Source organism: Gemmatirosa kalamazoonensis, assembly GCF_000522985.1.
In the GTDB taxonomy this organism is placed as follows: Bacteria; Gemmatimonadota; Gemmatimonadetes; order Gemmatimonadales; family Gemmatimonadaceae; genus Gemmatirosa; species Gemmatirosa kalamazoonensis.
In genome coordinates this window covers 3844396-3959738 of record NZ_CP007128.1, presented here as the reverse complement: position 1 = coordinate 3959738, position 115343 = coordinate 3844396, and the positions used below count along the sequence as shown (strand labels likewise).

Here is a 115343-nt window from a genome sequence, read left to right as displayed (position 1 = left end):
CGCCCCATCGTCGTGAGCGACGCGCCCGATCGCCCGCAGCCGCGGCGCGACGTGATGGCGGGCGACGGCATGAGCGTCACCGTCGGTCGCGTGCGCGCGGACCACCTGCTCGACATCCGACTCGTCGCGAGCGGCCACAACACGATTCGCGGCGCCGCCGGCGGCTCCATTCTGAACGCCGAGATCGCGCTCGGCGCGCCGTCGCGCGCGCACGGGGCGGTGGCCGCCGCGGCGCTCGCGGGGTGAGCGCGCCTTGATCGTCGTCAAGTTCGGCGGCACTTCGGTCGGCGACGCGGAGGCGATCGAGCGCGCGGCGTCGATCGTGCGCGGGCGCCTCCCCGGCCGCCCCGTGATCGTCGTCTCCGCGATGGGCGGCGCGACGAACGCGCTGCTCGCGCTGGCGGAGCAGGCGTCGCGCGGTCAGCTCATCGGCGCCGCGCGTGCCGTGGAAGCGCTGCGCGAGCGTCACCTGAACGCGGTGACGGCGCTCGTGCCCGACGCGCAGGCGGCCACCGAGCTGTCGGGCGAGCTCGGGGCGATGTTCGACGAGCTCGCGCGGCTCGCCGAGGCGATCTCGGTGCTCGGCTTTCTCACGCCGCGCAGCCTCGACACGATCGCGGCGTACGGCGAGATCCTCTCGTCGCATCTCGTGACCGCGGCGTTCCGCGCGCGCGACATTCCGGCCGAGCTGGTGGACGCGCGGCGCGTGATGATCACGGACGATCACTTCTGCAAGGCGGAGCCGGACGCCGACCGGATCGCCGAGGCGGCGCGCGCGCATCTGCAGCCGCACCTGCGCGAGGGACGCGTGCCGATCATGGGTGGCTTCATCGGCGCGACGCCCGACGGCATCACGACGACCCTCGGTCGCGGCGGCTCGGACTACAGTGCGTCGCTCGTCGGCGCGGCGCTGCAGGCGGACGTCATCGAGATCTGGACCGACGTCGACGGCATGCTCACGGCCGATCCGCGTGTGGTGCCCGATGCGCGTCTCATCGAGCGGATCCGGTTCGACGAGGCGTCGGAGCTGGCGTCGTTCGGCGCAAAGGTGCTGCACCCGAGCACGATCGCCCCCGCCGTTAGGCGCGGCATCCCGGTGTACATCTACAACTCGCGGCGGCCGGAGGGGAAGGGCACGCTCATCACGTCGGACGCACCGCGCCGCCCGGTGAGCGCGATCGCCGCGAAGAGCGCGACGACGGTGGTGAAGCTGCGCTCCACGCGCATGCTGCTCGCCTCGGGGTTCATGAAGACCGTGTTCGAGATCTTCGAGCGGCATCGCACGTCGGTGGACGTCATCGCCACGTCCGAGGTGTCGCTGTCCGTCACGCTCGACGACCCGTCCAACCTCGACGAGCTGCTCGGCGACCTCACGCCGCTCGGCGACGTGTCGGTGGAGCGGGAGCGCGGGATCGTGTCGATCGTCGGCGCGGGGCTCAGCGACAACGGCGTCGCGCTCGCCCGCGCGTTCGGCGCGCTCGGCGACCTGCGCGTGCACATGGCGTCGCTCAGCGCCACGGGCATCAACCTCACCCTCGTCGTCGACGGGGAGCACGTCGGCCCGGCCATGCAGCGGCTGCACGACGCGTTCTTCGGGGAGGGCGCGACGTGACCGCCCCGCTGCGCGTCGCGCTCGTCGGCATGGGCAAGATGGGCCGCACGATCGATGCGCTGGCCGCTGAGCGCGGCGCCGAGATCGTGGCACGGCTCGACCGGGACGATCGTGTGGACGCCGCGGCTCTCGGCGGCGCTGACGTCGCCATCGACTTCACCGAGCCGGCCGCCGCGGTGCCTAACGTGCGCGCGTGCCTCGCCGGCGGCGTGCCCGTGGTCGTCGGCACGACGGGCTGGTACGACCAGCTCCCGGCGCTCGAGCGCGACGTCCGCGACGCCGATGGCCGCATGCTCTGGGCGGCCAACTTCTCCCTCGGCGTGAACGCGATGATCCGGCTCGCCGCCGAGGCGGGGCGCCTGCTCCGCGACTCGGGCATGGACGTGCATCTCGTGGAGACGCACCACACGCAGAAGAAGGACGCGCCGTCCGGCACGGCGATCGCCATCGCGCGCGCCGCGACGGCGACGCTCGGCCGCGAGATTCCGACGACGAGCGTTCGGGTCGGCCACGTCCCCGGTACGCACACGCTCGTCTTCGATGGTCCGTTCGAGCAGCTCCGCATCGAGCACGACGCGCGCGACCGTCGCGTGTTCGCCGAGGGGGCGCTCGCCGCGGCGCGCTGGCTCGCCGCGCGGCGCGAGCCCGGCGTGTACACGATGAGCGACGTGCTCGCGCCGGCGAGCGACCAGTCAACTGGAGGGCTCCGGCCATGACGCAGACCAACGTGCTCCGCGGCGTCGGTACGGCGCTCGCGACACCGTTCACGCGCGGCGGCGACGTCGACGAGCCGGCGCTGCGTCGCTTCGTGCGCTGGCAGCTCGAGCAGGGCGTCCACTTCCTCGTGCCGTGCGGGTCCACGGGCGAGGCGGCGACGATGACGGTCGCCGAGCAGCGGCGCGTCGTGGAGATCGTCGTCGACGAGGCGGGCGGCCGCGTGCCGATCGTGGCCGGCGCGGGCGTGAACGATACGCAGAAGGCCATCGCGCTCTCGCGCGAGATGCGCGCCGCCGGCGCCACGCACCTGCTGCACGTCTCTCCCGCGTACAGCAAGCCGCCGCAGCGCGGCATCGAGGCCCACTTCCGCGCCGTCGCCGACGCCGTCGACCTGCCGATCGTGCTGTACAACGTCCCCGGCCGGACGGGCAGCAACGTCGAGGCGAGAACGACGCTGCGCCTCGCCGAGGTGCCCAACATCGTCGCGGTGAAGGAGGCGTCGGGGAACCTCGCGCAGGTGCAGGAGATCCTGCGCAACCGCCCGCCGGGCTTCATCGTCCTCTCCGGCGAGGACGCCATCACGTTAGGCATCATGGCCGCCGGCGGCGACGGCGTCGTCTCCGTCACGTCGAACGCGACGCCGCGGCTGGTCGCCGACCTGTGCGAGCGTGCGCTCGCCGGCGACTTCGCCGCGGCGCGCGACGTCGACGCGCGTCTCGCGGCGTGGACGAGCGCCGCGTTCGTCGAATCGAATCCGATCCCCCTCAAGGCTGCACTCTCGATGCTCGGACTCATGGAAGACGTGCTGCGGCTGCCTCTCGTGCCGCTCGCGGACGCGTACCGTGCGGCCGTGCGCGCCGCGCTCGAATCGGCCGGCGCGTTCCAGCACGCGCCCGGCGACGCGCAGCGCACCGGTCGCGCGGGAGCGGCGGCGTGACGATCGACCGCAAGGACCTGGAGCAGCGCATCCTCGCCGCCGAGCCGAAGGAGCCCGGTGCGCCGTTCTCGCCGAACGCCGGCATGGCCGTCGACCAGCTGCTCACGGCGCTGGAGCAGGGGCACGTCCGCGCCGCCGAGCGCGATGCCGACGGCCGCTGGCACGCCGTGCCGTGGGTGAAGCGCGGCATCCTGCTCGCGTTCCGGCTCGGCAAGGTCGCCGACATGTCACCGGCCGGCGGCGGCTCGCATGCGGCGTTCACGTTCTTCGACAAGCACACCGTGCCGCCGCGCACGCTGCGCATCGAGTCGGGAGTGCGCGTGGTCCCGGGCGGGTCGTCGATCCGCCGCGGGACGTACATCGCGTCGGGGGTCGTCTGCATGCCGCCGATGTACATCAACGTCGGCGCGTACGTCGGCGCCGGCACGATGGTCGACTCGCACGCGCTCGTCGGCTCGTGCGCGCAGATCGGCGAGCGCGTGCACCTGAGCGCCGCCGCGCAGATCGGCGGTGTGCTGGAGCCGGTGAACGCGTCGCCCGTCGTCGTCGAGGACGACGCGATCGTCGGCGGCAACTGCGGCGTCTACGAGGGCACCGTCGTCCGGCGCCGTGCGGTGCTCGCCGCCGGCGTGGTGCTCACGCGCGGCACGCCGGTGTTCGATCTGGAGCGCGAGACCGTGTACCGTGGGACCGCCGACGCGCCGCTCGAGATCCCCGAGGGTGCGGTCGTGGTGCCGGGCGCGCGGCGCATCACCGGCGGATGGGCGGAGGCGCAGGGCCTGTCGCTGCAGACGCCGATCATCGTGAAGTACCGCGACGAGAAGACGGATCTCTCGACCGCGCTCGAGGCGTGGCTGCGATGAAGGTCACCGGCAGCGTACGCGTCCCGGGTGACAAGTCGATCAGTCACCGCGCGCTCATGTTCGCCGCGCTCGGCGACGGCCCGTCGCGCATCACGCGCATCCTCGACTCCGCCGACGTGCGGTCCACGGCGGGCGTGCTGCGCGCGTTAGGCGCGGACATGCCCGAGCTGTCGGCCGACTTCGTCGTGACCGGGCACGGGCTGCGCGGTCTCCGCGCGCCGGTGCGCGACCTCGACTGCGGCAACAGCGGCACGACGGCGCGGCTGATGGCCGGGGTGTGCGCCGCGCAGCCGTTCGCGTCGCGCTTCGTCGGCGACGAGAGCCTGAGCAAGCGGCCGATGGGGCGCGTCGCCCGGCCGCTCTCGGCCATGGGCGCGTCGTTCGAGCTCTCGACCGGCGAGCGGCTGCCGATGGTCGTGCACGGCACGGAGCTCGAGAAGGTGGAGTGGCACAACGAGAAGTCGAGCGCGCAGGTGAAGAGCGCCATCCTGCTCGCCGGCGTGTGCGCGGGCGTCGAGGTCGTGGTGCGCGAGCCGACGCGCTCCCGCGACCACACCGAGCGCATGCTCGCCGCGCGCGGCGCGGAGGTCTGGGTGAACGACGACGCCGTGCTGTTGTGGCCCGTGCAGGGCCTTCCCGCACTCGACGTCGCGGTGCCCGGCGACCCGTCGTCCGCCGCGTTCTTCGTCGCCCTCGCGGCGCTCGCGACGGAGGGCACGCTGACGCTGCCCGACGTGTGCCTGAATCCGACGCGCACCGGCTTCTTCTTCGCGCTCGCGCGCATGGGCGTGCGCATCGACGTCGACGACGAGCGCACGGAGGGCGGGGAGACCGTCGGCACGCTCGCCGTGTCGCCTGGCGAGCTGCGCTCCACCGAGATCGCACCAGCCGAGGTGCCGTCGCTGATCGACGAGCTGCCGATGCTCGCGTGCCTCGCCACGCGCGCCGAGGGCGAGACCGTCGTGCGCGGGGCCGAGGAGCTGCGCGTGAAGGAGAGCGATCGCATCGCGGCCGTCGTCGGCAACCTGCGCGCGCTCGGAGCCGACGCGGACGAGCTGCCGGACGGCTTCGTGGTGCGCGGCAATCGCGCGTCGCTGAAGGGCCGCGTCACGACGCACGGCGACCACCGCCTCGCGATGGCGTTCGGCGTCCTCGGCGCGCTGCCGGGGAACGAGATCGAGGTCGACGACCCGGCGTGCGTGGACGTGTCGTTCCCGACGTTCTGGCGCGACCTGGACGGCGCCGTCCGGTGACGTCGCACATGGTGGTCGCGATCGACGGACCGGCGGCGTCGGGCAAGTCGTCGACCGCGCGATGGGTGGCCGAGCGGCTCGGCTTCCGGCACGTCGACTCGGGGGCGCTGTACCGCGCCGTGACGTGGCTCGCGCTCAGCGAGGCCGGCGACCCCGCCGGCTGGCGGGAGGAGGCGGTGCGAGCGCTCGCCGAGCGCGTGGCGCTGTCGCCGACCGCGGCCGGGTTCGAGCCGCTCGTCGACGGGGCGGCGGTCGGGGAGGCGATCCGCGGCACGGACGTCACGCGCAACGTCTCGCGAGTCGCGCAGCTCGGGTCGGTGCGGACGTGGGTGAACGAGCGCGTCCGGGCGGCGGGGGGCTCTCACGACGTCGTGGTCGACGGCCGCGACATCGGGACCGTCGTCTTCCCGGAAGCGCCGCTGAAGATCTTCCTCGTCGCCGACCCGTGGGAGCGGGCCCGCCGTCGGCTCATCCAGCGGCTCGGCCGGCACCCGCAGGAGGACGAGATCGCGGAGGAGACCGAGCACCTCGTCCTGCGCGACTCCAAGGACGCGACCCAGACGGTGCAGGCGCGCGACGCCGTGTTGATCGACACGACGTTCCTCACGCAGGCGGAGCAGGTGGACCGCATCGTGGCGCTGGCGCGGGCGCGGTCGCGGGTGCTGGCGTCGGACGCGGCGGACGCCGGCGAGGCACGAGTCGGGGGCTCGGGAGAGAGCGCGTAACTCGCGATGGCGGCGCAACTTCGGTGTGCGGCGCCGGTTGACTCTCGCGACTTACCTGTCTAAACTGGTGGGTTCGCACTCGCTCGCCCCAGGCGGCATCCGGCTGCCGGGGCCTGTCGTGTGATCCACCACCCCATGACTCGGCGCGGCGAGCCTAAACTCCGCGATCATGGAGACCCCCTCCGGTATGGCCGAGCTCGAGAACCCCACGCTCGACGCTGACTTCGACGCGTCGACCACCCCGACGGCGCTGACCGAGCGCCAGAAGCGCGACAAGCAGAAGAGCGTTCTGCGTCCCCTCGCGAACCGCCGCCCCGAGCTCTACGACGAGGACGAGTACTCGTCGGACGAGTTCGAGGCGATGATGGACATGTACAACGGTACCCTCGCCTCCATCGAGGAGGGGGAGATCGTGAAGTCCAAGGTCCTCGAGATCCGCGAGAACATGGTCGTCCTCGACATCGGCTTCAAGTCCGAGGGGACCGTGCCGCTCGAGGAGTTCAAGGACATGCCCGACCTCAAGCCTGGCGACGAGGTCGAGGTTCTCCTGGAGCACCTCGAGGACCAGGAAGGCTCCGTCGTCCTCTCGAAGAAGAAGGCGGACTTCATGCGCGTCTGGGAGCGCATCCGTCTCGCCTACGAGAACGACCAGCCCGTCGAGGGCACGCTCGTCAAGAAGATCAAGGGCGGCGTGGTCGTCGACCTCATGGGCGTCGACGCGTTCCTCCCGGGCTCGCAGATCGCGCTCCGCCGCGTGCCGAACATCGACGAGCTGCTCGGCCAGCGCTACGAGTTCAAGATCATCAAGCTGAACAAGCGCCGCCGCAACATCGTCGTCTCCCGCCGAGTGATCCTCGAGCAGGAGCGCGCCGGCAAGCGCGAGAAGCTGATGAAGGAGCTCGAGAAGGATCAGGTGCGGAAGGGCGTGGTGAAGAACATCACGGACTTCGGCGCCTTCATCGACCTCGGCGGCGTCGACGGCCTGCTCCACATCACGGACATGTCGTGGGGGCGCATCTCGCACCCCAGCGAGATGGTCCAGATCGGGCAGGAGCTCGAGGTGAAGGTCCTGGACATCGACTGGGAGCGCGAGCGCATCTCGCTCGGCCTCAAGCAGCTCCAGGCGTACCCGTGGAAGGACGTGGTCCAGAAGTATCCCGTCGGCACGCGGGTGCAGGGCAAGGTCGTCTCGATCACGAACTACGGCGCGTTCATCGAGCTGGAGCCCGGGATCGAGGGCCTCGTCCACATCTCCGAGATGTCGTGGACGCGGAACGTTAGGCACCCGTCGAAGCTCGTCTCCATCGGCGAGACGATCGAGGCGGTGGTGCTGAAGGTCGATCCGGAGGAGGAGAAGATCTCCCTCGGCATGAAGCAGACGGAGACGGATCCGTGGACGGTGCTGCCGCTCAAGTACCCGGTGGGTACGCGCATCACCGGCAAGGTCCGCAACCTCACGAGCTTCGGCGCGTTCGTCGAGATCGAGCCCGGCATCGACGGCCTCATTCACATCTCCGACATGAGCTGGACGAAGCGCGTCCAGCATCCGTCGGAGGTCGTGAAGAAGGGCGACACGGTCGACGTCGTGATCCTCAACATCGACAGCGACAACAAGCGCATCTCGCTCGGCCTCAAGCAGGCCGAGGAGGATCCATGGCTCCGCATCGGTGAGACCTACCCGGTCGGCACCGAGCTGCAGAACCGCCCGATCGTGCGCCTGATGGACAAGGGCGTGGTCGTCGACGTCGGCAACGACATCGAGGGCTTCGTGCCGCTGTCGCAGCTCAACATCACGGGCAAGATCGTCCAGAACCCGGCCGACGTGGCGTACGAGGGCATGCTCCTCGACCTCCGCGTCCTCGAGGTGGATCCGATCCACCGCCGGATCGTGCTCGCGGTGACGAACATCCCCGAGGAGCAGCCGCCGCGGCCCGAGACGCCGTCGACGGTGCACTCCAGCGAGGGCGAGCCGGGCATCTGAGCCCGCTCGGATCCCGTTAGGCGCGAAGGCCCCGGTCGACATGACTGGGGCCTTCGTCGTTTGAACCGCAGAGGACGCGGAGGGACGCAGAGGACTGCACTTGAATCCCTCTGCGTCCCTCTGCGTCCTCTGCGGTTCGATGCTTCAGGTCACAGCCGCCGGAACACGGTGGAGTGACTGTGGTCGCTCGGGATCTCCGTCTGCTCCGTCGCCTGGTTCACCGCGCCCTGCTCGAGCGCCCACTCGCGGAATCCCGATGGCCCGCGACGCACGCCCTCGATGTTCGTGTACGAGAGCGTGCACTCGCGCAGCCCCTTCGCGTTGTACAGGTCCGCGTCGGAGAGATCCGCCGCCGACAGCCGCGCACCGGTGAAGTCCGCGCCCTGCAGCGACGCGCCGCTGAGCGACGCCGTGACGAGCGACGCGCCGCGGAAGTTCGCGCCGGTCAGCGTCGCGTTCTGCAGCTGCGCGCCGTGCAGGTTCGCGTTCTCGAACGACGCCATCGGCAGCATCGCGCCGCGCAGGTCGACCTGCTCGAGCCACGCGCCGTCGAGGTTCACGCCGGCGAGCGAGATCCCGTTGCGGTTCAGGTCCCGCAGCGCGTCGGGGCGGCCGCCGCTGCCGCCCTTGCCCTGCGCGCTGTTGATGACCTGCCACGCCTGGTAGTTCGAGTCCTTCTTCGCCTGCACCGCCGACGCCTCGTCCGCCGCGCGCCGTTCGTTGCGATTCGCCCAGAACTGGTAGGCGCTGAACAGGAACGCCGCGGTCTGCAGCAGCTGCCCGGCGTTGGAGAAGTTCTGGAGCCAATCGGTCCACGACGACGCGCCGGCCGGCGTCGGGCTCTGACCGAGCGCGCGTCGTACGACGGCCAGCGCGACGCCCGTCGAGAGGGCGAGCAGCGCGCGACGATGCGAGCGGGACCGGAGTGGCATGGCGCCCAATCTATCGCCGGACCGTCGGCGTCAACCGGGCGTCGGGCCCGTCGCGCGGCTTGGCTCCGCCCCCGCGGCCCGGCTACCTTCCGCGCCTATGACCATGCGCGAGAAACTCGAGCTGCTCGAGCGGCGGCGCGGCGAATCGGAGCTCGGCGGTGGGGCCGCGCGCCTGAAAGCGCAGCACGACAAGGGGAAGCTCTCCGCCCGCGAGCGGCTCGACGTGCTGCTCGACGAGAACAGCTTCGTGGAGCTCGACCGGTTCGCGACCGCCCGCTCGGCGGCCGCCGACGGGGACACGCCGATCTACGGCGACGGCGTCGTGACGGGGTACGGCCGCATCGACGGACGGCTGGTGTACGTGTTCTCGCAGGACTTCACGGTCTTCGGCGGCTCGCTCTCCGAGACGCACGCGCAGAAGATCTGCAAGGTCATGGACCTGGCCGTGCGCAACGGTGCACCGGTGATCGGCCTGAACGACTCCGGCGGCGCGCGCATCCAGGAAGGCGTCGTGTCGCTCGGCGGCTACGCCGACATCTTCCTGCGCAACACCCTCGCGTCGGGCGTGGTGCCGCAGATCAGCGCCGTCCTCGGGCCGTGCGCGGGCGGCGCGGTGTACTCGCCCGCGATCACCGACTTCGTGTACATGGTGCGCGGCACCTCGTACATGTTCGTGACCGGGCCTAACGTCGTGAAGACGGTCACGCACGAGGACGTGACCATGGAGCAGCTCGGCGGCGCGGACACGCACGCGGCCACGAGCGGCGTCGCGCACTTCGTGCACGACTCCGAGCTCGCGTCGCTCGCCGCGATCCGCGAGCTCTTTCGCTACGTGCCGTCGAACAACCTCGACGAGCCGCCGCGCGGCCCGGGCACCGACCCGCGCGATCGTCGCGAGGGCTCGCTGCTCGACATCGTCCCCGACCATCCGAGCAAGCCGTACGACATGCACGACGTGCTGCGGCGCGTCGTCGACGACGGCGAGTTTTACGAGGTGCAGCCCGCGTACGCGCAGAACATTGTCTGCGGCTTCGCGCACCTCGGCGGCCACAGCGTCGGCATCGTCGCGAACCAGCCGGCAGTCCTCGCGGGAGTGCTGGACATCAACGCATCGGTGAAGGCGGCGCGGTTCATCCGCTTCTGCGACGCGTTCAACATCCCGATCGTGACGTTCGAGGACGTGCCGGGCTTCCTGCCCGGCCTGTCGCAGGAGCACGGCGGCATCATCAAGCACGGCGCGAAGCTGCTCTACGCGTACTGCGAGGCCACGGTGCCGAAGCTGACGGTCATCACGCGCAAGGCGTACGGCGGCGCGTACGACGTCATGAGCTCGAAGCACATCCGCGGCGACTTCAACGTCGCGTGGCCGACCGCGGAGATCGCCGTGATGGGCCCCAAGGGCGCGGTGGAGATCATCTACAAGCGCGAGATCGCGCAGGCCGCCGATCCGGTCGCGGCGACCGACGAGAAGGTGGCCGAGTACACCGCGACGTTCGCGAACCCGTACATCGCGGCGGGCCGCGGCTATGTCGACGACATCATCGACCCGCGCGACACGCGGCCGCGCCTGATCGACGCGCTCGACACGCTGCGCACGAAGCGCGACCGCAACCCCCCGCGAAAGCACGGGAACCTGCCGCTATGAGGCACACACCCGAATGAGCGCCCCGTTCGGCAAGGTGCTCGTCGCCAACCGCGGCGAGATCGCGCTGCGCGTGGTGCGCGCCTGTCAGGAGCTCGGCGTGCGCTCGGTCGCCGTGTACAGCGACGCCGACGCGCAGGCGCCGCACGTGCGCGAGGCCGACGAGGCGGTGCACATCGGCCCGTCGCCGTCGAGCGAGAGCTACCTGCAGGGCGGGCGCATCGTGGAGGCGGCGAAACGCGTCGGCGCCGAGGCCGTGCATCCAGGCTACGGCTTCCTCTCCGAGCGCGCGTGGTTCGCGCGCGCCGTGCGCGACGCGGGCCTCGTGTTCGTCGGCCCGCCCGCCGAGGCGATCGAGGCGATGGGCAGCAAGACGGCCGCGCGACAGCTCGCGATCAAGGCCGGCACGCCGGTGGTGCCGGGGACGACCGAGCCGCTGCGCGACGCCGCCGAGGCCATCGCGACCGCCGAGACGTTCGGCTATCCCGTGCTGCTGAAGGCCGCCGCCGGCGGCGGCGGGAAGGGAATGCGCGTCGTGCGCGAGCCCGCCGAGATGGCGCCGTCGCTCGCCGCCGCGCAGCGCGAGGCGAAGAACGCGTTCGGCGACGACGCGGTCTACGTCGAGAAGTTCGTCGAGGGTCCACGCCACGTGGAGATCCAGGTGCTCGGCGATCAGCACGGCACCATGCTTCATCTCGGTGAGCGCGAGTGCTCCGTGCAGCGGCGGCACCAGAAGATGATCGAGGAGGCGCCGAGCGTCGCGGTGGATCCCGAGCTGCGTGCGCGCATGGGCGCCGCGGCCGTCGCGGCGGCGCGCGCGGCGGGCTACGTCAATGCGGGCACGTGCGAGTTCCTGCTCGACCGCTCGGGGGCGTTCTACTTCCTCGAGATGAACACGCGCATCCAGGTCGAGCATCCCGTGACCGAGCTCGTGACGGGGATCGACCTCGTGCAGTGGCAGCTGCGCATCGCGGCCGGTGAGCGGCTGCCGTTCGCGCAGGAGGAGATCGTGCCGCGCGGCTGGGCGATCGAGTGCCGCATCACGAGCGAGGACGCGTCGAATGGCTTCCTGCCATCGACCGGACGCGTGTCGTACCTGCACCTGCCGAGCGGGCCCGGCGTGCGGTGGGACGGCGGCATCGAGGCGGGAAGCGAGATCGGGCTGTTCTACGACCCGATGCTCGCGAAGCTCATCGTGCACGGGCGGGACCGCGCGCAGGCGATCGAGCGCATGCACCGCGCGCTGCGCGAGCTCACCGTCGAGGGGATCGACACCTCGCGCGACTTCCACCTGAGCGTGATGGAGCACGACGAGTTCCGTCGCGGCGACATCTCCATCCAGTGGCTCGAGCAGCGCCTGCCGGAGATCGTCAGCGCGCCGGCGAGCGGGGAGGAGCGTCGCGTCGCGGCGATCGCGGCGGCGCTCGTCGCGGAGCGCGATCGCGGCACGCGACGGACGGGATCCGCGGCGCCCAACGGCACGACGCGCGTCGTCGAGGGCGATGCGTGGCGACGCGCCGCGTGGCGCGAGGGGCTGCGGTCGCAGTGAGCGGCGGTCGCGTCGCCCGCGAGCAGCCCGACGCGGTCGAGGTCACGATCGACTCCATCGCGGCGGGCGGCGACGGCGTGGGGCGCGCGGGCGGCGTGGTGGTGTTCGCGCCGCGCACCGCGCCCGGCGACGTCGTGCGGGCGCGGCTGTCGATGGAGGGGCGGCTCGCGCGCGCCCGCGTCGAGCGGATCGTCACGCCGTCCACACTGCGCGTCGAGCCGCCGTGCCCGCACTATGTCGAGGACCGCTGCGGCGGGTGCCAGATCCAGCACCTGTCGCTCGACGCGCAGCGCGGCGCGAAGCGGCGCATCGTCGACGACGCGCTGCGGCGGCTCGCGCGTCGGGACGCGAACGTGGACGCTGTGCAGAGCGCGGGGGAGCCGTGGCGCTATCGCCGCAAGCTCACGCTCGCGCTGCGCCGTCGCGGTGGGCGGTGGATCGCCGGCCTGCACGCGTTCGACGCGCCCGGTCTGGTGTTCGCGCTGCGCGACTGCCCGATCACCGACGAGCGCGTGGTGGCCGTGTGGCGCGAGGTTCTCGCGGCGTCGGAGCATCTGCCTAACGACGCGGCCGAGCTGCGCGGCGCCGTGCGGCTGCTCGACGAGGGCGCCGCGTTCGCGCTCGAGGGCGGGGCGCGCTGGCCCGGGGCGCGCCGGTTCTTCGACGCGGTGACCCGCGTCGTCGCGCTGTGGTGGACGCCGGAGCGCGGGCGGCGGCTGCTGCTTCTCGACCGGCGCGCCGACGACGTTCCCGGCGCGTCGTTCGTGCAGGTGAACCCGGCGGTGTCCGAGCGGCTGCGCGACGATCTCGTGCGCGCCGTGCTGTCGCACGGGCCGACGTCGGCGATCGACGGCTATGCCGGCGCCGGAGACACCGCGCTGCGGCTCGCGGCGGCCGGCGTCCGCGTGACGGCCATCGAGGTGGACGACGAGGCGGTGCGGTTCGCGCGCGGCCGCCTGCCGGACGGCTCGGTGGCCCTCGGAGGAACGGTCGAGGCCCGGCTCGGCGACGCGCTCCCCGCCGACGTCGTGATCGTGAACCCGCCGCGCGGCGGGCTCCACTCGCGCGTGCCGGAGCTGCTGGAGCACGCCGCGTCGGCGCCGGACGGGCCGCGCGCGCTGTTCTACGTGAGCTGCAACCCCGCCACCCTCGCCCGCGATCTCGCCCGACTGCCGTCTTGGTCGCTGGAGCGGGTCACCCCCTACGACATGTTCCCGCAGACGGCGCACGTGGAGACCGTGTGCGAGCTGCGGCCCGCGAGAGGTAGCTGATGCGCTACGTGGTGGAGGTCGACGGCGAGCGCCGCACGGTGGACGTCACCGGAGACGAGGTGGAGATCGACGGGGAGCGGCTCCATGCCCGGCTCGTCGACATCCCGGGTACTCCGGTGAGCCTGCTCACGCTCGGCGATCGGGTCTACCGTCTGATCGCGCGGCGCGGAGACAGGCGCGGCAAGTACACGCTCTCGCTCGACTGCCGCCGGTTCGCCGTGGAGGCGCTCGACGAGCGGACGCGGGCGATCCGCGACCTCTCCGCGGCGTCGGCCGCCGCGGCCGGGCCGGCGCCGCTCGTCGCGCCGATGCCCGGTCTCGTCGTGCGCGTCAACGTCGCCGTCGGCGACGCGGTGCACGCGGGGCAGGGGCTCGTGGTGATGGAGGCCATGAAGATGGAGAACGAGCTCCGCGCGACGACCGCCGGCACCGTCGCCGCCATCCGTGTCGAGCCCGGGACGGCGGTGGAGAAAGGGGCTGTGCTGGTGGAGCTCGGATAGCCGCTCCCCGTTGGTTGACAACGACTTAGGTGCTGCCTAAGCTTCAGGACTGCGCACCAACGCCCTGCGGGGCGGCCGAGACCCGGGTTGCATGACGCACCGGTGAGGCGCAGCACCTTCGTTTCGTTCCCACCACATGCGAGCAACGTATTCCGCGACGCCCGCCGACGTCGAGCCGAAGTGGTTCGTCGTCGACGCCGAGGGGATGGTCCTCGGGCGTCTCGCCTCGGAGGTCGCCAAGGTCCTCCGCGGCAAGCACAAGCCGATCTTCACGCCCCACATCGACACCGGCGATCACGTCATCGTGATCAACGCCAGCAAGGTCCGGGTGACGGGGCGCAAGGCCGAGCAGAAGACCTACTTCAAGCACACCGGCTACATGGGCCACGACCGGAAGATTCCGTTCGCGTCCATGCTCGCGAAGCACCCCGAGCAGGTGATCGAGAAGGCGGTCTTCGGCATGCTCCCGAAGAACGGGCTGGCCCGCAACTCCATCCGCCGCAAGCTCCGCGTCTACGCCGGCGCCGAGCATCCGCACGTCGCGCAGCAGCCGACGCCGCTCTCCATCTCCAAGAACGAGGCGAAGTAACCCATGGCCGACACGCTTCACGCCGTGGGCCGCCGCAAGGAGGCGGTCTGCCGCGTCTACCTCAAGCCCGGCTCGGGCAAGTGGGAGATCAACGGGCGCACGATCGGGGACTACTTCCCGCGTCCGGCGCTCGTCTCGTCGATCCAGCTGCCGTTCAGCTCGACCGACAACCTCGGTAAGTGGGACGTGCAGGCGAACATCGACGGCGGCGGCAGCACCGGCCAGGCCGGGGCGCTGCGCCTCGCGATCGCCCGCGCGCTCGTGAAGTCGGACGAGACGTATCGTCGCCGGCTCCGTGAGCTCGGCCTGCTCACCCGCGACGCCCGCGCGGTCGAGCGCAAGAAGCCGGGCCGCCCGAAGGCCCGCAAGCGCTTCCAGTTCTCGAAGCGTTAATCGCATTCGCATCACGCACGTCGCCCGAGTCGCTCGTGGGTGCCCTGGCGAACGCCGGGGTCACGAGCGACGGGGACGGCGACGGACGACCCAACCAACGCAGGTACCACGTACCAATGACCACGCCCAACCTCGAGCAGCTTCTCGCCGCGGGAGTCCACTTCGGCCACCAGACGCGCCGGTGGAATCCCAAGATGCGCCGGTTCATCTTCGCCGAGCGCAACGGCATTCACATCATCGACCTCCAGAAGACGCTCCGTCAGCTCGAGCTGGCGCAGAAGCTCATTCGTGAGGTCGTCTCGCGCGGCGAGAACGTCCTGTTCGTCTGCACGAAGCGCCAGCTCGCGTCGATCGTGCGCGCGGAGGCGGAGCGTGCCGGCGCGCACTACGTGACCGAGCGCTGGCTCGGCGGCCTGCTCACGAACTTCGCCACCGTCAAGAAGCAGGTGCGCAAGCTGAAGGAGCTCGAGGCGGGCTCCGAGGCCGGCGGCGAGTTCGAGAACTACACGAAGAAGGAGCAGCTGCTGATGTCCCGGCAGCGCGACAAGCTCTCGAAGAACCTGTCGGGCATCAAGAACATGGGCCGCCTGCCGGGCCTCCTGTTCATCGTCGACTCGAAGAAGGAGCGCATCTCGGTCGACGAGGCCAACAAGCTGGGCATCCCGGTCGTCGCGATCGTCGACACGAATGCGGACCCGGATCTCATCAGTGTGCCGATCGCCGGCAACGACGACGCGATCCGCTCGGTGGAGCTGATCACGCACGCGATCGCCGACACGATCGCCGAGGCGCGTCTGTCGGCGCCGCAGCGTCAGGAGGAGGAGGAGTCGGAGTCGTACACGTACTCGTCCGACCGCGGCGCCGAGCCGGCTCCGGGTGGCGAGCGTGGCGGCCGCGGTCAGGGCGGCGGTGGTGGCCAGGGCGGCCAGGGTGGCGAGGGCGGCGATCGCAAGCGCCGGCCGCGTCGCCGTCGGGCCCGTCCGGATGCGATCGCGGCGCGGCTCAAGCCCGGCGCGGAGGGTGCAGAGGGCGGCGAGAGTGTCGGCGCCGGAACCGAGGGCGGAGACGAAACGGCCGAGTGACCTCGGCGGTAGTTTCGCCCCAACCGAGAGGCTAGCTTCATACGCCGCCGGCCGTGCGCCGGCGGCGTTCTCACGAACATAGAAAAAAGCACGATGGCGACGATCACCGCGAAGGACGTTTCGGAGCTGCGCCAGCGGACTGGCGCCGGCATGATGGATTGCAAGAAGGCGCTCGAGGAGTCGGGTGGCGACATGAGCGCCGCGGTCGACCTGCTGCGCAAGAAGGGCATCGCGAAGGCCGAGAAGCGCACCGGTCGCACGGCGTCCGAGGGCGCGGTCGCGGTCGCGATCAGCGACGACGCCACGACGGGCGCGATGGTCGAGGTGAACACCGAGACCGACTTCGTCGCGCGCAACGAGGAGTTCCAGTCGCTCGTGCGCACGCTCGCGCAGCACGCGCTGAACACCACCGCGACGACGGACGCCGCGTCGCTGCTCGCCGCGCCCGCGCACGACGGCAGCGGCAGCACCGAGGAGTACGTGAAGGGCGTCGCCGGCAAGACGGGCGAGGCCGTGTCGCTGCGCAAGGCCGCGCGCTTCCAGGCGAAGAGCGGCGTCGTCGGCTCGTACGTGCACTTCAACGGCAAGATCGGCGTGCTCGTCGAGGTCGACGCACCCGACGCGGCGTCGCGCCGCGAGGAGCTCGTGTCGCTCGCGAAGCAGCTCGCCGAGCACATCGCGGCCGCCGCGCCGGTGGGCGTCGACAAGGAGAGCGTCCCGCAGGACGTCATCGACCGCGAACGCGCGATCTTCGTCGAGCAGGTGCGCGCCGAGGGGAAGCCCGAGGCGATGATCGAGAAGATCGTCGAGGGGAAGATCCAGGCGTTCTACAAGGACGTCGCGCTCACGCACCAGGTGTGGGTGCGCGATCCGAAGGTCGTCGTCGGCGATCTCGTGAAGAAGGCCAACGCCACCGTGAAGCGGTTCGCCCGCTTCCAGCTCGGCGCGGAGTAACCGCGCCGTGGCGTCGACCGCGGAAGTGGACGCCCAACGGTTGGACGGTGGGGAAGCGCTGCGCTATCCCCGCGTCCTGCTGAAGCTCTCCGGCGAAGCGCTCGCCGGAGAGCAGCGCTTCGGCCTGGACCCGAGTCGACTCACGTTCTTCGCCGAGCAGATCGAGGAGGTCGTCGAGACCGGCGCCGAGGTGGGCCTCGTGATCGGCGGCGGCAACATCGTGCGCGGCGCGCAGCTCGCGAGCATGGGGATGGACCGCGTCGGCGCCGACTACATGGGCATGCTCGGCACGGTGATCAACGCGCTCGCGCTGCAGGACGTGCTCGAGAAGCGCGGCCTCGACACGCGCGTCATGACGGCGATCCGGATGGAGGAGCTCGCGGAGCCCTACATCCGGCGACGCGCGCTCGCGCATCTCGACAACAACCGGATCGTCATCTTTGCCGCCGGTACGGGGAATCCGTACTTTTCGACGGACACGGCCGCGGTGCTGCGCGCGATCCAGATCCAGGCCGACGTCATCATCAAGGCGACGAGCGTCGACGGCATCTACTCGGCCGATCCGAAGAAGGATCCGAACGCCAAGTTCTACCCGACGATCAGCTATCGGGACGTCATGCTCGAGGAGCTGCGCGTGATGGACCACACGGCGATCACGCTGTGCAAGGAGAACACGCTGCCGCTCATCGTGCTGAACATCAATCAACCGGGTGCCGTTCTCCGCGCCGTGCGCGGCGAGCGTGTCGGCACCCTCGTCAGCTGAACGAACCCGCTCGCCATGGCCACGATCAAGGATCTCCTCCAGCAGGGTAAGACGGGAATGGAGAAGGGGCTGGAGCTCGCGAAGCGCGAGTTCGGCTCCATCCGCGCCGGCAAGGCGTCGGCGAACATGCTCGACGTCGTGCGCGTGGACGTGTACGGCCAGAGCATGGCGCTCAACCAGGTCGCGAGCGTCGCCGCGCCGGAGCCGCGCCTCATCATCGTGACGCCGTACGACAAGGGGCAGGCGAAGGTGATCGAGAAGGCGATCCGCGAAAGCGACCTCGGACTCGAGCCGTCGAACATGGGCGGCGTGATCCGGGTGCCGCTGCCGGCGCTGAACGAGCAGCGGCGCAAGGAGCTCGTGAAGGTCGTGCACAAGCTCGCCGAGGAAGGGCGCGTCGCGATCCGCCATGCGCGCACCGATGCGCGCGACCGGCTGAAGAAGCTCGACGGCGTGTCCGAGGACGACAAGAAGCACGCCGAGAAGGACCTGCAGAAGCTGCACGACGACTACATCGCCAAGGTCGAGGCGCTGCTGAAGGCGAAGGAAGCCGAGATCATGGAAGTCTGAGGGACTGACGCCCCGTGTCCCCCGAGAAGCACGCCGACGAGCTGCTGGCCAGGATCCGCGTACACGGCGCGATCCCGCGCCACGTGGCGATCATCATGGACGGGAACGGGCGGTGGGCGCGCGAGCGCCTGCTCCCGCGTCCGTTAGGCCATCGCTCGGGCATGCAGTCCGTGCGGGCGGTGGTGAAGGGCGCGCTGGCGCTCGGCGTGGAGTGGCTCTCGCTGTTCGCGTTCTCGCAGGAGAACTGGCAGCGGCCGGCCACCGAGGTGGGCGCGCTCATGTCGCTGCTCGAGGAGTACATCGCACGCGAAGTGGACGAACTCCGCGAGAAGGGCGTGCGCGTGCGCGTGCTCGGGGACCTCGAGCGCCTGACGCCGGCCGCCGCGGCGGCGGTCGACCGCGTCATTCGCGACACGGCGCACAACGACCGTCTCACGCTCAACCTGTTCATCTCGTACGGCAGCCGCGCGGAGATCGTGCGCGCGGCCCGGCTGCTCGCGCGCGACGTCGCCGAGGGGCGGATGTCGCCGGACGACATCGACGAGGAAGCGATCGCGGCGCGCCTGTACACGGCGGACTGCCCCGATCCGGATCTGCTGATCCGCACGTCCGGCGAGCTGCGCGTGTCGAACTTCCTGCTGTGGCAGATCGCGTACACGGAGCTCTACATCTCGGACGTGCTGTGGCCCGACTTCGGTCGGCGTGAGCTGTACGAGGCCGTCCTCGCGTTCCAGGGGCGGGAGCGGCGCTTCGGCCGCGTCTCGGCCTGAGCCCCTCCGGGCGGGCGCCGTGAGCGAGCTCGCGCGCCGGATCGCGTTCGCGGTGGTCGCGGCTCCGCTCGCGATCGCCGTCGTCTGGTTCGGCGACGCCGCGCTGGCCACGCTGCTCGGCATCGTCGCCGCGCTCGGCGCGTGGGAGTTCTATCGCATCGCGGCTGCGGGAGGCACGCAGCCGCTCGCCGGTGCGGGCATCGTCGCCGCGGCGATCCTCCCGCTGCTCGTGCACGCGCACTATCGCGCCGTGTTCACGACGCCGACGGTCGTCGGCGTGCTGTTCGCGCTCGGCGTGCTCGCGGCGGCCATCTGGCGGCGCGGCGTGACCGGCAAGCCGTTAGGCGCGACGGCGGCTACCGTCTTCGGCGTGCTGTACGTGGCCGTGCCGCTGTGCTACGGCTACGCGCTGCGCTACCACGACTACGCCGTCGGACGCGCCGCGGGGACCGCGGTCATCATGCTCCCCGTGCTGCTGACGTGGGCGAGCGACATCGGCGCGTACGCGGTGGGTCGGATGATCGGGCGGCGCAAGCTGATCCCGAGCGTGAGCCCGGGCAAGACCGTCGAGGGAGCGTTAGGCGCGCTCGTCGCCACGGTGCTCGTCGCGCTGCTGTACGAGCGCTTCGTGCTGCGACCGTACGCGCAGCTCGCGATGGCGCCGTGGTGGGCGGCGGCGTTCGGTCTCGTCATCAGCGTCGCCGCGCAGATCGGCGATCTCGCGGAGTCGCTGCTCAAGCGCGAGGCGGGCGTGAAGGACAGCTCGCACCTGCTGCCGGGACACGGCGGCATCCTGGACCGCTTCGACAGCCTGTTCTTCGTGCTGCCGGTGAGCTACCTGCTGCTCGGCTGGCTCGTGCTGCCGGCGCCGGGAGCGGGACGGTGACGGGCGTGCGCGGCGTCGCGATCCTCGGGAGCACGGGATCCATCGGGACCACGGCGCTCCGCGTGCTGGCGCGGCAGGAGGATCGCTTTCGCGTCGCGGCGCTCACCGCGTACGGCAACGCCGCGCTGCTGCGCGCGCAGGCCGACCGCTTCGGGCCGTCGTTCGTGGGGCTCGTGACGCCTAACGGCGGCGCCGACGACGCGGGCTGGTGCACCGGACCCGCGTGTCTCGTGGAAGCGGCGACGCGCGACGACGCGGACATCGTGCTGAACGCCGTGGTCGGCGCGGCGGGGCTCGACGCGACGCTGGCCGCGCTGCGCGCCGGCAAGCGCGTCGCGCTCGCGAACAAGGAGACGCTCGTCGTCGCCGGCGAACTCGCGCACCAGGCAGCGTGCGCGGGCGGCGGCGAGATCGTGCCCGTGGACAGCGAGCACTCGGCCATCCTGCAGTGCATCGCGGGCCGTCCGGGGCAGGAGGTCCGGCGCATCGTGCTCACCGCGTCGGGCGGGCCGTTCCGCACGTGGCCGCGCGAGAAGCTGGAGCGGGCCACGCTCGCCGACGCGCTGCAGCATCCCACGTGGAGCATGGGGCGCAAGATCACCGTCGACAGCGCCACGCTCGCGAACAAGGCGCTCGAGGTGATCGAGGCGCATTTCCTGTTCGGCCTGCCGTACGACCGCATCGAGGTCGTCGTGCACCCGCAGAGCGTCGTGCACTCGTTCGTCGAGTTCGTCGACGGGAGCGTGCTCGCGCAGATGGGCGTGCCGAGCATGGAGCTGCCCGTGCTGTACGCGCTCACGCACCCCGAACGCGTGCCGGATGCCGGTGTACCACCGTTCGACCCGGTGGAGCTGGGGCCACTCACGTTCGAGCGCGTGCGCCACGACGCGTTCCCCGCGCTGCGGCTCGGCGTCGAGGCAGGACGCGCGGGCGGCGCGGCACCGGCGGTGTTCAACGCCGCGAACGAGTGCGCCGTGGCGCTCTTCCTGGAGGGCCGCATCGGGCTGCTCGACATTCCACGCGCGATCGAGAGCGCGCTCGCCGCGCTCGGCGGCGCGCCCGCCGGCTCGCGCGACGCGCTCCTCGCCGCCGACGCGGGGGCCCGACGCCACGTCACCGACCGCTTCGCATGCTGACCTTACTCGCTCCGATCATCGTCTTCGGGCTCGTCGTGTTCGTGCACGAGCTCGGGCACTTCCTCGCGGCGAAGGCGGTTGGCGTCTACGCGCCGCGGTTCTCGATCGGCTTCGGGCCGGCCCTGCTGCGCAAGCGCTTCGGCGAGACCGAGTACGTGCTCGCCGCGCTGCCGCTCGGCGGCTACGTGCGCATGGCGTCCCGCGAGGACGAGTCGATGGCGTTCATCGAGGGCGGCGGCGAGCACCCGTCGGACGCGGTGCCGACGACGGGAGCGAACGCCGCGGGGCGCGCGGTGGACGACCACGTCGGCGATCCGCGGCTGCGCAAGGACTGGGACCCCGACGCGCTCGCGCCGTTCGGCCCGCACCCGGTGCCCGAGCACCGCTGGTTCGAGTCGAAGTCGCTCCCTGCGCGGCTGCTGATCCTGCTCGCCGGCGTGACGATGAATGCGCTGCTCGCGATCGTGATGAACACCGCGAACGTCGCGGCGTACGGCCGACCGTATCTCCCCGCGGTCATCGACTCCGTGCTGCCGGGGCAGCCGGCGGCGGTCGCCGGCCTCGCGCGCGGCGACAGCATCATCGCGGTGAACGGCGCGCCGGTGCGCACGTGGGGCGACCTGCTCGAGCGCGTGTCGCAGCTGCCTAACAGCACGGTGGACTTCGCGATCGTGCGCGCCGGGACGCCGATGCACCTCTCCGTCTCGACGCGCGCGCAGCAGGTGACGGACGAGATCACGCAGGAGCGCCGCACGGTGGGACGCGTCGGCATCGCGCCGCGCGCACGCGAGATGCGCGAGCACGTCGGCTTCGGCGACGCGCTCGGCGACGGGTGGCGGGCGACGTGGTACTCCGCGGGCGCCGTCGTCGGCGTCGTGCGCGGCCTGTTCGCGGGGCGCGTCGCCGTCTCGAACCTCGGCGGACCGATCGCCATCGCGCGCACGTCCGTCGCCGCGGCAAAGGGCGGGCTCGAGCCGCTGCTCGCGCTCGTCGCGTTCCTCAGCATCAACATCGCCGTGCTGAACCTGCTGCCGATCCCGGTGCTCGACGGCGGACAGGTGCTCATCAACGTGCTGGAGGCGATCAAGGGCAGCGCGTTCAGCGTGCGCACGCGCGAGTACATCCTGCGTGCCGGGCTCGTGGCGATCGCGCTGCTGTTCGTGACCGTGATGTGGAACGACCTGTCGCGGCTCCTCGGCGACATCTTCCGCCGCTGAGCCGAACGCGATGCGACGTCTCGCCTACCTCATCGCGGTGGTCGGCTGCGCGTGTGCGCCACCGCACGTGACCGCGGTGCGCGACCCCGCCGGAGCGCGGCGCTTCGAGATCATCGACGCCGGCGACAGCACGTTCAAGTTCATCGTGGCCGGCACGCCGTGGGTGCGCGGCGGCGACGTCGGCGTGGCGGTCGATCCGCGCCGCCGAGATGCGCTCGTCGCGCGGTTCGTCGTGCAGACGCGGGTGGCCGACACGGCGACGGCGCTCATCACCGGCCAGACGGCGCGCGTGACGGCGACGCACGTGGCGCTGCTCGACGCGCCGCGCCGCCGCCCGCTGGCGCAGCGCGCGTTCTGGTGGGGCGTGTTCACGGGCGGCGTGCTGGGCGCGGGGACCGCGCTGGTGATTCGCGGCCTCTGAGTCCGTCACCTCAGCCCGTGCAGATCAGTTTGATCGGCAGCGTCTGCGTGCCGCCCGACTGCACGTGCACGTGGTCGTCGTACGCGGCGCAGTAGCGCGCGGTCACGACCAGGTGGTAGTCGCCTTCGGGCAGCGTGAGCGGGCGGGCGAGCGGCAGGCTCCCCTCGTACAGCACGCGATCGCCGTCGTCGGACAGCTTGTACGTCGCCGGGAGCGGCGTCACGGCCAGGCCCAGCGAGCCGCACGGCGCGGGCGCGAGGTGCACGGACTTCGACTCCCGACGCGCCACGGTCACCACCGTGGACTTCGTGGCCGACGCGCAGTCGGTGGCGCCGGAGAGCACCGCCCGCACCTCGTGTCGACCGGCCGTCAGCGTGTCCGCCTGCCAGCTTCCGAACGCGACGAATCGCGTGTCGACGTAGACGCGTGCCTCGGGGGGCGCGCTCACGCGCAGGCCCCCGCGCGCGACGGTCGGCACCGCCTTCGGGAGCGACTCGGGCAGCTGCACCTGCGACGGGGCGCTGTCGACGGGCGCGGGCGGCGGCGCGGTGACGGGCGCGGTGTCGAGCGTGACCCGATCGACCGCCGGCGCCGGCGTCAGCTGGTCGCGGCGCGCGAGGGCGACGGCCGCGGACACGCCGGCGACCGCCGCGACGACGATCACGCCGGCGACGAGCGCCACGGTGCGGCGCCGGCTGCGCTGGACGAGCCGCGGACGTCCGGACACCGGCGAGATCGGCGACAGGCCGAGGTCCACCGTGGCCCCGTCGCCCATGGCGAGGCCGTGGGACGGATGCGCGACGGCGGCGAGGCTCGCCGCGAGCTCCGCCGCCGTCTGGAAACGATCCTCGGGCCGCTTCGCCAGGGTGCGGAGGATGACCTGCTCCGCCGCCGGGGTGATGGCGGGGTTGAGCTCGCGTGGCGGACGGGGCGCGTCCTCGACGTGCTGGCGCATGATCGCGTACCAGTCGTCGCCCTCGAACGGCAGGGCGCCGACGGCCATGCGGTAGAGCGTGACGCCGAGGGCGTAGACGTCGGTGCGGCCGTCGAGCGGGAGGCCGCGGGCCTGCTCGGGGGAGAAGTACTCCGGCGTGCCGACGACGATGGAGCGACTGGTCGGCGCGAGCCGCTCGCTGACGGCGCGCGCGATGCCGAAGTCGGTGACGACGGCCTCGCCGTGCCGGCCGAACAGGATGTTGTCCGGCTTCACGTCGCGGTGCACGACGCCCTGGGCGTGGGCGTAGGCGAGCCCGCGGGCCACCTCCTCGCCGATGCGAAGCCATTCGGGCTCCGGCAGCACCGGCGTGGCGGCCAGCCGCCCGCTCAGCGCCTCGGGGAGGAAGTCCATCACGAGGAACGGCGTACCGGCCGGGGCGCCGTCGAACGGCTCCTCGAGCCGCCCGACGGTGAGGACGGTGACGACGTTGGGATGCCGCAGGCGCGCCGCGGTGGTGGCCTCGCGGCGGAACCGCTCGAGCGCTTCCGCGTCGTCGGCGAGCTGCGGCTTGGGGATCTTGATGGCGACCTCGATCTCGAGGTCCGGATCCCACGCGCAATACACCCGCGCGAACCCACCGGCGCCGAGCCGGCGGCGTACCACGTAGCGTCCGATCAGGTGGCCCGCGGACTGGTCCGCGGGGAGCTCCGTCGAGTGCTCAGGCACGGGGGCGGCGGAGGGTGACGGCGGCCCCGATGGGAGCGTGCGGGACGCCTTTACAGTCCAGCCGACATGAGGTAAGTTTGTGTGCTTACACCGATTGCGCGATTGGCGCACTGGACGTGCGGAGAATATAACCCATGGCTTTCGAAAAGGCACCGACCATCACGAAGTACCAGCGCCACGAGACGGATAGTGGATCGCCGCGGGTGCAGATCGCCGTCCTCACGGAGCGCATCAACTATCTGACGGAGCACTTCCGGACTCACGCCAAGGACCATCACGGGCGGCTGGGGCTCCTCAAGATGGTCGGCAAGCGTCGGCGCCTGCTCGACTATCTCAAGCGCGAGAACGTCGACGAATACCGGCAGCTTGTTTCGGAGCTGGGGCTCCGCCACTAACCCGACCATCGGGCGCAATCGCGCGGGCATGACGCCCGCGCGTTTTGTGTTTCCTCGAGGCACGAAAGCAACATGACGCAACGCGTGGAACGCACGTTCGCCGGCCGTAAGCTCGTCATCGAGACGGGCCGCATGGCGAAGCAGGCCGCCGGGTCGGCCCTCGTCCAGTTCGGCGACACGATGGTGCTCGCCGCCGTGACGGTCAGCGACACTCAGAGTCCGCTGCCGTTCTTCCCGCTCACGGTCGAGTACCGCGAGAAGAGCTACGCCGCCGGCAAGATCCCGGGCGGCTTCATCAAGCGCGAGGGCCGGCCGCACGACGCCGAGATCCTCTCCGCCCGCATCATCGACCGCTCGATCCGCCCGCTCTTCCCGGAGGGGTTCAAGAACGAGGTCCAGGTCTTCATCTACGTCATCTCGGCGGACCAGGAGAACGACGCGGACGTGCTGGCGCTCGTCGCCGCGTCGTACGCGCTGAACGCGTCGAAGATCCCGTTCCTCGGCCCGATCGCCGGCGTGCGCGTCGGCCGCGTGCAGGAGAACTGGGTCCTCAACCCGACGTTCCAGCAGCTCCAGTACAGTGATCTGGAGCTCGTCGTCGCCGGGTCGCAGGACTCGATCGTGATGGTCGAGGGCGGGGCGCTCGAGGTGAGCGAGGAGGACGTCGTCAACGCGCTGCAGGTCGCGCACGGCGGCGTGCGGGAGCTCATCGCGATGCAGCAGGAGCTGCTCGACAAGGCCGGCCGCGTCGCGAAGATGACGTGGACGAAGGCCGAGGTCCCGGAGAACGTCAGCGCCCGCGTGAAGGAGCTCGCCGAGGGGAAGATCGCCGAGGCGATCAACCAGCCGGAGAAGCACACGCGCGTGCAGGCGGTCGAGGACGTGAAGAAGGCCGTGAAGGAGCAGCTGCTGCCGGAGTTCCCGGACAACAGCAAGGACTTCGGCTCGATCCTCGGCGACATCGAGTACAACGCGCTGCGCGGCCAGGTGCTCTCCACCGGCCTGCGCGTGGACGGCCGCAAGCCCACCGAGGTGCGGCCGATCTCGATCGACACGAAGGTGCTGCCGCGCGCCCACGGCTCGGCGCTGTTCACGCGCGGTCAGACGCAGGCGCTCGTCGCGGTCACGTTAGGCACCGCGCAGGACGTGCAGCGCCTCGACTCGATCGACGACGCGGGCGAGACCGAGAAGACGTTCATGCTCCATTACAACTTCCCGCCGTTCTCCACGGGGGAGGTGCGTCCGGTGCGCGGCACGAGCCGCCGCGAGATCGGTCATGGCAATCTGGCCGAGCGCGCGCTGCAGGGCGTGCTGCCGCCGTTCGAGGAGTTCCCGTACACGGTCCGCATCGTGTCCGATGTGCTCGAGTCGAACGGCTCCTCGTCGATGGCGTCGGTGTGCGGCGGCTCGCTCGCGCTGTTCGACGCCGGCGTGCCGATGCAGGCCGCCGTCGCCGGCGTGGCGATGGGGCTCATCAAGGAGGGTGAGAAGTACGCCATCCTCACCGACATCCTCGGCACCGAGGACCACCTCGGCGACATGGACTTCAAGGTCGCCGGGACGCGCAACGGCATCACCTCGATCCAGATGGACATCAAGATCGAGGGGCTCGACCTGCGCATCATGACCGAGGCGCTGGCGCAGGCGAAGGCCGGCCGCCTGCACATCCTCGGCGAGATGGAGAAGGCGTTAGGCACGCCGCGCACGGAGCTCTCGCCGTACGCGCCGCGCATCGTGACGGTGCAGATCAGCCCCGAGAAGATCGGGGACCTGATCGGCCCGAAGGGCAAGACGATTCGCGGCATCCAGGACGAGACGGGCGCCGAGATCACCGTCGACGACACCGGCACGGTCACGATCGCCGCCGTCGGCGGCGAGTCGATGGAGCGCGCGCGGCAGATGGTCATGGCCATCACCGCCGAGCCGATCGTCGGCGAGACGTACGAGGGGACGGTGAAGAGCACGACGGCGTTCGGCGCGTTCGTCGAGATCATGCCGGGCACCGAGGCGCTGCTCCACATCTCCGAGATGCGCCACGCGCGTGTCGAGAAGACCGAGGACGTGGTGAAGAAGGGCGACCGCGTGAAGGTGAAGCTCATCGACCGCGACGAGCGTGGGCGTCTGCGTCTCTCCATGAAGGCGCTCGAGCCGAAGCCGGAAGGCGCGCCCGAGGCGCCGGCCGAGGGCAACGGCGATCGTCCGCGCGGGGAGCGCTCGGAGCGGCCGCCGCGCGCGGAGAGCAACGGCGGCGAGGAGCGCGCCGAGCGCGCGCCCCGCGAGGAGGGCGCAGCGGCCGGTGGCGGCTCGGGGCGTCGTCCGCGCAGCGGCCCGCGACGCGGCTCTCGCGACGACCGCGGCGAGCGCTGACGGCGTGGCGCCGTCCCTGGTGACCCCGCCCGTCGGCTTCGACGTGGCGGGGCTCCGCCGCACGACGCTCGACAACGGACTGACCGTGCTCTCGGAAGAGATTCCGGGCGTGCGGTCGGTTGCGTTCGGGGCCTTCGTGCAGGCGGGATCGATTCACGAGCCGCGCGAGCGCATGGGCGTCTCGCACCTGCTCGAGCACATGGTGTTCAAGGGCACGCCGACGCGCACCGCGCGCCAGCTCTCGCTCGAGGTGGAGACGTTAGGCGGGTCGCTCGACGCGTACACGACGCGCGAGTACACGTCGTACCAGGCGCGCGTGCTCGACGAGCATCTCGACGTGGCGACCGACGTCATCGCGGACCTCGTGTTCCGGCCGCTGCTCCGTGACGCCGACCTCGCGCTCGAGCGCAACGTCGTGATCGAGGAGATCGGGATGGTGGAGGACACCCCCGACGACCTCGTGTTCGAGCTGCACAACGAGCTGCTGTGGGGATCGCACCCGTACGGCCACGCGATCCTCGGCACGCGCGAGACGGTCGGCGCGTTAGGCACCGCGGAGCTGCGCGCGCTGCACGAGCGCGCGTATCATCCGGGGCGCGTGGTGGTCGCGGCGGCCGGGCGCGTGGAGCACGACCGGCTCGTCGAGTCGCTCGTGCGCTCCGGGTGGGACCGCGAGCCGCGACGCGACGCCACGCCGCTCGCGACGTGTCCGCCGACGCCGCAGGCGCCGGCGTACCGCCACGAGCCGGATCGCGAGCTGACGCAGACGCACGTCGTGTTCGGCTCGACGACGGTGCCCCACGCCGATCCGCGACGCTACGCGCTGTCGCTCGTGAGCATGCTGCTCGGCGGCGGCATGAGCTCGCGGCTGTTCCAGAAGGTGCGCGAGGAGCAGGGGCTCGCGTACGCCGTCCACACGTTCCAGAGCTTCCACGTCGACACCGGGCTGCACGGCGTGTACGTCGCGTCCGCGCCGGAGACGGCGCGGCGCGCGGCCGACTCGGTGCGCGAGGAGCTCGCGCGGCTCGCGAGCGAGTCGCTGCCCGACGAGGAGCTCGAGGCGGGGAAGCGACAGCTGAAGGGCCAGATCACGCTGTCGCTCGAGAGCGTGACGAACCGGATGTACCGCGCCGCGGGCGTGGAGCTGTTCGGCGAGCCGTTCCGCACGCTCGACGACGCGCTCGCGCTCGTGGAACGAATCAACCCGGAGGACGTGCGCGACGTGTGCGCGGCGTTCTTCGCCCCCGAGCAGCAGACGGTGCTCAGCCTCGGCCCCAAAGCCGTCGGCTGAGCGCGACCATCACTCTCAACGAACCTTCCGAGCCATGCTCATCGGCGTTCCGAAGGAGATCAAGACGAACGAGAATCGCGTGGCCCTCGTGCCGGCCGGCGCCGAGGCGCTCGTCGCGAACGGGCACCGCGTGATCGTGGAGACCGGCGCCGGCGACGGCAGCGGCTTCACCGACGCGGACTACACGGCGGTCGGCGTGGAGATCGCGCCCGACGCGGACGCGGTGTGGGCCGCGGCCGACATGATCATGAAGGTGAAGGAGCCGATCGAGCCCGAATGGAAGCGCATGCGCGCCGGGCAGACGGTCTTCACGTACTTTCACTTCGCCGCCGACGAGCGGCTGACGCGCGCGCACCTCGAGAGCGGCGCGACGTGCATCGCGTACGAGACGGTGGAGCTGCCCACGGGCGAGCTGCCGCTCCTCACGCCGATGTCCGAGGTCGCCGGTCGCATGGCAGTGCAGGAGGGGGCGAAGTACCTCGAGAAGCTGTACGGCGGCCGCGGCGTGCTGCTCGGCGGCGTGCCGGGCGTGCCACCGGCCAAGGTCGTGATCCTCGGCGGGGGCATCGTCGGCATCAACGCCGCGAAGATGGCGGCCGGCATGGGCGCCAAGGTCGTGGTGCTCGACGTGAACCTCGACCGCCTGCGCTACCTATCCGACGTGATGCCGGCGAACGTGCAGCTGATCTACTCGAACCGGCAGAACATCCTCGAGCAGATCTCGACGGCGGACCTGGTGGTGGGTGCGGTCCTCATTCCCGGCGCGAAGGCGCCGAAGCTCGTGCGCCGCGAGGACATCAAGAAGATGCACCCGGGCGCCGTGATCGTGGACGTCGCGGTGGACCAGGGCGGCTGCATCGAGACGATCCACGCGACGACGCACGAGAACCCGACGTACGTCATCGACGGCGTGATCCACTACGGCGTGGCGAACATGCCGGGCGGTGTGCCGCGTACGTCGACGCTCGCGCTGACCAACGCCACGCTGCCCTACGCGCTGCAGCTCGCGAACAAGGGATGGCGCCGCGCACTGCGCGAGAACCCGGCGCTGCTGAAGGGGCTCAACGCGGTGGACGGCCGGGTGACGTACCCCGGGGTAGCCGACGCCTTCGGTCTGGAGTACACGGATCCGTCAGAGATGCTCGGCGAGCCGGCGCTCGCTCGCTGACGGGAGAACCGGCGACGGGCCGCACGGCGCGGCCCCGAACCTGCACGGCGGCGCGCCTGCGACGCGCGGCGCCTCGCACGGTGGGCCGGCGAGTGTGCGCGTGGGCGCGACGAGGCCCACGCGCACTTTTTTTTCAGTCGCCGCGACGCAGCGGCGCAACGTTCGAGACCGACGGCCGAGAGTGATGTGACGCGTTCGGGAGATGGTCGTAGGTGTAGGCAGGACGCAGACTTCTGCTTGAATGGGCACTATCTGCCGGCTAGACTTCGCGCCGGCGGACCTCCCCGCGACTCGACTCGCTGAGCCTCGTACGTTCGCCGAGTCCGACCTACTGAGACAGATGCGCTGGCCTTTCACGAAGGCGGGGTCGCTGTTCCCCGCGAATGCGATCGCCGTCGACCTCGGCACCGCGAACACGCTGATCTACGTCAAGGGCGAAGGGATCGTCCTGAACGAGCCGTCGGTCGTCGCGATCGATCGCGAGACAAAGAAGATGAAGGGCGTCGGCCTCGAGGCGAAGCGCATGCTCGGCCGCACGCCCGAAGGCATCATCGCCGTCCGGCCGCTGAAGGATGGCGTGATCGCCGACTTCGACGTCACGGAGAAGATGCTCCGCTACTTCCTCACGCTCGTCATCGACAAGCACGTCTTCAAGGTGAAGCCGCGCGTAATCGTGTGCGTGCCGTCGGGGATCACCGAGGTGGAGAAGCGCGCGGTGCGCGACTCCGCGATGGGCGCCGGCGCGAAGGAGGTCTTCATGGTCTCCGAGCCGATGGCCGCGGCGATCGGCGTCGGGCTGCCGGTGGAGAGTCCGACCGGCAACATGGTGATCGACATCGGCGGCGGCACCACGGAGATCGCCGTCATCGCGCTGAGCGGCATCGTGAGCGACACGTCGATCCGCACGGGCGGCGACGAGCTCGACATCTCGATCGTGCAGTTCATGCGCAAGAACTACAACCTCCTCATCGGCGAGCCGACGGCGGAGCAGATCAAGATCACGATCGGCTCGGCCTACCCGACCGGCGACGAGCGGGAGATGGAGGTGAAGGGGCGCGACCTCGTCTCGGGCATCCCGAAGACGGTGCGCGTGCACTCGAGCGAGATCCGCGAGGCGATCCAGGAGCCGATCCAGCAGATCGTCGACGCCGTGCGCCGCGCGCTCGAGATCACGCCCCCGGAGCTCGCGTCGGACATCGTGGACCGCGGCATCGTGATGACCGGCGGCGGGGCGCTGATCCGCGGGCTCGACATGATGCTGAGCCAGGAGACCGGGCTGCCGATCCACGTCGACGACGACCCCCTCACCTGCGTGGTCCGCGGTACCGGCCGTATCTTGGACGACGAGGAGAAGTACTGGTCGGTCCTGACGACCTGAGGCCGCGATGGCGACGAGAGCTTCGCGCGTAGGCAGCGTCATCGACAACGCGCTGCTCGGTACCTGCTTCCTGGGGTCGCTCATCCTGCTGTTCCTGCCGGTGCAGCTGCGCGATCGCTCCGCGGCTGCCCTCCGGCGGACGATCGTCGCACCGTTCGCCGAGCTGCAGCGACGGGCCGAGCTGATGCGCGCGGCGTTCGTCTCGTACGACGAGCGGATGGATCGGCTCGCGCAGATCACGCGGCTCCAGATCGAGTACTCGGCCGTGCGGAGCGAGAACGAGCGGCTCCGGAAAACGCTCTCCCTCGGATCGCGGCTGAGCTGGGGTTTCGTGGCCGCCGAGGCGACGCCGGCGCAGCTCGAGAGCGACCTCGTGTCGCGGCAGATCCTGCAGACGTTCAGCGTCACGGCGGGGTCGCGGGCCGGCATCCAGCCGTTCACGCCGGTCATCAACGCCGACGGGCTGGTCGGCATGGTGCAGACGGCCGACGCCTCGTCGTCGATCGCGATCTCGTACGCGCATCCGGACTTCCGCGTGAGCGCGACGACGCCGAACGACTCGGCGTTCGGGGTGGTGCAGGCGCGGCTCGGCTCGGGCAAGGAGCTCGGCCTGCTGGAGATGCGCGGCGTGCCGTTCCGCTCCCCGCTGAAGGCGGGACAGCTCATCATCAGCTCGGGGCTCGGCGGCACCTATCCGCGCGGCATCCCGGTCGGTACGGTCATCCGCGAGGTCTCGACGCCGGAGAAGTGGGCGCGGACGTACCTGCTGCAGCCGGCGGCGTCGCTCGCGAACCTCGGCCCGGTCTTCATGCTGCTGAAGAAGCGGTCGGACGAGGGCGTGACGACGATCTGGATGAGCCAGGCCTCGGCCGACTCGGCGGCCCGCGCGATCGCGGCCGGCGGCGACTCGCTCGCCCGGGTCGCGGCCGAGCAGGAGATGGCCGCCCGACGGGCCGCGCTCGACTCGCTCGGTCGTGAGCAGGCGCGCGCCGACTCGGCCGCCGCGCCGCGCCCGGTGCCGCCGCAGACGACGCCCGCCGCGACTCCGCCGTCGGCCGCGCCGCGCCCGGCCGCCGCCGCGCCCTCGGCGGCGCCGCCGCGCCCGACGACGACCACCACGCCCACGTCGACGACGCCGGCGCCACGGCCGGCGACCGCGGACACCGCGGGCCGCACCGCCAGGCCCACCGTGCCGCGGCCCACGGTGCCGCGGCCCACGGTACCCGTGCCCGGGGCCCACCTGTGAGCTTCGGCGCCGGTCTGCGGGTCGCGCTCGCGTTCGTCGCGCTCGTGCTGCTGCACTACACGCTGCGCCCGCTGCTCGGCTGGCGCGCGCCGATCGACTTCCTGGTGATCGCGGTGCTGCTCGTGGCGGTACGCATGCGCCCCGGGCTGGCCGCGGTGCTCGGCTTCATCATCGGGCTCGCGTCCGATGCGCTGACGCCGTCCGCGTTCGGGAGTGGGGCGCTCGGCATGAGCGTCGTCGCGTATCTGGCGTCGTGGCTGAAGGCGGTGTTCTTCGCCGACAACATCGCGCTCAGCGCGATGTTCTTCTTCGTCGGCAAGTGGACCTTCGATGCGTTGTACCTGGTATCAGAGCGGCGCCTGCAGGGTCCCGAGCTGGTGATGCAGCTGCTGCTCTGGTCCCCGCTCGCCGCGACGGTGACCGCGCTGTCCGGCGTGCTCCTATTGCTGTTGCTGCGGCCACTGCTGGGCCGCTCTCCGGGATGAGCTTCCATCCGAACGACATCGCCCGCCGCTCGCGGGGCGCCAGGGTTCTCCTCGTGGCGTCGTTCGTCCTGCTCGGCAGCGCGTTCTATCGCGCACAGGTGCTGCACCACGCCGAGTACGTCATGCAGTCCGAGGAGAACCGGCTGCGGGAGGTCCCGCTTCCCGCGCCGCGCGGGATCATCTACGACCGCAACGGCAAGGTCATCGCCGAGAACCTCCCGGGCTACACGGTCTCGGTGCTGTCGCCGAGCCCGGACTCGCTGCGCGAGACGCTGCGCCGCCTGAACGCGGTGATCCCGTTCACGGACGACGACATCGCGACCGCGGTGCGCCGCTTCAACCGCGCCCCCAACCGGCCCGCCGTCATTCTCGCCGACGCGAACTTCGCGCAGGTCTCGGTGCTCGAGGAGCACCGCACGGAGTTCCCGAGCCTCATCATCCAGAGCACGCCGAAGCGCTGGTACCCGGACGGCCCGTCCGTCGCGTCGATCATCGGCTACACGGGCGAGATCTCCGAGGCCGAGCTGACGAAGCCGGAGTTCAGCGCGTACAAGGCGGGCATGCGCATCGGGAAGGGCGGCCTGGAGCGGCAGTACGAGAACGTGCTGCGCGGCCGCGAGGGCTATCGGTTCGTGGAGGTCGACGCGCGCGGGCGCGTGGTGCGCGAGGCGCCGCGCGACGACCAGCAGCCGGAGGCCGCGCCTGCGCTGTACACGAACATCGACCTCGATCTGCAGAAGCTCACGCAGTCGCTGTTCGGCGACACGCTGCAGGGCGCCGCGGTGGCGATCGATCCGCAGACCGGCGGCGTGCTCGCGCTCGTGTCCGCGCCGAGCTACGACCCGAATCGCTTCACGGGCGGCATCCCGAAGGCGTACTACGACTCGCTGAACACCGACCCGCGCCGTCCGCTGTACAACAAGGCGATCCAGGGTCGCTACGCGCCGGGGTCGACGTTCAAGCTCGCCACGGCCATCGCGGGGCTCGAGAAAGGGCTCGTGAATCTCGACACGCACATGGACCAGCCGTGCACGGGCGGCTTCTCGTTCGGCCGCGGCTACTGGCGCTGCTGGGACAAGCGAGGGCACGGGAACGTGAACCTCGCCCAGGCCATCGAGAAGTCGTGCGACGTCTACTTCTACCAGCTCGGCCTCAAGCTGCAGCTGTCGGAGCTCGTGGCGGGCGGGCTGCGCCTGCACATGAACGACCGCACGGGGATCGACCTGCCGAGCGAGATGCGGCCGCTGTTCCCCTCCGACCCGCGCGAGTACTTCCGGAAGAAGTACGGGCGCAACTTCGTCCCCGCGTCGACGGCGATCAACATGTCGATCGGCCAGGGCGAGAACGCGCAGACGGTGATCAACATGGCGCGCTTCTACGCCGCGCTCGCGAACGACGGCATCATGCCGCGTCCGACGATCGCGCGGCTGCAGTCGCCGCGGCAGCGCGTGTACAACCTGCCGCCGGACCAGCTCGCGGGCATCCGTAAGGCGCTCGCCGGCGTCGTGTCGGAGCGCGGGACCGCGGCCGGCGCGGCGATCCAGGGCGTGGCGATCGCGGGCAAGACGGGCACGGCGCAGAGCGGCCAGTTCGATCCGGCCACCGGCAAGGAGCTGAACCACGCGTGGTTCACGGGCTTCGCGCCGGCGGACAAGCCGCGCATCGTGGTCGCGGTGATGCTGGAGAAGGTGCCCTTCCACGGCTCGGTCTCGGCACGCATCGCGTCGCAGATGATCAGCTTCTACCTCAAGGCGCAGGCGACCGTCGACGAAGCGGTCACGAACGGCGGATGAGGCACCGTCTGCAGGCGGCCGACTGGCCGCTCGTCGTGTGCGCGCTGCTGCTGTCGGTCTACGGCATCGCGATGGTGTACTCCGCGGGCCAGGTCGACCCGAGCGTGATGAACGCATTCGTCGCCGGCGCGTGGAAGCGGCAGCTCGTGTGGTTCGTCATCGCGTTAGGCGGCGCGTACACCGTGTCGCGCGCGTCGACGCGGCTGCTGGAATGGATCGCGTGGCCCGGCTACCTGTTCGGGCTGTTCCTGCTCGCGGTGACGCTGGTGTTCGGCTCCGGCGCCGGGACCGCGGCGAGCATGAAGGGGTGGCTCACGATCGCCGGGCACCGCCTCGGCCAGCCGGCGGAGCTCGCGAAGCCGCTCACGGCGCTGATGCTCGCGCGCGTGCTCGCGCAACGCGGCGAGGAGCCGAAGTCGCTGCTCGACCTGTGGAAGCCCGCGGTGGTCGTGTTCGTGCCGTGGCTGCTCATCATGGCGCAGCCGGACCTCGGCTCCGGCATGGTGCTCATCGGCATCCTGTTCGCCATGCTGTTCTGGGCCGGCGTGCCGTGGCCGATGCTCGTGCTGCTCGCGAGCCCGGTGGTGAGCCTGCTGCTCTCGTTCAGTCCGACGTTCTGGGGGACGTGGTTCCTCCTGCTGCTCGCGCTGCTGTTCTGGTACAAGCCGTACCTGGCCGAGGGTGTGACGCTCGTCGTGGCGAACGTGTTCATGGGCGTGCTCGCGCCGCTCGTGTGGGACAAGCTGAAGCCGTACCAGCAGCGGCGCCTGCTCGTCTTTCTCGATCCGCAGAACGATCCGCGCGCGTCGGGCTACCACGTGATCCAGTCGCAGGTGGCGATCGGCTCGGGCGGGTGGTTCGGGAAGGGGTGGACGCTCGGCTCGCAGAAGCGGCTGGCGTTCCTCCCCGCGCAGCACACCGACTTCATCTTCGCCGTCGTGGGCGAGGAGATGGGGTTCATCGGCGTGTCGATCGCGCTCGCGCTGTTCCTCGTGCTGCTGCTGCGCTGCACGCGCATCGCGTCGCGCGCCACGGACTCGTTCAGCTCCCTCGCCGCGTTCGGGCTGGCCGCGAGCTGGTTCGTCCACGTCATGGTGAACGTGGGCATGACGCTGAACCTGATGCCGATCACCGGCATCCCGCTGCCGTTCTTCTCCTACGGCGGCTCGTTCATGCTGATCTCGTGGCTGGCGATCGGGGCGCTGGTGCGGTTCTCCGCGGAGGGAAGGGGTCGCGGCGAGCATTTGGCGATCTAGATCACAGGGGTGCCGTCTGAGGCCGCCTGGCGACAGATTTCACCCCCATGGCCTGGTTCCGGAAAGACAAGAAGCCTCGCGTCCCGCGGCGCGAGCGTCTCGAGATCCCACCCGATGCCTGGGAGAAGTGCGAGGCGTGCGGACACACGGACATCCGGGAGAAGTTCGTCCGGAACCTGAACGTCTGCCCGGTCTGTGAGTACCACCGCCGCGTCCGGGCCATCGAGTACGTCAACATCCTCCTGGACGAGAACTGGGAGGAGACCGACGACGACGTCCGCTCCGTGGACCCGCTCGGCTTCCCCGAGTACCCGCAGCGCCTGAAGAAGGCGAACACGAACGCGGGCGACGGCGACGCGATCATCACCGCCTCCGGGTCGATCGGCGGCATCCCGGCGAACCTCGGGGTGATGGACTTCGCGTTCATGGGCGGCTCGATGGGCTCCGTGGTCGGCGAGAAGATCGCCCGCGCGGGACAGCGCTCGCTCGAGAAGAAGCACCCGCTCATCCTCATCTCGGCGTCGGGCGGCGCGCGCATGCAGGAGGGGGTGCTCTCGCTCATGCAGATGGCGAAGGCGTCCGCCGTGCTGTCGCAGCTGGCCGAGCGACGCGTGCCGTACGTGTCGATCCTCACGAACCCCACCACGGGCGGCGTGAGCGCCAGCTACGCGATGCTGGGCGACATCATCCTGGCCGAGCCGGGCGCCGTGATCGGCTTCGCGGGACCGCGCGTCATCAAGCAGACGCTGGGGCAGGATCTCCCCGAGGGATTCCAGACGGCGGAGTTCCTCCTCGACCACGGCATGCTCGACGACGTGGTGCACCGCCGCGAGCTGAAGGGGACGCTGGAGAAGCTGCTCCGGCACATGTTGGGGCGGCCCGCCGCCGTCGGGGCCGCAGCGTCCTGAGCGCCGGGCAGCTCGCCGCCGTCGCGCCACACGCGACGGGCGCCTACCGGGCAGCGCTGGAGCACCTGTTCGCGCGCACCACCGGGGGCAGCCGCTACGGTCTGGAGCGGACGCGGGCGCTGCTCGCCACGCTCGGCGACCCGCATCTCGCGTTGCCCGTGCTGCACGTCGCCGGCACGAACGGGAAGGGGAGCACGGTGGCGACGCTCGACGCGCTGCTGCGCGCGCGGGGGCTGCGCGCGGGCCGCTACACGTCGCCGCACCTCGTCGACTTCCGCGAGCGCATCGTGGTCGACGACCGGCCGATCACCGAGGACGAGGTCGTGGCGTTCGTGCACGCGCACACGGCGAACGCGGAGCGCATCGGATCCACGTTCTTCGAGTTCACGACGGCGATGGCGTTCGACCACTTCGCGCGCGCCGGCGCCGACGTCGTGGTGGCGGAGACGGGGCTCGGCGGCCGTCTCGATTCGACCAACGTCGTGCAGCCGCTCGTGTCGGCCGTCACGTCGATCGGGCTCGATCACACGGAGCTGCTCGGCGACACGCTCGACGCGATCGCGCGCGAGAAGGCCGGCGTGTTCAAGGCGGGACGACCGGCGGTCGTCGGCGAGCGCGACGCCACCATCCGGCACACGCTCGCCGCGCTCGGCGAAGCCGTGGGCGCTGCTCCCGTGCGCGTGATCGCCGACGAGACGACGCTGTCCGACGTGGCCGTCACGCCGGACGGGACGCGCTTCACGATCGATGGGGCGCTCGGGCGCGGCGCGCTCGCGACGCCGCTGCTCGGCCGCTTCCAGGCGGCGAACACGCTCGTCGCACTCACCATGCTCGATGCGGCGGGCGATGCGTGGCGCCTGCCACTGGACGACGCGGCACGCGCGCTCGGCGCGGTGCGGCTGCCGGGCCGCTTCCAGCGCGTGGGACGCTGGGTGTTCGACGTGGCGCACAACCCGGACGGCGCGCGCGTGCTGGCCGATACGCTGCGTACGGTGTCGCTGCCGCGGCCGCTGTCGGCGCTCGTCGCGGTGCTCGCCGACAAGGACTGGGCGGCGATCCTCACCGAGCTCGCGCCGGTGGTCGACCATCTCGTGCTCACGGCGGCGCCGACCGCGCCGCCGAACCGTGTTTGGGATCCCGCGGAAGCGCAGCGCTTCGCCGCGTCGCGCGGTTGGTCCGCCGAGCTGGTGACGGACTTCGACGCCGCGCTCGCGCGCGCCGCGCAGGATGCGGGAACGACGCTCGTCGCCGGCTCGTTCCACACCGTCGGCGACGCGATGGCGCGCTTGCAGGTCGATCCGCTGGCCCGATAGCTTTTCGCGATGACCGTCAGCAAGCCCCTCCCCGGCTTCCGAGACTTCTTTCCCGCGGAGTTCGCCGAGCGCGCCTACATCGTCAACACGTGGCGGAGCGTGGCGCGCCGCTACGCGTTCGTCGAGTACGACGGTCCGCCGCTCGAGCCGCTCGAGCTGTACACGCGCAAGAGCGGCGAGGAGATCGTCGGACAGCTCTACAACTTCGAGGACAAGGGCGGGCGCGCGGTCGCGATGCGGCCGGAGATGACGCCGACGTTCGCGCGCATGGTGGCGTCCCGGGCGAACGCGCTGCGCAAGCCGGTGCGCTGGTTCTCCGTGCCGCAGCTGTTCCGCTACGAGCGCCAGCAGCGCGGCCGGCTGCGCGAGCACTTCCAGCTCAACGTCGATCTCGTGGGCGAGAGCGACGTGAGCGCCGACGCGGAGCTGCTCGCGGTCGCGATCGACATCATGCGCGCGTTCGGGCTGGCCGAAGGCGACGTCGTCGCGCGCGTGTCCGATCGACGTCTGCTCGCCGCGCTGCTCGCCGGCGTCGGGATCGACGAGGCGCAGCTGCCCGCGGCATACGCCGCGATCGACAAGATCGAGCGCGACCCGCGCGAGGTGCTGCTGGAGCGGTTGGCGAACGCCGGCATCGCGAACGACGTCGGCGAGCGGGTGCTCGACCTCGCGCGCCCGTGGACGATCGAGGACCTGCGCGCCGCGCACCCGCATGCGAGCGAGCACGTCGATCGCATGGAGCGGTATCTCGCGCTGCTCGACGCGCTCGGCGTGCGGAAGTGGGTGAAGCTCGACCTCACCATCGTGCGTGGGCTCGCGTACTACACGGGCATCGTGTTCGAGATCTTCGACCGGCAGGGCGAGTTCCGCGCGATCTGCGGCGGCGGGCGCTACGACACGCTGCTCTCCGCGTTAGGCGGGGTCGATCTCCCGGCGCTCGGCTTCGGCATGGGCGACGTGGTGCTCGGCGAGCTGCTGCGGTCGCGCGGGCTGATGCCGTCGTCGGAGCCGGCGATCCACTACTGGGTGGCATACGACGATCCCGCCCTGCTGCCGATGGCGATGCACACCGCGACGCTGCTCCGTCGACTCGGCTACGCGGTGGAGTACGCGCTGCGCGAGCAGTCGCTGGACAAGCAGCTGAAGGCGGCGCGCTCCGCGGGCGCGGTGGCGGCCGTGCTGCTCAAGCGCGACACGCTGGCGTCGTCGCAGTCGGTGACGCTGCGGCGACTCGCCGACAAGGCGGAGGAGACGCTGACCATGAGCGCGTGGATGGATCAGCTCACCGCCGCGCACGAAGGGCGCCCGCCGGTCGACGGCCTGCAGGGCCCGACCGGGATCGACTGACCGACCACCGTACCGACGAGAGAGAAGCCAGGGTTCCATGGCCGACGACAAGAAGCTCACCCCCCGCGCCACCGACTTCAGCGCCTGGTACAACGAGCTGGTGCTCCGTGCGGAGCTGGCGGACTACTCGCCGGTGCGCGGCTGCATGGTGATCCGACCGAACGGCTACGGGATCTGGGAGCGCATGCAGCGCGCGCTCGACGACATGTTCAAGGCGACCGGGCACGTGAACGCGTACTTCCCGCTGTTCATCCCGGAGAGCTACCTCCACAAGGAGGCGCAGCACGTCGAGGGATTCGCGCCCGAGACGGCGGTCGTCACGCATGGCGGCGGCAAGCAGCTCGAGGAGCCGCTCGTCGTGCGCCCGACCTCGGAGACGATCATCTACTCGATGTTCGCGAAGTGGGTGCAGAGCTACCGCGACCTGCCCCTGCTCTACAACCAGTGGGCGAACGTGGTGCGCTGGGAGATGCGCACGCGCCTATTCCTGCGCACGATGGAGTTCCTCTGGCAGGAGGGGCACACGGCGCACGCCACGCACGACGAGGCGGAGGCCGAAGCGCGGCAGATGCTCGGCGTATACCGCGACTTCATGGAAGGGTGGATGGCGATGCCCGTCGTCACCGGCCAGAAGACGGAGAGCGAGAAGTTCGCCGGCGCGCTGCGCACGTACGCGTGCGAGGCCATGATGCAGGACGGCAAGGCACTGCAGGCGGGCACGTCGCACAACCTCGGGCAGAACTTCGCGAAGGCGTTCGAGCTGAAGTTCCAGAGCGAGAGCGGCACGATCGAGCACGCGTGGAACACGAGCTGGGGCGTCTCCACGCGCATGATCGGCGGGCTCGTGATGACGCACGGTGACGACAACGGCATGGTGACGCCGCCGCTGCTCGCGCCGATCGAGGTCGTCATCATCCCGATCTGGCGCAAGGACGAGGACCGCGCGCAGGTGTTCGAGGCGGCCGACCGGCTGCGCGGCCGGCTGCGCGACTGGGAGCGGCGCGAGCCAGCGCGGCTGCGCGTGCACGTCGACCTGCGCGAGGGGATGACGCCGGGCGCGAAGTACTACGAGTGGGAGACGCGCGGCGTACCGCTGCGGCTCGAGCTCGGGCCGCGCGACATCGCCAGCAATCAGTGCGTGCTCGTCCGGCGCGACACGCGCGCGAAGCAGACGGTGTCGCTCGACACGATCGGCGAGGACATCGAGGAGACGCTCGAGAAGATGCAGACGGATCTGCTCTCGGCGGCGCGCGACCGCATGGACAAGAACTCCTACCGCGGCGACATCACGTACGACCGCTTCAAGGAGATCATGGACGCGGGCGGCTTCGTGTACGCCGGCTGGAACGGCGACCCGAAGGTCGAGGCGCAGGTGAAGGAGGAGACGAAGGCCACCATCCGCGTCATTCCCGACGAGGAGTTCCGCAGCGCCGACGCGCCGACGCGGTGCATGGTGACCGGCGAACCAGCGAAGCACGAGGTCGTGTGGGCCAGGGCGTACTGAGCGCGGCCGCGGTGGGACCGGACTTCGAGCCGGGCTTTTCCTCGCGAGACGGAGAGCTGTACTGCGACGCGGTGCCGGCGGGACACATCGCGGAGGCGGTGGGCACGCCGGCCTACGTGTACAGCGCCGGCGTGGTGCGGCAGCAGTACCGGCGCCTCGACGCGGCGTTGGGCGGCGTGCCGCACCGCGTGCACTACAGCGTGAAGGCGAACTCGAACCTCGCGATCCTGCGCCTGCTGCAGGCCGAGGGCGCGGGCGTCGACATCGTCTCGGGCGGCGAGCTGTATCGCGCGCGCGAGGCCGGATTCGCCGGGCGCGACATCGTGTTCAGCGGCGTCGGCAAGACGGCGCGCGAGCTGGACGAGGCGCTCGCCGAGGGCGTGCTGTTCGTCAACGTCGAGAGCGAGGGCGAGCTCGTGGTGCTCGACGAGGTGGCGCGCGCGCGGGGCATGGTGGCGCCGGTGGCGCTGCGCGTGAACCCCGAGGTGATGGTCGACAGTCCGCACCACTACATCCGCACCGGCGAGAAGGGGCACAAGTTCGGCATCCCGTACGACGACGTGCGCGACGCCGCGCGGCTCACGCGATCACTGCCCAACGTGGAGCTGGTCGGCATCGACATGCACATCGGCTCGCAGCTCTCGAGCTTCGAGCCGTACGCCGACGCGCTCGAGCGCGTCTCGGCGCTCGTCACGCAGCTGCGCGCGGACGACTTCGACCGCATCCGATACCTGGACGTCGGCGGCGGACTCGGCGTCGTGTACCGCGACGAGCCGGCGACGGACGTGGAGCGCTACGCGGAGGGCGTCGCGCGTGCGGCGCGCGCGCTGGACGTGACGCTCGTCCTCGAGCCGGGTCGCTTCCTCGTCGCCGAGGCGGGGCTGCTCCTCACGAAGGTGCTGTACCGCAAGCGGAGCGGCGGCAAGGAGTACGTCATCACCGACGCGGGGATGAACGATCTACTGCGGCCGTCGCACTACGAGGCGTTCCACGAGATCGTCGCCACGCGGCCCCGCGGACATCGCGTGGTGGCGGACGTCGTGGGGCCGGTGTGCGAGAGCGGCGACTTCCTCGCGCGCAACCGCGTGGTGGACGACGCGCGCCCGGGCGACGTGTTGGGCATCCGCACGGCGGGCGCGTACGGCTTCGTGATGGCGTCGAACTACAACTCGCGGCCGCGCCCCGCCGAGGTGCTCGTGGACGGCGACCGCTATGCCGTGGTGACGGAGCGGGAGCGGTACGAGGACCTCGTGCGTCAGGAGCGCGCCGCGCTGGACTGGAGGACCGCGTGAAGATCGGACTGCTCGCCGACACCCACGACCGCCTGCCGGCGATCGCGGAGCTGCTGCACCGCTTCCAACAAGCGGGCGTGACGCTCGTGCTGCACGCCGGCGACTACAGCGCGCCGTTCGCGCTCCGGCCGTTCCGCGAGGCGAGCCTGCCGCTCGCCGGCGTGTTCGGTCGCAACGACGGCGACCGCGAGGGACTGCTCGCCGCGGCGGCGGCGCTGCCGGCCGGGGGCGAGCTGTTCGAGTCGCCGCACAGCTTCACCGTCGACGGACAGACGATCCTCGTCGTGCACGACGTGAGCGACGTGCTGCCGCGCTCCCTCGACGCGCACGCGATCGTCATCCACGGCTGCTCGCACCAGGCCGAGACGCGCACGCGCGGCGAGACGCTGATGGTGAATCCAGGGGAAGGGTGCGGTTGGCTGAGCGGCACGCCGAGCGCGGCGATCCTCGACCTCGCGACGCGCGAGGTACAGCGCGTGACGCTCGACGACTGGGCGAGCCGCTCGTGACACACGACCGCATCCTCATCATCGACTTCGGTTCGCAGTACACGCAGCTCATCGCGCGGCGCGTGCGCGAGGCGCGGGTGTACTCCGAGATCCACCCGCCGACGCGGTCGCTCGAGTGGATCCGCGCGTGGAAGCCGACGGGCATCATCCTGAGCGGCGGGCCGAACTCGGTCTACGACAACGGCGCGCCGTCGACGCCGTCGGGCATCGTGGACGTGGCCCCGGTGCTCGGCGTGTGCTACGGCATGAACCTGCTCGCGCAGCTCCACGGCGCCCGCATCGCCCCCGGCACGCAGCGCGAGTACGGCCGCGCCGAGGTCGAGGTGCTCGAGTCGTCGTCGCTGTTCTCCGGCTTCGGCCGCGGCGAGAAGACGCCGGTGTGGATGAGCCACGGCGACCAGGTGACCGAGCTGCCTAACGATCTCGAGGTGCTCGCGCGCAGCGTGGGCAGTCCGGTGGCCGCGTTCCGCCACCGCGACCGACCGCTGTTCGGCGTGCAGTTCCATCCCGAGGTGGCGCACTCGCCGCGCGGCGGCGAGATCCTCGCCAACTTCCTGTTCGACGTCTGCGGCGCGAAGCCGGACTGGACGCCGGGCGCGTTCATCGACGACGAGGTCGCGAAGATCCGCGCGAAGGTCGGTACTTCGCGCGTGATCTGCGGCCTGTCGGGCGGCGTGGACTCGGCCGTCGCCGCCGCGCTCGTCCACCGCGCGATCGGCGATCAGCTCACGTGCATCTTCGTGGACACCGGGCTGCTGCGGCTGCACGAGCGCGACCAGGTGGAGCGCACCTTCCGCCGCCACCTCGGCATCGACCTCCGCGTGATCGACGCGTCGGACCGCTTCCTCGACGCGCTCGACGGCGTCGAGGATCCGGAGCAGAAGCGGAAGATCATCGGCCACACCTTCATCGACGTGTTCGAGGACGCGTCGGCGTCGGTGGGCGAGGACGTGAAGTTCCTCGTGCAGGGGACGCTCTACCCCGACGTGATCGAGAGCGCGTCGCCGACGGGCGGGCCGAGCGTCACGATCAAGACGCACCACAACGTGGGCGGCCTGAAGCCCGACATGAAGTTCGGGCTCATCGAGCCGCTGCGCGAGCTGTTCAAGGACGAGGTGCGCAACGTCGGGCGCGAGCTCGGGCTGCCGGAGGAGATGGTCGGCCGGCACCCGTTCCCGGGCCCGGGCCTCGCCATCCGCGTGCTCGGCGCCGTGACGCGCGACGCGTTAGGCGTGCTGCGGCAGGCGGACGCGATCTACCTCGAGGAGATCCACGAGGCCGGCCTGTACGACGAGATCTGGCAGGCGTTCGCCGTGCTGCTGCCGGTGCGCAGCGTCGGCGTGATGGGCGACTACCGCACCTACGAGAACGTCGTCGCGCTGCGCGCCGTGACGAGCACCGACGGCATGACCGCCGACTGGTTCCCGTTCCCGCACGACGTCCTCGCGCGCGTGTCGAACCGGATCATCAACGAGGTGCGCGGCGTGAACCGCGTCGTCTACGACGTCAGCTCCAAGCCGCCGGCGACGATCGAGTGGGAGTGACCGTCAGACCCCTTTCTCGCGCAGCAGGTCCATGAACTCGCGCGGCTCGCTGATGGACAGCAGCCGCGTCGGAACGTCGGGCTCCTTGCTGAACTGCGCGATCTTGCCGAGCACCGGCAGGTACTGGTTCGAGACCTCGAGGGGCGGCGCGACGATGAGGAAGAAGAAGTTGACCGGCTTCTCGTCGATGGCCTTGAAGTCCACCCCGTTCGGCTTCCGCCCGAACGCGACGCGCAGCTTGTTGACGACGAGCGAGCGGCAGTGTGGGATGGCGATGCCCCGTCCGATGCCCGTGGACCCGAGGTTCTCCCGCCGCTTCAGCATCTTGAAGAGCATCCCCTCGGACTTGTCGTCGAGCTTCAGGAGCGCGATGAGCTCCTTCAGCACGTCGTCCTTCGTGTCGCCCTCCAGATTCAGCTTGACCGCGTCTTCGGAGAAGAACTCGCGCAGTTCCATCGAGGTCCTCGATCGTCGTGATGGCCCTGGCGGTGGTCGGGTGCGCTACCGTCCGGGCAGAACGTCCGAAACTACCCGGGCGGCCGAGCGCAGGCAAGCGTCGTCTAACTGACTGCGTTGCAGCGAGTTGCCCGTCTCGCTAGGTTGAGGCATGCGCTTCCCGTTCCCCGTCGCCGCCGAGATCCCGCTGTACCTCGCCCCGATGGCCGGCGTGTCGGAGTCGCCGTTCCGGCGCCTCTGCCGTCGCCACGGCGCGGACGTCGTCGTGACGGAGTTCCTGAGCGCCGAAGGGATCCGCCGCGAGAATCCCGCGACGGTGGACAAGCTCCGCTTCGGCGAGGACGAGCGCCCGATCGGCGTGCAGATCTTCGGCGCCGATCCGCAGGCGATGGGCGACGCGGCCGCGTTCGTGACGGACGTGTTCCAGCCGGAGTTCGTCGACATCAACTTCGGCTGCCCGGTGAAGAAGGTCGTGAAGCGCAACGGCGGCTCCGGGTGCCTGAAGGACCTCGGCCTCGTCGCGGACATCATCCGCGCCGTGTCGCGCAGCACGCACCTGCCGGTCACCGTGAAGACGCGCAGCGGGTGGAGCGAGGAGACGCGCGATCCCGTGGGGATCGCACTACACATGCAGGACGCCGGCGCCAAGGCGTTCACGCTGCACGCGCGCACGCGAACGCAGATGTACACGGGGCACGCGCGGTGGGAGGAGATCGCCGCCGTGGTCGACGCGCTGGACGTGCCGGTGATCGGCAACGGCGACATCAAGACGCCCGAGGACGTCGTGCGCATGCAGCGCATGACCGGCTGCGCCGCCGTGATGGTCGGCCGTGGCTCGTTCGGGCAGCCGTGGATCTTCGACCAGGCGAAGGCCCTGCTCCGGGGCGAGCCGATGCCGGCGACGCCCGCCGTGGAGCAGCGCTTCGCGATCGCGCTGGACCACGCGCGCATGGTCGAGGCGTACGAGGTCGATCCGGTCGGCGCGGCGATCGAGTTCCGAAAGCACCTCGGCTGGTACGCGAAGGGGCTCCCGAACTCGGCGGACCTGCGCCGGAAGCTCCACGCCGTGAAATCGTTCGGCGAGGTGGAGGGGATCTTCGGCGACTACCTGACGCGGCTGCAGCGCGGCGACTTCGGCGACGCGCCGACGGGCGCCGACGACTCCTCCGAGCTCGAGTCCGCGGCGGCGTGACGCGCGACGCCGTGCTCGCGCTGCTGCGGCAGGTCGCGACCGGTGCGCTGAGTCCCGAGGCGGTCGTCGAGCGGCTCGCGGCGGCGCCGTTCGAGAGCGTGGGCGAGTTCGCCACGGTCGACCACCACCGGGCGCTGCGCCAGGGATGGCCCGAGGTCGTCTACGGGGAGGGGAAGTCGGCCGAGCAGTGCGTGGCCGTGGCGGAGCGCCTCGTCGAGCGCAGCGCCGGCTTCCTCGTCACCAGAGCGGACTCGGCCGTCCGCTCGGCGCTCGTCGCCCGCTTCCCGTCGGCGGTCGAGAACGCCGTCGGGCGCACGGTGCGGCTGGGCGTCCGCACGAACGGCGCGGCCGCGACGGTCTGCGTCGTGACCGCCGGCACGACCGATCTGCCGGTGGCCGAGGAGTGCGCGGAGACGCTGCTCGCGTGCGGGCTGCGGCCCGAGCGGGTGACGGACGTCGGGGTGGCCGGGGTGCATCGGCTGCTGGCGCGCACCGCGTCCATTCGCCAGGCCGACGCCGTGGTGGTGATCGCGGGCATGGACGGGGCGCTGCCGTCGGTCGTCGGCGGGCTCGTCGCGGGACCCGTGATCGCGGTGCCGACCAGCGTCGGGTACGGCGCCGCGTTCGGCGGGCTCGCGCCGCTGCTGACGATGCTCAACAGCTGCGCGGCCGGGGTCGTCGTCGTGAACATCGACAACGGCTTCGGGGCAGCGATGGCAGCGGCGCGGATGCTCGCCGGTCGGACGTCAGACGCCGCTTGAGGTCGGCGGCCGAACGCGTTGTGGCCGCGGCAGTTGCGTCACGCCCCGAAGTCCATCTCGACGGTTGATTTCGGGGGCGCGGGCGGCTATACTGCATGTCACGGGGGTGACCTGGCTTCGACGGGGTTGGTGAAGCCGTGGTTGCGTGCTCAGGTCCTGAGTCCTGGTGAAACACTCGGGAAATCTCCAACTGCCAACAACAACCTGGCTCTCGCTGCGTAAGGCTTAGGCCTTACCCAGCAGTGCTCACGAGGCAGCCCGCCCGGGGCGGCACGTGAGTAACGCAAATCTGGGCTAGCCCGTCGGTGCGTCTTCCGGCGGCGGGCAAAACTCTAGGAGACTCATTCGACGGTAGGCGGCCTCTCGGCCAGCCGGCGGAGACATCAATCGAGAGGATACGCACGTAGAGACCGTGGTCGATCTAGTCTCGGACAGGGGTTCGACTCCCCTCACCTCCACTCGCCAGACACCGAGGGCCGTCAGCTCAGCGCTGACGGCCCTCGGTGTTTCGGGTCGATCGTCAGGCGTTCGTCAGGCGTGATCGAGCCGGATCCGGCGTCGACGCCGGGACGCCAGCATGGCCATCACCGCGACGCCGCCGGCGACGAGCGGACCCGGAGCGGGCTCGGGGACGCCCGGAAACACGCTGCACGCCGGGTCGGGTGAGGTGTCCACGCTCTTCGTGCCCGGACTCTTGTCGGGCTCCTTCTTCTTGCAGACGTCCGACACGCTCGCGAAGCCGACGATCTGATAGTCGAAGCGCTTCGCGTCGAACGTCTCGGTGCTCCCGTCGGCGAACCCGTAAACGATCTTCGGCTGATCGATCGTGAACTTCCACACGGGCAGCTTGGTCTTTGGGTCCGTGCCGATGCTCAGGTTCGCCTGCGACGCGGTGCCGCCGGTGTACGGCTTGCCGTTCACCGTCGTGGGCGAGTTCCCCGCCTGATCCGTGAACCCGGTGTTCGGTTGGATGTTCGGGTCGACGATGCTGATCCGCGGCGGCTTGGTGAGGTCGAGCTCCAGCCCCCACAGGAAGACCGCGTGGCCGATCATCTCCGGGCCCGACGCCAGGAACAGCACGATCAGCTCCTGGTTCTTCCACTCCTGCACGAGCGTCGCGTAGTCCAGCTGGCGTCGGGAAAACAGCTTGACGTTCGCCGTGTAGCCGCGCGAGTCCAGCGACGTCTGCATCGCCTTCTGGAAGTCCTGCGCGGAGGTCCGACCGGGCGACTTGAAGTCGGGGTCCCAGATCTTGTGGAAGTTCTCCTGCTGCTCGCCGTAGGGCTTCGCGCTCGGCGGCGTGATCCGGCCGACCCGCTCGAGGTACTTCAGCAGATTGACTCCGGCGACGTCGATGCAGCACACGCGCGACGATCCGAACCCGTAGTCGATGGGGTCTCCGGTGAGCTCGTCCTGCGCGGGGAGCGGAATCGCGACGAGACACGCGATGCCGACGAGGAGCGCCCTCCGGATTCCGCGGTGCGGAGGTGCGCTGCGCGGGGGTGCGCTGTGCGGTGGATCTCGACGACGGCCCATGCGAGCCTCCTTGAGTCCAGGCGCGCGCGTCGCTGGCCGACGCTGACGGCGGGCCCCGCCGTCAGGTCGATGACACGTCGCAGCGATGGTCGCGCGCGCCGTGGGTCGTCGATCATGCGCGGGCCCGGCAGATCACGCAACGCCGCGACCGCGAGGCCTCACGCCACGAGTCCCTCGTCGTCCGGCCCGCGCCGGATGCTGAGCGCCCCCGCCTCCTCGTTGTCGTCCTCACCCTGCAGTGCGGCCTGCGCTGCCGCGAGCCGCGCCACCGGTACCCGAAACGGGGAGCACGACACGTAATCGAGCCCGCTGCGGTGGAAGAAGCGCACCGACCGCGGCTCGCCCCCATGCTCGCCGCACACGCCGACCTTGAGCTTCGGCCGCGACGTGCGCCCGTCGTAGACCGCGCGGCGAATGAGCTTCCCGACGCCCTCCTGGTCCAATACCTGGAACGGGTCGTCGGCGAGGATGCCGCGCTCGATGTAGACCGGGAGGAATCGGCCCGCGTCGTCGCGCGACAGACCGAGCGTCGTCTGCGTGAGGTCGTTCGTCCCGAACGAGAAGAACTCCGCCGTGCGTGCGATCTCGTCGGCGGTGAGCGCCGCGCGCGGCAGCTCGATCATCGTGCCGACGAGGTACTCGATGTCGATCCCCATCGCGTCGAGCGTCTCGTGCGCCACGCGCCGGATGATCGCCGCCTGGTTGTCGAACTCGCGCACGGTGGCGACGAGCGGGATCATGATCTCCGGCTTCACCTCGAACCCGCGGCGCGTCGCGCGCACTGCCGCCTCGAAGATCGCCCGCGCCTGCATCTCGGTGATCTCGGGGTAGGTGATGCCGAGGCGGCACCCGCGATGGCCGAGCATCGGGTTCGACTCGCGCAGCTCGTCGACGATGCGGTTGAGCTGATCGCGCGAGAGGTTCAGCGTGCGCGCGAGCAGCTTCGACTCCTCGCCGCCGTGCGGCAGGAACTCGTGCAGCGGCGGATCGAGCAGACGAATGGTGACGGGACAGCCGTCCATCGCCTCGAAGATCCCCTCGAAGTCCGCGCGCTGCATGGGGAGCAGCTTCGTGAGCGCGCGGCGACGACCGCCCTCGTCGCGGGCGACGATCATCTCGCGCATGGCGGTGATGCGGTCACCCTCGAAGAACATGTGCTCCGTGCGACAGAGCCCGATCCCCTCGGCACCGAACGCGCGCGCGATGCGCGCGTCCTTCGGCGTGTCGGCGTTCGCGCGCACGCGCAGTCGCCGCAGCTCGTCGGCCCAGCCGAGCAGGTCGGCGAACGCGCGGTAGGCCGGCGCGCGCGACGCGTCGAGCTGCCCGCCCACCACGCGCACGATCTCGCTCGGCACGGTGGGGAGCTGCCCCGCGTACACCTTGCCGCTCGCGCCGTCGAGCGTGATCCACTCGCCCTCGTGCACGACGGTGTCCGCGGCGGTGAAGCGGCGGTGGTTCGCGTCGACGTGGATGTCCTTGCACCCGACGACCGCGCACTTGCCCATGCCGCGCGCGACGACCGCGGCGTGGCTCGTCATGCCGCCGCGCGCCGTGAGCACCGCGCGCGCCGCGACGATGCCGTGGAAGTCCTCGGGCGTCGTCTCCTCGCGCACGAGCACCACGGCCTCGCCGCGGGCCGCGCGCTGCTCGGCGATGTCGGGGTCGAAGACGGCGACGCCGCTCGCGGCGCCGGGGCTCGCGGGGAGGCCCGTCGCCACCTCGCGCGCGCGCACACCGGCGTCGATCACCGGATGCAGCAGCTGGTCGAGCTGCGACGGCACCACGCGCCTAACGGCCTCGTCGCGCGTGATCAGCCCCTCGCTCACCATGTCGTGCGCGATGCGCACCGCGGCGGCGGCGGCGCGCTTGCCGGTGCGCGTCTGGAGCAGGAACAGCTTCCCGCGCTCGACGGTGAACTCGATGTCCTGCATCTCGCGGAAGTGCGCCTCGAGGCGCCGCTGCGTCTCCAGCAGCTCCTCGTACGCGCCGGGCAGGCGCTCGGCCATCTCCTCGATGCGGAGCGGCGTGCGGATGCCGGCGACGACGTCCTCGCCCTGCGCGTTCACGAGGAACTCGCCGTAGAACGTCCGCGCGCCCGTGCTCGGGTCGCGCGTGAACGCCACGCCGGTGCCCGAGTCGTCGCCCATGTTGCCGAACACCATGGCGACCACGTTCACGGCGGTGCCGAGGTCCTCGGCGATGCCGTTCACCTTCCGGTAGTCGACGGCCTTCTTCAGCGTCCACGAGCGCCATACGGCCTCCACGGCGCCCCAGAGCTGCGTCTCGGGGTCGCTCGGGAAGTCCGCGCCAGTGGCGTTGCGCACCAGCCGCTTGTACTCGGCGACGAGCTCCCGCAGCGCGTCCTCCGACAGCTCGGCGTCGGTCTCAACGTCGTTCGTCAGGCGCTTGGCGGCGAGCAGCTGCTCGAAGCGCGACGCGGGGACGCCGAGCACGACGTCGGCGTACATCTGGATGAAGCGGCGATACGAGTCGAACGCGAAGCGCGCATTGTCGCTCGCGCGCGCGAGGCCGACGACCGTCTCGTCGTTCAGGCCCAGGTTGAGAATCGTCTCCATCATCCCGGGCATCGACACCGGCGCGCCGGAGCGCACCGACACGAGCAGCGGGCGCTCGGCGTCGCCGAATCGCTTGCCCGCGGTCTCCTCGAGCCGCCGCAGGTTGCGGGTCACTTCCTCGCGCAGGCCGTCGGGCGCGTGTCCATCGCGGAGGAACGCGATGCAGGTCTGACATGCGATCGTGAACCCGGGCGGCACGGGCACGCCGAGGTTGGTCATCTCGGCGAGGTTCGCGCCCTTGCCGCCGAGCACCGCCTTCATGTCCTTCGTGCCTTCGGCCTCCCCCGCGCCGAAGAAGTAGACGAGCCGCTCCGGCGCGTCCGTCGATTCAGCAGCCGCAGCCGAAGCGGAGCTTGTCGGGGTCTGTGGGGGGCGGGGTGGGGTAGTCCCCGGAGAAGCACGCATGACAGAAACCTTGGGGGCCCGTGGGGACGGATTCCAGCATTCCGTCGAGCGAGAGATAGCCGAGCGAGTCGACGCCGATGTGCGCGGCGATCTCGTCGACGGTGTTGTTCGCCGCGATCAGCTCCTCACGCGTGGGCGTGTCGATGCCGTAGTAGCACGGCCCGGTGACCGGCGACGAGCTCACGCGCATGTGCACTTCTCGTGCGCCGGCGGCGCGCACCATCGCGACGAGCCCCTTCGTCGTCGTGCCGCGCACGATCGAGTCGTCGACCATCACGACGCTCCGGCCGTCGAGCAGCTCGCGCACCGCGTTGTACTTCACCTTCACCTTCCAGTCGCGGTCTCCCTGCGACGGCTGGATGAACGTGCGGCCGACGTAGTGGTTGCGAATGAGCGCGAGCTCGAACGGGATCCCCGCCTCCTCCGCGAACCCCAGCGCGGCGGAGTTGGAGCTGTCGGGGACGGAGAACACGAAGTCCGCGCCCGGCGCGGGGCTCTCGCGCGCGAGCCGCCGTCCGAGCGCGCGGCGCGCCCGATCGACGCTGCCGCCGAAGATGGAGCTGTCCGGGCGCGCGAAGTACACGTGCTCGAACACGCAGCGCCGCAGCTCGCGGGGCGGGAACGGCCGCAGCGACCGCACGCCGTCGCCGTCCACGACGACGATCTCACCCGGCTCGACCTCGCGGACGTACCGCGCGCCGACGATGTCGAGCCCACACGTCTCCGACGCGAACACCACGGCGCCGTCGAGGTCTCCCATCTCCAGCGGACGCCAGCCGCGCGGGTCGCGCGCCGCGATGAGCGTGTCGCCGATCGCGACGAGCAGGCAGTACGCGCCCTCGACGCCTTCCAGCGCCTCGGCGACGCGCGCCTCGGGCGTCGGAGCGGAGGAGCGTGCGATGCGATGGACGATCACCTCGCTGTCCATCGACGACTGGAAGATGGACCCGCCTTCCTCGAGCTCGAACCGCAGCTCGGTGGCGTTCGTGAGGTTGCCGTTGTGCGCGAGCGCGATGTGGCCGCCGCGCGAGCGCGCGAGCACCGGCTGCGCGTTCTCGATGCTCGACGAGCCCGCGGTGCTGTAGCGCGTGTGCCCGATGGCGAGCGAGCCGCGGAGCGCGTGCATGTCGCTGTCGGCGAGACCATCGCTCACGAGCCCCATGCGCTTCACGCCGTGCGCGGCGCCCGCCTCGTCGACGGCGGCGATGCCCGCCGACTCCTGTCCGCGGTGCTGCAGCGAGTAGAGGCCGAGGTGAGTGAGGGCCGCCGCGCGAGGCGTGCCGCGCACGCCGAAGATGCCGCACATGCGTCAGGCTCCCGCGCTGCCCGTCTCGCCGAGCATGCTGCCCTGCGCGACGAACTCCGGTGAAGAATCCATGATCCGTGGTATGGCGCCGTGGTACGCGTCGGCGAGCGACCGCACGTCCGCGCGCAGCGCGCGATCGCCGGCGCGAATGGTGAGCCCGCGCTCCGCCGCCGTCACGCGTCCGATCTGCCGCGCGGGCACGCCATGCTCGCGCGCGATCGCGACGACGGCATCGGGTGAGCGCGTCGACACGATCACGCGTCCGTGCGTCTCGCCGAACAGGAGCGCGCGCGTCGGCAGCGAGCGCCACGCCGCGAGGTCGACGTCGGCGCCGAACGCCGTGTCGGGATCGGCCATGCAGCACTCCGCGAGCGCGACCGCGAGGCCACCGTCGCTGCAGTCGTGCGCCGACGCGACGTGGCCGGCGCCGATCGCCGCGAGCAGCGCGTCGACGAGCCTGCGCTCCGCCGCGAGGTCGACGCGCGGCGGCAGCCCCGCGACGACGCCGTGCACCCGCGCGAGGTACTCGCTACCGCCGATCTCGTCGCGCGGCTCGCCGAGCAGCACGATCGCGTCACCGTCGTCGCGGAACGTGGCGCGGGTGACGTGCGCGAGCGACTCCACGATGCCGACCATGCCGACGACCGGCGTCGGATAGACGGAGCTGATGGGGCTCTCGTTGTAGAACGACACGTTGCCGCCCGTCACCGGTGTCTCCAGCGCGCTGCACGCCTCGCCCATGCCGGCGACCGCCTCGCGGAACTGGAAGAACACTTCCGGGCGCTTCGGGCTCCCGAAGTTCAGGTTGTTCGTGATCGCGCGCGGCCGACCGCCGGCGCACGCCACGTTGCGCGCCGCCTCCACCACGGCGGCCTGGCCGCCGGTGCGTGGATCGAGGTACACGTAGCGGCCGTTGCAGTCGGTCTTCAGCGCGAGCGCGCGGTCCGTGCCGCGCAGTCGCACGACCGCCGCGTCGCCGCCCGGACCGATGACGGTGTTCGTGCGCACCATGTGGTCGTACTGCCGGTAGATCCACCGCTTGCTCGCGATCGTCGGCGACGAGAGCAGCTCGCGCAGCGTCCACGCGGGGTCCGACTCCTCGGCGCGTTCGGCGATCGTAACCACGTCGCGCTCGCGCAGCGCGCGGATCTCGTCGCTCTCGCGCGCCTCGGGGTGATACACCGGGCACTCGGTGACGAGCTTCGTGCCGGGGAACTCGGCGACGACGCGCTCGCCCTCGGTCACGCGGTACACCGGCTCGGCGATGACCTCGCCGATGACGGCGGCCGTGAGATCCCACTTCTCGAGGATGCGTACGACGTGGTGCTCCTCGCCCTTCTTCGCGACGACGAGCATGCGCTCCTGCGACTCGCTGAGCAGGATCTCGTAGGGCGTCATTCCCGTCTCGCGCTGCGGCACCTTCGTCGTGTCGATCACGACGCCGACGTCGCCGCGCGCCGCCATCTCGGCGGAGGAGCTCGTCAGGCCGGCCGCGCCCATGTCCTGGATGGCGACGATGTGGCCCGAGTGGATCAGCTCCAGCGACGCCTCGAGCAGCAGCTTCTCGGTGAACGGATCGCCGACCTGGACGCGCGGGCGCTTCGCCTCGCTCGCCTCGCTCAGCTCCTCCGACGCGAACGACGCGCCGTGGATGCCGTCGCGGCCCGTGCGCGCGCCGACGGCGAGGATCGGGTTGCCGACGCCCTGCGCGACGGCGCGCATCAGCTCGTGCTCGTGCAGCAGTCCGACGCACATCGCGTTGACGAGCGGATTGCCCTCGTACGCGGGGTCGAACATCACGTCGCCGGCGACGGTCGGGATGCCGACGCAGTTGCCGTAGTCGCCGATGCCCTTCACGACGCCGCCGAACAGCCAGCGCACGCGCGGCGAGTCGAGCGCGCCGAAGCGCAGCGAGTCGAGCATCGCGATCGGCCGCGCGCCCATCGTGAACACGTCGCGCAGGATGCCGCCGACGCCGGTCGCCGCGCCCTGGTACGGCTCGACGGCCGACGGGTGGTTGTGCGACTCGATCTTGAACGCGACCGCGAGCCCGTCACCGACGGAGATCACGCCCGCGTTCTCGCCGGGGCCCTGCAGCACCCACGGCGCCTTCGTGGGCAGCGTGCGGAGCACGGGACGCGAGTGCTTGTACGAGCAGTGCTCGTTCCACAGCGCGCTCACGACACCGAGCTCCGTGAACGTCGGCGTGCGGCCGAGCATCGCGACGAGGCGGTCGTACTCGTCCGGCGTGAGCCCGTGCTCCGCGACGAGCGCCGGCGTGATCTGCGGATCGCCGGGGCGGGGAACGGGGCCCGACGCGGCGGGCGCGAAGGGAGCGCTCACTCGTCGCGGACGCCGAAGACGTCGCGCATGAAGCGGCGGATGTTGCTCTTGTCCACCGCCTCCAGCATCTCGAGCTCTCCCTTGTCGAGCCACGTGCCGCCGCAGTCGGGGCAGACCTCGATGCGTACGTGGTGATGGAGCTGGTCCTTGAGATGCCCGCCGCAGCGGGGGCACCGCATGATGTGCGACCGGCGCTCGGCCTCTGCGCGCTCGGCATCGAGGCGCGCGCGCATCGCCTGCACCCGCTCCGCGTTCTGCCGTGCGAAGTACTCCTCTTCGTTCTTGCTGGGCTTCGGGTTGCTGGGTTGCATGATCGTGGATCGAGGTCGAGGGCGGCCCGGCGTCAGGCGCCGACGCGTGCCAGAATGGACTCGAACAGCGGGAGCCCGTCGGCGGAGCCTAACAGCGCATCGACGGCGCGCTCGGGGTGCGGCATCATGCCGAGCACGTTGCCGGCGTCGCCGACGATGCCGGCGATGGCGCGCATCGACTGGTTCGGGTTCGACGTCGCGTCGGTACCGCCGGCCGCATTGCAGTAGCGGAACACGACGCGCCCCTCGCCGTCCAGGCGGTCGAGCGCGTCGTCGTCGGCGACGTAACGCCCCTCGCCGTGCGCGACAGGGATGCGGATCACCTGTCCTTCCTCATACTCCGCCGTGAACGCCGTGTTCACGTTCTCCACGCGCAGGTGCCGCTGCTCGCACACGAACTTGAGGTTCGCGTTGCGCATCAGCGCGCCGGGAAGCAGTCCCGCCTCGCACGCGATCTGGAAGCCGTTGCAGATCGCGAGCACGGCTCCGCCGCGATCGGCGTGGGCGACGACCTCCTGCATGATCGGGCTGAAGCGCGCGATGGCTCCGGCCCGCAGGTAGTCGCCGTAGCTGAAGCCTCCGGGCAGGATCACGACGTCGCTGCCGCGGAGGTCGTGGTCCTTGTGCCACAGATACTCGGCGGTCTCGCCGAGCTGGTCGACCACGGCGTGATACGCGTCGTAGTCGCAGTTCGATCCGGGGAACGTGACGATGCCGAACTTCATGTTGACCTCACGTCGCGGCAGGAACGACCTGCTCGATCTCGAAGTCCTCGGTGACCGGATTCGCGAGGAGCCGCTCGCACATCTCGCGCGCGGCACGTCCGGCCCCCTCGGGGTCGGCGGCGCGCGTCTCGAGCACGATGTGGCGGCCGACGCGCACGTCGGTGACGGCGTCGAAGCCGAGCGCGTGCAGCGCGCCGGCGACGGCCTGCCCCTGCGGGTCGAGGATGCCCTTGCGGGGAACGACGCGGATCTCGACGCGATATGCGGTCATGCCCGGGTGACGGGTTGAGTGCCTAACGATCATTCGTCCGGACTGCTGGAGCCCTGGCCGGGCGTGCCCGGAGTGCCCGGCGTGCCCGGGCGGCGGTGACGGCGGCGGCGACGGCGTCGGGCCAGCGAGCCATCGTCGCGCAAGATCTCGTCGCCGTTCTCTTCGGCGACCGCGCGGCTCGCGACCGGCGTCATGCCGTAGGACTCCAGTGGATCGACGTAGTCCGTCGCGCGCCGTCGCGGCTCGCCGCCGCCGGGGAACTCGAACAGCGCGAGCGCCAGCGCGCGCAGCAGCCCGTACGAAACGTATCCGACGCCGAACAGGAAGAAGAAGTACTTCGTGAAGAGAATCGCCGCCGTCACGATGCCGATGACGCCGAGCAGTCCGGCCACCGCGCGCCACGAGCGCACGCCCACCTTCGGCCACGCCGGGTAGGGCACCGTGCTGCTCATCATCGAGGCGAGTAGCAGCATCAGGATCGGCATGATCTCCTTCCACGGGAGATCGATGATGCGCGTGTCCTGATACAGGCTGGTCTGCGTGAACCAGTAGTACGTGGCGAGCGTGCCGCCCGCCGCGGGGCTCGGCAGGCCGATGAAGTACGCCTTCGAGGCGCCGGCCTGCGTCACGTTGAAGCGCGCGAGCCGGAACACCGCCGCCGCCGTGTAGATGAACACGGGCCCCCAGCCGCCCCAGCCCGTCTGCGGCAGCACCGCGTAGTACACGATCATCGCCGGCGCGAGGCCGAACGAGATCGCGTCGACGAGCGAGTCGAGCTGCTCGCCGAGCTCGGAGCCCGTGCGCGTCGCCCGCGCCACCGCGCCGTCGAACAGATCCGCGACGCCGCCGAACACGATGCAGCGCACGGCCGTCTCGAAGTTGCCGTGCGACGCGCTGATGATGGCGTAGATGCCGAAGCCGAGGTTCGCGAGCGTGAACCCGTTCGGCAGCCAGGGGCCGGGGGCGGGGCGGCGGAGCGCGGGGCGGCGGAGTCTCGGCGTCATCGCCCGGCGTCCGGCTGCGGGTCGCGCGCCGCCACCCTCATCGTGGCAGCTCGGCGATGACGGTGGTGCCCGCGCTCGTCAGCTCGCCGAGCTTCGTGCGCAGCGTGGACCCGACGGGGACGAACACGTCGACGCGCGAGCCGAACCGGATGAGCCCCATGCGCTCGCCCTGCGTGACCGCATCGCCCTCGCGGCTGTACGTGATGATGCGGCGTGCGATGAGCCCCGCGATCTGTCGCACGAGAACGCGATAGCGTCCCGTGTCGATGCCGACCGACGTCTGCTCGTTCTCCGCGCTCGACGCCTCGCTCACGGCGTTCAGGAACTTCCCGGGCGCGTACTTCACGTGCCGCACGACGCCGCTCACCGGATATCGGTTCACGTGCACGCTGAACACGTTCATGAAGATCGACACGCGCATCGCGCGGCCGCCGACGAACGTCGGCTCGTCGATCTCGGTGATGAGCACGACCTTGCCGTCGGCCGGCGCGACGACGAGGTGCTCGCCACGGTCGCCGCTGCGCTCGGGGTCGCGGAAGAAGTACGCGACCCAGCCGGCGATGACGGCGATCAGGACGGCGACGATCCACCACGCGCCGCCCATCCGCACGGCCGCGCCGAGCGCGAGAAGCGCGAGGATGGCGCTGCCGACGATGAACGGGATCCCTTCCTTCGCGTATCTCACGTCGCAGCAGTCGGGGCAGCGGTGGGTACGTCCAGCTCGGTGCCGGTGATGCGGCGGTACGCCTCAAGATAGCGGAGGCTGGTCGCGTTCACGACCTCCGGCGGCAGGGTCGGTGGGGGCGCCTCGCCGTTCCAGCGGCCGGCGCGTCGCTCGGCGTCGAGCCAGTCGCGCAGCGGCTGCTTGTCGAAGCTCGGCTGCGTGCGGCCGGGCTCGTACGCGTCGGCGGGCCAGAACCGCGAGCTGTCGGGCGTCAGCACCTCGTCGACGAGGATGATGCGGCCGTCGCGCAGCCCGAACTCGAACTTCGTGTCCGCGATGATGATCCCGCGCCCGGCGGCGAGCGCGCGGCCACGCTCGTAGACCGTGCGCGACAGGCGCTCGAGGTCGCGCGCCGCCTCGACGCCGACGATCTCGCCCATGCGGCCGATCGTGATGTTCTCGTCGTGCCCCGTCTCGGCCTTCGTCGCGGGGCTGAAGATCGGCGGGTCGAGGCGGTCGCTCTCGCGGAGACCGGCGCGCAGCCGCTCGCCGGCGAGCGTGCCGTGCGCGCGGTACTCCTTCCACGCCGACCCCGAGATGTAGCCGCGCACCACGCACTCCACGGGGAACACGTCGGCGCGGCGGCAGAGCATCGCGCGGCCGTGGAGCGCGTCGACGTGCGGCGCCAGCGCGGGGACCGCGGCCGCGATCTCGTCGGCGTTCGCGCTCAGCATGTGGTGCTCGACCTCCGGCTCCAGATGCCGGAGCCACCACGCGGTGAGCTGCGTGAGCACGGCGCCCTTGTGCGGCACCGGCTCGGCCATCACGACGTCGAACGCGCTCACCCGATCGGTCGCGACGACGAGCAGGCGGTCGGCGTCTACGGTGTATACGTCGCGGACCTTGCCGCGGCGGGCGAGGGTGAGCGGCAGCGCGGTAGTGCTGATCGCGGGCGCCGTCATACCCGCACCTCCTCGCGCGCGGCGTCGCCGAGGGCGTGCGCCGCGAGCACGGGCCCCACCTCCTCGGCGAGGAACTCGTCGACCTGGCGCGGCGCGCGGCCGACGAAGCGCGCCGGGTCGAGCGTGAGGCGCAGATCGTCCAGCGACACGCCGAGCGCGGCGAAGCCCGCGTCGCCGGCGAGGCGCTCGAGGAGGTCGTTGCGTGGCGCGCCGTCCTTCACGGCCCGCGCGGCCTCCACGCTGTGCCCGCGGATCACCTCGTGGATCGCCTGGCGGTCGCCGCCCGCGCGGACGGCGCGCACGATGATCTCCTCGGTCGCCATGAACGGCAGCTCGTCGTCCACGCGGCGCCGGATGCGCGCGGGATGCACCTCGAGCCCGGCGGCGACGTTCGTCAGGAGCACGAGGATGGCATCGGCGGCGAGGAACGACTCGGGGATGGCGAGGCGGCGGTTCGCGGAGTCGTCGAGCGTGCGCTCGAAGAACTGCACCGCGTGCGTCTGGTTCGCGTTAGGCTCCAGGCTCTGCACGAAACGCGCGAGCGCGTTGATGCGCTCCGCGCGCATCGGGTTGCGCTTGTACGCCATGGCCGAGGAGCCGATCTGCTCCTTCTCGAACGGCTCCTCGATCTCGCCGAACGCCTGCAGCACGCGCATGTCGCTCGCGAACTTCGCCGCGCTCGCGGCGATCCCGCTCACGACGTCGAGCACCTGGGCGTCGAGCTTGCGCGTGTACGTCTGACCCGTCACCGGCAGCGAGGTCGCGAACTCCATCTTCGCCGTCACGCGCCGATCGAGCTCGCGCACCTTCTCGTGGTCGCCGTCGAAGATGGCGAGGAACGACGCCTGTGTGCCGGTGGTGCCCTTCACGCCGCGGAACGGCAGCGTCGACATGCGATGGTCGACGTCGCGCAGATCGAGCAGCAGATCCTGCATCCACAGCGTCGCCCGCTTGCCGACCGTGGTGAGCTGCGCCGGCTGGATGTGCGTGTAGCCGAGCGTCGGGAGGTCGCGCCACTCGCGCGCGAAATCGGCCAGGGCGCGCAGCGCGGCGACGATCTTGTCGCGCAGCAGCCCGAGGCCGCGGCGCATCTGGATCAGGTCACCGTTGTCGGTGACGTACGCGCTCGTCGCGCCGAGGTGGATGTACGGTCGCGCCGTCGGCGCCACGTCGCCGAACGCGTGCACGTGCGCCATCACGTCGTGCCGGAAGCGGCGCTCGTACGCGGCGACGGCGGCGAAGTCGATGTCGTCGACGTGCGCGCGCATCTCGTCGAGCGCGCCCTCGGGAATCGGCACGCCGAGCTCGCGCTCCGCTTCCGCCAGCGCGAGCCACAGGCGGCGCCACAGGCCATGCCGCACCTGCGGCGACCACAGCTCCAGCATCGCTCGCGAGGCGTAGCGCTCGGCGAGCGGGGATGAGTACGTGAGATGTCGTTCGGTCACCTGATCAGGACGTCGGTGAAGGCGAGCTGTCCACCGCGCTCGAAGAAGAGGCGGATCGGTCCGCGCCCCGCGTAGTAGTCGATCGCGCGCGCCACGTCGTCGGCCGTCGCGACCCCGGTGCGATTCACCTGCACGATGACGTCGCCCGGCTGCAGCCCGAGCTCCTCGGACACGCGCTGGCTCGCCTGGTACACGAGGGCGCCCGCCTGCGAGCGGATGCTGCGCTCGGCCCGGATGGCCGGCGTGAGCGAGACGAGCTGCAGCTCGCGCAGCACCGTCACCTTCGGCGCGCTCACCTCCGGCAGGTCGCCGATGCGCACCGTGAGCGTGCGCTGGGCGGCGCCGCGGCGCACGATCACCGGCACGTCCTGACCGACCCGCAGATCGAGCAGCGCGGCCTCCCAGTCGAACGGGTTGCGCACGACGCGGTTGCCGACGCGCACGAGCACGTCGCCGGCCTGGATGCCGGCGAGCGCGGCGGGCGACCCGGGGTCACCGCGCGCACCACCGCGTCGGCGGCGACGACGTCGAGGGCGCTCGTCGCCGAGCGCGGCGCGCTGAGCGACACGCCGACCCACGGGCGCCTAACGACGCCGTGCGCGAGCAGATCCTCGGCGACGCGCCGCGCGCGGTTGATGGGGATCGCGAAGCCGAGTCCCACCGAGCCGCCGCTCGGCGAGTAGATCGAGCTGTTGACGCCGATCACCTCGCCGTCCGCGTTCACGAGCGGGCCGCCCGAGTTGCCGGGATTGATCGCGGCATCCGTCTGGATCATGTCGAGGTAGAGCCCACCGCCCTCGACCTGGCCGACGAGGTTGCGCCCCGTCGCGCTGATGACGCCTGCCGTCACGCTCGGCTCGCTGTTGCCGAGCACGAAGCCGAACGGGTTGCCGATCGCGATCGCCCACTCGCCGATGAGCAGGTTGTCCGACGTGCCTAACGGCGCGACGGGAAGCCCCTTCGCGTCGACCTTCAGCACCGCGAGGTCGTTCGTCTCGTCGGAGCCGACGACGCGCGCGGTGAGGCGCTTGCCGTCGCGCATCGCGACCATGACCTGCGTCGCGCCGGTGATGACGTGCGCGTTGGTCACGATCACGCCGTCGTCGCGCACGATGAAGCCGGTGCCGAGCCCCGCGCGGCGCTGCTCGCCGCTGCCGCCGCGCCCGAAGAAGTAGTCGAACGGATCGATCGGCGTGCGCTCCACCGTCTCGGTCTGCACCGTGACGACGGCGGGCGCGACGCGCTCCACGGCCGTGACGATCGCCGTGCGGCGGCTCGCCGGCACCGTCGTCGACGCGCTCGGCTCGGGGAGCCGCTGCGACGACGACGACGACGGCGCGGGCAGGGTCTGCGCCGCGGAGTCGGACGGCGCGCCTCCCTGGCAGCCGACGACGACGAGCATCGCCAGCGCGGCGGGCGGACGGACCGTGCGCATGACGAGGCTCACACCGGCGCGATGCGCGGCTTCGGGCGCGTCGCGAGCTCCTTCAGGAAGCGATCGACGCCGCGGTCGGTGAGCGGATGCACGAGCAGGCTGCGCAGGTTCTCGACGTCCACCGTGACCGCGTCGGCGCCGGCGAGCCCGCACGCGATGAACTCCGCCGAGCCGCGCGGATAGGCGGCGACGAGATCGCACTCCGCGCCCGCGCGGTCGAACAGCCGCCGCGACTCCTGCACCACCACGATGCTGTCGGTTCCGAGCTCGTGGAGCTGGTCCACCGCGATGGTGACCGACGACGCGCCCGACTTCGCGGCGAGCAGCGCCTGCGCCGCGTTGAACGCGAGCGTCGCCGCGACGCGCACGCCCTCGCTCGCAAGCCGGCGGATCGCCACCACGGCGTCGTCGACGAGCGGCACCTCGACGACGATGGAGTCGGCGACCTTCGCCAGCTCGCGGCCGTCGCGATACATGTCGTTCGGGTCGACTGCGGCGACGCTCGCGTGCACCGGAAGCAGTCCGACCTGCCGACAGATCTCGGCCAGCAGCTCGCGCGGATCCGCGCCCGAGCGCTCGTTCGCGAGCAGCGACGGCGACGTCACGATCCCGTCGGCGAGCCCGTGGTCCGCGGCCCATCGGATGTCGGCGGGCGAGGCGGACGCGAGAAGGATTCTCATGCGGTCGGAAGGTAGAGGTCAGCGGGGTAGCGTACCCCGTCGAGAAAGAGCGCGTGCGGCGGAGCCGGCGCTGAAACCTCGCTATTGTCGGCGGCGACGAGCAAGCGCGCCACGTCGCCGGGATCGCGTCGGCCGGACGCGACGTCGAGCATCGTGCCGACGAGGAAGCGCACCATGTGATGGAGAAACCGGTTCGCCTCGACCACGAACACGAGCCCGCCCGGCCGGTCCCGCCACGACGCCTCGGTCACGATGCACCGGTGCGGGTCGTCGGCCGGCGCGGTGCCCTTCACGGCGAACGCGCGAAAGCAGTGGTCGCCGACGAGCGCGGCCGCGGCGGCGTCGAGCAGCTCGCGCGCGAGCGGACGCCTGAACGCGAGCTCGCGTCCGCGGCGAAAGGGGGACATCGCCTCCTCGTCGGTGCCGACGACGTAGGAGTAGCGGCGCGCGACGGCGCGGAACCGCGCGTGGAACTCGGGACGCATCTCGTGCGCGTCGGCCACCCACACGTCCGCCGGCAGCACGGCGTTCATCGCGCGACGCAGCGCGGCGGGCGTCCATCGCTCGGCCACGCGCACTCCGGCGGCCTGTCCGCGGGCGTGCACCCCGGCATCGGTGCGTCCGGCGCCGACGACCGGCACGTGCGTGGCGCAGATTCGCTCCAGCGCCGCCTCGAGCTCGCCCTGCACGGTGCGGGCGTCGGCCTGCCGCTGCCACCCGGCGAACCGGGCACCGTCGTAGTGGAGCACCAGCTGAACCGTGCGCGACATTGGCGGGAAGCTAGCCGGCGTGACGCGGGACACAAAGCGGCTCCGCTGCGCACGACGACGCGCTGCGGCCGCGCTCGGCTGATTGACCGAGGCCACCCGCCCCGGCACATTTCGCGGCAGATGCCGCCACGCACGCTCGCCTCGCTCGCCCACGCTCTTGGCGCCGCACCCGACGTGGGCGCGGCGCTCGTCGCGCTGTCGGAGGCGCTCGCGGAGCTCGACCGCGGCGCGAGCGTCGCGCTGCTGACCTACGACGAGCGGCGCGGGCTGCTGGCCGAGCGCCTGCTCCCGCTGGGCGGCCACACCGACCGCGCGCCGCTCGACGCGAGCATGGAGCACCTGCCGACGCAGCTCCGACTCGGCATCATGAGCGGCGGCCGCTTCGTCGACCTCGCCGACCGCTCCTCGGAGGTGTCGCGGCTGTTCACGCTGACGCTGCCGGCGGAGGGAACGCTGTCGCTGCGCGGCGTGCGCGTGGAGGGCTACCTCCCGGCGGTGCTCGCGCTCACCGAGCCGCGCAAGATCTTCGGCGCGCGGGTGCTCGACCGCTTCGCGCCCGCCGTGTCGCTGTTCGAGCTGGCGTTCGCGCGGCTGTGGGAGCGCGAGGCGCGCGAGGAGGCCGTGCACACGCTCGAGGAGGTCACGCAGCGCGTGCACGCCGAGTACGTGCGCAAGCTCGGTGCGCTGGAGCGGCAGCTCGCCGACGTGCGCGCGACGCCCGCCGTGGGCATGCCCGCGATCGCGCCGCCGCCCGTCGCGATGGAGATGGCGGCGACGCAGCAGGCGGAGGCGGTCCGGCGCGCGGAGCGGCGCGCGGAGATGCTGGAGCAGCAGATCTCCAGCTCCGCCGCGCAGCTGGAGCAGACGCAGCTCGAGCTGCACCGCCGCGGCGAGACGCTGCGCCAGACGAGCCGCACGCTGTACCTCATCGACCGCGTGCTGTCGCTCGACGCGGCGGCGAACGACCCGCGCCAGCTCGTCGACGGGCTGCTCGCGCTCGTCGGCGACGACATGCAGGCGCAGCGCTGCTCGCTGATGCTGCGCGCGCCGGAGCCGAACCACCTGTACCTCGCCGCCGCGCGCGGCATCGCGCCGCACGTCATGGACGGCGCACGCGTGCGGTTCGGCGAGGGCGTCGCGGGTCGCGTGGCGCAGAGCAGGGTGCCGCTGCTCGTGCGCGACGTGCGCGACGCGGGCACGCACCCGCTGCTCCACGATCAGTACTTCACGACCGGGAGCTTCATCAGCTTCCCGCTCGTCTACCACGGGGAGCTCGTGGGCGTCGTGAACCTCACGAACAAGGCGAACGCCTCCGCGTACACCGACGAGGACGTGGAGCGCGTGCGGCTGCTGGGGCTCGTCATCGCGCTCATCGCCACGCACGCGCAGCTGCCGGAGCGGCTGCTCGACGTGATCGCGGTCGCATGAGCGAGCGCGCATGAGCGGCCCGGCCCCCGACGCGCTGCGTGACGCGCTCCGTCTGCTCGCCGCCGGACAACCGTTAGGCGGGGACGCCGTCACCGCGGCGTTCGACGTCGTGATGCGCGGCGAGGCGACGCCGGCGCAGATCGCGGGGCTGCTGATCGCCCTGCGCGTGCGCGGCGAGAGCGGCGAGGTGGTCGCCGCGGTCGTGCGCGCGATGCGCAGCGTGATGGTGCCGCTGCCGGTCGACGACCCGGACGCGCTCGTCGACACGTGCGGCACCGGCGGCGGCACGGTGCAGACGTTCAACATCTCCACCGCCGCGGCGCTGCTGGCCGCCGGCGCCGGCGCCCGGGTGGCGAAGCACGGCAACCGGTCGAACACGACGCGGTCCGGAAGCGCCGACGTGCTGGAGGCCCTCGGGGTGCCGATCGACTGCCCGCCGGAGCGCATGCGCCGCGTGCTCGACCAGGCAGGCATCGTGTTCATGTTCGCTCCGGCCATGCACCCCGCGATGCGCCACGTCGGTCCGGTGCGGCGCGAGCTCGCCATTCCCACGGTGATGAACATGGTCGGCCCGCTCGCGAACCCGGCGTCGGCGGGGCGGCAGGTGGTGGGCGTGGCCGAGGTCGGCCGCCTGCCGCTGATGGCCGGCGCGCTGGCCTCGTTAGGCAGCGTGCACGCGATGGTCGTCTACGGCGAGCCTGGCCTCGACGAGATCTCGCCGCTCGGCCCGACGCGCGTGCTCGAGGTGCGCCGTGGCCGCGCGACGCCCGAGGCGTGGACGATCGACCCGGCGGAGCACGGCTTCGCCGGCGTGCGCGAGTCCGACCTCGCCGGCGGCAGCCCGGAGGAGAACGCGGGCGTGATCCTCGAGGTGCTCGCCGGCGGCGGACCGGCGGGCGCGCAGGCGGCGGTGGTTCTCAACGCCGCCGCCGCGCTCTACGTGGCCGGGATCGCCGACAGCTACGCGGACGGGATCGGCGCGGCGAGGCGCGCGCTGGAGCGTGGCGACGGGCTCCGCGCGCTCGATCGGATGCGAGCGGCGTACGGCGACGCCTGATCCGAAAACACGACGGGCGCCCCGAAGCGGGGCGCCCCGAATACGTCGACGCGTGGTCGGTCAGTAGCGGCGGAGCACGCCGACGACGACACCCTCGATCGTGATGTCGTTCTCCGAGACGTAGATCGGCTCCATCGTCTCGTTCGCCGGCTGGAGGCGGATGCGGCCGTCCTTCTCGCGGTAGAACTTCTTCACCGTGGCCGAGGTGCCGCTCGTCATCGCGATGACCATCTCGCCGTTGTCGGCGTTGTGGCGCTCGTTCACGATGACGAAGTCGCCGTCGGAGATGTGCGCGTCGATCATCGAGTTGCCGCGCACCTTCAGGACGTAGTGGCTGCCCGACTTGCGGAGGAACGACTCGGGCACCGCGAGCGTCTCGCCGGAGGCGACGGCCTCGATCGGCATGCCGGCCGCGACGGCGCCGAGCAGCGGCAGCTCGACTGCGCGGGGGAACGTGTCCGAGGGCAGGATCTCGATCGCGCGGCTCTCGTTGTAGCTGCGCTTGATGTAGCCCTTCCGTTCCAGGTTGGTCAGATGTTCGTGAACGGTCGCCAGAGAGTTATAGTTGAACGTCTCGGCGATCTCCTCGAAGCTCGGCGCGTAGCCGTTGCGCTCGGAGTAGCTGCCGAGGTACGTCAGGATCTCGCGCTGGCGCTTGGTGAGCGGCATGGGATTCCTCGATCCGGTGGGGTACGTTCGGCGCGGACGCGCGATCGGACGTTGCCCGAACATCTGCCGAATTCACGTTAGCCGAACAGCGGCCGAAGTGCAAGATTTTTCCCACTGGACGCCCCCCACCGGCACCCTGGGCATGCTCGTCGACGAGGCCGAGCGCCGCGGCCGGGCGCTCGAGCCCCGAGCGGGTGAGCTCGAGCGGCTCGCCGCCGACGCGCCCCTCGTCCCGTCGTTCGCCCGTGCGCTGCGACGCGCGTCGGTCGGCGTGATCGCCGAGATCAAGCGCCGCTCGCCGTCGAAGGGCGACATCGCCCCGGGCCTCTCCGCCGCCGACCAGGCGCGCGCCTACGCCGCCGGCGGGGCCGCCGCGCTCTCGGTGCTCACCGAGCCGACGCGCTTCGGGGGCAGCGAGGCGGACCTGCGCGACGCCCGCGACGCGGTGTCCGTTCCGCTGCTGAAGAAGGACTTCCACGTCGCCCCGGCGCAGGTGATCGAGGCCCGCGTCCTCGGCGCGAGCGCGCTGCTGCTCATCGCCCGCGCGCTGCGCCCGACCCAGCTTCGCGCGCTCGCCGCGCTCGCCGCCGACGTCGGCCTCGACGTGCTCGTCGAGGTGCGCGACGAGCGCGAGCTGGAGACGGCGCTGTCGACCGAGGCGGCAGTAATCGGCGTCAACAACCGGAACCTCGAGACGCTCGCCATCGACCTCGCGACCGGCGAGCGGCTGGTGCCGCTGATCCCGCCCGACCGCGTCGCGGTGTTCGAGAGCGGTGTGAGCACGTCGGCCGAGGTCGAGCGCGCCGCGGCGGCCGGTGCCGACGCCGTGCTCGTCGGCTCCAGCGTCTCCGCGTCCGCCGATCCGACCGCCGCGGTGCGCGCGCTCGCCTCCGTCGCACGCGTCGGCCGACGCGCGTCGGTGGCGGCATGATCGGGCGCCCGGTGGAGCGGCGCGGCCCGGCCGTGAAGTTCTGCGGCCTCACCCGCCTGCAGGACGCGGCGGAAGGCGCGCGACTCGGCGCACGGTACCTCGGCGCGATCTTCGCCGGCGGGCCGCGACTCGTCAGCTCCGCGAGCGCCGCGCAGATCTTCTCGGCCGGCCGCGCGGCGGCGGCGCTGTCGTGGCAGTCGGTGCCGCGGTGCGTCGGCGTCATGGGCACGCAGTCGCCGTCGGAGATCGCGGAGCTGGCGGGCGAGGCGAGCCTCGACGCGGTGCAGCTTCACGCCGACCCGACGCCGGAGCACGTGCAGCGCGTGCGCGAGGCGACGGGGCGCGAGGTGTGGGCGGTGCTCCGCGTGGAGGGCGCCGCGCTGCCGCCTAACGCGGCCGAGCTGTTCGCCGCCGCCGATGCGGTGGTGCTCGACGCGAAGGTCAACGGAAAGCTCGGCGGCACGGGCGTGGCGCTGGACTGGCTCGCGCTGCACGACGCGGCCGCTGCGGTACGTGGCGCGACGCGGCTCGTGCTCGCGGGCGGGCTCACGCCGGGGAACGTCACGCGTGCCGCCGAGGCGATGCACCCCGACGTCGTCGACGTGTCGTCGGGGGTGGAAGAGGCGCCGGGGCAGAAGGACCACGCGCTCATGCGCGCGTTCGCACAGGGCGCCGCGGCGGTCGCGCCGCGCACGCAGCCCGGTACACCATCTCAGTGAGCTCGCAGTGACGACGCCCATCGACGCGGCCACGGCCGCCGCGCCTAACGATCGCTTCGGCGCCTTCGGGGGCCGGTACGTGCCCGAGACGCTCGTCCCCGCGCTCGACGAGCTGGAGGCGGCGCTCGACGCCGCATTGCGCGATCCCGCGTTCCGCGCGGACCTCGACGACATGCTGCGCAACTACGTCGGCCGGCCGTCGCCGCTCACCGCGGCGCCGCGACTCGGCGCGCGCGTGGGCGCACCGGTGTGGCTCAAGCGCGAGGATCTGAACCACACGGGCGCGCACAAGATCAACAACACGGTGGGCCAGGTGCTGCTCGCGCAGCGCATGGGGAAGAAGCGCATCATCGCCGAGACGGGCGCGGGGCAGCACGGCGTCGCCACGGCCACGGTGTGCGCGCGCTACGGCCTCGAGTGCGTCGTCTACATGGGCGAGGAGGACATGCGGCGGCAGGCGCTGAACGTGTGGCGCATGCGGCTCATGGGCGCGACCGTCGAGCCGGTGACGAGCGGCACGCGCACGCTGAAGGACGCGACGAGCGAGGCGATCCGCGACTGGGTGACGAACGTCGACACGAGCCACTACATCATCGGCTCCGTGGTCGGCCCGGCGCCGTATCCGCGCATGGTGCGCGAGTTCCAGGCGACGATCGGGCGCGAGGCGCGCGCGCAGATGCTCGAGCGCGCGGGGCGGCTGCCGCAGACGGTCGTCGCGTGCGTCGGCGGTGGGTCGAACGCGATGGGGATCTTCGCCGGCTTCGTCGACGACCGCGACGTCGAGCTGGTCGGGGTCGAGGCGGCGGGCGAGGGGCTCGACTCGGAGCGCCACTCCGCGTCGCTCACCCGCGGCACGCCCGGTGTGCTGCATGGCTCGCTGAGCTACCTGCTGCAGGACGCCGGCGGTCAGGTGCATCCGGCCCACTCGATCTCGGCGGGGCTCGACTACCCGGGCGTCGGCCCCGAGCACTCGTTCCTGAAGGACAGCAAGCGCGCCGAGTACGTCGCCGTCACCGATGCCGACGCGCTGCGCGGCTTCACGCTGCTGAGCCGACTCGAGGGGATCATCCCCGCGCTCGAGACGTCGCACGCGATCGCGTGGGTGGAGCAGCAGTGCGGGCGGTGGAAGTCGGACGAGCCGGTGCTGATCTGCCTGAGCGGCCGCGGCGACAAGGACGTCGCGCAGGTGAGCGAGATGGGCGACCTGCCCGACATCGATACGGAGAACGGCCGATGACCGCGACTTCCGGCACACCGGGCGACGAGCTGACCGGCGGCGGCGAGCGATTGGAGGTGGGCATCGAAGCACGCATGCTCGTGACGCCTAACGGCTTCGCGCGCACGAACGCGATCGACGAGAAGTTCGCGAGCCTGCGCGCGAGTGGTCGCAAGGCGCTCGTCGCGTACATCACGGCCGGCCATCCCGACGCCGCGCGCTCGGCGGAGCTGCTCGCCGGTCTCGCCGACGCCGGCGCCGACATCGTCGAGGTCGGGGTGCCGTTCTCCGACCCGCTGGCCGACGGCCCGGTGATCCAGCGCTCGTCGCAGATCGCGCTCGAGGCGGGCATGACGCTCGACGGCACGCTCGACCTGGTCGCACGCGTGAAGCCGCGCATCCCGTCCGTGCTGTTCACGTACCTCAACCCGCTCATCGCCTCGGGCGGCGACGTGCTGCAGCGCGCGGTCGACGCAGGCCTGGACGGCGTGCTCGTGACGGACCTTCCGGTCGGCGCGGACCCGGAGCGTGAGGCGTGGCTCGGCGGCGGCTCGCTCGCGTTCGTGCGCCTGGTCGCGCCGACGACGCCGGCCGATCGCATGGCGGAGATCGCGCGCCACGGCTCGGGCTTCGTGTACCTCATCAGCCGACTCGGCGTGACGGGCGAGCGGAGCACGATGCCGGCGACGCTGCCCGCGACGATCGAGCGGCTGCGCGGCGCGACGACGCTGCCGATCTGCGTCGGCTTCGGCATCTCGCGCCCGGAGCAGGCCGCCGAGGTGGGCAAGCTCGCCGACGGCATCGCGGTCGGCAGCGCCCTCGTGCGCGCGGCGGGTGAGAGCGTGGAGCGCGCGCTCACGCTCGTGCGCGACATGCGCACCGCGCTCGACGGCTGACCGGCGCGCGATGGGCGACTCGCTCGCCGTCTCGCTGCGCGGCCTCCGCTTTCACGCGCTCGTCGGCATCCTGCCGCACGAGCGCGAGATCGCGCAGCCGCTGGAGGTCGACATCACGGTGTGGCGCGACGACGCGTCGCGGGCGGCGCCGCTGCTCGACTACCGCGCGCTGCACGACGTCGTGTCGGCGCGCGTTCGTGGCGCGGAGATCCGGTACCTCGAGGACTTCGCGCACGACGTGTGCGACGGCGCGCTCGCGCTCGACGGCGTGGCGCGCGCGCGCATCGCGGTGCGCAAGCCGCACGTGCCGCTCGGTGCGCCGCTGGACCACGCCGAGGTCGTGCTGGAGCGCGAGCGCGCGTCGTGAGCGTGGAGCAGGCCTACGTGGCGCTCGGCTCCAACCTCGGCGACCGCGCGGCCCACCTCGCGTTCGCGCGCGACGAGATCGCGCGACTCCCGGACACGCGCGTCGTCGCCGCCACCGACGTCGAGGAGACCGCTCCACACGGTCCGGTGGAACAGGGGCCGTTCCTGAACCAGATGCTGCTCGTCGAGACCTCGCTCGGGCCCGAGGCGCTGCTCGATGCGCTGCACGACGTCGAGCGTCGCGCGGGGCGCGACCGCCGGCGCGAGGTGCGGTGGGGGCCGCGTCCGCTCGACTGCGACATCGTGAGGTACGGCGAGCGCGCCATCAGCACGCTGCGTCTCACGCTGCCGCACCCCGGCATCGCGTCGCGCGACTGGTGGCGTCGCGAGCTCGCCGCGTTAGGATCCGATTCCGTGACCGACACCAACAGCCGTCCGACGACGTCCCACGACGTGCACCTCGCGCTCCCCGCGTGGGCGCAGGTCGGCGAGAAGCGCCTCGCGCACATCAAGCGAGTGACCACACTGCTCGCGCAGTGGGCGCCGGTCATCGCATGCGACGAGGGCGAGGCCGCGGCCATGCGCGACGCGGGCGCCTGGCACGACGCGCTGCGCGATGCGCCCGAGGCGCTGCTGCGGGACCTCACCGGCGACCACGAGTCGCCCACGGAGCTGCTGCACGGTCCCGCGGCGGCGGTGATGCTCGAGCGCGAAGGGGAGACGCGCACCGAGGTGCTCGACGCGGTGCGGTGGCACACCATCGGGTCGGCGCGGTGGGGACGCGTGGGGCGCGCGCTCTACGTCGCCGACTTCCTCGAGCCGGGGCGGAAGTTCGCGGCGACCGACCGCGCGTTCCTCGCCGCGCTCGTCGGTCGCGACTTCGACGGCGTGCTGCGCCAGGTCGTGCGCATGCGGATCGAGTGGTCGCTGCGCGAGGGGCTCGAGATCTTCCCCGAGACGGCGAGCTTCTGGAACTCCGTGCGCTGAGCGCGACGCGATGAAGATCGGCCGCTGGATCCTCGCCCTGCTGCTGCTCGGCGTGCTCGCGTGGGGCACCGCGTCGCGCTGGACCAAGCGCGAGGCGTCGCGCGCGACCCGCGCCGACACCACACCGCCGGCGCCGAAGATCCCCGACGACTCCACGGCCCGTGCGCCGAGCGGGGTGCGCGTGCGCGTGCAGGTCGTGAACGCGACGACGATCAACGGCCTCGCGCGCCGGGCGACACGCTGGCTGCGCGACCGCGGGTTCGACGTCGTGGAGATCGGCACCACGCGCGACCGAATCGACAGCTCGCTGGTGCTCGATCGCAGCGGCCACCCCGACTGGGCGCGCCGCGCGGCGAAGGCGATGGGCGGGGCGCGCGTGGAGTCGCGCCCCGACAGCTCACGCTACCTGGATCTCACCGTGCTGGTCGGCCGTTCGTGGCGCCCGCCGGCCGAGACGCTCGACCCGTAGCTGCCCGCACGCGGCGGCGATGTCCACGCCGCGGCTCTTGCGCACCGCCACCTCCACGCCGCGCTCGCGCAGCTCGCGCGCGAAGCGGTCGATCTCGTTCGCCGGCGTCGGCACGAATCCCACCGCGCCGCCCGGGTGCAGCGGGATCAGGTTCACGAACGCGCGGCAGTCCAGGGCGAGCGCCGCCAGCTCGCGCGCGTGCTCGAGCCGGTCGTTGACCCCGCCGAGCATCACGTACTCGAACGTCACGCGGCGATCGAACTCCTTCGCCGCCGCGATCACCTCGGCGAGCGGGTACTTCGTGTTCACCGGCATGAGCGTCGCGCGCAGCGCGTCGTTAGGCGCGTGGATCGACAGTGCGAGGCGGAACTGCTCCGGGCGCTCGCCCAGCGCGACGATGCCCGGCAGCACGCCGACCGTCGACACCGTGATGTGCCGCGCGCCGATGCCGAACCCCTTCGGGTCGTTCAGGATCGACAGCACACGGTCGACCGCCTTCCAGTTCATGAGCGGCTCGCCCATGCCCATGAACACGATGTTCGTCGCGACGAGCGGCGGATCGAGCAGCGCGAGCTCGCGCACCTGTCCCGCGATCTCGAACGGCTGCAGGTTGCGCGCGAAGCCCATCACGCCCGTCGCGCAGAACGAGCACTTCAGCGCACATCCCGCCTGCGACGAGATGCAGAACGTGAGGCGGTCCGCGTCGGGGATGGCGACCGTCTCCACGGCCTGCCCGTCGGTGAGCCGGAACAGGAACTTCTGCGTGCCGTCGCTCGATCGCTGACGCGCCGTGCACTCCAGCCGTGGCAGCTCGAAGTGCTCGTCGAGCTCCGCGCGCAGCGCCTTCGGCAGGTCGGTGATCTCGTCGAACGCGCGCACCGGCCGCTCCCACAGGCGCGGCACGATCTGGCGCGCGCGGTACGCGGGGTGCCCGCGCTCGCGCAGGAACTCCGCGACGACGCGCTCGGCCTCGGCGGGCGCGAGGTTCAGCAGGTTGAACCGACCGCCCGGGCCGTGCGTCGGGATGGGCACGCCCCGCGGACGCGACGCCGCGGCGCCGTCCGCCTCCGACCCACCGTCGAACATCGGTAGCTCGACGCTCATCGCGTCCCGTGCCTCATCGGATCTGCGTGCTGAAGGAGAACTGCCAGATGGAGCCGAACCCGGGGTCGCTCCCCTCGTGCGCGACTCCTACCGCGAAGCGCGTTCCGCGGAACGCGACCCCGAGCCGCGTGCGCGTCTGCGAGCTCTGGAAGTCGTTCGCCTTCGCGACCGCCGCGCGCGCCTCCGCGAAGCGCCACCGGCCGCTCGCGTAGAGCCCCGTCTCGCGCGTCGCGCCCCGCGTGACGTCGGTCGCGAGCCCCATGCGCACCTCCTGCGCATCGTCCGGGCCGGCGACCCGCGCGTCGGCGCCGAGGTGCAGCCCCGGGCGCTCGATGCCCTGGTTGAACGGCCGCAGCAGGTACGTCGCCGCGGCGACCCGCAGGTCGAGATGCCCGCCGAGGTGGTCGGCCATCACGCCGAAGTCGAGCGCGCCGGTGCTCGCCGTGACCGTGTCGGACGTCCCCGAGCGATATCGCGCCGCCGCGCCGACCACGAGCCGGCGCTTGGCGGCGCCACCGAATCGGTGCGCGGCGAGCAGCGAGGCGACCGACGTGTAGTATGGGATGGAGCCGAGCACCGTGGGGTCGCTGTCGCCCGTGCGATCGAGGCCGCCGACGCTCATGCGCGCGAGCCCGACGCCGAACGCGGTGAGCCCGCGGGTCGCGACGACGGTGCCCACCTGGCCGTCCACGCCGCGCGTCTCGGTCGCGCTGAGCGCCGCGACGGCCGCACTGAGCCGCACCGGGTGCAGGGGCAGGATCGCCGCCGGGTTGAACAGGCCGCCGCCGCCGGCGTTCGACAGCGCGGGGATCTCGCCGACCGTGCCGAGTGGGAAGTCGAGCAGGGCGCGCCCCGGAACGGGGCTCCCGGACGGCACGCTTTGCGCGTTCACCGGCACCGTCCGGAGGCACAGAGCGGCCCCGAACGAGGCGGCGAAGAGCATGTGGCGCATCGACTTGAGACTATCCGACGGGCTCCGGCGATGCAAGCGCGCCGCTACCCCGGGCCCGGCCCGGGCCTTACATTCCCACCTCTCGTATGCGATCGCGAAATACCCGTGCACGTCCCTCTGAGCGGCCGTCCGCGCTGACTGCGCGACCCGCCGGCGCGTGAGCGACGCGCCCTCTCGACCAGCGGACGGCGCCGACCGCCACCCCCGCTGGCCTCCTCGCGCGACGTGGATGCTTCCGTCGCGCCCCCTCGCCCCGGCCGCCGCTGCGGCCGCGCTCACTCGTCGCGCGTCCCGACACTCGTGACCACCGTCCTTCCGTCCGCCTCCGACACCGCGTCGCCGGTCGCGTCGCCGCTCGCGACGTCCCTGCGCAGCCACACCTGCGGCGCCCTGCGCGCCGAGCACGCCGGCGCCCGCGTCACGCTCGGCGGCTGGGTGCACCGCAGCCGCGACCTCGGCGGGCTCGTGTTCCTCGACCTGCGCGACCGCGACGGGGTGGTCCAGGTGTCGTTCGACCCGTCGAGCGCCGACGACGAGACGCGCCGGACGGCGGCCGCCGTCGGCATCGAGAGCGTCGTGCTCGTCGAGGGCGAGGTCGTGCTGCGCCCGGCCGAGCGCCGCAACGCGGAGATGGCGACCGGCGAGGTCGAGGTGCGCGCGACGGCGATCCGCGTCGTCGGCGCGGCGGAGACGCCGGCCATCCCGGTGGCGCGCGGGCGCGGGGAGAAGCTCCCGTCGGAGGACCTGCGGCTGCGCTACCGCTACCTCGACCTGCGCCGCCCCGAGCTGCAGCACAGTCTCATGCTGCGCCACCGCCTCGCGCAGCGCACGCGACGCTATCTGAGCGACAACGGCTTCCTCGAGCTGGAGACGCCGATCCTCACGAAGCCGACGCCCGAGGGCGCGCGCGACTACCTGGTGCCGAGCCGCGTGCATGCGGGCGAGTTCTACGCGCTGCCGCAGTCGCCGCAGATCTACAAGCAGCTCTTCATGGTCGCGGGCTTCGACCGGTACTTCCAGATCGCGCGCTGCTTCCGCGACGAGGACCTGCGCGCCGACCGGCAGCCGGAGTTCACGCAGATCGACATCGAGGCGAGCTTCGTCGACCAGGACGACATCATCCGGCTCGCCGAGGGGCTGATCGTCGAGCTGTTCGCCGAGAACGGCGTGGAGGTGACGGCGCCGTTCCGCCGGATGACGTACCGCGACGCGATGGAAGGCTACGGCATCGACCGTCCGGATCTGCGCTACGACCTGAAGCTCTCCGACGTGAGCGACGTGTTCCGCGGCACGGAGTTCGGCGTCGCGGCGACGGTGCTCGACGCCGGCGGCCGCTTCCGCGGGCTCGTCGCGCCCGGCGGCGCGCGGTTCTCGCGCAAGGAGCAGGACGAGCTGCAGGCGCTCGCGAAGGGCGCCGGCGCGCACGGCGCGATCTTCCTCAAGCGCACCGATGGGAAGCTCGAGGGGGGGCCGGCGAAGTTCCTGCGCCCCGACGCGGCCGACGCGTTAGGCCTCACGGACGGCGACATGGCGATCATCGTCGCGGGGCCGGACCACGTCACGAGCCCCGCGCTCGACCGCATCCGACAGGACGTCGCGCGGCGCCTCGGCCTCGTGCGCGACGACGCGCTGGAGCTGCTGTGGGTCGTCGACTTCCCGATGTTCGAGCGCGACCCGAAGACCGGCGCGCTCGCGCCGATGCACCACCCGTTCACGTCGCCGATGCTCGACGACGCGCACCTGCTCGACACGGCGCCGGAGAAGGCGCGCGCCCGTGCGTACGACGTGGTGCTGAACGGCACGGAGCTCGGCGGCGGCAGCATCCGTATCAGCGACCCGACGCTGCAGGCGAAGATCTTCTCGCTGCTCGGCATCGACGACGAGACGGCGCGCGCGCGCTTCGGCTTCCTGCTCGAGGGGCTGCGCGCCGGCGCGCCGCCGCACGGCGGCATCGCGTTCGGGTTCGACCGCATCGCGATGCTGTGGTCGGGCGCCGGCTCGCTGCGCGACGTCATCGCGTTCCCGAAGACGACCGCGGCGCGCGCGCTGTTCGAGGGCGCGCCGACGCACGTGCCGCCCGAGGATCTGCAGGAGCTGCGTCTACGCGTGGAGGAGGAGGGGAAGTGACGGAAGACGGCGGCACGCAACGGCTCTCGACCGAGGGCGCCGATCAGCTCTCGCTGGCGGGCGTCAACGACGCGAACCTGAACGAGCTCGCGCGGATCACGGGCGCGCGCGTCACGATGCGCGGCGACACGCTGACGATCTCGGCGCCCAACGCGGAGTCGCTGGCGCGCGCGGCCGAGCTGGCGCGTGGGCTCATCGAGCTGGCGCGGCAGGGCGGTCTCATCACGCCCGACGACGTGCTGCGCCTGAGCCTCGACACGGGGCGCGACGGCGACGGCGCCAGCGGGCCCGCCGACGCGAGCCGCCTCGCACTCCCCGGCGTGCGGCGCGTCATCCAGGCGAAGACGTCGGGCCAGGCGGAGTACATGCAGAAGATCGCCGAGAACGACATCGTGATCGGCATTGGCCCGGCGGGCACGGGCAAGACGTACCTCGCCGTCGCGATGGCGGTCGATGCGCTCGTGCGCAAGCGCGTGCGCCGCATCGTGCTCGCGCGGCCGGCCGTGGAAGCGGGCGAGAGCCTCGGCTTCCTCCCCGGCGACATGCAGGCGAAGGTCGATCCCTACCTGCGGCCGCTGTACGACGCGCTCGACGAGATGATGCCGCCCGAACGGGTGGCGAAAGCGCTCGAGACGCGCACCATCGAGATCGCGCCGCTCGCCTTCATGCGCGGCCGCACGCTCGGCGATGCGTTCGTCATCCTCGACGAGGCGCAGAACGCGACGAACCTCCAGATGAAGATGTTCCTCACGCGACTCGGCGTGAACTCGAAGATCGTCATCACGGGGGACAAGACGCAGATCGACCTTCCGAACCGCTCCGACTCGGGGCTGATGCAGGTCGAGCGCATCCTCACCGACATCGAGGGGATCGCGTTCCACTACTTCACCGATGCCGACGTCGTGCGCCACCGGCTCGTGCGGGACATCATCAGGGCGTACGCGGACGACGCGGGAGACTGACCGTGGGTACGTGGGGCCAGGCCGAGCCGTCGGGTGACGACGGCGGTCGAAGTCGAACGTTAGGCACGCTGGGCGCGCACGGCGCGCGGCTGGCGATCGCGCTCGCGCTCGCGATCGGGGCGTTCCTGCTGTTCCCGCTTGCGCCGGCCGTCGAGCTGCCGCTGTACGAGGTGGGCGCCGTGGCCCCGGAGAACGTCATCGCGCCGTTCGCGTTCCGCGTGCCGAAGACGGACGCGCAGCTGCAGGGGGAGCGGGACGCCGCGCGCCGCGCCGAGCCGCTCGTGCTCGACCTCGTGCCCGCGGCGCTCGACACGTCGCGCACGCAGCTCGCGGCGTTCGCGCGCGTGCTCGAGCAGGCCTACGGCGCCGCGGGCACCGCGGCCGGGCCGGCGGTCGCCGCGGCGGCGAGCCAGGTGGGGATCCGCCTCACGCCGGCCGAGATCGCGTACCTGCACGCGCCGACGCGCCGTCGCGCGCAGATCGAGGCCGTGCAGCGCGTGCTCGATCGCTGGCTCCCGGGCGGCGTGGCGTCGACGACGGCGCTCACCGACGCGCGCGGCCAGGTCGCGATCGCGCAGGGCGGTCACACGACGATCGTGCCGGCCGACAGCGTGATGACGTTCGCGAGCCTGCTGGCCCGCGCGCGGCGCGCCCATCCCGATCCGACGAACGACGTCGGCGACGCGCTGTACGTGAAGCTGCTGAGCGGTTTCTTCCGCCCGACGCTCGTCGCCGACCGCGCGGCGACCGACCGCATGCGCGAGGCCGCGGCGATCGCGGTGGAGCGCGACCGCTACTTCGTGCGCGCGGGCGAGAAGATCGTCGGCGCGCACGAGGTGGTGGGGCGCGAGGCGAACGACAAGATGCGCGCGCTGCGCGACGCGACGCAGCTGCGCGGCGGCACCGAGGTCTCGTCCACCCGCGCCGCGGCGCGCGTCGTCGGCTCGGTGCTGCACAACCTCATCATCCTCGTCGTCTTCGGCGTCACGCTGCTGCTGTTCCGGCCGCAGCTCTACGCGCAGATGCGCGTCGTGCTGCTGTTCGCGCTGGAGTTCGCCCTGGTGCTCGGCACGGCCGCGCTGGTCGCGCGCATGCCGACGCCGCGGCCGGAGATCGTGCCCGTGGCGCTCGCCGCGGTCATGCTCAGCATCCTGTTCGACCCGCGCATCAGCCTCATCGCGGCGATGGTGCTCGCGGTGCTCGTCGGCAGCCAGGGTCCGTTCCGCGGCACGAACGCGCTGTTCATCCTGCTCGTCGGCGGCGTGGCGGCGGCGGTCAGCGTACAGACGGTGCGGCGGCGCAACCAGGCGTACCTGTCGATGCTCATCGTCGCCGCCGGCTACGCGCTCGCCGCGCTCGCGCTCGGCCTCACGCTCGGCTGGACGTGGCGCGAGCTGGGGCTCATGGTCGGTTTCGGCACGCTCGGCGCCGTGGTCTCCGTGGCGCTCGCGATGGGGCTCATGCCGCCGGCCGAGGAGTTCACCGGCACCGTGACCTACCTGCGGCTGCTCGAGTGGTCGGACCTCAACCGCCCGCTCATGCAGCGGCTGTCGCTCGAGGCGCCCGGCACATATGCGCACACGATCGCCACGGCGAACCTCGCCGAGCAGGCGTGCAACGCGATCGGCGCGAACGGGCTGCTGGCGCGCGTGGGCACGTACTACCACGACATCGGAAAGCTGAAGAAGCCGCAGTTCTTCGTGGAGAACCAGGCGCGCGGCCGCAACCCACACGACAAGCTGAAGCCGAACACGAGCGCGTCGATCATCAAGAACCACGTGAAGGAGGGGCTCGAGCTCGCCGACGAGATCAAGCTCCCGAAGCCGCTGCGCGCGTTCATCGTGGAGCATCACGGTACGGGACGCATCGGCTACTTCATGGAGAAGGCGCGCGAGCGCGGCGACGCGCTGCCGAACGCGGGCGAGTACGCGTACCCGGGCCCCATCCCGCAGACCGCGGAGACGGCGGTGCTCATGCTCGCCGACGGCGTGGAGGCGTCGGCGCGCGCGCTCCCGGATCCGACGCCGCAGAAGATCCGCGAGCTCGTGGAGCACGTGGTGCGGCAGCGCATGGAGCAGGGACAGCTCCGCGACGCACCCCTCACGCTGCGGCAGATCGAGCTGGTGAAGGAGCAGTTCGTGCGCGTGCTGCTGGGCATGCACCACAACCGCATCGAGTACCCGACGGCGGCAGGCGGCGTCGGGACGACGGGCGCGGTGAACGCAGAGACGGCGCCGGCGTGACCGACGTACACGTGGACGTGGCGACGGACGGCGTACGCTCGCCGGTGGCACGCGAGCGTGTGGCGCAGCTCGCGCGCGACGTGCTGCGCGCGGAGCGCGTGCGCGCCGCCGAGCTGTCGATCACGTTCGTCGCCGTCGAGCGGATGGCGGCGCTGAACTGGACACACCTCCGCCACCGCGGCCCGACGGACATCATCACGTTCGAGCTGCCGCCGGCGGTACCCGGAGCGCCGGTGGCGGGCGACATCTACATCGCGCCCGATGTCGCGCGCGAGAACGCGGCGCGCGCCGGCATCGGCGTGCGCGAGGAGATCGCGCGGCTCGTCGTGCACGGCGTGCTGCACGCGCTCGGCCACGAGCACCCGGAGGACGAGGCGCGCACGACGTCGCCGATGTGGCGGCGCCAGGAGCGATTGCTGGACCGTCTGTGGAACGCGCGGGAGGCGGTCCGATGAGCTCCACCATCGCCGTGCTGCTCGGCATCGCCGCCGCGTTCCTGTTCGTGCTGGTCGACGCCGCGCTGCTCGCCTCGGAGCACGACGCGGAGGCGGCCGACGCCTCGGCGCACGCGCGCACGCACCGGGCGCTCGCGTTCGCGCGCGTGCTCGCGCAGCTGCTCACCGGCGCGGCCGCCGCGCGCGCCCTCGTGCTGCACGAGCGGACCGCTGGCGTGGCGATCGCGCTCGCGCTCGTCGCCGGTGCGCTCGTCGTCGTCGTGTCCGAGGCGGCGGCGCGCGAGATCGGCGACGCGCTCGGCGCGAGCGCGGCGCGTCGGCTGATGCCGCTCGCCCGGGCGACCGAGATGGTGCTCGCTCCGGTGCTCGCGCTGAACGCCCGGCTCGACGAAGCGCTGCTGCGCGCGCTGCCGCCGGCGCCCGCGGACGAGTCGTCGCGCGAGGAGACCGCCGAGCAGTTCCGCGAGGTCATCGCGTCCGAGGCGGACGTCTCGTCGGAGGAGCAGTCGATCCTCGCCGGCGTCTTCTCGCTCGGCGAGACCGTCGTGCGCGAGGTCATGGTGCCGCGCGTCGACATCGTCGGCGTGGAGCGCGAGACGCCGTGGTCGGAGGTGATCGACCGCGTGCGCAGCTCCGAGCACTCACGCCTCCCGGTGTACGAGGACACGCTCGACGAGATCGTGGGCATCCTCTACGCGAAGGACCTGCTGCCGAACGTCATCGCGGGCGAGGAGCCGGCCGCGGGCTGGACGTCGCTCGTGCGCCCCGCGCACTTCGTGCCGCCCACGAAGCGCATCGACGAGCAGCTCCGCGACTTCCGCACGAGCGAGACGCACATCGCCATCGTCGCCGACGAGTACGGCGGCACCGCGGGGCTCATCACCATCGAGGACGTGCTCGAGGAGATCGTCGGCGACATCCGCGACGAGTACGACGACGACGAGCGCGCGGTGGAGGTCGAGGGGCCGAACAAGTTCTGGGTGTCCGGGCGCGTCACGCTCGACGAGCTGTCCGACGTCACCGGCCACTCGTTCGAGCACGAGGACGTCGACACGGTGGGCGGCCTGGTGTACGAGCTGCTCGGCCGCGTGCCGCGCGCCGGCGAACGGCTCACCGTCGACGGGTTCCGCATCGTCGTCGAGCGCGTCGTGCGACGGAAGGTGCTGCGCGTGTACCTCGAGCGGCTGGAGCCGGAGCCCGCGACGCACGCCGGCGGCGACCCGAGCGCGGAAGGGGCGTCGTGAGGCTTTCGTTCATCGCGCTCCTCACGTCGCTCGTCGTCGGCACGCTCACCGCCGCGGCGATCGCCGTACGCTCGGTGAGCCGCATCTGGCTGCGCCACTGGGTGGAGCGGCGGCTGTCGGGCGCGACGCTCGCCGAGCTCTATCTCGATCGCCCGCAGCGGCTGCTCGTGTCCGCCGGCACCGGCATCGCGCTCGCCGTGTTCCTCGCCGGTGCCGCGGTCGGCGCGGGGGAGCGCACGACGCTGCAGGTGGTCTGGCGCGCGATCGTCCTCGCGCTCGTGATCCTCGCCGTCGGCCAGCTGCTGCCGCGCGCCATCGGCCGGCGATGGCCCGCCGCGCTCGTGCCGCTGCTCGTGCCGCTGCTGCGCGTCGTGGACGTCGTGGTGACGCCGCTCCGCTGGGTGGGCGGCCTGCTCGCGCGGCCGTTCTGCGAGCGGCGCCCGCAGCCGCTCGCGGAGGTCGCGCGGAGCGACATCGAGGAGCTGCTGCGCGAGGGCGCGCGCGAGGGCGTGGGCGAGTCGCAGGAAATCGCAATCATCACCGGCGTCGTGCAGTTCGGCGAGAAGCGCGCGCGCGACGTGATGACGCCGCGCGACGAGATGTTCGCGGTCGACGTGCAGGAACCGCCGGACATGATCGCGCACCGCATCGCGGGCTCGAAGTACAGCCGCGTGCCGGTGATCGACGGCTCGCTCGACTGCGTCGTCGGCATGGTGCACGCGTTCGACGTGCTGAAGTCCGGCGGCGACGAGTGGCCGCCCGTGCGCCCGGTCGCGACGGCGACGCTGGACACGCCGTGCAACGAGCTGCTGTTCTCCATGCTGCGCACGCGACGCCACATCGCCGTCGTGCGCGACCCCGCCGCGCCGGTGGGCGCGGAGGCGAGCACGCAGGGGATCGTGACGCTCGAGGATCTGCTCGAGGAGCTGGTCGGCGACATCCGCGACGAGCACGACGAGCCCGACACCGCCCCTCGCGCCTCCACGACGTGACGCTCGCCCGCGCCTCCGACCCGATCGCCCGACTGCTCGACGACTTCCGCGACGGCAAGAAGGCCGCGCTCGCCCGCGCCGTGAGCGTCGTCGAGAACCACCGCCCCGGATTCGACCGGCTGCTCGCCGCGCTTCACCCGTCGTTAGGCAGGGCGCGGCGCGTGGGCCTCACCGGGCCGCCGGGCGCGGGGAAGAGCACCATGACGACGGCGCTCGCGCGCCTCCTGCGCGACCAGGGCCACACCGTCGGCATCGTCGCCGTCGATCCGACGTCGCCGTTCACGGGCGGCGCGCTGCTCGGCGACCGGATCCGCATGGAGTCCGTCGCGCTCGACCCCGGCGTGTTCATTCGCTCCATGGCGACGCGCGGCTCGCTCGGCGGCATCGCCTCGGCGACGCGCGAGGTGTGCGACGTGCTCGATGGATTCGGCATCGACTTCATCCTCATCGAGACCGTCGGCGTGGGACAGAGCGAGCTCGATGTCGCGCGCGCGAGCGACACCACGCTCGTCGTGCTCGTGCCGGAGAGCGGCGACTCGATCCAGACGCTGAAGGCCGGCGTGATGGAGATCGCCGACGTATTCGTGGTGAACAAGGCCGACCGCCCCGGCGCCGATCGGCTCCGCAACGACATCGAGCTGATGCTCGGCCTCCGCGGCGGCGCGGCGATGCGCAACGTCCCCGCGCACCACGGCGTGGACCTCAAGGCCCTGTCGGCCGAGGAACGCGAGGCGACGCGCCAGGCGATGAACCCCGCGCGGGCCGCGCGCGCCGCGGCGAGCGCCGATCACCCGGAGCGCTGGGTGCCGCCGGTGCTGCAGAGCGTCGCCGCGAAGGGGGAGGGGATCGTCGAGGTGCTCGGCGCGCTCGACCGCCACTTCCGCTATCTTGAGGCGAGCGGCGAGCTTAGGAGTCGCAGGCGGGCGCGGCTCCGCGAGCGTGTCGTCGAGGTCGTGGAGCAGAAGGTGCGATCGCGCCTGTGGGCCGATACCGGGACCATGGCGTGGCTCGACGAGCGGCTCGCGGCACTGGAGAGTGGCACGCTGACGCCGTTCGGCGTCGCCGACGAGCTGCTCGAACGAAGTGCAGGGTTGATCGCACGCTCCACGCTCCACGCGCCACGCTCGACGTGATCGCGCGTGGAAGCCGAGCGTGGAGCGTGGAGCGTGGAGCGTAGAGGAAACCAAGGCGGTGAGATGATGGCTTCCGTTCAGGATTTCGAGCAGGCGGTCCGCGACCGCGACGAGGAGATCGCCAGGCTCCGCGCCGAGGTGGAGGCGTGGCGCCGCCGCTTCGACAAGGGCGGCAAGCGCGACATCGCGTTCGTGAACTCGGAGCGCGAGGTCGAGCCGCTGTACACGGCGCTCGACACGCAGCCGGATGTCGAAGTCCCCGGCGCGTTCCCGTTCACGCGCGGCATCCACCCCACGGGCTACCGCGGCAAGCTGTGGACGATGCGCCAGTTCGCCGGCTTCGGCACGGCCCGCGAGACGAACGAGCGGTACAAGTTCCTCCTCTCGCAGGGACAGACGGGCCTCTCGGTCGCGTTCGATTTCCCGACGCTCATGGGCTACGACTCCGACCACCCGCGGTCGGAGGGCGAGGTCGGCAAGTGCGGCGTCGCGATCTCGTCGCTCGCCGACATGGAGGAGCTGTTCGCCGGCATCCCGTTAGGCCAGGTCTCGACGTCGATGACCATCAACGGCCCGGCGATCATCCTGTTCTGCTTCTACTGCGCCGCGGCGGAGAAGCAGGGCGTGCCGCTCGAGCAGATCCAGGGGACGGTCCAGAACGACATCCTCAAGGAGTACATGGCGCAGCACGCGTGGTGCTTCCCGATCGAGCCCGCGCTGCGTCTGATCGTCGACATGTTCGAGTGGTGCGCCACGCACACGCCGAAGTGGAACACCATCTCCATCAGCGGCTACCACATCCGCGAGGCGGGAGCGACCGCCGCGCAGGAGCTCGCGTTCACGCTCGCCGACGGCTTCACGTACGTGGAGCGCGGCATCGCGCGCGGCCTCGACGTCGACGACTTCGCGCCGCGGCTCTCGTTCTTCTGGGACATCCACAACGACTTCTTCGAGGAAGTCGCGAAGCTCCGCGCGGCGCGCCGCATCTGGGCCCGCCACATGAAGGAGCGCTACGGCGCGAGGGATCCGCGCTCGTGGGTGATGCGCTTCCACTCGCAGACGGCCGGCGTCACGCTCACGGCGCAGCAGCCGATGAACAACATCGTGCGCGTCGCCTACCAGGCGCTCGCCGCGGTGCTCGGCGGCACCCAGTCGCTGCACACCAACTCGATGGACGAGACGCTCGCCCTCCCGACGGAGCACTCCGTGGAGGTCGCGCTCCGCACGCAGCAGGTTCTCGCCTACGAGACGGGCGTGCCGAACGTCATCGATCCCCTCGGCGGCTCGTACTACGTCGAGGCGCTCACCGACCAGCTCGAGCGCGAGGCCGAGGATCTGTTCCGCCAGATCGACGAGATCGGCGGCGTCGTGCCGGGGCTCGAGACCGGCTGGCTGCAGCGCAAGATCAACGAGAGCGCCGCGCGCCAGCAGTGGGAGATCGAGCAGCACCGCAAGGTCATCGTCGGCGTGAACGACTTCGTCTCCGACGAGCAGGAGCTGCAGATTCCACTGCTGCGCATCGGCCAGGAGGCGGAGGAGGAGCAGCGCGCGAAGATGGCCGCCATGCGCGCCGGCCGGGACGACGCGCTCGTGCGGCAGCGGCTCGATCGGCTCCGCGAGGCGGCCCGCGGCAGCGACAACGTCGTGCCGTTCATCCTCGACTGCGCGCGCGCCTACTGCACGCTCTACGAGATCCGCGCGGCGCTCGAGAGCGTGTTCGGGGCCTACAGAGAACCCGTATTCTTTTGAACGCTCCGCGCTCCACGCTCCACGCTCGGCGTCTCTCGCGACCACGCCGAGCGTGGAGCGTGGAGCGTGGAGCGTAGAGGAGCCATGTCGAGTTCGGAGTGGTGGGCGTCGTACTTCGACGCGCAGTACCTGCGCGAGTACCAGCCGCTGTTCACGCTCGAGCGTGACCGGCAGGAGGTCGCGCGGCTGCTGGAGCTGTTAGGCCTGCCGTCCGGCTCGCGCGTCCTCGATTGCCCGTGCGGCCAGGGGCGTCACGCGCACCTGCTCGCCGAGACCGGCTTCGACGTCGACGGCCTCGATTACTCCGAGGACCTGCTCGCGATCGCGCGCCGGCGCGGCACGGGCAAGACGCTGCGCTACACGCGCGGCGACATGCGCAAGCTGCCCGCGCGGTGGGCCGGACGCTTCGACGCGGTGCTCAACCTGTTCACGTCGTTCGGCTTCTTTCTCGACCCGAACGACGACGCGCGCGTGATCGCCGAGTTCGCGCGCGTGCTGAAGCCGGACGGAGTGCTCGTGTGGCACGGCGGGAGTCGCGACGGCGTGATGGCGAAGTTCCTCGACCGCGACTGGTGGCGGAGCGACGACGGCACGTTGATCGGCCACGAGCGGTCCTTCGACCCGCTCTCCGGCGTGATGACCATCCGCACGACGTGGGAGGGGAAGAAGGCGCGCGGGGAGCGCGAGCACCGCATCCGTCTCTACACGGCCACGCGTCTGGCGGAGCTGTGCGCGGCGCAGGGGCTCATCGTCGAGCAGGCGTTCGACGGATGGCGCGACCGGCCGCTGCGACGGGCGTCGAGCGAGATGCTGCTCGTCGCCCGGAAGACCGACTAACTTCATCGTCATGGATCGCCCCATTCGAGTACTCGTCGCGAAGCCCGGCCTCGACGGCCACGACCGCGGCGCGAAGGTCGTCGCGGCGGCGCTGCGCGACGCCGGCATGGAGGTCATCTACACCGGGCTCCATCAGACGCCGGAGATGATCGCCACCGCCGCCGTGCAGGAGGATGTCGACGTCGTCGGCCTCTCCATCCTCAGCGGCGCGCACATGACGCTGTTCCCGCGCGTGCAGGAGCTGCTGCGCGAGCAGGGGCGCGACGACGTCCTCATCACCGGCGGCGGCATCATCCCGAAGGAGGACATGGACGCGCTGCACGCCATGGGCGTCGGGAAGCTGTTCGGCCCGGGCACCCCGACCAGCGACCTGGTGGACTACATCAAGCGCTGGTTCGCCGAGCAGCAGGAGCACCAGCGCGCGTGAGCACGGCGACGCGGCTCCGCGAGCTGGGGGACGAGGTCCGCGCGCTCGAGGCCCGGCTGCGCGAGGGCGGTGGACCCGACAAGATCGAGCGACAGCACAAGCAGGGAAAGCTCACCGCGCGCGAGCGCGTCGAGCGGCTGTGCGACCCTGGCACGCCGTTTCTCGAGATCGGGCTGCTCGTCGCGTACGACCAGTACGACGGCCAGGCGCCCGGCGCCGGCGTCGTCACGGGGCTGGCCGAGGTGCACGGCCGCGAGGTCGTCGTCGTCGCGAACGACGCGACGGTGAAGGCCGGGTCGTGGTGGCCGGAGACGATCCGGAAGATCCTGCGCGCGCAGGAGATCGCGATGCGCTGTCGCATCCCGATCATCTACCTCGTCGACTCCGCGGGCGTGAACCTGCCGTACCAGGGCGGCGTCTTCCCGGGGCAGTACGGCGCGGCGCGCATCTTCTACTACAACTCCATCATGCGGCGCTACCTCAAGGTGCCGCAGCTCGCCGCCGTGATGGGACCGTGCATCGCCGGCGGCGCGTACCTGCCCGCGCTCTCCGACGTGATCCTCATGGTGAAGGGCACGTCGTTCATGGGCCTCGGCGGCGCGAACCTCGTGAAGGGCGCCACCGGGCAGACGATCGACAACGAGACGTTGGGCGGCGCCGTCACGCACACCGAGATCAGCGGCGTCGCGCACTACGCGGTGGACGACGACGACGCGTGCCTCGCGAAGCTCCGCGACCTCGTGGAGCGGCTCCCCGCGCCGCGGCGCGTCGTGCACGAGTCGCGCGTGGCCGACCATCCGGGCGACGGCAAGTACGCCGCCGACGCGCTGTACGACCTGCTCCCCGTCGACCACCGCATGTCGTACGACATGCACACCGTGCTGCGCGCGCTCGTCGACGGCGGCTCGCTCGATGAGTTCCAGGGGAACCTCGCGAAGGAGATGATCTGCGCCGACGCGCGCGTCGAGGGCATCCCGGTCGGGGTCATCGCGAACCAGCGCGGCCTCGTGAAGGGACGCCCCGGCGAGCGCCCGCGCTTCGGCGGCATCGTCTACGCCGAGAGCGCGGAGAAGGTCGCGTTCTACATCGACCGCTGCGACCGGCAGGGCATCCCGCTGCTGTTCGTGCAGGACGTCTCCGGCTTCATGGTCGGCCCAGACGCCGAGCACGAGGGGATCATCCGGGCGGGTGCACGTTTCGTCGAGGCGATGGCGACGGCGCGCGTGCCGAAGCTGGTGCTCACCGTGAACCACGCGTCGGGCGCTGGCTACTACGCGATGGCGGGGCAGGGCTTCGATCCCGACTTCATCTTCTCGTGGCCCACCGGCCGCATGGGCGTGATGGAGGGCGAGAGCGCGGTGAGCGCGGTGCACGGCCCGGCGATCGAGAAGGCGAAGCAGGCGGGCAAGCCGCTGCCCGACGACGTCGCGGAGGCCGTCGAGGAGATGCGCGCCGACTACGAGCACCAGCTCGACGCGAAGTTCGCCGCGGCGCGCGGGTACGTCGACGCCATCGTGCATCCGGAGGAGACACGGCACGTGCTCGCGACCGCGCTGCGCGCCGCGCTCCAGAACGCGGGCCCACATCTGGGCGCGTTCGTACTACCTGCGGGGATCTGATGCCTAACAGAGACGTCGTGCGCGTCGCGAGCGGCCAGGGCTTCTGGGGCGACTCGCTCGAGGCGCCGCGCCAGCAGGTCGAGCGCGGCCCGGTCGACTACCTGATGCTCGACTACCTGGCCGAGGTCACGATGTCGATCCTGCAAAAGCAGAAGGAGCGGGATCCGCGCATGGGCTACGCGCGCGACTTCGTGGGTGCGATCGACGGCGTGCTGCCCGCCGTCGTGGAGCGCGGCGTCCGGGTGATCGCGAACGCCGGCGGCGTCAACCCGCCCGCCTGCGCCGAAGCGGTGCTCGGCGTCGCGGACAAGCACGGCGTCCGCGGTCGCGTGAAGGTCGGCGTCGTGACCGGCGACGACCTCCTGCCGCGCCTCGACGAGCTGATCGCGCAGGGGCACGCGCTCTCGAACATGGACACCGGCGAGGCGCTCGACACCGTCCGCGACCGCGTCCTGTCCGCGAACGCGTACATCGGCTCCGTGCCCATCGTCGAAGCGTTAGGCAGGGGCGCGCAGATCGTGGTGACGGGGCGCTCCACGGACACCGCGCTCACCATGGCGCCGCTGCGCTACGAGTTCGGCTGGGCGGGCGACGACTGGAATCGGCTCGCGGCGGGTATCATCGCCGGCCACATCATCGAGTGCGGCGCGCAGTGCTCGGGCGGCAACTGCCTCTACGACTGGCGCAGCATCCCCGATCTCGGCGACGTCGGCTACCCGATCGTGGAGGCGCGCGCCGACGGCACCTTCGTCGTCACGAAGCACCCGAACACCGGCGGCCGCATCGACGTGCACAGCGTCACCGAGCAGCTCGTGTACGAGATGGGCGACCCGAAGTCGTACATCACGCCCGACGTCGTCGCCGACTTCTCCAGCATCTGCCTCGCGCCGGACGGCGAGAACCGCGTGCGCGTCTTCGGCATCGAGGGGCGGCCGGCCACGGACAAGCTGAAGGTGTCGATCGCCTACCGCGCGGGCTTCAAGGCCGTCGGCACGCTCGTCTACGCATGGCCCGACGCGCTCGAGAAGGCGCGACTCGCCGACCGCGTGCTGCGCGAGCGGCTCGATCGGCTGGGCCTGAAGTTCGATCACATCCTGACGGAGTTCGTCGGCGCGTCGGCGACGCACGGACCGCTCGCCGGCGACGCGCCGCCCGATCTCCCCGAAGTGCAGCTCCGCGTCGGCGTGCGCGGACCCGACCGCGCGGCCGTGGAACGGTTCACGCGCGAGATCGCGCCGCTCGTGCTGAACGGCCCGCCGAGCGTGACCGGCTTCGCGGGCGGCCGGCCGAAGGTCGAGGAGATCGTCGCGTACTGGCCGGCGCTCGTCGACAAGCGCGTCGTGCAGACGAAGGTGGAGGTGCTCTCGTGAGCGACCGCGTGAACGTGCGCCTCGTCGACGTCGCCCACGCCCGCTCCGGCGACAAGGGCGACACCGCGAACGTCGGCGTCATCGCGCTCAGGCCCGAGTGGTACGACCTGCTCGCCCGCGAGCTGACGGTGGAGCGCGTCGCCGGGCACTTCCGCGGCATGATCGACGGCCCGGTGGAGCGCTTCGAGCTGCCGAACCTGAACGCGCTGAACTTCCTGCTGCACGGCGCGCTCGACGGCGGCGGCACGCTTTCGCTCAAGACAGACGCGCAGGGGAAGGTCTACTCGACCGCGCTGCTGCGCATGGTGCTCCACGTGCCGGCCGACGAAGCGGAGCGGCTCGGACTTCCGGCCGCCGGGGCGGCCTGACGACGATGGACGGACCGACACGCGCCAAGCTCGCGCTCGCGCTCATCGCCGGCATCCTGTTCGCCGGCTCGATGTGGACCGGTCAGGACTGGCTCCGCTGGGTCGCGATCGGATTGCTCGCGGCGGCGGTGCTGCTGCGGTTCATCTACCCGAATCGCCCGCGGCGCGGAAACGACGAGGACTGAGGCGAGTACTCATGAGGATCCAGGAGCGATGAAGAGATCCCGCGATCTTTCCGATCGCCGTCGGATCCTCAGAAGTGCTCGCCTTCGACCTGATCGCCCACCCGAGCAGGTACCGAAGTCCACTTAAGTCGTTTATATTTCTGAGCTTATGGCTCAGCATCCAATCCCCGAGCTCCTCGCCCCGGCCGGCTCGCTCGACGCCGTCCGGGCCGCCGTCGCGAACGGCGCCGACGCCGTCTACCTCGGCGCCAGCCGCTTCAACGCCCGCGACGACGGCGCGCAGCTGAGCCTCGACGAGCTCGAGCAGGCCTGCGCCACCGCGCACGCCCGGGGGACGAAGGTCTACCTGACCTTCAACGTGCTCATCAAGCCGCAGGAGCTCGCCGACGCGCTCGAGTACCTCGGCGAGTGCATCGACCGCGGCATCGACGCGGCCATCGTCCAGGACCTCGGCATCGTCCGGCTCATCCGGCAGGTCTACCCGCAGCTCGAGATCCATGGGTCGACCCAGATGACCGTGCACGACGTGAGCGGCGCCCGCGTCATGCAGCAGCTCGGCGTCGAGCGCGTCGTCCTCGCGCGGGAGAACACGCTCGCCGACGTGCGCGCCATCCGCGACGCGGTGCCCGACCTCGGGCTCGAGACGTTCGTGCACGGCGCGCTCTGCATCTCGTACTCCGGGCAGTGCTACATGTCCGGGATGATCTCCGAGCGCTCCGCGAACCGCGGCTCCTGCGCGCAGAGCTGCCGCAAGGACTACGTCCTCACCGACGCCACCACCGGCGCGGAGCTCGACCGCGGCTATCTCATCTCGACGAAGGACCTCGCCGCGCACGACCACCTCGGCGAGCTGGCCGAGATCGGCGTCGGCTGCCTGAAGATCGAGGGGCGCAAGAAGAAGCCGGAGTACGTCGCCACGGTCACGAAGAGCTATCGCGACTGGCTCGACGCGCTCGGGCGCGGCGCGTGGACGTCGCCCGGTCCGGAGGAAGTGCAGCCGCTCGTGCAGATCTACAGCCGCGGGTTCACCGGCGGCATGTACGGTGGCCGCGCGGGGCGCGAGTACATCACGCGCGACCATCCGGATAACCACGGCGTGGAGCTCGGCGTCGTCGTCGGCCGGGAGGGGAACGACCTCCTGCTCGAGCTGTCGTCGCCGGTGTCCGTCGGCGACGGCCTCGGGTTCGAGCCGCCGTTAGGCACTGCCGGCACGAGCACCGGATTCGCCGTCAGCGAGGTGCGTTCGTTAGGCACTCGCGGTGGCGTCACGCGGCAGGCGGTCGCGTCGCGCGTGCGTGTGCCCGCCGGCTGGCGCGTCATGCGCACGTCGGAGGCGGCGCTGCTCGAGCGCGCCCGGAAGAGCTACGCCGCGCTTCCCGTCGCGCTCAAGGGCCGCAAGACGCGCCTCGACGTGCGCGTGTTCGGCCACGCCGGCGGCGCGCTGAAGGCGGTGTTCACGGCGGGCGACGACGTCGTCACGGCGCGCAGCGAGGTCCCGCTGGCGCCGGCGTCCAAGCGAGCGCTCGACCAGACGCAGCTGCGCGAGCAGCTCGGCCGCCTCGGCGAGTCGCCGTTCGCGCTCGGCGCGATCGACGACCGCGGACTCGGGGCGGGCCTGTTCATCCCCGTGCGCGAGCTGAATCGCCTCCGCCAGGACGCCGTCGACCAGCTCCTCGTGCAGCGCGACTGGGCCGACCAGGCCCGCCGCGCCGAGCGGAGCGAGGCGATCGCTGCCGCGGTCGGCCGCGTCCGCGTCGCCGCGGAGCCGATCGCCGTCGAGAGCGTCGCCGTTCCGCGCTCGTTCGACCTCCGCGCCGTCGCCTACACCGTAGACCAGGCTCGTGAGGCTGCGGCCGGCGGCGCGACCGAGATCGTGCTCGATCCGTTCCTCCGCCACCCCATGCCGCCGGTGACGCGCGTCCGCGCGCTCGCCGACGAGCTGCGCGCGCGGGGGATCGCCCTCCGCCTCCGCACGCCGACGATCGTCCGCCCCGAGGAGCGCAGGCTGCTCGACAAGTGGCTCGCGCTCGACCTGCCCGTGCTCTCCGGCCACCTCGGCCTCGTCGCCGAGCTCGGGGGCGGTGGGCGCGACGTCGTCGCCGACTACGCGGTGAACTGCTTCAACCAGCACACCGCCGCGGAGCTGTTCCGGCTGGGCGCGCGCCGCGTCACGCTCTCGGTCGAGCTCACCGGCGACGAGATGGCACAGCTCGCGGCGCCGTGGGACGGCGAGCGGTTCGACGTGTTCGTCTACGGGCGCCCCGAGGGGATGACCATCGAACACTGCGTGCTGTCGGCCGCGCACGACCGCGTCGCGACGACGTGCCGCGACCTCTGCGTGAAGCACCACACGAACGTCGAGCTCACCGATCCGGCGGGCTACACGTTCCCCGTCGCCACCGACTACGCGTGCCGCAACCGGCTGCTCCACTCGCGGCCGGTCGACGGCTCGGAGTATCTGCCGCGCCTGTGGCGCGCCGGGCTGCGCGGCTACCAGCTCGTGTTCAACGTCGCCGGCGATCCCGTGCGCGACATCGTCGCCGGTTTCCGCGCGGCGCTCGACGCGCTCGACGCCGGCACGCGGCCGGACACGGCGGCGGTGCGGGCAGCCCTCGGCGGCGAGTTCACGCGCGGACACTTCGCGCGCGCGGTCTGAGGTGGCTCGCGTGCGGCGCGCGGTGCACGTCCGCGTCGGAATGATGCGCGCGCCGGCGGCCGTCGGCGTATCGTGTGCGTCATGGAGACGCTCGCCGTGACCACGCCCACCCTCGCCGACGCGCGCCGCGTCCTGCGCCGCAGCTTCGGCTACGAGAGCTTCCGACTCGGACAGGAGCGCGCGATCGAGGCCGTGTTCGCCGGCCGCGACACGCTCGTCATCATGCCAACGGGCGGCGGCAAGTCGCTCTGCTATCAGGTGCCGGCGCTGCTGCTGCCGGGCCTCACCGTCGTCGTCTCGCCGCTGATCTCGCTCATGAAGGACCAGGTCGACGCGCTCACCGCGCGCGGCCTGCCGGCGGCGTTCGTGAACAGCACGCTCACGTCGTCGCAGGCGAACGAGCGATTCCAACGTGCCGCGCGTGGTGACCTCAAGCTGCTCTACGTCGCCCCCGAGCGGTTCGACTTCGGCAACACCGCGGACCGCCTGCGCGAGATGGGCGTCTCGCTGCTCGCCGTCGACGAAGCGCACTGCATCAGCGAGTGGGGGCACGACTTCCGGCCGAGCTATCTGCGCATGCGCTCCGTGCGCGAGCGGCTCGGCGATCCCGTCACGATCGCGCTCACCGCGACGGCGACGCCCGAGGTGCGCGACGACATCGCGCTGCAGCTGCACCTGCGCGATCCCGAGCGCATCGTCACGGGCTTCGACCGGCGCAACCTGCACTATCACGTGCTCGCGGTGAAGAACGACGCCGAGAAGGACGCGGGCCTCGTGCAGGTGCTCGACCGCAATCCCGGGCAGGCGATCGTCTACGCCGCCACGCGCAAGTCGGTGGAGCGCGTGCAGGCCACGTTGCAGCGCGCGAAGGTGGCGAGCGTCGCGTACCACGCGGGTCTCGACGACGCGCACCGCCACGAGGTGCAGGACGCGTTCATGAACGAGGACGTGCGCGCGATCGTGGCGACGAACGCGTTCGGCATGGGCATCGACAAGCCGAACGTGCGCCTCGTCGTGCACCACGCGATGCCCGGCTCGCTGGAGGCGTACTATCAGGAGGCCGGACGCGCCGGACGCGACGGCAATCCGTCCGAGGTGTTCCTGCTGCACTCGTTCCCCGACCGCTTCACGCACGAGTTCTTCATCAAGGGCTCGTACCCGGAGCGGACGCTGGTCGAGCAGGTCTACGGCCGGCTGCAGCGCGACGCCGACCGCGCGGGCCTCGTCACCGCGGGGCCGCAGGACATCGCGCTCGCGCTGCCGGGGAAGGTGAGCGCGCGCGAGGTGGAGAGCGCGCTCCGCGTGCTGTCGCAGGGCGAGGCGCTGCGGAGCGAGAACGAGTCCATGTCGCGGGTGTCCGTCAGGCTCCTCGCGACGCCCGAGCGCATCAAGCGCGAGCTGTCGGGCGACTACAACCAGGGGCGCGAGCTGCTGCGCGCGCTCTGGCGCGTCGCCGGCAAGCAGCTCGAGACCGGCGCCGTGATCGATCTCGACGGGCTGCCGCCGGGCTTCGGCGGCGGCATGGGCGCCATGCCGCTGCTCGAGGATCTGCAGTCGCGCCAGTTCGTCGAGTTCGAGCGCGCCGGCGGCGGCACGCGCCTCACCGATCCGCGTCGCCCGCTCGCGCGTTTCCCGATCGACTGGACGCAGCTCGACCGACGCCGCCGCGCCGAGATGTCGAAGCTCGACGCGATGCAGCGGTATGCCTACCACACCGGGTGCCGCCGTCAGTTCGTGCTGCGCTACTTCGGCGACGCGGCCGCCGGCAAGACGGCCATGAACTGCGGCGGCTGCGACAACTGCCTCGGCATCAAGCACGAGCTGAACGAGCCCGTCGCCGCGTCGACGCGCGCGCGCAAGCCGTCGGGTGGCACGCGCGCCGACCGCACGGAGCGGCTGCAGAAGGCCGCCGCCCAGCGCGAGGACCCGGCGGAGCTGGCTGTCGGGCCGGAGGATGCCGGGCTGTTCGCCGGGCTGCGCGCGCTGCGCAGCGAGATCGCGCGTGCCGAGCAAGTGCCCGCGTACGTGGTGTTCCCCGACCGCACGCTGGCGGAGCTCGCGGTGCGCCGTCCGCGCACGCTCGCCGCGATGAGCGCCATCCGCGGCGTCGGCCCGGCGAAGCTCGAGAAGTACGGCGAGCGCTTCCTCGACGCGATCCGCAACGCCGCTTCGGTCGACGCTGCTTAGTCGGGACCCGGGACTCGGGACTCGGGACTCGGGGAGGATGGCTCGCTGCGCTCGCTTTCTTTCGTGAAGGCACGAGCGGAGCGAGTGCCCTCCGCCCCGAGTCCCGAGTCCCGAGTCCCGAGTCCCGATTAGCTTTCCGGCATGGACGACACCCTGTACTTCACCGAGCAGCACCACGCCGTGCGCGAGATGGTCCGCGCGTTCGCGCAGACCGAGGTCGCGCCGGTGGCCGCGCACTTCGACGAGGAAGCGAAGTTCCCGTGGGAGAACGTGCGCCGCATGGGGGAGCTCGGACTCCTCGGCATCCCGTGGTCCGAGGAGCTCGGCGGGGCCGGCTTCGATCTCACGAGCTACATCATCGCCATCTACGAGATGGCAAAGGTCGACGCGTCCCACGCCATCACCATCTCCGCGCACACGACGCTCGGCACGTCGCCGATCGTCTACTTCGGCACGCCCGAGCAGCGGCGTCGCTTCGTGCCGCTCCTCGCGAGCGGCAAGGTGCTCGGCGGGTTCGGGCTGACCGAGCCGGACGCGGGCAGCGACGCGGGCGGCACGCGCACCCGCGCCGTGCGGAAGAACGGCCACTACGTCCTGAACGGCACGAAGCGGTTCATCACCCACGGCTCCGTCGGCGAGATCTTCGTCGTCACCGCGGTGACCGACCCGGGCAAGGGCACGAAAGGGATCAGTTCATTCATCCTGACGAAGGAGACGTCGGACCTCGACGCGGCGCGCCGCGTCGGCATCGGCCACGACGACTCGCTGCGGCCGCTCCCCGGGTTCCGCGCCGGCAAGAAGGAGGACAAGCTCGGGTGGCGCGCGTCCGACACGGCGGAGCTGATCTTCGAGGACGTCGAGGTGCCCGAGGAGAACCTGCTCGGCGAGGAGGGGCTCGGCTTCATCAACTTCATGCGCACGCTCGACTCGGGGCGCATCGGCATTGCCGCGCTGTCGCTCGGCCTGGCCGAGGGCGCGTTCGAGGCGTCGCTGCGCTACAGCACGGAGCGCAAGCAGTTCGGGCAGGCCATCGTGAACTTCCAGGGCGTGTCGTTCCCGCTCGCCGACATGGCTACCGAGATCGAGGCCGGGAAGCACCTGCTGTTCGCCGCCACGCGTCTCGCGCAGGAAGGGCGTCCGTTCGGCAAGGAGGCGGCGATGGCGAAGCTGTTCTGCTCCGAGCTGTCGATGCGCGCGACGCTGAAGGCCATCCAGATCCACGGCGGCTACGGGTACACGAAGGACTATCCGGTCGAGCGGATGATGCGCGACGCGAAGATCTGCGAGATCGGCGAGGGGACGAGCGAGGTCCAGCGCCTCGTCATCTCGCGGCACCTGCTGCGGGAGCTCGCCGATTGAGCGAGCGTGGCGTCTGGGTCCAGAAGTGGCGCGTCCCGATCGGGTTCGTCGTCGCCGGGCTGTATCTGTTCTTCGCTCGGCCGCGGCCGACCACCCTGGTGCTCGGCGGGGCCATCGCGCTCGTGGGGGTCCTGATCCGCGCCTGGGCCGCGGGTCACATCGTGAAGAACGACCGGCTGGCGACGACCGGCCCGTACGCGCACACGCGCAACCCGCTGTACTTCGGGAGCTTCCTCATCGCGTGCGGGTTCGCGCTCATCGCGAGCCCGTGGTTCCTGATCGCGGTGGCCGTGTTCTGGGCGATGGTGTACGGGCCGACCATTCGCCGGGAACGCGAGCATGTCAGCGCGCTCTATCCCGACGCGTACGCCGAGTGGGCGCGCCACGTCCCGAGCTTCGTGCCGCGTCCGCTGCCCTGGCGCGACGGCAACGAGGGCGAGGCGAGCCCGTTCGACCTCGGCCTCTATCTGCGCCATCGCGAGTGGCAGGCGGGGCTCGTCTACGTCGTCGCGATGGCGTGGCTGTACTTCCGGATGGTTCGGGGGTTCTGAGCGACGCGAGGAATCGCGCCGAGTGACGGGTGTTGCACGGCGCATTCGTTGCGGTGGGCACGGGGCTGCCGTAACGTTGTCCCCAGGCACGGGTTCCACGTGCCATGAGCGGCGCGCGCCGAGCGACTCCGGAGCGCTGCCCGCCACCCGCGCCGGCTCGGGTCATCCTGAAGGAAGCGAAGGACCTGCCGGGCGCGCCGCCACCCCTCCGCACGCGATGCACGCACTCGCTCGCACGTACCCCCGCGTTCATTCGGGGCGCCCGCACTCGTTCCGCCGGTCTGGCGTGAGCGAGCCGCGGTCGACCGCCCCGGCGGGACCCGCGTGGACGAGCGAGGCGGACCGGCGGTGGTCCACCGAATGCCGCGCCGCGACCCAGCACGAGGCTGGATCGCCGGGCGCCCCCACCTCTACGAGCCATCCCGCCGCAAGCCGCGCCGAGTCGCCGCGGCGCCCGCGCGGGGTGCGTCGTGATGAAGCGAGACATTCTCATCAACGCCGGCGCGCGGGAGACCCGCGTCGCCATCCTGGAGGACGACCAGCTCGTCGAGCTGCTGGTTGAGCGTCCGGACAGTCGCCGCATGGTCGGCGACATCTACCTCGGCAAGGTCGAGGCGGTGCTGCCGGGCATCCAGGCCGCCTTCGTCAACATCGGCACCGAGAAGGCCGCCTTCCTCCACGCCTCGGACCTCGTGTACGACGAGGGCGGGGACCCGGAAGAGCCGGACGACGACGACGACTCCGACGAGTCGTCGAGCCGCGCGTCCAAGCGACGGGCCGCCGCGCCGTCCATCGAGGAGGTCCTGAAGAAGGGCCAGGACCTGCTCGTCCAGGTCTCCAAGGAGCCGATCTCCACGAAGGGGCCGCGGGTCACCGCGCAGATCTCCCTCGCCGGCCGGTTCATCGTCTACATGCCGTCCGCGTCCCGGGTCGGCGTGAGCCGGAAGATCTCCGACCGGGAGGAGCGCCGCCGCCTGAAGGAGCTGGTCGGCGCCGTGCTCCCGGACGACGCCGGCGGTGTCATCGTCCGCACGGTGAGCGAGGACGCGACCCAGGAGACGTTCCGGCGCGAGCTGGAGACGCTCATGAACACCTGGAAGCGCATCGTGCGGAAGAAGCGCTTCATGCGCGCCCCGGCGCTCATCCACCGCGAGACGAACATGACGCGCGGGCTCATGCGCGACCTGTTCAGCGACAAGGTCGAGTCGCTCGTCGTCGACTCGCGGCAGGTGCACGGGGAGATCCTGGAGTACCTGAACGGGATCGCGCCCGAGCTCGGCAACCGGGTGAAGCTCTACGAGGAGTCGACCCCGCTGTTCGACAAGTACGAGATCGAGACCGAGATCCGCGACCTGTTCAAGCGCCGCTGCGACCTGCCGTCGGGTGGCTACCTGATCATCGAGCAGACCGAGGCGCTCGTGTCCATCGACGTGAACTCGGGGCGGTTCGTCGGCAAGAAGGACCCCGAGAAGACCAGCCTGAAGACGAACACCGAGGCCGCCCGGGAGATCGCCCGGCAGCTCCGGCTGCGCGACGTGGGCGGCATCATCGTCTGCGACTTCATCGACATGGAGGTGCAGGCGAACCGCGACCGGGTGCTCCAGGAGCTCCGGATGCACCTCTCCCGCGACCGGGCCCGCACGAAGGCGTTCGCGGTGAGCGAGCTCGGCCTCGTGGAGATGACCCGGCAGCGCGTACGGCAGAGCCACCTGCAGAACATGACCGAGCCGTGCCCCACGTGTGCCGGCACTGGCCGCGTGTTCACGCCGGAGACGATCCTGCGGCGGATGGAGCGGTCGGTGCGCCGCATGGCGTCGGACGGCCGCAAGGAGAACCTGGTCGTGCGGCTGCACCCGGAGACGGCGCTCCACGTCCTCACGGAGGAGCAGGACCTGCTGCGGAAGCTCGAGAAGTCCGTGGGCTTCTCGTTGGAGCTGCGCGACGATCCGCTGCTTAAGCCCGACGAGTTCAAGTTGGTCGTGAAGGGCGCGGGGCGCGACGTGACGCAGCAGTACGCCGTCGCGTGAATGGGGTCGGTTGACTCCTAAGTCGTGGCTGGATATGATTCTAGGCTGTCACGCCCCACATCCAGGTCCTTCACATGCCTTACGCCATCTTCCGCTCCGGCGGCAAGCAGTTCCGCGCCGAGCCGGGTAAGACGCTCCGCATTCCCAGCCTCCAGGGCGAGGCGGGGACGACCGTGGAGTTCTCCGACGTGCTGCTCGGCTCCGACGGCGACAACGTGCGCCTCGGCGTTCCCACGCTCTCCGGCGCGAAGGTGACGGGCGAGATCGTGAAGCACGGCCTCGGCGACAAGATCGTCGTCTTCAAGTTCAAGCGCCGGAAGAACTACGCCCGCAAGCAGGGGCACCGGCAGGGCTACACCGAAGTCCGCATCAAGGACATCACGCTCGGCTGACGGGGAGCTACCACCATGGCACATAAGAAGGGAGTCGGCTCCTCGAAGAACGGGCGCGACTCGAATCCGAAGTTCCGCGGCATCAAGAAGTTCGGCGGCGAGAAGGTCATCGCCGGTAACATCATCGTGCGCCAGGTCGGCACGGTGTTCCACCCGGGCAAGAACGTCGGACTGGGCCGGGACTACACGATCTACGCGCTCATCGACGGCGTGGTGAAGTTCGAGCACAAGGACAAGTCGCGTCAGCGCGTCAGCGTCTATCCCGCCGAGCAGCCGGCTCCCGTCATGGTCGAGCAGAGCGCGGCGGCGGAGCAGGCGGTCGCCTGACACACGCCCGCTCCGGGTCGATGAGAAGCCTCCGCATCTGCGGGGGCTTCGTCGTTTTCGGGGCGCGCGGCGCAACCCGGCGTCCGGTTTGCGCGTAAGGGGGGCGACCACACCAACGCGAGGCGATCGATGCCGCTCTGGGACAAGGTGAAGCAGGAGCTCGACCGCGCGGGACGCGCGGCGCAGGATGCGCTGGACGAGGGCCGCGTGCGTCTGGAAGCGTTCCGCGCCCGGCAGCACGCCGACCGAGCCGCGCAGGCGCTCGGCTACGCGCTGTTCCGCGCCCGCACTGGCGGCTCCGATCTCGATGCCCAGGCCTACGAGCGGCTCAGCGCCACGCTCGCCCGCCACGAGGCCGAGGCGACGAAGCTCGAGACGCAGCTCGACGATATCCAGGGCCGACGCAAGGCCGGCTACCCCGAGGAGGGACCCGCCGACACGGAGAGCTCCGCCGCCTCGGGTACCACGCCGCCGAGCGAGCCGCCCCCGTCCGCCGACACGGTCTCGCCGACCGATACCGGCCCGACCTGACGAGTCGCACGCGGAGACGCGGAGAACGCGGAACACACCGAAAGCATTTGGTGTGCTCCGCGTTCTCCGCGGCTCCGCGTGCGACGACTATGGCCGATAGTAGCTCGGCGGCACGGTCCGGTAGCGCTGGATGAGCAGGTCCTGCCGCGTCGGCTCGCTGTGCTCGACGCCGCGGATGAAGACGTGCTCGGCGCGCGTGGCGAACTCGAACGGGTCGCCGCTCCACACGACGAGGTTCGCGTCCATCCCGGCCTTCAGCGCGCCGACCCGGTCGGCGACGCCGAAGATCTCCGCTGGGGTGAGCGTCACGGCGCGGAGCGCCTGCTCCCACGCCATGCCGTACGACACCGCGTTGCCCGCCTCGTAGCGGACGTTGCGGACGTTGAACAGCTCCTCGTCGCCGCCCCCGGCGTTGCCGACGAGCGCGACGTTCACCCCTGCCTTCGCGAGCAGCCCGGCGTTCTCCTGCCGCTGGCCGAGCGACGCGAACGAGTCCGGGATGTTGTTCATGGCGCCGGTGAGCACCGGCACCTTCGCCGCCGCGAGGTCCTGCGCCACCTCCCAGGCCTCGGCGCCGCCGGCGATCACGAGCCGCAGGCCGAACTCGCGGCCGAGCCGCAGCACCGCTTGGATGTCGCTCGCGCGGTCGGCCTGCACGATGAGCGGCTCGGTGCCGGCGAGCACCGGCTGGAGCGCCTCGAGATCGGCGCGGCTCGCGAGGTACGTCCGGGTCTGGTTCGACTCGAACTGCGCGCGCCGCCGTCGGTAGTCGCGGGCGTCGCCGAGCAGCTCGCGGAGCTTGAGGAGCAGCTCGCCCCGGGCGCCGACCCCGGCGCCGGCCGCGCTGCCGACCTGCGCCACCATGCCGACGGGTGCCTTGCGCACCATCTCGGTGACAGTGGTGCCGACGAGGTCCACGAACGCGGCCTGTCCGGCGATCAGCCCGTTCCCCGGCGCCACGACGACGCTCGTGATGCCGTCCGCGCGGGCCGGCGGGATGAGCACGTTCGCGGGGTTGAGCCCCTCCCAGATCGTGAAGGCCGCGGCGATCTGGTCGCGGCCGCGCGCGTTCACGTCGCGCGTGTCGCCGTTCGCGCCGATGTCGACGAGGCCGAGCTGCGTCCCGGAGTTGATGAGGCCCGGCGTGACGACCTTACCAGCGGCATCGATGCGCTGCGCGCCGGCCGGTACGGCGACGTTCGCGCCGACGGCGGCGATCTTTCCGTTCGTGATGACGATCGTGCCGTTCTCGATGCGCGGGCCGCTCACCGGGTGGATCGTCGCGCCGGTGATGGCGACGGTCTGCGCGCCTAACGGCGACGCGGCGAGCAGCGTGGCGAGCGCGATCGCGCGGGAGGTCCGACGAGTTGCGTTAGGCATCGTCAGCGCCCTCCCGCCATCGTCGGCACGTAGCCGAGCTCGAAATCGGTGCGCCACTGCTGACGCGGGTCGAGCCGGTCGAACATCATGGCGCCGTCGATCCACACCTTCTCCGGCTTGCTGTACACGCTGAACGGGCTCCCCGACCACAGCACGACGTCCGCGTTCTTGCCGGCCTCGATGGAGCCGACGCGGTCGTCGATGCCGAGGGCCCACGCCGGGTTGATGGTGAGCCACTTGATGGCCATGTCGTCGGTGACGTTGAGACCGATCGCGCGGCCGGCCGCCATCGCCTTCGCGGCCTCCTGATTGAGCCGCTGCTCGCCCGACGCGTCGTCGGAGTGCACGATGGCGCGCGCGCCGGCCGCGTCGACGAGCGGGATGTTCGGCCGCACGGCGTCGGCCGCCTCGAGCTTGAACGCGCCCCAGTCGGCCCACAGCGACGCGCTGATCCCCTCGCGCGCGAGCACGTCGGCGATCTTGTACGCCTCCACGCCGTGGTGGAACGAGCGGATCTTGTACCCGAACTCGTGCGCGATGTCGATCATCTGCATCATCTCGTCGGCGCGATAGCAGTGGTTGTGCACGAGGATGTTGCCGCGCAGCACCTCGGCCAGCGTCTCGAGCCCCAGATCGCGCGCCGGCGGGTCGCCCTGCCGGTTGCCGGCGAGCCACGCGTCCCATCGCCGACGGTAAGCCTCCGCCTGGATCCACGCGGCGCGATACCCGGCGACGTTGCCCATGCGGGTCGACGGGCCGCGGTTCGCGTAGACGCGCTTGGGGTTCTCGCCGCACGCCATCTTCAGCCCGTACTTCGCGCCGGGGAACTTCATCCCCTGCACGGAGCGTGACGGCACGACCTTCAGCACCACGCTGCGTCCGCCGATGAGGTTCGCCGAGCCGGGGAGCACCTGGATGGTGGTGACGCCGCCGGCGAGCGTGCGCGGGAACTGCGCGTCCTGCGGCCACACCGAGTGCTCGACCCACACGTTCGCCGTGACCGGGTTCGTCGCCTCGTTCACGTCGTCGGTCTGCGTGCCGGAGCCGGCGGGCGCCGCGCCCGCACCGATGTGCGAATGGTCGTCGATGATCCCCGGCGTCAGGTACTTGCCAGCGCCGTCGATCACCACGGCGTCGGCGGGTGCGTCGACGCTGGGTCCCACGGCCGCGATCTTCCCGTCGCGCAGCAGCACCGCGCCGCCGCGGATCGTCGGGCCGGCGGCGGTGAGGATGGTGACGTTGCGGATCACCGTCGGCCGCGACGGGAACGGCCGGTACGTGCTCGGGAACGGGTCGGCGTTAGGCAGCGACAGCGCGCCGTCGCCCGGCGGCGTCCGGGCACCCGACGCGGTGGTCGAGGCGTTAGGCGCGCCGGGCGCCGCGTTAGGCGCGGGGCCGGCCGCGGGCTCCGGCGACGGCGTCTGTGCAGGCGTCTGCGCGGGCGTCCGCGGCGCGCAGGCGGAGGCGAGCAGGGCCCCGAGCGCGAGGGCCGGGGCGGGGAGTGAGGTGCGCATCGCGCGGGGGTCCCTCCGGGGTGGTGCGCCGGCCGTCGTGCGCCGACGAGTCGTGGTCGCGGCCGCGGGCGGTCGGCCCCGCGGCGCGCGCGCAATGTAGCGCCGGGGGACGAGCCGCGATGGCGGCTCGCGCACCCCTCACCGCGCGCCGATCACCTCGCGCGCGAGCCGCGAGACGTCCGTGCAGATCCCGTCGACGCCGAGTCGGGTGAGCGCCTCCATGGCGTCGCGGTCGTTCGCGGTCCACGCGATGACGCGGCCGCCCGCGCGGTGCACCTCGGCAACCAGCGCCTCGTCGATCATCCCCCAGTGCTGCCACAGGTCGCGCGCGCCGACCGCGCGCATGGCGCCGACGTTGTCGAGCAGATAGCTGGTCGACAGCACGCCGACCGGGAGCGAGGGCAGGTGCCCGCGGACGCGGTACGGCACGCGATGGTCGAACGAGTGCACCGCCGTCCACGCCTCGCACCCGGCCAGTCGCCCGGCCACCACCGCTTCGGCGGCGGCCGCCTTCACCTCCACGTAGACCGTCGCGCGGCCGTCGACAAGCTCCAGCACCTCGTCGAGCGTCGGAACGCCGACGCCGGGCGCCAGCACGTGCGCCGCGAGCTCGGCGCGGGTCAGCGCCGCGATCGGCCGGCCCAGCAGCGGACTGTCCGGGACCGACGGGCGGCCGAGGTGGGGATCGTGATGGACGACCGGCACGCCGTCGGCCGTGAGGTGCACGTCGAGCTCGATGCCGTCGACCTCCAGGGCGAGCGCGGAACGGAAGCCCGGGAGCGAGTTCTCGGGGTGCTCGCGGGGCAGCCCGCGATGGGCGATGATCTCGGGCCGGCCGGACATGCGGCGCTCGGTGTGCCGGGTGGTCGGGGTGCCGGGTGGAAGGGGGCGGCACGTTAACGTTCCCCGCACCCCTGCGTCTACCTCCACGACCGATGACCGAGGCGCTTCAGAACCACGACGCGGACGACGACGTTCGGCTCCTGGAGCGATACCGGGCGGGGGACGAGCGCGCAGCGACCGAGCTCGTGGCGCGGCACGCGCCGGCGCTGGCCCGGTTCGCGGTCAGCCTCGGCGAGCGGGACGACGTCGAGGAGCTGGTGCAGGACACGTTCGTGCGCGCGTTCGGGGCGCTGGAGTCGTTTCGCGCGGAGAGCTCGCTGCGGACGTGGCTGTTCACGATCGAGCGGCGGCTGATCCTCGACCGGCGACGATCGCTGGCCCGACGGCACGCGCGATTCGAGGGGGGCGAGGCGGACGCGGCGACCGAGCACACGGCGCTCGATCACGTGGTGGCGGAAGAGACGCAACAGCGACTGCAGCGGGCCCTCGATCGCCTGTCGCCGCTCCAGCGGGAGGTCTTCGTTCTGCGGGTAGCCGAGGGGCGGTCGTACAAGGAGATCGCGGAGATCGCGGGCACGACGGAAGGCGCGGCGCGCGTGCACTATCACAACGCCATGCGGGCGATGAAGGAGTTTGTCGATGCGTGAGTGCGAGAACATCGTGGAGCGGCTGCCGGACCTGCTGCACGAGCGGCTGGCGGCGGACGAGCGCGAGCGCGTTCTGTCGCACGTGAGCGCGTGCGAAGACTGCCGGGCCGAGCTCGCGTGGCTGCGGACGACGCGCGATGGGCTCGTCGCCGCCACGCCGCGCATCGACACCGCCGCGATCGCCCGCGCCGTGCACGCGCAGCTCGCCAGCGCGCCGACGCTCCGTCTCGTGACGGACGAGGGCGCACAGCCGATCGCGCACAGCGCGCGTGGCGCGTCGCGCCCGCGGTGGGCCACGACGCGCCTCCGCGCCGCGGCCGCGCTGTTCGTCGTCGCCACCGGGGCGGGCGCGGTGGTCCTGTCGCGCGGCACCGCGGATCGGCCCGCGCCGTCGGTCGGGCAGATCGCCCAGGCGCCGGTGGCCGCGCCGACGACGCCCGCGGCGCCCTCCGCCGACACGGTGACGACGCCCGCTCCGCGCGCGAGCACCGCGTCGCCGAGCCCCGCGCCGCTCACGGTCGCGTCGGTCGAGCCGGCCGCGCCGCTCGGTGCGTCGTTCGCGGATCTGTCGGACGCCGAGCTGGCGGCGGTGATCGCGGCGATCGACGATGAGGGGGGCACGCTGCCGGCCGACCCGGCGCCGACGCCTAACGTCGTGACGCCCGGAGGCGCGCGATGATGCGCGACGCGCGTCGACTCGTGCGGCGCATCGCGCTCGCGGCCGCCGTCGTGGCCACCGCGGCGAGCGCCAACGCCCAACCGCCGCGCGCACCCGGCCGAGCGCCGGCGGGCGCCGGACCGCGGCCGGCGATGGAGCAGCTCGCGCGCGTGGTGCAGCGTCGCCTCGGCCTCACGAGCGATCAGGCGACGCGGCTGCGCGAGACGACGGGGCGGTTCGCCGCGCAGCGCCAGCAGCTCATGGCGCGCGAGCGCGAGACGCGACGCGCGCTGCGGCAGGCCACGGCGGCTGGCGACTCCGCCGACCAGCGTCTGATCGCGCAGCACCTCGACACGCTGCTCCGGCTGCAGCAGCAGCGGATCCAGCTCCTCTCCGACGAGCAGCGCGACCTCGCCGCGTTCCTCACGCCGTATCAGCGCGCCCAGTTCCTGGCGATGCAGGAGCGGGCGTTCCGCGCCGCGCAGCAGCTGCGGCAGCAGCGCGCCGCCCAGCGGGACCGGCCGCTGCCCTGACGCTCACGCTGGGCGTTGAGGCCGCTCGGACCGCGGAGTAGCTTCCGACGCGAAGGCGCGGCCGCTGACGCGGTGCGGCGACGCGCCGGGGTGGCGGAATGGTATACGCGGAGGTCTCAAAAACCTCTGTCCGCAAGGGCATACGGGTTCGAGTCCCGTCCCCGGCATGGCCCCGGTCACGATGGTGACCGGGGCTTTTCGCATGTCCCCGTGAAACGAGGGGCTCCACGGGTCGCTCAAGTTCTGACGCGTTCGTGACGATCTCATAAGACGCACGTCCTCCGACACAGCAAGCCCGTACGGCACGTCCGTCGCGCTCCGGTCGAGCGCTCACACGGGTTCCCACCAATGTCGATGCAGCCTCGCACGTGGATCCGAGGCGTCCTCGTCGCGATCGCCCTGTCGGCGGTGCGCTCGGCGGCGGCACAGACCGCGAGCCAGACCGTCAACTTTCAGGTCGACGCGATCAATCAGATCTCGGTGTCGGCCCCGTCGGTCACGCTGAACGTGACGACGGCCACCGCGGGGAGCGCGCCGACCGCCGTGACGTCGTCGTCCACGACGTGGGCCGTCACGTGCAACCAGACCGGCGCGAAGATCACGGCGTCCATCGGCAGCGCGATGCCGTCGGGTGTCACGTTGACGGCGAGCCTCGGCGCCCCGGCCGGCGCGGCGAGCGCCGGTGCGCAGACGTTAGGCACCGTGGCCGTGGACCTCGTCACCGGCATCACGAAGCTGAACCAGTCGGGGCTCTCGGTGACGTACTCGCTCTCGGCGACGGCCGCCGCGGGCGTGGTGACCGCGACGTCGCGAACGGTGACGTACACGATCACCGGCGGAACCTGAGCCGCCACGAGCAGGACACCGCGTGGTGCGGCACTCGGCTCTCCACGGCACGCGAGCGGCTCTCGCGCTCGTCGCCCTCATCTCGTTAGGCAGCGTGCAGCGGCTCGATGCGCAGTCGCTGACCCCGAGCGGCACGCCGACGCTGCGGGTGTCGACGGCCGTCGCCGGCTCCGCGCCGACGTCGGTGAGCGTGTCGACGACGACGCTCGCGTTCACGATCGGCAACGGCAGCGCCCTGACGCTGCAGGCGAAGCTGGCCGCCGCGCTGCCGGCCGGGGTGACGCTCGAGGTGTCGGTCACGGCGCCGAGCGGAGCGACGTCGAACGGCCTCGTGACCATGTCGACGTCGTACGCGGACCTCACGTCGTCGATCCCGAAGAACAAGAGCGGTACCCTCACCATCACGCACCGCCTGTCCGCCACGTCCGCCGCGGGCGCGATCGCCGCGAGCTCCGCGTCGCTCTCGTTCCGCCTCCTCTGATCGCATCCCACGATGCCCCGCTCGATGCATGCTCTCTCAATGCGCGTTCCGGCCGCGCTGCTCGTCGCCGTGGCGTCGGCGGGCGGCGCGTCCAGCGCCCGGGCGCAGATCGCCGTCGTGACCAGCACGGTGCAGGAGCGCGCCGCGGCGCCCGGCGAGAGCTACGTGGGCACCATCCGCGTGCTGAACTCGTCGGCGCAGCCGCAGGCGGTGCGCATCTATCAGACGGACTACCAGTTCTTCGCCGACGGCACGTCACACTTCGACGCCCCGGGGTCGACCGTGCGGTCCAACGCGCGATGGGTGACGCCGAGCACCAGCCAGCTCGTCGTGCCGCCGGGAGCCGACGTCGGGCTGACGTACGTCGTCGCCGTGCCGCCCGGCGACACGCTCGCCGGCACGTACTGGAGCACGGTGATGGTGGAGGGCGTGCCCAACACGCCTAACGCCGCGCCGGCGCCCGGCCGCGGACAGGTCGGCGTCGGCGCCGTCGTGCGCTACGCCGTGCAGGTGGCGACGCACGTCAGCGGCGGCTCGCGCCGGGTGAGCTTCACCGGGCTGCGGGCGGAGGAGCAGCGCGACAGCACGCGCGCGCTCGAGCTGGTCGTGCGCAACGACGGCTCGCGCGCGTACCGCCCCGTGCTGTGGATGGAGCTGTACGACGAGAGCGGCGCACTGGTGGTGCGCAAGCAGCAGGACCGCGGGCTGCTGTATCCAGGGACCTCGCTGAAGCAGCGCTTCGAGCTCGGGCGACTGCCGGCGGGCGCGTACAAGGTCGTCCTGTTCGCCGACACCGGCGACGAGGCGGTGTACGCCGTGCCCTACAAGCTGAAGCTCTGATCGAGCCGTGCGCGGACCGTCCACTCCCGCGCAACGCGTCGTTGGTCGCATGAAGCCGCTCGCGCTCGCGGCGGTCGCCGGTGTCGCGCTCGCGTCGCCGCTCCGCGGGCAAAGCACCGTCTCGCTGCGCGCGCGCGACACGACGGTGCGGCACGTCGCTCCCGGCGCGACGGTGACGGCTGCGCTCACCGTGCGGAACGGGGGCGCGGACTCGGTGCGGTTCGCGGAGCGCGTCGCGCCGCCGGCGGCCTGGCGGCTGGTGCTCGGTGCGGGCGACGCGACGCTCGCGCCGGGGGAGTCGGACACGTGGATCGTCGGCGTCTCGGTGCCGGACGACGCCGTCGCCGGACGGTATGCGGTCGCGCTGTCCCTCGCGCTGCCGGACGGCGCCGTCGTCCGCGACACGCTGCGCGTCGACGTCGCGGAGCGGCGCGCGGTGAGCGTCGCGCTCGCGCTGGCGCCCGAGTACGCGCTGGCGAGCCAGCGTTACGAGGTGCGCTTCCGCGTCGCGAATCGCGGGAACGTGCCCGCGCACGTGGCGCTGCGCGCGACGGTGAGCGGCGGCGCCACGGCGAGGGTGCAGGGCGCGCTCGAGCTGCCGCCTAACGCGTCACGCGAGGTGGCGGTGGACGTGCGCGGCGTGCGCGGCGAGCCACGCGGCCGGGACGATCTCGTCGAGCTCACGGTCGACGGCGGTGACTCGACGCGCGCCACGGCGAGCGCGCAGGTCACGGTGGTCGCGCGGCTCGGCGGCGCCGCGGCGACGGCCTCCACGCTGCCCGCGCAACTCCGGCTGCGCGCCGGCAGCGTCGGCATGTCGCCCGCGGAGCTGTCGGGCACGGGCATGGTGACCGGCAGCGCGAACGTCGACTTCCTGCTGCGGGCGCCGGCGCCCGGAGGCCCGAGCGCGTTCTCGCCGTTCGAGCAGCGCGACGAGTACCGCGTCACGGTGCGCACGAACGACCTGCGGGCGCGCGTCGGCGATCAGCTCTACGGGCTCTCGCCGCTCACCAGCTCCGGCGTGCCGGGCTTCGGCGCCGGCGTCGAGCATACCGCCGCGTCGCTCGACGTCGGCGGCTTCGCGCAGCACGCGCGGTGGACGCCGGAGGCGGGCGGCGAGGTCGCTGCGTTCGTGCGCGCGCACACGCCTGCCGGCGCGGCGGTCGGCCTCAACGTCCTGAACCGCGTCGGCGGCTACACGCCGGGGCACGTCGCGAGCGCCACGTTCGCCGCCGGCGGCGCGCGCGCGCCGTCGCTCGACGTCGAGCTGGCAGGGAGCAGCGGGCCGCAGGGCGTCTCGCACGCGGTCGACGCGCGGCTGTCCGGCGGGGCCGGACGCTTCACGTACGACGCGTCGCATCGCGCCGCGCCGACGACGTTCGCGGGGCCGCAGCAGGGGACGCGCTCCGACTACGTCGGTACGTCGCTGCGACTGGCGTCCGCGGTACGCATCGCGGCGAACGCGAGCCGTCAGGACGTCGACGCGTCGACGCGCATGCCGACCGTCTTCTCGCAGCGGCTCGCGTTCGCCGGACTGTCGACGACGCTGCTCGAGCGCGTGACGGTCGGACTCGAGCGCGACGCGCGCCGCGAGCGCTTCGGCGATCGACTGATCGACGCGTGGCAGAACGCCGCGCGCGTACGCGCGTCGCAGAGCGTCGGGCCCGTGTCGCTGTCGCTCGCCGGCGAGACGGGCGTCGTGCACGACGTGGTGGCGGACGCGGGCGGTCGCTTTCGCGCGATGAGCGCCAGCGTGGACGTGTCGACCGTCGGCGGGATGCGCATCGGCGCGTTCGCCGACGTGAACGATGGGCGTTCGGTCCTCCGGCTCGCACCAGCGACGGCGGTGGCCGGCGTGAACGGCGCGATGCCGCTGCCGTTCGCGTCGACGCTGAGCATCGCGGCGCTCGGCGTCCGCACGCGCGGCGACGTCGATGCGTGGGCGCTGAGCGGCGACGCGACGCTCGAGCACCGGCTCGCGCGCGGCGGCGCGCTCAGCGTGCGCGTGCGGCGCGTGCCGCAGCCCGGCATCCAGCGAACGCTCGCCGCCGGCCGCACCGACGTGTTCTTCGAGTACGCGCGCGCGATCGCTCTGCCGTTCGGCGGCGGCCGCCGCGCACAGGGAGCGCACGGCCGCGTGGTGGACGCGGCGTCCGGACGCGGGCTGTCGCGCGCGCTGATCCGGGTCGGCGACGCCGTGGCGGTCACCGACGACGACGGACGCGTCGCATTCCCGGATCTCGCGCCGGGCACGTACCCGGTGGCGCTCGGCACGACGGCGGCGCGCGGCGGGGCGCTCGCGTTCGGCGACCGCGTCGTGGTCGTCGACGGCGCGTCGCGCGGCGGCGCGGCGTTCCGCGTGATGGTGTCGCGCGGGGCGCGCGTCTCGGCGGTGATCCGGCGCTTCAGCTCCGCGCGCACGGCGCTCGGCGGCGGCACCGACTCGCTCGTCGACGCCGGCGGTGTGGAGGAGCTGACGGTGGAGCTCGCGGGCGAGCACGGCACGCTCACCGCGACCAGCCGCGCCGACGGCACGGTGGACTTCGGCGAGGTGCCGCCCGGCCGGTGGGTGGCCAGCGTACGCGGCGACAACGTGCCCACGCAGTACCGGTTCGAGCCCGAACGCGTAGAGCTCACCATCGCCGCCGGCGAGACCCGCGCGGTCGCGTTCGGCCTCGTGCCGCGGCGCCGAGAGGTGCAGATCCTCGCGCCGAGCGCGGGCGAGGAGATCATCACGTCCCCGGCCGCCGGCGCGGGGGCGCGCGACAGCCATCGCGACGGCCAGCAGGTCGACGAGCGGCGCACGGCCACGCGGACGGAACGCGGCGAAACGGACGTCCCGCGTTCGCTTGCCGCCGCCGTGGCCAGCCCGCTAGGTTTCCGGCCGCTCCGGCGCGTCGCGCCGGTGAGCGGGCGCCGACGTCTGCACGTCGGGTCTTCCATTCCGGCGGGCGCGCCACGAGCGCCGCCCGCCCGTTCCGTATACGAGTCGATCATGGCGACGTACCGCTTCGCGCAGATTCCCTCCGGCGACCGCATCGAGTTCGCCAACGGCACGCTGCACGTACCCGCCCGGCCGATCGTGCCGTTCATCGAGGGCGACGGCACCGGTCCCGACATCTGGCGCGCGTCGCAGAAGGTGTTCGACGCCGCGGTGGAGAAGGCGTACGGCGGCGAGCGCAAGATCGCGTGGATGGAGGTGTACGCGGGCGAGAAGTCGGTCCAGAAGACCACCGAGTGGCTCCCCGAGGAGACCATCGACGCGATGCGCGAGTTCCGCGTGTCGATCAAGGGGCCGCTCACGACGCCGGTCGGCGGCGGGATCCGGTCGCTGAACGTCGCGCTGCGTCAGATCCTCGACCTGTACGCGTGCATTCGTCCCGTGCGCTACTTCGAGGGCGTCGGTGCGCCGGTGAAGGAGCCGCAGAAGGTCGACGTCGTGATCTTCCGCGAGAACACCGAGGACGTGTACTCGGGGATCGAGTTCAAGGCGGGTACACCCGAGGTGGAGAAGCTGCGCGGGCTGCTGAAGGAGCAGTTCGGCAAGGACGTGCGCGAGGGCTCGGGCATCGGCATCAAGCCCATCTCGGCGTTCGGCTCCAAGCGGCTCGTGAAGATGGCGATCGAGTACGCGCTGAAGACGAAGCGTCCGAAGGTGACGCTCGTGCACAAGGGCAACATCATGAAGTTCACCGAGGGCGCGTTCCGCGACTGGGGCTACGAGGTCGCGAAGGACTTCGGCGGCACCGTCGTCGACAAGGGTCCGTGGACGCAGCTGCCGAACGGCGGCCCGCTCGTGAACGACGTCATCGCCGACGCGATGTTCCAGCAGCTGCTGCTGCGCCCCGACGAGTACTCGGTGATCGCGACGCCGAACCTGAACGGCGACTACCTCTCCGACGCCGCGGCCGCGCAGGTGGGCGGACTCGGCATCGCGCCGGGCGGCAACGTCGGCGACGGGCTCGCGGTGTTCGAGGCGACGCACGGCACGGCGCCGAAGTACGCGGGGCTCGACAAGGTGAATCCGGGCTCGGTGATCCTGTCCGGCGTCATGATGCTCGAGTACATGGGCTGGGACGAGGCCGCGAAGCTCATCGTGGCGGGGATGGAGGACGCGATCGGCCGCAAGCGCGTGACGTACGATCTCGCGCGGCAGATGTCGGGCGCCACCGAGGTCTCGTGCTCCGGCTTCGGCGACGAGATCATCGCCGGGATGCGCGCCTGACTTCGCGCCACGCCGCGACCTTCTTCCGCACACTCCCATGCCGCTGACGCTGTCGCTCTCGCAGGCCGCGCCTAACGCGCTCGACACCCCGCTGCTCGTCGTCGCGCTCGGCGCCGACGAGCCGCTCCCCGCGACACTGACGGAGCTCGACGGCACGCTGCACGGCGTCGTCGGGCGCGCGCTGGCCCGCCGCGACTTTCGCGGCGGCCGCGACGAGTCGCTGCACCTCGGCGGCGGCGAGCGCGGCGTGCAGCGCGTGCTGCTCGTCGGCACCGGCAAGGCGACGGACCGCGCCGTCGCGCTGCGGCGCGCCGCGTCGATCGCCGCGCGCTTCGCGAGCAAGATCGGCGTGAGCGAGCTCGCGTTCGTCGCCCCCGACGCCGACGCGCGCGCGGTCGAGAGCATCGCCGTGGGGCTCGACATGGGCGCCTGGCGCTACACCGACATGCAGACGCAGCCGCCGGAGAGCGAGCGGCGCGCGACACTCGAGCGGGCGACGATCCTCGCCGACCGCGCGGCGCAGCGCGGGCTCGACGACGGCATCGCGCTCGCGCACGGCTACGCGGTCGCGCGTCGGCTCGCGATGATGCCGGGCAACGTCTGCACACCCGACACGTTCGTGGAGACGGCGAACGACATCGCGTCGCGCTTCGACAGCGTGACCGCGTCGGCAATGGGCCGGGCCGAGATGGAGAAGGAGGGGATGGGCTCGTTCCTGTGCGTCGCGCAGGCGACGCCCGAAGACCCGAAGCTCGTCACGCTCCAGTACCGCGGCGCCGGCGACGCGAAGCCGGTCGCGCTCGTCGGGAAGGGACTCTGCTTCGACACGGGCGGCATCTCGATCAAGCCGGCCGAGCGGATGGAGTGGATGAAGTTCGACATGTGCGGGGCCGCGGGCGTGCTCGGCGCCATCGAGGCGATCGCGCGCATGAAGCTGCCCGTGAACGTCGTCGGCGTGATCGGCGCGACGACGAACATGCCGAGCGGCACCGCGGTGAAGCCGGGCGACGTCGTGCGCGCGTCGACGGGGAAGACGATCGAGATCATCAACACCGACGCCGAGGGGCGGCTGGTGCTCGCGGACTGCCTCGCGTACGTGAAGCGCTTCGAGCCGACGGCCGTCATCGACGCCGCGACGCTCACCGGCGCGATCGTGATCGCGTTGGGCCACAACGCCGTCGGCGTGATGGGGTCGGATGCGGGGCTCGTGCAGGAGGTGCTCGCCGCCGGCCGCCGCGCGTCGGAGCCGGGTTGGGAGCTGCCGCTCTGGGACGAGTACCGCGAGCAGATCAAGTCCGACGTCGCCGACATCAAGAACACCGGCGGCCGCGCCGCGGGCTCCATCACCGCCGGGTGGTTCCTCCGTGAGTTCACCGACTACCCGTGGGTGCACCTCGACGTCGCGGGCACGGCGTACTCGGAATCGGACCTCGTCGCGCTGCCGAAGGGACCCACGGGGACGCCCACCGGCACGTTCGTGGAGTTCGTGCGCGGGAGGGTGCGCTGACGGGCACGTTCGCACGACTCGCACGCTCCGGCCTCGGCCTCGTGGCCGGGGCCGTTTTGCAGGTGATCATCGCCGTCGGGCTCGTCGCCCAGCCCACGCGGCCGCAGCCGCCGGTGCCCGCCGACACGGTGCGCCGCCCGCAGCAGCCCGGCGACACGCTGCGGCGTCCGGCGAGGCCCGACACGGTGCGCACGAAGCGCGACTCGGTGACCGTCGCCGCGCCGGCCGCCGTCGATACCACGCGGCGCGCCGGCATCGACTCGGTGCGCGGCGTGCCCGACACGCTGAAGACGCGGGTGCGCCGCGACAGCATCCAGGCGCCCATCGCCCGCGCCGAGGTGCCTAACGACATCGGCGTCGGGCCGCTGTACCGGTGGACGCGCGACTCCGTGCTGACCACCGGCGCGATCAACCTCTCCGACCTGCTGGAGCGCGTCCCGGGCGTGACGATGTTCCGCTCCGGCTGGATCGCGTCCGCGCAGACGGCCGCGTACCTCGGCGACGCGACGCGCGTGCGCGTGTTCCGCGACGGCGTGGAGCTCGACGCGCTCGATCCGCGGGCCGGGGGCGTGCGCGACGTCGGCGACATCCAGCTCGCGAACATCGACGAGGTGACGATCGAGCGTGCCGCGGGCGAGCTGCGCGTGCATCTCCGCACGTGGACGGTGCGCAACACGACGCCGTACACGCGCGTCGACGCGTTCACCGGCGACGAGGACACGAACCTCTATCGCTTCTTCTACGGCCGTCGCTTCGGCAGCGGCTTCGACGCGCAGGTCGGCGTGCAGCAGTTCGGCACCGGGTCGCGCAACCGCCGCGTCGGCGGCGGCGGCACGGTGCTCGACGCGCTCGCCCGCGTCGGTTGGGCACGCGGCCTGTGGAGCGTCGACGCCACGTTGAATCGCCTCGACCGCAGCCGCGATCCGACGCTGCGCTTCGAGGATCAGCAGGAAGTGCTGCCGAACTTCGAGTCGCGGCGAAACGACACGCAGCTGCGCATCGCGTACGGGGACCCGGACGGGCGAGGGCCATGGCTGCAGGCGATCGCGAACGCCGCGAGCCAGCGCCTCGCCACGACTGCGCTCCTCTCGCTCGACACGACGTTCGCGCCGACACCGCCGGTGAACGTGGTCGTCTCGGTAGACACCTTGCGTGCCGACAGCACGTTCTCGCGCCGTCAGTACGTGCTCACCGGTGGCTACAGGCTCGGCGGCGTTCGGCTCTCGGCCACCGATCGCCTGCGCACGGTCGCCGGCGAGATGCTGAACTCGCCGGCGGTGCGCGCGTCGTACGACTCGCGGCTGTTCTCCGTCTCGGTGTTCGGCGAGAAGGGCGCCGTGGGTGGCCTCGTGGTGGACTCCGCGCTCGTGCCGCGGGTGCATCGCCGCATCCAGCAGCGGCGGGTCGAGGGTGGGACGGTCGACTCGGTCATCACGAAGACGACGGACGTCCCGGGCGGCGTCGCCCTGCCGCCCTGGCGCGCCTCGCGCGTCGACGTGTCGGCGCGGCTCTCGCCGTTGCCGTGGTTCTCGCTGCTCGGCTCCGCCAGCCGCGAGTCGCGGACGCTTCCCGGCCTGGCGCCGCACGACACCGGCACGGCCGTCGACACGGTCGCGTCGAGCAAGGGCGCCACGACGCTCCGCCTGGAGGCGGCGCTCCGACTCGGCCGGATGTGGCTCAGCGGCGGCGTCGTGCGACGCGGCGCCGACACGGTGCCGCCGCTCCGCACCTATGGCTGTCTCACGCTGCCGGCCGGCGGCTGCGAGCGGGCCATCGCCGCCGCCGATTCCACGGCAGCGACCGGCGTGACGTTCGGCGCCCGCGGTCCGGTGTGGAAGGACGTCTACGTGGACCTCGGGGGCCTGGCGTGGAGCCAGGCGGGCGGGGCCTACCGCCCGCAGCTCCAGCTCCGGAGCGAGGTCGGCGTGCTCACGAACTGGCTCGGCCGGTTCCCGAGCGGCAACTTCGGCTTCAAGTTCGCCGCCATCGACGAGTACCGGAGCCGCGTGCGCTTCCCGATCACCCCAGCGCCGAACACCGAGGGGGCGCTGCTGTGCGACCTCGAAGTGTGCGCGCCGGCGGCGAACGTGCTCACCCTGCAGCTCGAGATCCGCATCCAGAGCGGGGTGCTGAGCTACCAGCTGCGCAACGCGCTCAACCGCCCGTACGAGGTCGTGCCGGGGCTGCGGATGCCCGGTCCGATCAACTACTACGGCGTGCGGTGGACGTTCTGGAACTGACCGCGGCGCACCGGGTCGCATTGACGAGAT

104 protein-coding genes, 1 tRNA gene, 1 other RNA gene and 2 pseudogenes (1 of these 108 running past the window's edge) are annotated in these 115343 nt (G+C 71.7%); 84 read left to right on the top strand and 24 right to left on the bottom strand.

The features are described from left to right. The 8 genes from asd to J421_RS17210 all read left to right on the top strand — a co-directional run. Positions 1-246 carry the end of an aspartate-semialdehyde dehydrogenase gene (asd, locus tag J421_RS17245; RefSeq protein WP_025412425.1) on the top strand. Its footprint begins 897 nt before the window's first position, so the window shows 246 of its 1143 coding nt (coding positions 898-1143); its start codon lies beyond the left edge, outside the window; its stop codon occupies positions 244-246. 7 nt (positions 247-253) lie between these two features. Continuing rightward, complete coding sequence (gene lysC / locus J421_RS17240) at positions 254-1612, top strand: lysine-sensitive aspartokinase 3 (RefSeq protein WP_025412424.1); 1359 nt, start codon at positions 254-256, stop codon at positions 1610-1612. After that, positions 1609-2328: a 4-hydroxy-tetrahydrodipicolinate reductase gene (gene dapB / locus J421_RS17235; protein WP_201773032.1), complete on the top strand. Its 720-nt coding sequence runs from the start codon at positions 1609-1611 to the stop codon at positions 2326-2328. Before lysC ends, dapB begins: the two co-directional genes overlap by 4 nt. Next, positions 2325-3266 (top strand): 4-hydroxy-tetrahydrodipicolinate synthase, encoded by a 942-nt coding sequence (gene dapA / locus J421_RS17230; protein WP_025412422.1) that lies wholly within the window; start codon positions 2325-2327, stop codon positions 3264-3266. Before dapB ends, dapA begins: the two co-directional genes overlap by 4 nt. Continuing rightward, a complete protein-coding gene (locus tag J421_RS17225; protein WP_236646266.1) occupies positions 3263-4129 on the top strand; it encodes a 2,3,4,5-tetrahydropyridine-2,6-dicarboxylate N-succinyltransferase in 867 nt (288 codons plus the stop codon). The genes dapA and J421_RS17225 overlap by 4 nt, the downstream gene beginning before the upstream one ends. Continuing rightward, a complete protein-coding gene (gene aroA, locus J421_RS17220; RefSeq protein ID WP_025412420.1) occupies positions 4126-5382 on the top strand; it encodes a 3-phosphoshikimate 1-carboxyvinyltransferase in 1257 nt (418 codons plus the stop codon). Before J421_RS17225 ends, aroA begins: the two co-directional genes overlap by 4 nt. Further along, on the top strand, positions 5379-6107 hold the full coding sequence (gene cmk / locus J421_RS17215) for a (d)CMP kinase (protein WP_104022742.1): 729 nt from the start codon (positions 5379-5381) through the stop codon (positions 6105-6107). Before aroA ends, cmk begins: the two co-directional genes overlap by 4 nt. A gap of 169 nt (positions 6108-6276) precedes the next feature. Further along, the gene (locus tag J421_RS17210) at positions 6277-8088 is read left to right on the top strand and encodes a 30S ribosomal protein S1 (RefSeq protein WP_236646265.1); all 1812 of its coding nucleotides are present in this window, start codon (positions 6277-6279) and stop codon (positions 8086-8088) included. A gap of 149 nt (positions 8089-8237) precedes the next feature. Here J421_RS17210 and J421_RS17205 read toward each other — a convergent pair whose 3' ends face one another. After that, entirely contained in the window at positions 8238-9020 is a 783-nt protein-coding gene (locus tag J421_RS17205; RefSeq protein ID WP_025412417.1) for a pentapeptide repeat-containing protein, read from the bottom strand. Between the two features lie 103 nt (positions 9021-9123). On the opposite strand from J421_RS17205, the gene J421_RS17200 reads away from it, so the two are divergent. The 15 genes and pseudogenes from J421_RS17200 to J421_RS17130 all read left to right on the top strand — a co-directional run bounded on the left by J421_RS17200 (position 9124) and on the right by J421_RS17130 (position 22763). Continuing rightward, positions 9124-10665 carry an acyl-CoA carboxylase subunit beta gene (locus J421_RS17200; protein WP_025412416.1) on the top strand — a complete coding sequence of 514 codons (1542 nt, stop codon included), beginning with the start codon at positions 9124-9126 and terminating at the stop codon, positions 10663-10665. 13 nt (positions 10666-10678) lie between these two features. Continuing rightward, positions 10679-12211, top strand: coding sequence for an acetyl-CoA carboxylase biotin carboxylase subunit (locus J421_RS17195; RefSeq protein WP_025412415.1), 1533 nt, complete (start codon positions 10679-10681; stop codon positions 12209-12211). Then, positions 12208-13482, top strand: coding sequence for a class I SAM-dependent RNA methyltransferase (locus tag J421_RS17190; RefSeq protein WP_148306369.1), 1275 nt, complete (start codon positions 12208-12210; stop codon positions 13480-13482). The genes J421_RS17195 and J421_RS17190 overlap by 4 nt, the downstream gene beginning before the upstream one ends. Beyond that, a complete protein-coding gene (locus J421_RS17185; RefSeq protein ID WP_025412413.1) occupies positions 13482-13982 on the top strand; it encodes an acyl-CoA carboxylase biotin carboxyl carrier protein subunit in 501 nt (166 codons plus the stop codon). The genes J421_RS17190 and J421_RS17185 overlap by 1 nt, the downstream gene beginning before the upstream one ends. A gap of 136 nt (positions 13983-14118) precedes the next feature. Then, on the top strand, positions 14119-14571 hold the full coding sequence (gene rplM, locus J421_RS33665) for a 50S ribosomal protein L13 (protein ID WP_025412412.1): 453 nt from the start codon (positions 14119-14121) through the stop codon (positions 14569-14571). 3 nt (positions 14572-14574) lie between these two features. Continuing rightward, complete coding sequence (gene rpsI / locus J421_RS33660) at positions 14575-14964, top strand: 30S ribosomal protein S9 (protein WP_025412411.1); 390 nt, start codon at positions 14575-14577, stop codon at positions 14962-14964. 116 nt (positions 14965-15080) lie between these two features. Next, positions 15081-15830, top strand: a pseudogene (gene rpsB / locus J421_RS17170) (30S ribosomal protein S2); the annotation flags it as partial. Between the two features lie 309 nt (positions 15831-16139). Then, complete coding sequence (tsf, locus tag J421_RS17165; RefSeq protein WP_104022741.1) at positions 16140-17000, top strand: translation elongation factor Ts; 861 nt, start codon at positions 16140-16142, stop codon at positions 16998-17000. A gap of 7 nt (positions 17001-17007) precedes the next feature. Continuing rightward, entirely contained in the window at positions 17008-17763 is a 756-nt protein-coding gene (gene pyrH, locus J421_RS17160; RefSeq protein ID WP_236646264.1) for a UMP kinase, read from the top strand. Positions 17764-17778: 15 nt separating this feature from the next. Then, on the top strand, positions 17779-18333 hold the full coding sequence (frr, locus tag J421_RS17155; protein ID WP_104022740.1) for a ribosome recycling factor: 555 nt from the start codon (positions 17779-17781) through the stop codon (positions 18331-18333). Positions 18334-18347: 14 nt separating this feature from the next. After that, positions 18348-19103: an undecaprenyl pyrophosphate synthase gene (uppS, locus tag J421_RS17150; protein ID WP_025412407.1), complete on the top strand. Its 756-nt coding sequence runs from the start codon at positions 18348-18350 to the stop codon at positions 19101-19103. Between the two features lie 19 nt (positions 19104-19122). Next, entirely contained in the window at positions 19123-19989 is an 867-nt protein-coding gene (locus J421_RS17145) for a phosphatidate cytidylyltransferase (protein ID WP_025412406.1), read from the top strand. A 5-nt stretch (positions 19990-19994) separates the two neighbouring features. Beyond that, entirely contained in the window at positions 19995-21125 is a 1131-nt protein-coding gene (gene dxr, locus J421_RS17140) for a 1-deoxy-D-xylulose-5-phosphate reductoisomerase (RefSeq protein ID WP_025412405.1), read from the top strand. After that, positions 21119-22342 (top strand): RIP metalloprotease RseP, encoded by a 1224-nt coding sequence (rseP, locus tag J421_RS17135; RefSeq protein ID WP_025412404.1) that lies wholly within the window; start codon positions 21119-21121, stop codon positions 22340-22342. The genes dxr and rseP overlap by 7 nt, the downstream gene beginning before the upstream one ends. Before the next feature lie 10 nt (positions 22343-22352). Next, the gene (locus tag J421_RS17130) at positions 22353-22763 is read left to right on the top strand and encodes a hypothetical protein (protein ID WP_025412403.1); all 411 of its coding nucleotides are present in this window, start codon (positions 22353-22355) and stop codon (positions 22761-22763) included. A gap of 10 nt (positions 22764-22773) precedes the next feature. Here J421_RS17130 and J421_RS17125 read toward each other — a convergent pair whose 3' ends face one another. Next, positions 22774-24426 (bottom strand): serine/threonine-protein kinase, encoded by a 1653-nt coding sequence (locus J421_RS17125; RefSeq protein ID WP_025412402.1) that lies wholly within the window; start codon positions 24424-24426, stop codon positions 22774-22776. Positions 24427-24560: 134 nt separating this feature from the next. Between J421_RS17125 and rpsO the strand changes: the two genes are divergently transcribed. From rpsO to guaA, 16 genes are all read left to right on the top strand, one after another. Beyond that, the gene (gene rpsO / locus J421_RS17120; RefSeq protein ID WP_025412401.1) at positions 24561-24821 is read left to right on the top strand and encodes a 30S ribosomal protein S15; all 261 of its coding nucleotides are present in this window, start codon (positions 24561-24563) and stop codon (positions 24819-24821) included. A 72-nt stretch (positions 24822-24893) separates the two neighbouring features. Further along, positions 24894-27188: a polyribonucleotide nucleotidyltransferase gene (locus tag J421_RS17115; RefSeq protein ID WP_025412400.1), complete on the top strand. Its 2295-nt coding sequence runs from the start codon at positions 24894-24896 to the stop codon at positions 27186-27188. Positions 27189-27207: 19 nt separating this feature from the next. Beyond that, entirely contained in the window at positions 27208-28479 is a 1272-nt protein-coding gene (locus J421_RS17110) for a M16 family metallopeptidase (protein ID WP_158508822.1), read from the top strand. 34 nt (positions 28480-28513) lie between these two features. After that, positions 28514-29647 (top strand): alanine dehydrogenase, encoded by a 1134-nt coding sequence (gene ald / locus J421_RS17105; protein WP_025412398.1) that lies wholly within the window; start codon positions 28514-28516, stop codon positions 29645-29647. Positions 29648-29987: 340 nt separating this feature from the next. Then, positions 29988-31025 carry a rod shape-determining protein gene (locus tag J421_RS17100; RefSeq protein WP_025412397.1) on the top strand — a complete coding sequence of 346 codons (1038 nt, stop codon included), beginning with the start codon at positions 29988-29990 and terminating at the stop codon, positions 31023-31025. A 7-nt stretch (positions 31026-31032) separates the two neighbouring features. Then, complete coding sequence (gene mreC, locus J421_RS17095) at positions 31033-32271, top strand: rod shape-determining protein MreC (protein ID WP_025412396.1); 1239 nt, start codon at positions 31033-31035, stop codon at positions 32269-32271. Next, positions 32268-32756 carry a rod shape-determining protein MreD gene (gene mreD, locus J421_RS17090; RefSeq protein ID WP_025412395.1) on the top strand — a complete coding sequence of 163 codons (489 nt, stop codon included), beginning with the start codon at positions 32268-32270 and terminating at the stop codon, positions 32754-32756. The genes mreC and mreD overlap by 4 nt, the downstream gene beginning before the upstream one ends. Beyond that, the gene (gene mrdA / locus J421_RS17085) at positions 32753-34549 is read left to right on the top strand and encodes a penicillin-binding protein 2 (RefSeq protein WP_025412394.1); all 1797 of its coding nucleotides are present in this window, start codon (positions 32753-32755) and stop codon (positions 34547-34549) included. Before mreD ends, mrdA begins: the two co-directional genes overlap by 4 nt. Then, a complete protein-coding gene (rodA, locus tag J421_RS17080; protein WP_025412393.1) occupies positions 34546-35805 on the top strand; it encodes a rod shape-determining protein RodA in 1260 nt (419 codons plus the stop codon). The genes mrdA and rodA overlap by 4 nt, the downstream gene beginning before the upstream one ends. Before the next feature lie 47 nt (positions 35806-35852). Then, on the top strand, positions 35853-36713 hold the full coding sequence (gene accD, locus J421_RS17075) for an acetyl-CoA carboxylase, carboxyltransferase subunit beta (RefSeq protein WP_025412392.1): 861 nt from the start codon (positions 35853-35855) through the stop codon (positions 36711-36713). Further along, positions 36710-38026: a bifunctional folylpolyglutamate synthase/dihydrofolate synthase gene (locus tag J421_RS17070; RefSeq protein ID WP_104022737.1), complete on the top strand. Its 1317-nt coding sequence runs from the start codon at positions 36710-36712 to the stop codon at positions 38024-38026. Before accD ends, J421_RS17070 begins: the two co-directional genes overlap by 4 nt. Before the next feature lie 9 nt (positions 38027-38035). Beyond that, on the top strand, positions 38036-39373 hold the full coding sequence (hisS, locus tag J421_RS17065) for a histidine--tRNA ligase (protein ID WP_025412390.1): 1338 nt from the start codon (positions 38036-38038) through the stop codon (positions 39371-39373). A gap of 37 nt (positions 39374-39410) precedes the next feature. After that, positions 39411-40877, top strand: a complete 1467-nt coding sequence (gene proS / locus J421_RS17060; RefSeq protein WP_025412389.1) for a proline--tRNA ligase — start codon at positions 39411-39413, stop codon at positions 40875-40877. Beyond that, positions 40859-42169, top strand: coding sequence for a diaminopimelate decarboxylase (gene lysA, locus J421_RS17055; RefSeq protein WP_025412388.1), 1311 nt, complete (start codon positions 40859-40861; stop codon positions 42167-42169). The genes proS and lysA overlap by 19 nt, the downstream gene beginning before the upstream one ends. Beyond that, positions 42166-42678 carry a metallophosphoesterase gene (locus J421_RS17050; RefSeq protein ID WP_025412387.1) on the top strand — a complete coding sequence of 171 codons (513 nt, stop codon included), beginning with the start codon at positions 42166-42168 and terminating at the stop codon, positions 42676-42678. The genes lysA and J421_RS17050 overlap by 4 nt, the downstream gene beginning before the upstream one ends. Beyond that, complete coding sequence (guaA, locus tag J421_RS17045) at positions 42675-44222, top strand: glutamine-hydrolyzing GMP synthase (protein ID WP_025412386.1); 1548 nt, start codon at positions 42675-42677, stop codon at positions 44220-44222. The genes J421_RS17050 and guaA overlap by 4 nt, the downstream gene beginning before the upstream one ends. A gap of 3 nt (positions 44223-44225) precedes the next feature. Here the strand turns inward: guaA and J421_RS17040 are convergent, their stop codons facing one another. Further along, positions 44226-44678 carry a PTS sugar transporter subunit IIA gene (locus J421_RS17040; RefSeq protein ID WP_025412385.1) on the bottom strand — a complete coding sequence of 151 codons (453 nt, stop codon included), beginning with the start codon at positions 44676-44678 and terminating at the stop codon, positions 44226-44228. A gap of 151 nt (positions 44679-44829) precedes the next feature. Here J421_RS17040 and dusB point away from each other — a divergent pair, with 151 nt between their 5' ends. The 3 genes from dusB (at position 44830) to ssrA (ending at position 47092) form a co-directional block, all read left to right on the top strand. Beyond that, positions 44830-45870 (top strand): tRNA dihydrouridine synthase DusB, encoded by a 1041-nt coding sequence (gene dusB / locus J421_RS17035; RefSeq protein ID WP_025412384.1) that lies wholly within the window; start codon positions 44830-44832, stop codon positions 45868-45870. Continuing rightward, complete coding sequence (gene larB, locus J421_RS17030) at positions 45867-46631, top strand: nickel pincer cofactor biosynthesis protein LarB (RefSeq protein WP_025412383.1); 765 nt, start codon at positions 45867-45869, stop codon at positions 46629-46631. The genes dusB and larB overlap by 4 nt, the downstream gene beginning before the upstream one ends. Positions 46632-46733: 102 nt before the next feature. After that, positions 46734-47092: a transfer-messenger RNA gene (gene ssrA / locus J421_RS17025) on the top strand. A gap of 70 nt (positions 47093-47162) precedes the next feature. Here ssrA and J421_RS17020 read toward each other — a convergent pair. From J421_RS17020 to truA, 15 genes are all read right to left on the bottom strand, one after another. Further along, positions 47163-48167 (bottom strand): hypothetical protein, encoded by a 1005-nt coding sequence (locus tag J421_RS17020; RefSeq protein WP_025412382.1) that lies wholly within the window; start codon positions 48165-48167, stop codon positions 47163-47165. Positions 48168-48325: 158 nt separating this feature from the next. After that, positions 48326-51148 carry a pyruvate, phosphate dikinase gene (ppdK, locus tag J421_RS17015; RefSeq protein WP_025412381.1) on the bottom strand — a complete coding sequence of 941 codons (2823 nt, stop codon included), beginning with the start codon at positions 51146-51148 and terminating at the stop codon, positions 48326-48328. After that, positions 51072-52454, bottom strand: a complete 1383-nt coding sequence (gene purF / locus J421_RS17010) for an amidophosphoribosyltransferase (RefSeq protein WP_025412380.1) — start codon at positions 52452-52454, stop codon at positions 51072-51074. Before purF ends, ppdK begins: the two co-directional genes overlap by 77 nt. Before the next feature lie 3 nt (positions 52455-52457). Further along, entirely contained in the window at positions 52458-54674 is a 2217-nt protein-coding gene (gene purL, locus J421_RS17005) for a phosphoribosylformylglycinamidine synthase subunit PurL (RefSeq protein WP_104023150.1), read from the bottom strand. 119 nt (positions 54675-54793) lie between these two features. Continuing rightward, a complete protein-coding gene (locus J421_RS17000; RefSeq protein WP_025412378.1) occupies positions 54794-55108 on the bottom strand; it encodes a TFIIB-type zinc ribbon-containing protein in 315 nt (104 codons plus the stop codon). Positions 55109-55140: 32 nt separating this feature from the next. Beyond that, positions 55141-55833, bottom strand: coding sequence for a phosphoribosylformylglycinamidine synthase subunit PurQ (gene purQ / locus J421_RS16995; protein ID WP_025412377.1), 693 nt, complete (start codon positions 55831-55833; stop codon positions 55141-55143). A gap of 7 nt (positions 55834-55840) precedes the next feature. Next, on the bottom strand, positions 55841-56104 hold the full coding sequence (gene purS / locus J421_RS16990) for a phosphoribosylformylglycinamidine synthase subunit PurS (protein WP_025412376.1): 264 nt from the start codon (positions 56102-56104) through the stop codon (positions 55841-55843). A 29-nt stretch (positions 56105-56133) separates the two neighbouring features. Continuing rightward, a complete protein-coding gene (locus J421_RS16985; RefSeq protein WP_025412375.1) occupies positions 56134-57108 on the bottom strand; it encodes a CDP-alcohol phosphatidyltransferase family protein in 975 nt (324 codons plus the stop codon). 37 nt (positions 57109-57145) lie between these two features. Beyond that, on the bottom strand, positions 57146-57793 hold the full coding sequence (locus J421_RS16980) for a phosphatidylserine decarboxylase family protein (protein WP_025412374.1): 648 nt from the start codon (positions 57791-57793) through the stop codon (positions 57146-57148). Next, positions 57790-58734 (bottom strand): phosphoribosylaminoimidazolesuccinocarboxamide synthase, encoded by a 945-nt coding sequence (locus tag J421_RS16975; protein ID WP_025412373.1) that lies wholly within the window; start codon positions 58732-58734, stop codon positions 57790-57792. Before J421_RS16975 ends, J421_RS16980 begins: the two co-directional genes overlap by 4 nt. Continuing rightward, on the bottom strand, positions 58731-60179 hold the full coding sequence (purB, locus tag J421_RS16970) for an adenylosuccinate lyase (protein WP_025412372.1): 1449 nt from the start codon (positions 60177-60179) through the stop codon (positions 58731-58733). The genes J421_RS16975 and purB overlap by 4 nt, the downstream gene beginning before the upstream one ends. Next, the gene (locus tag J421_RS16965) at positions 60176-60622 is read right to left on the bottom strand and encodes a PDZ domain-containing protein (RefSeq protein ID WP_236646320.1); all 447 of its coding nucleotides are present in this window, start codon (positions 60620-60622) and stop codon (positions 60176-60178) included. Before J421_RS16965 ends, purB begins: the two co-directional genes overlap by 4 nt. After that, entirely contained in the window at positions 60535-61614 is a 1080-nt protein-coding gene (locus tag J421_RS34000) for a S1C family serine protease (protein ID WP_148306366.1), read from the bottom strand. Before J421_RS34000 ends, J421_RS16965 begins: the two co-directional genes overlap by 88 nt. Before the next feature lie 8 nt (positions 61615-61622). Beyond that, positions 61623-62294, bottom strand: coding sequence for a transaldolase family protein (locus J421_RS16955; RefSeq protein ID WP_025412371.1), 672 nt, complete (start codon positions 62292-62294; stop codon positions 61623-61625). Then, entirely contained in the window at positions 62291-63064 is a 774-nt protein-coding gene (truA, locus tag J421_RS16950) for a tRNA pseudouridine(38-40) synthase TruA (RefSeq protein WP_025412370.1), read from the bottom strand. The genes J421_RS16955 and truA overlap by 4 nt, the downstream gene beginning before the upstream one ends. Before the next feature lie 120 nt (positions 63065-63184). Between truA and J421_RS16945 the strand changes: the two genes are divergently transcribed. Then, the gene (locus J421_RS16945; protein WP_148306365.1) at positions 63185-64492 is read left to right on the top strand and encodes a GAF domain-containing protein; all 1308 of its coding nucleotides are present in this window, start codon (positions 63185-63187) and stop codon (positions 64490-64492) included. A gap of 10 nt (positions 64493-64502) precedes the next feature. Further along, on the top strand, positions 64503-65549 hold the full coding sequence (gene trpD, locus J421_RS16940; RefSeq protein ID WP_104022733.1) for an anthranilate phosphoribosyltransferase: 1047 nt from the start codon (positions 64503-64505) through the stop codon (positions 65547-65549). 60 nt (positions 65550-65609) lie between these two features. Here the strand turns inward: trpD and lexA are convergent, their stop codons facing one another. Next, positions 65610-66218: a transcriptional repressor LexA gene (gene lexA, locus J421_RS16935; RefSeq protein ID WP_025412367.1), complete on the bottom strand. Its 609-nt coding sequence runs from the start codon at positions 66216-66218 to the stop codon at positions 65610-65612. Between the two features lie 142 nt (positions 66219-66360). On the opposite strand from lexA, the gene J421_RS16930 reads away from it, so the two are divergent. Genes J421_RS16930 through J421_RS16900 form a run of 7 tightly spaced genes read left to right on the top strand, consistent with a single transcriptional unit; the run spans position 66361 to position 71802 of the window. Further along, positions 66361-67149, top strand: a complete 789-nt coding sequence (locus J421_RS16930) for an indole-3-glycerol phosphate synthase TrpC (protein ID WP_025412366.1) — start codon at positions 66361-66363, stop codon at positions 67147-67149. Then, the gene (locus tag J421_RS16925; protein WP_104022731.1) at positions 67146-67868 is read left to right on the top strand and encodes a phosphoribosylanthranilate isomerase; all 723 of its coding nucleotides are present in this window, start codon (positions 67146-67148) and stop codon (positions 67866-67868) included. Before J421_RS16930 ends, J421_RS16925 begins: the two co-directional genes overlap by 4 nt. A gap of 7 nt (positions 67869-67875) precedes the next feature. Continuing rightward, positions 67876-69105 (top strand): tryptophan synthase subunit beta, encoded by a 1230-nt coding sequence (gene trpB, locus J421_RS16920; protein ID WP_104022730.1) that lies wholly within the window; start codon positions 67876-67878, stop codon positions 69103-69105. Then, positions 69102-69980 (top strand): tryptophan synthase subunit alpha, encoded by an 879-nt coding sequence (trpA, locus tag J421_RS16915; protein ID WP_025412365.1) that lies wholly within the window; start codon positions 69102-69104, stop codon positions 69978-69980. The genes trpB and trpA overlap by 4 nt, the downstream gene beginning before the upstream one ends. Before the next feature lie 10 nt (positions 69981-69990). Next, a complete protein-coding gene (locus tag J421_RS16910; protein WP_025412364.1) occupies positions 69991-70347 on the top strand; it encodes a dihydroneopterin aldolase in 357 nt (118 codons plus the stop codon). Then, positions 70344-71333 carry a 2-amino-4-hydroxy-6-hydroxymethyldihydropteridine diphosphokinase gene (gene folK / locus J421_RS16905; RefSeq protein ID WP_158508820.1) on the top strand — a complete coding sequence of 330 codons (990 nt, stop codon included), beginning with the start codon at positions 70344-70346 and terminating at the stop codon, positions 71331-71333. The genes J421_RS16910 and folK overlap by 4 nt, the downstream gene beginning before the upstream one ends. A gap of 10 nt (positions 71334-71343) precedes the next feature. Then, complete coding sequence (locus J421_RS16900) at positions 71344-71802, top strand: LytR C-terminal domain-containing protein (RefSeq protein ID WP_025412362.1); 459 nt, start codon at positions 71344-71346, stop codon at positions 71800-71802. Here J421_RS16900 and rlmN read toward each other — a convergent pair. After that, positions 71731-72906 carry a dual-specificity RNA methyltransferase RlmN gene (gene rlmN, locus J421_RS16895; protein ID WP_201773030.1) on the bottom strand — a complete coding sequence of 392 codons (1176 nt, stop codon included), beginning with the start codon at positions 72904-72906 and terminating at the stop codon, positions 71731-71733. The genes J421_RS16900 and rlmN overlap by 72 nt on opposite strands. A 13-nt stretch (positions 72907-72919) precedes the next feature. Beyond that, positions 72920-73849: a hypothetical protein gene (locus tag J421_RS16890; protein ID WP_025412360.1), complete on the bottom strand. Its 930-nt coding sequence runs from the start codon at positions 73847-73849 to the stop codon at positions 72920-72922. Positions 73850-74158: 309 nt separating this feature from the next. On the opposite strand from J421_RS16890, the gene aspS reads away from it, so the two are divergent. From aspS to J421_RS16780, 22 genes are all read left to right on the top strand, one after another. Next, positions 74159-75985 (top strand): aspartate--tRNA ligase, encoded by a 1827-nt coding sequence (gene aspS / locus J421_RS16885; protein WP_201773029.1) that lies wholly within the window; start codon positions 74159-74161, stop codon positions 75983-75985. After that, the gene (locus J421_RS16880) at positions 75982-76947 is read left to right on the top strand and encodes a PhoH family protein (RefSeq protein ID WP_025412358.1); all 966 of its coding nucleotides are present in this window, start codon (positions 75982-75984) and stop codon (positions 76945-76947) included. The genes aspS and J421_RS16880 overlap by 4 nt, the downstream gene beginning before the upstream one ends. Positions 76948-76949: 2 nt before the next feature. Continuing rightward, the gene (locus J421_RS16875) at positions 76950-79190 is read left to right on the top strand and encodes an HD family phosphohydrolase (RefSeq protein ID WP_025412357.1); all 2241 of its coding nucleotides are present in this window, start codon (positions 76950-76952) and stop codon (positions 79188-79190) included. Beyond that, positions 79187-79645: an rRNA maturation RNase YbeY gene (gene ybeY, locus J421_RS16870; protein ID WP_025412356.1), complete on the top strand. Its 459-nt coding sequence runs from the start codon at positions 79187-79189 to the stop codon at positions 79643-79645. The genes J421_RS16875 and ybeY overlap by 4 nt, the downstream gene beginning before the upstream one ends. Further along, positions 79642-80889, top strand: coding sequence for a hemolysin family protein (locus J421_RS16865; RefSeq protein WP_025412355.1), 1248 nt, complete (start codon positions 79642-79644; stop codon positions 80887-80889). Before ybeY ends, J421_RS16865 begins: the two co-directional genes overlap by 4 nt. Beyond that, positions 80886-81881 (top strand): CNNM domain-containing protein, encoded by a 996-nt coding sequence (locus J421_RS16860; RefSeq protein ID WP_025412354.1) that lies wholly within the window; start codon positions 80886-80888, stop codon positions 81879-81881. The genes J421_RS16865 and J421_RS16860 overlap by 4 nt, the downstream gene beginning before the upstream one ends. Continuing rightward, positions 81878-83014, top strand: coding sequence for a methylmalonyl Co-A mutase-associated GTPase MeaB (gene meaB / locus J421_RS16855; RefSeq protein ID WP_104022728.1), 1137 nt, complete (start codon positions 81878-81880; stop codon positions 83012-83014). Before J421_RS16860 ends, meaB begins: the two co-directional genes overlap by 4 nt. A gap of 66 nt (positions 83015-83080) precedes the next feature. Continuing rightward, on the top strand, positions 83081-84763 hold the full coding sequence (locus tag J421_RS16850; RefSeq protein WP_104023147.1) for an acyl-CoA mutase large subunit family protein: 1683 nt from the start codon (positions 83081-83083) through the stop codon (positions 84761-84763). An 84-nt stretch (positions 84764-84847) separates the two neighbouring features. Beyond that, positions 84848-85600, top strand: coding sequence for a class I SAM-dependent methyltransferase (locus J421_RS16845; protein ID WP_025412351.1), 753 nt, complete (start codon positions 84848-84850; stop codon positions 85598-85600). 10 nt (positions 85601-85610) lie between these two features. Then, positions 85611-86027 (top strand): cobalamin B12-binding domain-containing protein, encoded by a 417-nt coding sequence (locus tag J421_RS16840; protein ID WP_025412350.1) that lies wholly within the window; start codon positions 85611-85613, stop codon positions 86025-86027. Continuing rightward, complete coding sequence (locus J421_RS16835) at positions 86024-87646, top strand: acyl-CoA carboxylase subunit beta (protein WP_025412349.1); 1623 nt, start codon at positions 86024-86026, stop codon at positions 87644-87646. The genes J421_RS16840 and J421_RS16835 overlap by 4 nt, the downstream gene beginning before the upstream one ends. Then, positions 87646-89016, top strand: a complete 1371-nt coding sequence (locus J421_RS16830; protein ID WP_104022727.1) for an acyclic terpene utilization AtuA family protein — start codon at positions 87646-87648, stop codon at positions 89014-89016. The genes J421_RS16835 and J421_RS16830 overlap by 1 nt, the downstream gene beginning before the upstream one ends. Then, positions 89013-89384: an AtuA-related protein gene (locus J421_RS16825; RefSeq protein WP_236646262.1), complete on the top strand. Its 372-nt coding sequence runs from the start codon at positions 89013-89015 to the stop codon at positions 89382-89384. The genes J421_RS16830 and J421_RS16825 overlap by 4 nt, the downstream gene beginning before the upstream one ends. 5 nt (positions 89385-89389) lie before the next feature. Next, positions 89390-89569: a hypothetical protein gene (locus tag J421_RS16820; protein WP_025412346.1), complete on the top strand. Its 180-nt coding sequence runs from the start codon at positions 89390-89392 to the stop codon at positions 89567-89569. A gap of 148 nt (positions 89570-89717) precedes the next feature. Beyond that, the gene (locus J421_RS16815) at positions 89718-92225 is read left to right on the top strand and encodes a U32 family peptidase (protein WP_025412345.1); all 2508 of its coding nucleotides are present in this window, start codon (positions 89718-89720) and stop codon (positions 92223-92225) included. A 96-nt stretch (positions 92226-92321) separates the two neighbouring features. Beyond that, positions 92322-94412 carry a RecQ family ATP-dependent DNA helicase gene (locus tag J421_RS16810; protein WP_158508819.1) on the top strand — a complete coding sequence of 697 codons (2091 nt, stop codon included), beginning with the start codon at positions 92322-92324 and terminating at the stop codon, positions 94410-94412. 153 nt (positions 94413-94565) lie between these two features. Next, positions 94566-95771, top strand: coding sequence for an acyl-CoA dehydrogenase family protein (locus J421_RS16805; protein WP_343123354.1), 1206 nt, complete (start codon positions 94566-94568; stop codon positions 95769-95771). Beyond that, complete coding sequence (locus J421_RS16800) at positions 95768-96322, top strand: methyltransferase family protein (protein ID WP_025412342.1); 555 nt, start codon at positions 95768-95770, stop codon at positions 96320-96322. Before J421_RS16805 ends, J421_RS16800 begins: the two co-directional genes overlap by 4 nt. A 473-nt stretch (positions 96323-96795) precedes the next feature. Further along, on the top strand, positions 96796-98349 hold the full coding sequence (locus J421_RS16795; protein ID WP_025412341.1) for an Rne/Rng family ribonuclease: 1554 nt from the start codon (positions 96796-96798) through the stop codon (positions 98347-98349). A 74-nt stretch (positions 98350-98423) separates the two neighbouring features. Next, the gene (rplU, locus tag J421_RS16790; protein ID WP_025412340.1) at positions 98424-98741 is read left to right on the top strand and encodes a 50S ribosomal protein L21; all 318 of its coding nucleotides are present in this window, start codon (positions 98424-98426) and stop codon (positions 98739-98741) included. Between the two features lie 15 nt (positions 98742-98756). After that, positions 98757-99068 carry a 50S ribosomal protein L27 gene (gene rpmA / locus J421_RS16785; protein ID WP_025412339.1) on the top strand — a complete coding sequence of 104 codons (312 nt, stop codon included), beginning with the start codon at positions 98757-98759 and terminating at the stop codon, positions 99066-99068. A 129-nt stretch (positions 99069-99197) separates the two neighbouring features. Beyond that, the gene (locus J421_RS16780) at positions 99198-99599 is read left to right on the top strand and encodes a hypothetical protein (RefSeq protein ID WP_025412338.1); all 402 of its coding nucleotides are present in this window, start codon (positions 99198-99200) and stop codon (positions 99597-99599) included. Between the two features lie 87 nt (positions 99600-99686). On the opposite strand, the gene J421_RS16775 is transcribed toward J421_RS16780, so the two are convergent. The 3 genes from J421_RS16775 to J421_RS16765 all read right to left on the bottom strand — a co-directional run bounded on the left by J421_RS16775 (position 99687) and on the right by J421_RS16765 (position 103336). Continuing rightward, positions 99687-100979, bottom strand: a complete 1293-nt coding sequence (locus J421_RS16775) for an amidohydrolase family protein (RefSeq protein ID WP_104022726.1) — start codon at positions 100977-100979, stop codon at positions 99687-99689. A gap of 2 nt (positions 100980-100981) precedes the next feature. After that, complete coding sequence (locus J421_RS16770; protein ID WP_025412336.1) at positions 100982-102493, bottom strand: amidohydrolase; 1512 nt, start codon at positions 102491-102493, stop codon at positions 100982-100984. Between the two features lie 138 nt (positions 102494-102631). Beyond that, on the bottom strand, positions 102632-103336 hold the full coding sequence (locus J421_RS16765; protein WP_104022725.1) for a glycerophosphodiester phosphodiesterase: 705 nt from the start codon (positions 103334-103336) through the stop codon (positions 102632-102634). Between the two features lie 92 nt (positions 103337-103428). Between J421_RS16765 and J421_RS16760 the strand changes: the two genes are divergently transcribed. From J421_RS16760 to J421_RS16715, 11 genes and pseudogenes are all read left to right on the top strand, one after another. Continuing rightward, entirely contained in the window at positions 103429-103983 is a 555-nt protein-coding gene (locus J421_RS16760) for an RNA polymerase sigma factor (protein WP_025412334.1), read from the top strand. Continuing rightward, complete coding sequence (locus J421_RS16755) at positions 103976-104662, top strand: zf-HC2 domain-containing protein (RefSeq protein WP_025412333.1); 687 nt, start codon at positions 103976-103978, stop codon at positions 104660-104662. Before J421_RS16760 ends, J421_RS16755 begins: the two co-directional genes overlap by 8 nt. Continuing rightward, positions 104659-105174, top strand: coding sequence for a Spy/CpxP family protein refolding chaperone (locus J421_RS16750; protein ID WP_025412332.1), 516 nt, complete (start codon positions 104659-104661; stop codon positions 105172-105174). The genes J421_RS16755 and J421_RS16750 overlap by 4 nt, the downstream gene beginning before the upstream one ends. Positions 105175-105258: 84 nt before the next feature. After that, positions 105259-105341, top strand: a tRNA-Leu gene (locus tag J421_RS16745). Between the two features lie 181 nt (positions 105342-105522). Then, positions 105523-106020, top strand: a complete 498-nt coding sequence (locus tag J421_RS16740; RefSeq protein ID WP_025412331.1) for a hypothetical protein — start codon at positions 105523-105525, stop codon at positions 106018-106020. A 25-nt stretch (positions 106021-106045) separates the two neighbouring features. Continuing rightward, a complete protein-coding gene (locus J421_RS16735; protein WP_148306364.1) occupies positions 106046-106501 on the top strand; it encodes a hypothetical protein in 456 nt (151 codons plus the stop codon). Between the two features lie 24 nt (positions 106502-106525). Then, positions 106526-107341, top strand: coding sequence for a hypothetical protein (locus J421_RS16730; RefSeq protein ID WP_148306363.1), 816 nt, complete (start codon positions 106526-106528; stop codon positions 107339-107341). Positions 107342-107390: 49 nt separating this feature from the next. Then, positions 107391-107702: pseudogene (locus J421_RS34645) on the top strand (NEW3 domain-containing protein); the annotation flags it as partial. A gap of 2634 nt (positions 107703-110336) precedes the next feature. Continuing rightward, the gene (gene icd / locus J421_RS34640; protein WP_025412328.1) at positions 110337-111566 is read left to right on the top strand and encodes an isocitrate dehydrogenase (NADP(+)); all 1230 of its coding nucleotides are present in this window, start codon (positions 110337-110339) and stop codon (positions 111564-111566) included. A 37-nt stretch (positions 111567-111603) separates the two neighbouring features. Beyond that, positions 111604-113073, top strand: coding sequence for a leucyl aminopeptidase (locus tag J421_RS16720; protein ID WP_025412327.1), 1470 nt, complete (start codon positions 111604-111606; stop codon positions 113071-113073). A 62-nt stretch (positions 113074-113135) separates the two neighbouring features. Then, a complete protein-coding gene (locus J421_RS16715; RefSeq protein WP_025412326.1) occupies positions 113136-115313 on the top strand; it encodes a TonB-dependent receptor plug domain-containing protein in 2178 nt (725 codons plus the stop codon). Positions 115314-115343 lie beyond the last annotated feature (30 nt).

What these genes read in the sequence shown, in the direction of transcription:
- dapA (WP_025412422.1), top strand. Translation starts at nt 2,325, where the DNA reads ATGACGCAGACCAACGTGCTCCGCGGCGTCGGTACGGCGCTCGCGACA.
- aroA (WP_025412420.1), top strand. Translation starts at nt 4,126, where the DNA reads ATGAAGGTCACCGGCAGCGTACGCGTCCCGGGTGACAAGTCGATCAGT.
- J421_RS17210 (WP_236646265.1), top strand. Translation starts at nt 6,277, where the DNA reads ATGGAGACCCCCTCCGGTATGGCCGAGCTCGAGAACCCCACGCTCGAC.
- J421_RS17205 (WP_025412417.1), bottom strand. Translation starts at nt 9,020, where the DNA reads ATGCCACTCCGGTCCCGCTCGCATCGTCGCGCGCTGCTCGCCCTCTCG.
- J421_RS17200 (WP_025412416.1), top strand. Translation starts at nt 9,124, where the DNA reads ATGCGCGAGAAACTCGAGCTGCTCGAGCGGCGGCGCGGCGAATCGGAG.
- J421_RS17195 (WP_025412415.1), top strand. Translation starts at nt 10,679, where the DNA reads ATGAGCGCCCCGTTCGGCAAGGTGCTCGTCGCCAACCGCGGCGAGATC.
- J421_RS17185 (WP_025412413.1), top strand. Translation starts at nt 13,482, where the DNA reads ATGCGCTACGTGGTGGAGGTCGACGGCGAGCGCCGCACGGTGGACGTC.
- rplM (WP_025412412.1), top strand. Translation starts at nt 14,119, where the DNA reads ATGCGAGCAACGTATTCCGCGACGCCCGCCGACGTCGAGCCGAAGTGG.
- rpsI (WP_025412411.1), top strand. Translation starts at nt 14,575, where the DNA reads ATGGCCGACACGCTTCACGCCGTGGGCCGCCGCAAGGAGGCGGTCTGC.
- tsf (WP_104022741.1), top strand. Translation starts at nt 16,140, where the DNA reads ATGGCGACGATCACCGCGAAGGACGTTTCGGAGCTGCGCCAGCGGACT.
- frr (WP_104022740.1), top strand. Translation starts at nt 17,779, where the DNA reads ATGGCCACGATCAAGGATCTCCTCCAGCAGGGTAAGACGGGAATGGAG.
- rseP (WP_025412404.1), top strand. Translation starts at nt 21,119, where the DNA reads ATGCTGACCTTACTCGCTCCGATCATCGTCTTCGGGCTCGTCGTGTTC.
- J421_RS17130 (WP_025412403.1), top strand. Translation starts at nt 22,353, where the DNA reads ATGCGACGTCTCGCCTACCTCATCGCGGTGGTCGGCTGCGCGTGTGCG.
- rpsO (WP_025412401.1), top strand. Translation starts at nt 24,561, where the DNA reads ATGGCTTTCGAAAAGGCACCGACCATCACGAAGTACCAGCGCCACGAG.
- J421_RS17115 (WP_025412400.1), top strand. Translation starts at nt 24,894, where the DNA reads ATGACGCAACGCGTGGAACGCACGTTCGCCGGCCGTAAGCTCGTCATC.
- ald (WP_025412398.1), top strand. Translation starts at nt 28,514, where the DNA reads ATGCTCATCGGCGTTCCGAAGGAGATCAAGACGAACGAGAATCGCGTG.
- J421_RS17100 (WP_025412397.1), top strand. Translation starts at nt 29,988, where the DNA reads ATGCGCTGGCCTTTCACGAAGGCGGGGTCGCTGTTCCCCGCGAATGCG.
- mreC (WP_025412396.1), top strand. Translation starts at nt 31,033, where the DNA reads ATGGCGACGAGAGCTTCGCGCGTAGGCAGCGTCATCGACAACGCGCTG.
- mrdA (WP_025412394.1), top strand. Translation starts at nt 32,753, where the DNA reads ATGAGCTTCCATCCGAACGACATCGCCCGCCGCTCGCGGGGCGCCAGG.
- rodA (WP_025412393.1), top strand. Translation starts at nt 34,546, where the DNA reads ATGAGGCACCGTCTGCAGGCGGCCGACTGGCCGCTCGTCGTGTGCGCG.
- accD (WP_025412392.1), top strand. Translation starts at nt 35,853, where the DNA reads ATGGCCTGGTTCCGGAAAGACAAGAAGCCTCGCGTCCCGCGGCGCGAG.
- hisS (WP_025412390.1), top strand. Translation starts at nt 38,036, where the DNA reads ATGACCGTCAGCAAGCCCCTCCCCGGCTTCCGAGACTTCTTTCCCGCG.
- proS (WP_025412389.1), top strand. Translation starts at nt 39,411, where the DNA reads ATGGCCGACGACAAGAAGCTCACCCCCCGCGCCACCGACTTCAGCGCC.
- J421_RS17040 (WP_025412385.1), bottom strand. Translation starts at nt 44,678, where the DNA reads ATGGAACTGCGCGAGTTCTTCTCCGAAGACGCGGTCAAGCTGAATCTG.
- dusB (WP_025412384.1), top strand. Translation starts at nt 44,830, where the DNA reads ATGCGCTTCCCGTTCCCCGTCGCCGCCGAGATCCCGCTGTACCTCGCC.
- J421_RS17020 (WP_025412382.1), bottom strand. Translation starts at nt 48,167, where the DNA reads ATGGGCCGTCGTCGAGATCCACCGCACAGCGCACCCCCGCGCAGCGCA.
- ppdK (WP_025412381.1), bottom strand. Translation starts at nt 51,148, where the DNA reads ATGCGTGCTTCTCCGGGGACTACCCCACCCCGCCCCCCACAGACCCCG.
- purF (WP_025412380.1), bottom strand. Translation starts at nt 52,454, where the DNA reads ATGTGCGGCATCTTCGGCGTGCGCGGCACGCCTCGCGCGGCGGCCCTC.
- purL (WP_104023150.1), bottom strand. Translation starts at nt 54,674, where the DNA reads ATGCTCGGCCGCACGCCGACGTTCACGGAGCTCGGTGTCGTGAGCGCG.
- J421_RS17000 (WP_025412378.1), bottom strand. Translation starts at nt 55,108, where the DNA reads ATGCAACCCAGCAACCCGAAGCCCAGCAAGAACGAAGAGGAGTACTTC.
- purQ (WP_025412377.1), bottom strand. Translation starts at nt 55,833, where the DNA reads ATGAAGTTCGGCATCGTCACGTTCCCCGGATCGAACTGCGACTACGAC.
- purS (WP_025412376.1), bottom strand. Translation starts at nt 56,104, where the DNA reads ATGACCGCATATCGCGTCGAGATCCGCGTCGTTCCCCGCAAGGGCATC.
- J421_RS16985 (WP_025412375.1), bottom strand. Translation starts at nt 57,108, where the DNA reads ATGACGCCGAGACTCCGCCGCCCCGCGCTCCGCCGCCCCGCCCCCGGC.
- J421_RS16975 (WP_025412373.1), bottom strand. Translation starts at nt 58,734, where the DNA reads ATGACGGCGCCCGCGATCAGCACTACCGCGCTGCCGCTCACCCTCGCC.
- J421_RS34000 (WP_148306366.1), bottom strand. Translation starts at nt 61,614, where the DNA reads ATGCGCACGGTCCGTCCGCCCGCCGCGCTGGCGATGCTCGTCGTCGTC.
- J421_RS16955 (WP_025412371.1), bottom strand. Translation starts at nt 62,294, where the DNA reads ATGAGAATCCTTCTCGCGTCCGCCTCGCCCGCCGACATCCGATGGGCC.
- truA (WP_025412370.1), bottom strand. Translation starts at nt 63,064, where the DNA reads ATGTCGCGCACGGTTCAGCTGGTGCTCCACTACGACGGTGCCCGGTTC.
- J421_RS16945 (WP_148306365.1), top strand. Translation starts at nt 63,185, where the DNA reads ATGCCGCCACGCACGCTCGCCTCGCTCGCCCACGCTCTTGGCGCCGCA.
- trpD (WP_104022733.1), top strand. Translation starts at nt 64,503, where the DNA reads ATGAGCGGCCCGGCCCCCGACGCGCTGCGTGACGCGCTCCGTCTGCTC.
- lexA (WP_025412367.1), bottom strand. Translation starts at nt 66,218, where the DNA reads ATGCCGCTCACCAAGCGCCAGCGCGAGATCCTGACGTACCTCGGCAGC.
- J421_RS16930 (WP_025412366.1), top strand. Translation starts at nt 66,361, where the DNA reads ATGCTCGTCGACGAGGCCGAGCGCCGCGGCCGGGCGCTCGAGCCCCGA.
- J421_RS16925 (WP_104022731.1), top strand. Translation starts at nt 67,146, where the DNA reads ATGATCGGGCGCCCGGTGGAGCGGCGCGGCCCGGCCGTGAAGTTCTGC.
- trpA (WP_025412365.1), top strand. Translation starts at nt 69,102, where the DNA reads ATGACCGCGACTTCCGGCACACCGGGCGACGAGCTGACCGGCGGCGGC.
- J421_RS16910 (WP_025412364.1), top strand. Translation starts at nt 69,991, where the DNA reads ATGGGCGACTCGCTCGCCGTCTCGCTGCGCGGCCTCCGCTTTCACGCG.
- J421_RS16900 (WP_025412362.1), top strand. Translation starts at nt 71,344, where the DNA reads ATGAAGATCGGCCGCTGGATCCTCGCCCTGCTGCTGCTCGGCGTGCTC.
- rlmN (WP_201773030.1), bottom strand. Translation starts at nt 72,906, where the DNA reads ATGAGCGTCGAGCTACCGATGTTCGACGGTGGGTCGGAGGCGGACGGC.
- J421_RS16890 (WP_025412360.1), bottom strand. Translation starts at nt 73,849, where the DNA reads ATGCTCTTCGCCGCCTCGTTCGGGGCCGCTCTGTGCCTCCGGACGGTG.
- J421_RS16865 (WP_025412355.1), top strand. Translation starts at nt 79,642, where the DNA reads ATGAGCTCCACCATCGCCGTGCTGCTCGGCATCGCCGCCGCGTTCCTG.
- J421_RS16850 (WP_104023147.1), top strand. Translation starts at nt 83,081, where the DNA reads ATGGCTTCCGTTCAGGATTTCGAGCAGGCGGTCCGCGACCGCGACGAG.
- J421_RS16845 (WP_025412351.1), top strand. Translation starts at nt 84,848, where the DNA reads ATGTCGAGTTCGGAGTGGTGGGCGTCGTACTTCGACGCGCAGTACCTG.
- J421_RS16840 (WP_025412350.1), top strand. Translation starts at nt 85,611, where the DNA reads ATGGATCGCCCCATTCGAGTACTCGTCGCGAAGCCCGGCCTCGACGGC.
- J421_RS16830 (WP_104022727.1), top strand. Translation starts at nt 87,646, where the DNA reads ATGCCTAACAGAGACGTCGTGCGCGTCGCGAGCGGCCAGGGCTTCTGG.
- J421_RS16820 (WP_025412346.1), top strand. Translation starts at nt 89,390, where the DNA reads ATGGACGGACCGACACGCGCCAAGCTCGCGCTCGCGCTCATCGCCGGC.
- J421_RS16815 (WP_025412345.1), top strand. Translation starts at nt 89,718, where the DNA reads ATGGCTCAGCATCCAATCCCCGAGCTCCTCGCCCCGGCCGGCTCGCTC.
- J421_RS16795 (WP_025412341.1), top strand. Translation starts at nt 96,796, where the DNA reads ATGAAGCGAGACATTCTCATCAACGCCGGCGCGCGGGAGACCCGCGTC.
- rplU (WP_025412340.1), top strand. Translation starts at nt 98,424, where the DNA reads ATGCCTTACGCCATCTTCCGCTCCGGCGGCAAGCAGTTCCGCGCCGAG.
- rpmA (WP_025412339.1), top strand. Translation starts at nt 98,757, where the DNA reads ATGGCACATAAGAAGGGAGTCGGCTCCTCGAAGAACGGGCGCGACTCG.
- J421_RS16780 (WP_025412338.1), top strand. Translation starts at nt 99,198, where the DNA reads ATGCCGCTCTGGGACAAGGTGAAGCAGGAGCTCGACCGCGCGGGACGC.
- J421_RS16775 (WP_104022726.1), bottom strand. Translation starts at nt 100,979, where the DNA reads ATGCCTAACGCAACTCGTCGGACCTCCCGCGCGATCGCGCTCGCCACG.
- J421_RS16770 (WP_025412336.1), bottom strand. Translation starts at nt 102,493, where the DNA reads ATGCGCACCTCACTCCCCGCCCCGGCCCTCGCGCTCGGGGCCCTGCTC.
- J421_RS16765 (WP_104022725.1), bottom strand. Translation starts at nt 103,336, where the DNA reads ATGTCCGGCCGGCCCGAGATCATCGCCCATCGCGGGCTGCCCCGCGAG.
- J421_RS16760 (WP_025412334.1), top strand. Translation starts at nt 103,429, where the DNA reads ATGACCGAGGCGCTTCAGAACCACGACGCGGACGACGACGTTCGGCTC.
- J421_RS16755 (WP_025412333.1), top strand. Translation starts at nt 103,976, where the DNA reads ATGCGTGAGTGCGAGAACATCGTGGAGCGGCTGCCGGACCTGCTGCAC.
- J421_RS16750 (WP_025412332.1), top strand. Translation starts at nt 104,659, where the DNA reads ATGATGCGCGACGCGCGTCGACTCGTGCGGCGCATCGCGCTCGCGGCC.
- J421_RS16740 (WP_025412331.1), top strand. Translation starts at nt 105,523, where the DNA reads ATGTCGATGCAGCCTCGCACGTGGATCCGAGGCGTCCTCGTCGCGATC.
- J421_RS16730 (WP_148306363.1), top strand. Translation starts at nt 106,526, where the DNA reads ATGCATGCTCTCTCAATGCGCGTTCCGGCCGCGCTGCTCGTCGCCGTG.
- icd (WP_025412328.1), top strand. Translation starts at nt 110,337, where the DNA reads ATGGCGACGTACCGCTTCGCGCAGATTCCCTCCGGCGACCGCATCGAG.
- J421_RS16720 (WP_025412327.1), top strand. Translation starts at nt 111,604, where the DNA reads ATGCCGCTGACGCTGTCGCTCTCGCAGGCCGCGCCTAACGCGCTCGAC.